Below are 110988 nucleotides of genomic sequence, written 5' to 3' on the forward strand. Positions count from 1 at the left end.
GCGAGGGCCGGCGTCAGCGCGCTCCGGTCGCCGCGGTCCGCTGCCCCAGCCGGCGTTCCAGGTTCAGGTGCAGCGGGCGGCCCACCTTGAGCACGTCGCGGCCCAGCATCCCGTTGAGCAGGCCCGCCGACGAGGCGTACCAGGCGATCAGCGCCGCGATGATGCCGAAGTACCCACCGATCCGCACGACCTGGGCGTTGTCGACGAAGAAGCCGATGCAGAGCACGACCTCGGTGACGCCCAGGAAGAAGAACAGGGCGAACAGCGCCTCGTTGACCTGACTCGCGAACAGGGTCAGGTAGAGGTTGAACAGCGCGAACGCCAGGAAGATCCAGGCGAGGTCGTTGCGCTGCGCCGCGGCGGGAGCGCCCGGCGCGACGAGGATCAGATACAGCGCCAGGCCGAGATAGAACGCGCCGTACATCGAGAACGCGACCGTGCCGAACAGGTTGCGGTTGCGGAACGACCACATGCCGGCGAGCAACTGGACGAGGCCGCCGGCGAAGATGCCGAAGGTCAGCCAGGCGATCGTGCCGTTCGTCCAGCCCGCGTTGAACGCGGACCACAGGAACGTCGCCAGTGCGAACGCGGCCAGGCCCAGGGGAAGCGCGTCGGCCACGCCACCGAGGGTGCCGGCCCGCGACTCGGCGGCGGCCTCCCCTCGCGCGACCCCCTGTTCGGGCATCGACATGCGCGGGTCCCCGGGTCGGCCGCCGAGCGGCCGGTTCGGTTCGCCCATCGCGGGTGTCTGGTCGGTCATCGCGACCCCCTCTTCGGCAGACAACGCCAGACGCGCGTGTGGCGTGCGCCTGCGGTGGCGGAAGAGGCGGTGCACAACCCGGTCTACGCGGCCGGGCCGCCACCGGACGGCGCCCGACACGTGCGCATTTCCACTATTTCATCGCGCCCCGGGGCCGCCAGCCGTTCGCCTTTATCCGGGATGGGAGGGACCGCTGTTGCGGTCGGTGATCAACACGCCGACGCCGTCGAGGATGCGGGCGAGGCCGAACTCGAGCGCCTGGTTCTGCCCGCCGCCGCCGCGCGCCTCGCCCAGCGCCGCGCTCAGGGCGGGGAAGCGCTCCGCGCGGCCGGCGACCAGCAGGGCGATCGCGTCGTCGACCGTGCCCTCCGCGTCGGCCGGCAGGGCCGCGGTCTGCTGGGCCAGGTTGCGCACGTGGCCGACCAGGGTGACGGCGACGTCGAGCATCTCGGCGCCGCGCAATCCGGTGCCGGTCAGGCTGGCCACCGCCGCCTCGAGCCAGCCGAGCTCGTTGGGGCCCATCACCCGGGGACCGACCGCGGCCTCGAGCGCCCACAGGTGGGCGGCGAACGCGTCGAACAGGGCGTGCGACCAGGCGTCCAGGTCCGTGCGCCAGTCGCGGCCGCGCAGCGCCGGTGGCTCGCCGAGGCCGAGGTCGAGCATCAGCGCGACGAGCTCCGCCTTGCCCGGCACGTACCGGTAGAGGGCCATCTTGGTCACGCCGAGCTGGTCCGCGACCCGCTGCATGGTGAGCGCGGCGAGCCCGTCCCGGTCGGCGATCTCGATGCCGGCGCGGGCGATGTCGGCCAGCGTGAAGGCCGGCCGCGGTCCACGCCGCGGCGCGGGCGCCGGTTCCCACAGCAGCTTGTCCATCGCCGCCACCTTAGGGCTTGCCGTCGGTCGAAAACTGTGTCTATCGTAAACCGTATCCGACAGACACAGTTAAGGAGATCGAGCATGAGCGCACTCAGCGGGTTCCGGGTCCTGGTGTCGGGTGCCGGCATCGCGGGGCCGGCGCTGGCCTGCCGGCTCGCCGACGCGGGCGCCGAGACCACCGTCGTGGAGGTCGCGCCGCGGCTGCGGACCAGCGGGTTCGCCGTCGACTTCCGCGGGCCGACCCACCTCGCCGTGCTGGAGCGGCTCGGTGTCCTCGACGACCTGCGGGCGGTGCAGACCCACGCCGGCGCGATGCGGACGGTCGACGCCGCCGGTCGGACCATCTTCGAGCTCCCGGCCGCGTTCGCCGGGGGCGACATCGAGGTGCGCCGGCGCGACCTGACGGCCGTGCTGCACCGACGCTCCGCCGACCGGGTCCGCTACGTGTTCGGCGACTCGATCACCGCGCTGCGTGACGGTCCCGGCGGGGTCGAGGTCGCGTTCCGGGGTGGTGGGGAAGCGACCTACGACGCCGTGGTCGGCGCCGACGGCATCCACTCGACCGTGCGCCGGCTGGCGATGGGGCCCGAGGAGCGGTTCGTGCGGCACCTCGGCTATCACATCGCGGGCTGGGACGTGCCCAACGACGTAGGCGCGATGACCGTCTCCCAGCAGTACAACGTGCCCGGCCGGATGGCGAGCGTGGCGGCGGACGAGCGTGACCCGGCAACGGCCGGCGCGCTCGTCGTCTGGGCGTCCGGTCCGCTGCGCGTCGGCTGGCTCGACACCGACGCCCAGAAGCGGGCCGTGGCGGCGGCGTTCGGGGGACTGGGCTGGCACGTGCCGCGCCTGCTCGCCGGTCTCGCCGACGCGCCGGACCTCTACTTCGACGCGATCAGCCGGGTCTCCGTGCCGACCGTGCACAAGGGACGGATCGTGCTGCTCGGCGATGCCGCGTGGGGCGTCACCCTGGGCGGCATGGGCGTCGGCACGGGCGTGGTCGGTGCCTACGTGTTGGCGGGGGAGCTCGCCCGCACCGGTGGTGACGTCACGGCCGCGTTCGCGGCCTACGAGCAGCGGATGCGGTCGTACGCGGGGCGGTGGCAGAAGGGCGCGAGCCCCGGTCGGTTCCTGGCCCCGGCGACCCGGGCGGGCCTCTGGTTCCGCAACACGATGTTCCGTCGCGCCGCGGTCCGCCGCCTACTGGTCAGTAGCTCGACGGCCCTGGCCAAGTCGGCCGACCTGCCCGAGTACCCGTGACCCGGATCACGGCGCGCGCGACGGTGACGCTGGGCTAGCGTTCTGACGGTTGTCAGATCTGACGGCTGTCAGAACATTTGAAACGGGGTACGCATGAGCCTTCCATTCCAGGACGCGATCGCCGACGACCCGCGCTACACCAAGCGCGGAGCGGTCTTCGTGCCGGCGGGCGAGGGGATCCAGCGCTGGGTCGCCGGCGACATGTACTCGGTCAAGGCCACGGCCGGGACCACCAACGGCGCTCTCGGTTTCGTCGAGGCCTCGGTGCCGCCCGGCGGTGGCCCGGTCGCCCACGTGCACAACAAGGAGAGCGAGGCGTTCTACCTCCTCGACGGCGAGTTGGAGTTCCTGGACGGCGACGAGACCTACACCGCGCACTCCGGCGATTTCGTCTTCGTGCCACCGGGCATCCGCCACCGGTTCAAGAACAAGGGCCTGCACACCGCGAAGCTGCTGTTCCTGTTCAGTCCGGGCGGCGCGGAGGAGTCCTTCGTGGTCGGTGGCGACGAGCCGGTGCCGGGCCAGCCGATCCCGGCCTGGGGCATGGAGCGGTTCGGGAAGATGATGGCGGACATCGCGCCGCTCGACCTACAGGTCGACATCCTGCCCGAATCGGAGTGAGCTGAGCGGGCCTCACCCGATCGGGGCGCGTCTGCCGGCCGGCCATGGTCGTTAGGCCCAAGGCTGGTTGGCAGACGACCCCGGGGGCCCGCTTTGACGTCCGTAGTTCCAAAGCCGATCGTCACGCGTCCATGGCCGATGCGCGATCAACCGCGGGGGAACGCACTCGCCCGCCTGATCCGCACGACGGACGCGAAGCAGATCGGAATCCTGTATCTCACCACGGCGTTCGGCTTCTTCGTCGCGGGCGGGATCATGGCGCTGCTGATGCGCGCCGAACTCGCCCGGCCCGGGCTGCAGTTCCTCTCGACGGAGCAGTACAACCAGCTCTTCACGATGCACGGCACGATCATGCTGCTGCTGTTCGCGACGCCGATCGTGTTCGCCTTCGCGAACTTCGTGGTGCCGCTGCAGATCGGCGCGCCGGACGTGTCGTTCCCACGGCTCAACGCGTTCGCGTACTGGCTGTATCTGTTCGGTGGTTCGCTGGTCCTGATCAGCTTCCTGACACCGAGCGGCGCCGCCGACTTCGGCTGGTTCGCCTACACGCCGCTCAGCGACGTCGAGAACTCGCCCGGCGTCGGCCCGAACATGTGGGTGTTCGGTCTGATCATCTCCGGCCTGGGCACCATCCTGGGCGCGGTCAACATGATCACGACGATCGTCACGCTGCGCGCGCCCGGCATGACGATGTTCCGGATGCCGATCTTCACCTGGAACATCCTGATCACCAGTGTGCTGGTCATCTTCGTCTTCCCGCTGCTGGCCGCCACGCTGTTCGCGTTGGGCGCCGACCGGATCCTCGACGCCAAGGTCTACGAGCCGTCGACGGGCGGCCCGCTGCTCTGGCAGCACCTGTTCTGGTTCTTCGGCCATCCCGAGGTCTACATCGTCGCCCTGCCGTTCTTCGGCATCGTCACCGAGGTCATCCCGGTCTTCTCCCGCAAGCCGGTATTCGGCTACAAGGGACTCGTCGGTGCGACCATCGCGATCGCGGCGCTGTCGATGAGCGTGTGGGCGCACCACATGTTCGCGACGGGCCAGGTGCTGCTGCCGTTCTTCAGCTTCCTCAGCTATCTGATCGCCGTACCCACCGGTGTGAAGTTCTTCAACTGGATCGGCACGATGTGGCGGGGCCAACTCACCTTCGAGACACCCATGCTGTTCTCGGTAGGCTTCCTGGTGACATTCCTGCTCGGCGGCCTGACGGGCGTGCTGCTGGCCAGCCCACCGGTGGACTGGCACGTCTCCGACTCGTACTTCGTCGTCGCGCACTTCCATTACGTGCTCTTCGGAACGATCGTGTTCGCCGTCTATTCCGGGGTCTATTTCTGGTTCCCGAAGATGTTCGGCCGGATGCTCGACGAACGCCTAGGGAAGATCCATTTCTGGTTGACCTTCATCGGCTTCCACACGACGTTCCTGGTGCAACACTGGGTGGGCAACGAGGGCATGCCCCGGCGCTACGCGGACTACCGCCCGACCGACGGTTTCACGACGCTCAATGAGATCTCGACGATCGGAGCGTTCATTCTGGGGGCGTCGACGCTACCGTTCATCTACAACTGCTGGAAGGCCTACAAGGCGGGCCCACTGGTGCTGGCCGACGACCCGTGGGGGCACGGCAATTCCCTGGAATGGGCGACGTCGTCGCCACCACCGCTGCGCAACTTTGACAGGATGCCCCGGATCCGCTCGGAACGACCGGCCTTCGACGCGAAGTTCCCGGAACTGGCGGCGGGCTCGCAGTCGATCGCGGGGCCGCCGGAGGGTGGGGCGAAGCCCTTCACCCGCGAATCCGACGGCGGCGCCTCCTACCCGGAGGACAAGCAGAGGCGATAGGTGCTGTTTCTGGCTCGGGTCCGCGTGGGGCGCGACCGTCGCTCCCGCCAGGCACCGCTCCGCTTCGCTCCGCTGCGACCTCCGCAGCGGGTCACGGTCACAGAGCGAACCCGCGCGGCCCAGCCGGTGCGCAATGACCGGGACGCCGGGCTGAAGGTTGAGCCCGCGGTCGACGCGAGCACCTGTTCGCCCGCCCGGCTCAGCCGGGTGGCGGCGTCGGCCGGGGGCGCGATGACCGGCAAGCCAGACTGAAGGTCGAGCCTGCGGCAGCGCGGCTGAGCGGGGTAGGAAGACTGTGGCAGCGCTCGTTAGCAGGGACGCGATGACCGGCACGGCGGTCTGAAGGTCGGGCCTGCGGTCGACGTCGAGCATCTGGTCGGCCGCGCGGCTCAGTCGGGTAGGAAGACCGTGGCTGCGCCGGCCAGGAGGGGCGCGATGACCAGCACGCCGGACTGAAGGTCGGCCAGCAGCCCACGGTCGACGCCGAGCACCTGCTCGATCTCGTGGCGCCGGGCCACGCGATCGAGCAGGTCGGCGGCGGGCGCGCCGGCCAGCGCCACCAACTCCCGGCAGACCTTCCGGGCGGCGGTGCGAACGGCGGTCGCCGCCGGGGCATAAGCGATCGCCATGAGCAGCGACATATTCGCTCCGAACAGGACGATGACACCGTCGGCCGCAGCCCCACGCGGCGCGGGCGCCGCACCCAACGCCAGGGTGGCCAACGTGACCAGACTGCCGAGGGCGCCGAGCGAACCGGCCAGCAGCCGCCGAAGCGCGAGCAACTCCTCGACCCGTTCCCCAGCATCGACACGGACACCACACGGCGGCGCCTGTCTCGCGGTCACGCCAACTCGCTCGCCGCGCACGGCGGTGCGGGCAGTTTGGTGGGTTGCGGTTGCGCCGGTTTGGTCGCGGGTTGCGGTTACGTCAAGCCGTTCATGCGCCAGGGTGGTCCCGGTTCCTTCGCGGTCCGGAGTGGCGGCGACCTTCTCCTGGACCAAGGCGGCTTCGGTCCGTTCGTGGGTCGTGGTGGTGTCGGCCGGTTCGTGGGTGGCGGTCGTGCCGACCTGCTCGCGGCTTGCGGTGGCGTCAGGCGGTTGGTGGGTTGCGGTCGTGGCGACGTGGTCGGAGTTGCGGTCGCGTGGACCTGTCCGTGGGGCGAGGTTGTGTCGGGCGGTTCGTGGGTTGCGGTCGGACTGACCTGCTCGTCCCTCGCAATCGCGAAGGCGCGCTCGCGGATCGCCGCCAGGCCCGCCGCCACAGGGACTGCCGCCAACACCGCGAGTGTCACCAGCAGCAGTCCGATCGGGCGGCGGGCGACGACCTCCGTGCCAGGTGCGGAGGCGGACACCGCCAGGCTCACCGCGAACAGCAGCAGGCTGGCGCAGCCGAGCAGGGCCACGTACCGGAGCACGGCCGATCGCCTGACCGCGCCCGCCGCGAGGATCTCCGGCCAGCGCGCCAGGCCGTACCCGAAGACCGCGCCGCTCGCTGTGGTCAGGCCGATCGCCATGCCAGCCCAGACCACCCAGAGGTCGCTGCCCCGGTGGGTCGACCAGAGTGCGATCGCCAGCCCGCTCGCGGCGCCGAGAACCACGTAGGCGCCGCGGGCCGGAGCGGCCCGCCACCACGGAACTGCCGGCACGACCCACAGTGTACGAAGGCATCGAAAAATTTCGTTAGGTCTATTTACTGTTAGGTTTGTTTACCTTATGGTGTGGCCAGGAAGGGATCGGTATCGCTCTATGAAGTGAGGAGGACTTCATGCGTAGACGCATCATGCTTCCCGTGTTGACCGTCGCCGCCCTGCTGGTCTCGATGTTCCTGGCCGCGCCGGCGCAGGCGCACGGCTACATCTCCTCACCGGCCAGCCGGCAGGCGATGTGCGCGCAGGGGCGGGTCGCCAACTGCGGTGACATCGTGTACGAGCCGCAGAGCGTCGAGGCGCCCAAGGGCTCGATGCAGTGCAACGGTGGCGGCAGCCGGTTCGGTGTCCTCAACGACAACAGCCGCAACTGGCCCGCGACGTCCGTCGGGCAGAACGTGACCTTCAACTGGGTGATCACCGCCCGGCACGCCACCAGCACCTGGGAGTACTTCGTCGGCGGCACCCGCATCGCGGTCTTCGACGACCGTGGGGCGCAACCCGGCGCGACCAAGTCGCACAACGTCAGTCTCGGCGGCCGCACCGGCCGGCTCACCGTGCTGGCCCGCTGGAACGTCGCGGACACCGCGATGGCCTTCTACGCCTGCGTCGACCTCCAGGTCGGCAGCGGCGGCGGTGGCGGCACCAACCCGCCGCCGACGAACCCGCCGCCGGCGACGTGCGGCAGCCCGTGGAGCGCGAGCGCGGTCTACAACGGCGGCGCGGTCGTCTCGCACAACGGCCGGCGCTGGCAGGCCCAGTGGTGGACGCAGGGCGAGACGCCCGGCACCACCGGCGAGTGGGGCGTCTGGCGCGACCAGGGCGCCTGCTCGTAGGCACCGAACGACCCCGCGCCACCGCTGACGAACCGGCGGCGCGGGGTCGGCACCGCACCACCGCTCGGACCGCGGGCCAGCACAGCGTCGGGATGGAGGCGGTTCCACAATGAAGCTGCGGGTTCTGGGGCTGGCGGCCCTGCTCGTGCTGCTCGCCGGCTGTGGCGCGGGCCAGCAGGCCGCGGCGGCGCCACCGTCCTACAACGACACCGACGTGATGTTCCTCCAGATGATGCTCGCCCACCACGAGCCCGCCGCGAAGCTGCTGGCGCTGGGGGAGAAGCAGGCCGCCGACCCCGCGGTCAAAGCCGTCGCGACCGAGTTGGCCTCCGCCCAGGCGACCGAGACCGCCACCATCCGCGACCGGCTCACCGGCTGGGGCCAGCCGCTGGTGTCCGCGGCCCACGCGGGCGCGCACGCGGAGCACGGCGGGCTCCCGCTGCTCGACGAGGCCGAGCTGATCAAGCTGGCCGGGCTCACGGGCCGCGAGTTCGACACCGCTTTCCTGACCATGCTGACCGGTCACCAGCACGGGGCGGTGGAGCTGGCCCGGATGGAGGCCGCGACGGGCATCGACCCCGCGACCCGCGAGCTGGCCGCCCGCACCGAGGAGACGGTCCGCGCCCAGATCCAGCGCCTGCTACGGATGGTCGGCTAGAAGACGACCCGGGCGGCCTCGAGCGGGCTGTCCGGCGGCAGGTCGACGCCGTCGCGGCCCGACAGGTGCAGCATCATCGCCAGCGTGTCGGCGGTGACCGCCTCGACCGGCGCCCCCCGGCCGATCTCCCAGACGCCGCCCGCCGGCCCGGTCAGCTCGAGCCGCAGCGGCGGCCGCTTCCAGCCCCGGTCGAGGTCCCGGACCACCTGGCCGACGATCTCGAAGTCGTGCTCGTCCACGTCGAACACCCGGCTGGTCGCCCGGGCCAGCTCCAGCCGGTGCATCCAGGTGTCCCGGGGCAGCACCACGTCGGCGAGGTAGCCGAGGTTGGGCTCCTGCAGCGGCGACTCGGGGAAGAACCGGTCCGTCGAGATGCGCCGGAACAGACCGGGCATCAGGCGTACGCGTCGGATCGCGACTGGGCCGTTCTTGGCCAGGTGGGCGTAGAGCTCAGCCGGCTGCAGCCGGCCCAGGTCGTCGAGCTGCACCTGGTTGTGGCCGTCGAGCGCGATCAGGTCGGGATAGCGCTTTTTGGCCATGCGGATCCGGCGCAGCAGCACCGTCGGCCGGGCGAGCTCCTCGTACTGGCCGCAGACGTGCGCAACGACGTCCTTGACCGTCCAGCCTCGGCAGTCCGTGGCCCGTACCCAGTCCGTTTCGTCGAGTGCGGCCACCGCGGCCAGGAACGACCGAAGCTCCGCGGCGGCGACGCCCGCGGCGCGGCTCCGGCTCAGTGCGTGCGGACGGGTGTCCGTGGCCATCGCGATCACCTCCCTCTTAGAAAGCTAAGCGCGACACGCCGGGCGATCGGTCGCGATTGCCCGAACTTCCGAGATTCGCCTTAGATGCGAAGTTTCCCGCATATATTCGGGCCTGGGAGTGTTGTGAAGGGAGAAACCAATGGGGAAACTGCGCACGAGGGTGGGCTTGGGCGCGGCGGTGGTCGGGATCGGGCTGGCGCTGGGAGCGCCGGCGTTCGCGTCGGATGGTCCCGGCTTCCAGATCACGAGTCCGCAGAGCGGCTCGAACATTCCGAACTCGCCGACCGTCAAGGGTCTCGGCCGGCCTGGTGCCCAGGTGGCTGTCGAGGCGATCAGCCAGGGCAACAACAACGGCAACCACCACTACAACAACAACAACGGCAACCGGCCGGGCGGCGGCAACGGCAACGCGCCCGGCGCCAACCAGCCCGGCAACGGCCCCGGCAGTGGCCCGGGCAACGGCCCCGGCAATGGCCCCGGCAACGGCCCGGGCAACAACGGCGCCAACCAGCCGGGCAACAACCAGCCCGGCAGCAACAACCAGCAGGGCAACAACAACCAGTGGCAGAACCACGGCAACGAGCCCGAGAGCGGCGGCGTCGCCGGCCGGTGCAACACCACCGTCAACCAGAACGGCTGGTGGCAGTGCACCATCTCGCCGAACCTCCGTCCCGGCCGCTACAAGATCGTCGCCCGGCAGAGCCTGCCCGGCGCTCCTAACGAGGTCGCCGCGGTCGACAACCTGACGGTGCCCGGCGGCCAGCTGCCGGTCACGCCGGGTCCCGACCCGGTGCCGGTGGTCGCGGGTGGCCTGGTGCTGCTCGCCGGCGGCGCGGTCGTCGTCGCCGCGACCCGCACCCGCCGCCGCGGCAAGCACGCGGCCTGAGCACAAAACGAAGGTGGAGTCGCCCGACGCCGGGCGGCTCCACCGCCGCATGCCGAGGCGTTTCCGAGGCAGGGAATGGGTAGGTACCGACCCGTGACAGATCAGCACAGCCGCCTGCCCGGCATGGACGACGACACGGTCGCCGCTCTCGGCAAGCTCAGCGAGGCGCTGGAGACGGTCGAGCGGGTACGCGGCCACCTCTACTCCCTGCACCAGCTCACCGGCCACGCCGACCTGATGCTGGACGAGGCCGTCGACCTGCTCCGCCAAGCCGGCCACGACGAGCTGGCCGACACCGTGCGGGACGAGCTGATCGGCCGCAACGTCATCGAGGGCCGGTGGACCTACCAGATCGTCGAGGACTACGACGCCGGCTACTACGCGGCCTTCCGCAACGTCGAGACCCGGGCCCGCGACGAGCTCGCCGGCGGCCGGCGGCACATCTACGAGGCCGAGATGAAGGACCGCCGCCGCACGAAAGGCCGTCGGGGCCACGAGAAGGGACCGACCTAGTAACCCGTCCCGCTGAGCACCGACGCCGGGCGCAGGATCGAGTCCAGCCACCCGAACGCCCGCGCGTGGAACAGCGTCCGCGCCCCCGCCTCGCAGTGGTCGCCCGCCCCCTCGGCCACCGTGAACGTGATGAGCTGCTTGCGCGTCGTCAGCGCGTCGTACAGCTCCGGCGCCTGCGCCCCCAGCGGGTCGCCCTCGGCGTGGCAGACCAGCATCGGGCAGGTGATCCGCCCGGCCCGGCCCTTCATCGTGTAGTCCCGGAGCATGTCGATGTAGGTCACCGCGTCGGCCGCGCCGTGCACGAGCTGACCCCGGCGCAGCGACCAGCCGGCGGTCGACCGCCGCTCGAACCCGCGCAGCACCCGGCGCAGGACCGCCGTCGACGACGGGCGCCCCTCGGCGAAGCCGCGCGCGACCGGTCCCGGCATCAGCTTCAGCACCGAGTCGAACAGGTCGTACTGGCCGCCGTCGGCGATGCACGCGGCCAGCCGGTGCTCGCCGCTGGCCGCGCGCGGCGCGAGGTAGCCGCCGAGGCTCAGGCCGATCAGCGCGATCCGGTTGACGTCGATCGCGGCCTGCTCGAGCACGAAGTCGACCACCGGCGTGAGCACGTTCTCGTAGTCCGGCCGCATGACCATGCCGCGCTGCAGCAGCGCCGCGCCCTGGCCCGGCCCGTCGAAGGTCAGCACGTCGTAGCCGCGGGCCAGCGCCGCCGCCCCGTTGAAGAAGTAGAGCTCCTCGGCGGTGCCGTCGTAGCCGCCGACGCAGATCAGCAGGGGCCGGTCGCGGGTCTCGCCCTCGGTCCGGAAGAGGTACCCCGGCATGGTGCGGTCGCCGAACGGGATCTCCACCTGCCGCGGCGGCGACGGCATCAGCGCGGCGCCGCGCCGGAACGCGTCGGTCTGCCGCAGGTTGGCCTCCACCGCCCGGCGGTCGAGCGGCGCGCCGAGCATCATCGTGCCCGCGTTGCGGAAGTAGTTCGACGCCCGCCAGTACGCCAGCCGGGCGCTCTCGGTGTGCCCCGCCGTCTCCTCCGCCTCGGCCAGCGCCTGGACGCGGTTGGCGGTCAGGGTCCACTCGTTGTACCAGCTGTCCAGGTCGGTGCCCTGGACCCGGGCCAGCGTGGCCAGGCACTCGCCGATGTCGGCGCCCCCGTACGGGGTGTGGCCCATGGTGCGCAGCGTCTGCGCGCCGAACAGCTCGTCCTTGGCGCCGATCCTGGTCATCGGAACCTCCTCGGGCTGGGCCTCTGGCCAGCGTCGCACGCCCCGGACTGGCAGGCTGGTGAAAGCCGAAACGTCAGGAGAAACGGATCATGACCAGTCGGGCGTACGAGGACTCGGCGCTGCCGCCGATCGTCCGGGAGCTGGTGGTGCCGCTGGGGCCGACGGAGGCGTTCGACCTGTTCACGGCGCGGATCGGCGACTGGTGGCCGCGGGCGTTCACGGCCTCCGGCGAGGCGCTGGCCGGCGTGGTGCTGGAGCCGCGGGTCGGCGGTCGGGTCTACGAGCGGTCCGGTGACGGCACCGAGCACGCGTGGGGCGAGGTGGGCATCTGGGAGCTGGCCTCCCGGGTCGCGCTGAGCTGGACGCACGGGCTGCGCACCCCGGGCGCGACGCTGGTCGACGTGAGCTTCACGCCCGACGGTTCGGTCACCGACGTCCGCCTGGAGCACAGCGGCTGGCACCCCGACCAGTCCGCCGACCACGCCCGCTTCGCCGCCGACGGCGGCTGGACGATGGTCCTGGAGTCCTACCGCGCCCGGGCGGCCGCCTAGACCCGCCGGGCGACCACGACGGCGGCGCCGCCGAGCAGCGTGGAGAGGGCCAGCGTGCCGGCGAACGACCACCACGCCCCGATGCCGGCCAGCGACTGGAAGATCAGGCCGGTGACCGCGAGCGCGAGGCTGCCCCCGACCACGTCGGCGATGCTCTTCGCCGCCGTGTTGAAACCCTGGGTGCCGGGCGCCGACGCGGCCAGCACCAGCGTGCTGACCCGCGGGTAGATGAGCCCCATCCCGCCGCCCGCCAGCAGCCAGCCGGCGCCGACGAACAGCCAGTGCGGGGTGAACAGCGCGGTGAGCAACTCCGCGGCGGCGCCGGCGGCGAGGAACAGCGTGCCGAGCCGCATCACCGCCGCGTCGGTCCAGCCGAGCCGGCCCTGGACGTGCGACCCGGTGGCCCAGGAGATCGCCCCGACGGTCAGCGTGAAGCCGGACAGCCAGCTCGGCAGGCCGTACCGGTCGTGCAGCAGCAGCGGCAGGTAGACCTCGGTGCTGAAGAACGTGCCGCCGGCGGCGGCGCTGAGCAGCACCGCCGCGGGCAGGCCGGGCCGCGCCCGGAACGTGTCGGGCGGCAGCAGCCGGCGCACCGTGACCACCACGGCCGCGATCGCCACGGCCGCCAGCAGCCAGCCCCGCGCGTCCGGGAGGTCGCTGGCCAGGCCGGCCGTGACCGCGCCGCCGGCGACTACCGCGGCCGCGGCGATCCGCCGGCCGTCGCGCGCCGCACCGGGGTCGCCGCCCGGCAGCGCGCCGCGCAGCGCCGGCAGGGTGAGCAGGGTGGCGGCCCCGACCAGCACGAGCACGCCGAGGAAGACCCAGTGCCAGCTCCACGCGTCGGCGACCAGCCCGGCGACGAACGGCCCGACCATCGAGGGCACCACCCAGGCCGCGGCGAACAGGCCGAAGATCCGCGGGTGCAGGTCCGCCGGGTAGACGGCGGCCACCAGCACGTACAGGGCGACGGTGATGCCGCCGGCGCCCAGGCCCTGCAGCAGGCGGCCGGCGACGAAGACCGGCATCGTCGGCGCGGTGCCGGCCACGGCCAGACCCAGCGCGAAGACCGCGATCGCCGTCAGCAGCGCCCAGCGCGGCCCGCGCCGGTCGGCCCAGGCGCCCGCGACCACCATCCCGACCACGCCGGTCGCGGTGGCGGCCACGAACGCCAGCGAGTAGAGCGCCCGCCCGTCGAGGTCCGCGGTGATCGCCGGCATCACCGTGGTGATCGCCAGCGCCTCGAACGCGGCCAGGAACACCAGGCTGGTCGAGCCGACCGTGGCCAGGGCGTATCGGCGGGTGAGCAGGCTGGCGCGCGGTTCGGCGAGGGTGGCGGTCACCGCACGATGATCCGACCTCAAGCCCGCTTGAGGTCAACCGAATTCAGCGCAGCGGCGTGTGCTCCGGCGGGACCACCTCGTCGGCCCGCACCGGCCCGGGCGGGGTGCCGTCGCCGAACGGGCGGCCACCCAGCTTCTCGCGGTCGTGCGGGGTGAGCCAGCCGGCCAGGTCCGGGCCGAGCGGCACGATCCCGGTCGGGTTGATGTCGCGGTGCACCTCGTAGTAGTGCCGCTTGATGTGGTCGAAGTCGACGGTGTCGCCGAACCCGGGCGTCGTGAACAGGTCCCGCGCGTACGCCCAGAGCACCGGCATCTCGGTCAGCTTCTGTCGGTTGCACTTGAAGTGCCCGTGATAGACCGGGTCGAACCGGACCAGCGTGGTGAACAGCCGCACGTCGGCCTCGGTGATCGTGTCGCCGACCAGGTAGCGCTGGTCGGCCAGCCGGTCCGAGAGCCAGTCGAGCCGATCGAAGAGCCGCGTGTACGCCTTGTCGTAGGCCTCCTGCGTGCCGGCGAAGCCGCACCGGTAGACGCCGTTGTTGACGTCCTTGAAGACCACCTCGTTGACGGCGTCGATCTCCGGCCGGAGCGCCTCCGGGTAGAGGTCGGGCGCGTCGTCGCGGTGGTAGGCGCCCCACTCCAGCGACATGTCGATGGTGATCCACGGGTAGTCGTTGGTGACCACCTCGCCCGTGGTCTCGTCGACCATCGCCGGCACGGTGATGCCGCGGTCGTACCCGGGGAAACGCTTGAAGAACGCCTCCTGCAGCCGCTCGTAGCCGAGCACGGGGTCGCGCCCGCCCGGGGCCAGGTCGAACGTCCAGCTCCGCTTGTCGTGGGTCGGCCCGGCGATGGCCATGGAGATCGCGTCCTCGAGCCCGAGCAGCCGGCGGACGATCACCGCCCGGCTCGCCCACGGACACGCGCGGCTCACCACCAGGCGGTAGCGGCCGGGCTCCACGGGGTAACCGTCCCGGCCGTCCCGGGTGATCCGGGTGGCGATGTAGCGCTGGTCACGGGTGAACTCGCCGGCCGGGTCGACATAGACCCCGGACTCGGTGGTGGCTTCCGGCATGGGTCCCATACTGCCTCGCGCACCGGCAGACTGCCCGTCTGATCTTCCTCTCCAGGTGCGGAGCGCGGTAGCTTGACCGAGCATCGATGATGGTCGAGTTTCCGTCCCGAACGCCCAGGAGGCATCCATCCATGTGCGTCAACGACCACGAAGCACACCAGAACGTCGCGCCGATGGCCGCGGAGCAGTTGCACACCCTGACCCGGCGCGGTGCGCTGCGGGCCGCGGGCGTCGCGGCGGCGGCGGGGGCCGTCGGAGCCGTCGGCGGCATGGCGGCCGGCGCGAGCCCGGCCAGCGCGGCACACGGCGGTGGCCGGCCCGGCCGGGTGCCCCGCGACCAGATCAGCGTGCAGCTCTACACCCTGCGTGACCAGCTCGCGGCCGACCTGCCGGGGACGCTGCGGGCGCTCGCCGACATCGGCTACACCCGGGTCGAGCACGCCGGGTTCGTCGGCCGCACCGCCGCCCAGTTCAAGGCCGCGCTCGACGCCGTCGGGCTGCGGGCGACCTCCGGCCACGTCGGCATTCCCCAGCCGTTCGACGCCGCCACCTGGCAGGCCGCGCTGGCCGACGCCCGGCTGCTGCGCCAGCGCTACATCGTGCACCCGTTCTTCGGCGTCGGCGCCAACGGCGTCATCCGCGACTCGGCGACCTACCGGGCGTTCGCCCGCGACCTCAACAAGGCGGGCGCGCTGGCACGCAAGGCCGGGCTGCGCTTCGGCTACCACAACCACCACTTCGAGTTCTTCCGCCTCGATGGTGGCACCACCACCGGCTGGGACATCCTGACCGAGGAGACCGACCCTGACCTGGTGCACCTCGAGGTCGACCTGTTCTGGGTGACCCGGGGCGCGCACGACCCGGTCGACGTCATCCAGGCCAACCGTGGCCGGATCAAGCAGTTCCACGTCAAGGACATGAACGCCGACGGCTCGTTCGAGGACGCCGGGCAGGGTCTGATCGACTTCGCCCGGATCTTCCGGCACGGCCGCGAGGCGGGCATCGACGAGTTCATCGTGGAACGCGACGACGCCGGCACCACGCCGCGCCAGCCCATCCAGGCGATCGACACGGCCCGGGTGGGTTACAACTACCTGGCCAACCTCAGGTTCTGACGCGGGATCGGCCGAGGCTCATGCGACAGGTGTCGGGGAGCCGCGGCCATATTCCTCGCGCAGCGCGCGCATCGCGTGCTCGACGACCTCGATGAGCGTCTCCTTGACCGCGTCACGGCGGCGGGCGTCGGTCATCAGCAGCGGGACGTCCGGCGGGATGGCCAGCGCCTCGCGCACCTCGTCGACCTCGTAGGTGCGGGCGCCCTCGAAACAGTTGAGGGCCACCAGATAGGGCAGGTTCTGGCGCTCGAAATAGTCGAGCGGTGCGAACGCGTCGGTGATGCGGCGGGTGTCGACCAGCACCACCGCGCCGACCGCACCGCGGACGAGCTCGTCCCACATGAACCAGAACCGGGTCTGACCGGGCGTGCCGAACAGGTAAAGGATCAGGTCCTCGGCCATCGTGATCCGGCCGAAGTCCATCGCCACCGTGGTGGTCTCCTTGCCGGGCACCTTCGAGCGGTCGTCGATGCCCGCCCCGGCCGTCGTCAGCAGCGCCTCGGTGGTCAGCGGGGTGATCTCGGAGACCGCGCCGACCAGCGTCGTCTTGCCCACCCCGAAGCCGCCGGCGATGACGATCTTCGCCGAGACGATGCCCCGCTCGCGGTCATAGCCTGCGTAGTCCACTCAGCACCCTCTCCAACAGTTCCATCCGTTCCTCATAGCGCTGGGCGGGTGCGGCGCTGTGCAGCGTCAGCAGTCCCTCGCCGACCATGTCGGCCACGATCACCCGGGCGACGCCGAGCGGGAGGCGGGTGTACGCGGCGATCTCGGCCAGCGACTGGGGCGCGGACTGGCAGATCTGCGCGATGCGGTACTTGTCGTGGCCCGCGAACCTGGCCTCGGCGACGGCCCGTTCGCTGGCCGTCAGCACGGCCTCGAGGGCGATGTGCCGGGAGGGTTCGGTGCGGCCGCGGGTAACCGCGTAGGGGCGCACCAGGGCGCCCCGTGGATCGCCGTGCGGCGGCTCCATCCGCGGTTACCTCCTCACTGCTGTGCGGGGGCGGCACGTTCTGTTCCATGATGGACTGTTCAGGACCGGCGGCCCAGCGCCGCCTCGCGGCGTTCCGGGGACAGGGCCTTGCCGACCCGCTCGACCAGCAGGGCCATCTCGTAGCCGACCTGCCCGACGTCGCTGTTGCGCGCGGCGAGCACGGCCATCGCGGAACCGTCGCCGATGGTCATCAGGAACAGGTATCCGCTGTGCATCTCGATCACGTTCTGCAGCACGTTGCCGCCGTCGAACATCCGCGCGGCACCGGTGGTCAGGCTGACCACGCCCGAGGTGATCGCGGCGAGCTGGTCGGCCCGGTCGGCCGGCAGGTCCCGCGACGAGGCGAGCAGGAGACCGTCGGCGGACACCGCCACCACGTGCGCGATGCCCGCGACGCTGTCGGCGAAGTTGTCCAGCAACCAGGCCATGTCCTGCATGGTCGGTGCCTTGTTCATCGGTTCTCCTCGCGTTGGTCGAGCTCGGCGCCGGCCGTGCGGCCGCGCTGCACACCGCGGTGGTACGCGGAGAGCAGCCCGCGGACCTCCTCCGGCGCACGCTTGACGCCCTGCGGCTGTGGGGTCTCCACACCGCCGGGCACGAGTTGGGCCTGCGGCACCCGCTTCGGCAGGCCCGACCGCGTCGTGCCGTCGGTCGCCGGCGCGGCGGCCCTGCCGGCCCGCTCCCAGCCCTCGTCCGCCGCGGTGCGCCAGAGGTCGTCGGCCCGTGCGGCCGTTGCCGGGCCTGCCTGGGCCGGGACCGGGGGTGGGGTGGGCGCGGGCGGCGGCACGGCGGCGGCCGGCGGCAACGGCGGCGTGGGCGGCGTGGGCGGTGGCGATGGCGATGGCGCCGGGCGGGGTGGCGGCGCCGGGCGGGGTGGCGGTGGTGCGGGCCGGGGCGGCGGTGGTGCCGCTGTGGTGCCGGCCGCCGGCGACGGGAGGTAGCCGTCGGGGACCTGCATGATCTGGGTCGAGGTGTGCCCGTGCGACTGGAACCAGACGGCCTCCATCTCGCGGAAGATCGGCATCTCGGTGGTCGCCTCCCGGCTGGGCTCCGCGAGCAGGGCGGGCTCGGTGCTGGGCGGGGCCGGCACGGTGTTGGGCGCGGCCGGCACGGGACGTGGGGGCGGCGGGACGTCCAGCCGGACGGGCGGCTCGGCCAGCGTCGTGGCCGACGCGCGGTTGGCCCAGGCGCTGCCACCCGGCACGTGGCCGTTGCCGGCCGCGAGCGTGCCCACCTCGCCCCCCGCCGGCACCCGCTTGCGGGGCAGCAGGGTCGGCGGACGGCCCGCGTGCAGCGGCACCACCACGATCTCGGCGGGCAGCGTCACCAGGGCGACCGTGCCCTGGTCGAGGGTGCGGCGCAGCTCGACGAGGATCCGGTAGCGGGCCGCCAGCCGGGCCACGACCGCGAGGCCCATCAGCCGGAACGCCGACACGTCGACCGGCGACGGCGCCCGCAGCCGCGCGTTGAGCACCTCGAGCTGGTCGTCGTCGAGGCCGAGCCCGCGGTCCTCGATCTGCACCACGACGTAGTCCCGGACCCGGCGGGCGTCGGCCACCACCACCGTGTGCGGCGGCGAGAACCGGGTGGCGTTGTCGAGCAGCTCGGAGACGATCCGCACGACGTCGTTGACGGCGCGGGCGGTCACCGACACGTCGGAGTCGACGGTGCCGAACTCGATCCGGTTGTAGAACTCCACTTCGGACTGCGCGGCGCGCAGCGCGTCGATCAGCAGCGCGTCCTCGCCCCGCGGCGGTGCGGTGTCGGCGCCGGCCAGCACCAGCAGGTTCTCGTCGTTGCGGCGCATCCGGGTGGCCAGGTGGTCGAGCACGAACAGCTTGGCCAACCGCTTCGGGTCCTCCTCGCCGCGTTCGATCGCGTCGAGCTCGCCGATGATCCGGTCGACCAGCGTCTGGCTGCGCCGGGCCAGCGTCAGGAACATCGCCGAGACGCTGGTGCGCAGCGCGGCCTGTTCGGCCGCGATCCGGACGGCTTCCCGGTGCACCACGTTGAACGCGGCGGCGACCTCGCCGACCTCGTCGCGGTTGGTCAGCTTGATCGGGTCGCGCACCCCGTTGACGATCTCCTCGACGCCGCCCTCGCCGACCTTCTCGAGCTCGCGGAGCCGGCCGACGGCTTCGGGGAGACCGTGGTTGGCCACGGTCAGCGCGCCGTCCCGCAGCCGGAACAGCGACCGGTTGAGCGACCGGGCGATCACGATGGCCAGCAGCAGCGCCAGCAGCAGCACCGTCAGCACGAGCGTGCCCTCGATCGTCGCCTGCCGGACTGCGGCGCCGCGCGCGGTGTCGGCCTGGCCGAGCAGGTCACGCTCGAGGTTGGTCTCGGAGTAACGCATCAGGTCGTTGACCGCGCCGATGGCCGGGCTGCCGACGGCGGCCGGGAACGGTGCCGGCTCGCCGACCGAGCGGGTGAGCTGGGCCGAGATCTGGTCGGCGAGCAGCGAGGCGTCGCCCGTGACCGTGCGGTCGACCGTGGCCTGCTGCGCCGCCGAGGCCGATGCCGCGAAGGCGACGAACGCCTCCTGCTGGCTGGTCAGCGTGGCGACGAACGCGGGGAACTGCTCCTGGCTCAGGCCGCCCGAGGAGAGCGCGAAGAAGACGACCGCCTCCTCCTCGGCGGTGGCGGCCTTGGCGCGGGCGAACGCCGCCATCGCGCGCAGGCTCTCGGCCAGGTCGCCCTCGCCGGAGACCTGACCGAGGGCCTCGCCGTACGCGACCAGGTCGTCGAGGACGACGCCGTAGCGCAGGACGGCCTCGGCGACCGACATCTGGCCGCGGGCCAGCGTCTCCTCGCGGATGGCGGCGAGGCCGGCCAGGTGGCCGTCGATCGCGGCGAGCCGGTCCCGCACCGTCCCGGGGAGGTCGGGGAGGTTGGCCCGGCGGGCGGTGTAGGTCGTCGCGAGCGCGTCGGTGGCGCGTACCCGCAGGTTGTAGGGCTCGGCCTGGGCCTCCGGCGTGGCCAGGAACGCGGCGGCCGCCATCCGCTCCTTGTGCAGGCTCTGCGTCAACGCCGAGACGTCGATGGAGAGCTCGCTCAGGGAGCGGATCAGCGTCGCCTCGGAGGCCTCGCGGGAGACGTCGACCAGCCGGACCGCCGCGAGCGCGACGACGGCGACCAACGGCACCAGCAGCAGCAGGCCGAGCTTCGAGCGGATGCGCGCGTCGGCCAGGCGCGGGAAACCCCGTCGCTCCAGGCTCGACGCGCCCGGGCTGCCCGAGGACAGCGTCATCCGTCCGGCGCTCACGCCATCGCCTCCGTGGTGGGTTACGTGGCGGGTCCGCCACCGGTCGTCACGGCGCCCCCGCGGCTCACGCGGCACGGCGGCGATTTCATCAGAGTTGGCCGATGTACGGAAGGGTTATGCGGTGCCTAAACGGTCGGTCGGTGCGGATCGGTCGGTCGGCGCCGGAAGCTGTCCATTCGGACAGCGCGCTGAGCTGGCCGGTCGCAATCTCCGTGTCGGCTTGGACACGAAAAGTAATGTCCATTGTGCGGACCGCGTTCTCGAATATTGAGACACTGAGATATGGAAATTCTTCGTCCTTGACCTCTGGGGACGGGCTTGGCAAGGTTTCTCAACGCTTGCCGACCGCTGTCGGTCCTCGTCTCTCCACTGAGGAACGCCTGTCGAGGAGGAATCCCGTGCGTTTCCAGGCCCGCGCGGTCGCTGCCGTCGCCGCGACCGCACTCGCCGTGACACTGGCCGGCTGCGGCGACGGCGACGATGCCGCCGCTGCCGCGCCGACCGGTCCGATCGTGGTGGCCGCCGACCTCGAGCTGTCCGGCTCCGGCGCCAACACCGGGCAGGCCTTCCGGCGCGCGCTGGAGCTGCGGGTCGACCAGCTCAACGGTTCGGGGCTGACGGGTGGGCGCCCGATCGAGCTGCGGATCAAGGACAACCGCTCCGACGCGGCGGAGAGCCTGCGCAACGTGCAGGAGTTCGCCGCCGAGCGGGCGGTCAGCGCGATCATCATGGGCGCCTGCGACCAGTGTGCCCTGAACGCCGCGAAGACGCTCGACGAGCGGGCCATCCCGGCCATCTCGCTGGCTGCGGCGGGCGCGGTGGCCAGCCCGGTGGCCGAGCGCCGGTTCCTGTTCAAGGTCGGGCCGAACGCCAACGACAACGCGGCCGCGCTGGCCGCGGAACTTCGCCGTACGCCGGGCCTGCGCAAGCTCGGCCTGCTGCACACCAGCGACGGCTACGGCGCGGAGGGAGCGGCGGCGCTCGACCGGGAGCTGGGCAAGGTCGGGCTGCGGCTCGCGGCCAAGGCGACGGTCAAGCCCACCGCCGACGACCTCGACGGCGCCGTCGAACGGCTGGCCTCGGCCGCGCCGGACGGGCTGCTGGTCTGGACGGGGGCCGAGCAGGCCGCGCTGGTGGCGTCCGCGCTGGCCGAGGAGGACTACCGCGGCCGGCTGTTCTTCGACGCCGCCGCGGCCGGTGACCTGTTCCTCGGCGGCGGTGTCGGGCGGACGCCGGACGGCAGCACGATGGTGTTCACGCAGACGATGGTGATCGACGACGTGATCGCCACGACGCCGGCGAAGGCGGCGCGCAAGCAGTGGTTCAGCGACTACACCGCCAGGTGGGGCAGCTACCACGGGATCGCCTCGTTCGCGGCCGACGCGCTGCAGTTGGTCACCGACGCGGCGGTGCGGGCCGGCGCGGACCCGGCGAAGCCCGACCGGTCCGCGATCCGGGACCAGCTCGAGATGGCGCAGATGGACGGTCTCTCGGGCGCGATCCGGCTGACCCCGGACAACCACTCGGGCCTGATGCGCCAGTCGCTCACGATGCTGGTGGCCCGCGGCGGCCGCTGGCGCCTGGCGGGCTAGGCGGTCGTTTCCCTCACCCAGGGAAGGACCACCCGCTCCAGGCTCACCAGGGCGTAGAACAGGACGATGCTCATCAGCGAGAGCAGGGCGACGCAGGCGAACGCGAGCGCCGTGTTGCCGCTGCCGCCGGACGAGCTGATCAGGTAGCCCAGGCCGGCGTCGGCGGCGAACAGCTCGCCCACGACCGCGCCGACCACGGCCAGCGGCAGCGCCACCTTGAGGCCCACGAACACCTGCGGCATCGCGGCCGGGAAGCGGATCTTCACGAACGTCTGCACCCGGGACGCGTCGAGCGACCGGGTCAGCTCGACCAGGTCGGCCGGCGTGCTGCGCAGCCCGGCCGCCGTCGCCAGGGTGATCGGGAAGAAGCAGAACAGCACGGCCATCACGATCTTCGGCGCGCTGTCGAAGCCGAACCAGACGATCAGCAGCGGGACGATCGCCACCTTCGGCGCCGCGTTGAGCGCCACCAGCATCGGGTAGACGGCCCGCTCGACCGTCCGCGAGCCGGCGATCAGGGCGCCGATCAGCACACCGGCGACCACCGAGATGCCGTAGCCGGCCAGGGTCTCCCAGAGGGTCACCTGCGCCTCGGCGAACAGGTCGCCGGGCATCTCGCCGAACACCCGGAACACCTCGAGCGGCGTCGGCACGAGGTAGGGCTGGATCTCGAAGGCGACCACGGCCAGCCACCAGAGCCCCACGGCGGCCACCGTGCCGACCACGGGCAGGGCGACGGCGAACACCCGCGCGCGCAGGGTCATCGAACCTCCACTGTGGTCGGGAGCGGCCGCGGGGGCCGCTCCCGACGGTCGGTCAGGCGGTCGGCTTCGGGATCAGGTTGAACGAGATGACGTCCTCGGGCTTGAGGCCGTCCGGGATCGCGCCCGCGCCCTGCAGGATCGCGATGCTGCGGGCGGCCCGGGCCTGGTCGATCTGGCCGAGACCGGAGCCGAGGTCCACGTACGGCCGCATCAGCGTCATCTCGGCCGCGGCGACCGGTGCGGGCTGGGTCTTCTCGAACTTGGCGTAGATCTGCCCCGCCTCCTGCGGGTTGCCGATCGTGTCGGCGAGGCCCTTGAGCAGCGCGGTCATGAACCGCTTGACCTGGTCGGGCTTCTCCTGCGCGGTCTTCTTGGACACCCCGATCGCACCGCCGAACAGGTCCGTGATCACATCGGTGTACGGGAGCACGACGGCCTTCTTGCCGCCGGCGGCCCGTTCGACGCCCGGCTTGCCGACCGGGAACTGGGTGATCACGTCGACCTGCTTCGAGGCGAGCAGTTGCGGCTGCTGCTGCGGCGCGACGTTCTGGAACTTCACCTTCGTGGCGTCGATGCCCGCGAGCCGCGCGTACGTCGGGAACAGCACCTGGTTGACCGAGCCGGGCTGGGCGCCGATCGTCTTGTTCTCCAGGTCGCGCGGCGTGCTGATGCCGCTCTCCTCCAACGCCATGAGGGCCGTCAGCGACCGCTGCTGCACAGCGCCGACGATGGTGAAGTCGTTGATGCCGCCCTGGCGCCCGTACTCCAGGAACGCGCCCGTGAGGTCGATGGACGCGTACTGGACCGTGCCCGAGCTCAGCGCCTTGAGGTTGGGGTTGGTGCCCAGGCCCGGCTTGACGTCGACCTCGAGGCCGGCCTCCTTGAAGTAGCCCTTGTCGATCGCGGCGTAGACATAGGACTCACGGCCGAAGAGGCCGAAGCCGCTCATGTACGTGACCTTCTCCAGCGGGCCGGCGGCGGCGTTCTGGGTGTTGCTGGCGGGCGCTTTGTCCTCGGAGCCGGAGCAGGCGGCCGTGGACAGCATCAGCGCTGCGATGCCCACGGCCGCTACTGCGCGGAGGGTTCTCATGACGGGTGGTCCCTTCGATGCATCGAGGTATTGACACTCATTGGGGATGGGACGACGCACCACCCTAGGGGAAACCCGGCGATCGGGACAGCCCGCACACCTATCCGTTCCGGGCAGGAAAGGGATAACCTACCGTCGATGCGTCTCCGGATCTTCGCCTCCACCAAGGGCGGCACCAGCTACGCCGACATCGCGGGCCTCGCGCGACACGCGGCGGCCTGCGGCTTCGACGGCTTCTTCCGGCCCGACCACTACCTGCCGCTGGGCGGCCCGCCCGACCCGACGCCGACCGACGTGTGGACGACCCTGGCGGGGCTGGCCCGCGACACCAGCCGGATCCGGCTCGGGTCGCTGATGACCGCGGCGACGTTCCGTTCTCCGGGCGCACTCGCGGTGACGGTGAGCCAGGTCGACCAGATGAGCGGCGGGCGGGTCGAGTTGGGGCTCGGCACCGGGTGGTACGAGCCGGAACATCGCGCGTACGGTCTCCCGCTGCCGCCGGTGGGCGAGCGGTTCGAGCGGTTGGCCGAGCAGTTGGCGATCGTGACGGGACTGTGGGGCACGCCCGCCGGTGACTCGTTCTCGTACGCGGGTTCGCACTACACCCTGGTCGGCGCGCCGGCGCTGCGGGCGACCCAGCGGCCGCGCCCGCCGCTGATCGTCGGCGGCAAGGGCCCGCGCCGCACGCCGCGGCTGGCGGCCCGCTTCGCCGACGAGTACAACGTGCAGTTCGCGAGCCCGGCGGACACCAAGGAGCTGTTCGGCCGGCTCGACGTCGAGGCGGCGCGGTCGGGCCGGTCGGTGACGCGCTCGGTCTGCGTGTCGGTCGCCTGTGGCCGTTCCGCGGCGGAGTGGGAGCGCCGGGCGGCGGTGCTGCGACCGCCGGTGCGGGCCGCCGCGTCGGGTTGCTACGGCTCGGTCGACGAGGTGGTCGACTACCTCGGCCAGTTCGCGGCGCTCGGCGCGGAGCGGGCCTACCTGCGGATCGCGGACCTGGCCGACCACGACCATCTCGACCTGATCGCGAGCGAGGTCATGCCGCAGGTGACCGGATGATCCAGCTCTTCGGTGTGTCGCAGGTGTTCGCCGGTGGCCGGGCGGGCACGGTCGAGGCGCTGCGCGACATCGACCTGAAGATCGAGGAGGGCGAATTCGTCGCGGTGCTCGGCCGGTCGGGCTGCGGCAAGTCCACGCTGCTGCGCCTGGTGGCGGGCCTGCTGCGGCCGACGCTGGGCGAGATCCAGGTGGCCGGCGAACGGGTCACGCGGGCGCGGCGCGACATCGCGATGCTGTTCCAACGCCCGGCCCTGCTGCCCTGGCGCTCGGTCTTGGACAATGTGCTGCTCCCGGCGGAGATCTTCAGGCTGGGCCGGTCGTCGTTGCGGGCGCGGGCACTCGGGCTGCTGGAGATGGTCGGCCTGGCGGGCTTCGAGAAACGGCTGCCGCACGAGCTGTCGGGCGGCATGCAACAGCGGGTGGCCCTGTGCCGCTCGCTGCTGACGGGCCCGCGGGTGATGCTGATGGACGAGCCGTTCTCGGCGTTGGACGCCCTGACGCGCGAGGACCTCTCGACGGAGCTGCAGCGGATCCACATGGAGAACCGGGCGACGATCATGTTCGTCACCCACTCGATCGACGAGGCGGTGCTGCTGGCGGACCGGGTCGTGGTGCTGACCCCGCGCCCGGGCCAGATCCAGGAGATCGTCGACATCGACATCCCGCGACCACGGTCGCTGGGCCGCACCGCCGACCTCGACCAGGTCGCCAAGACCCGCGCCGAGCTGCACGAGCTGCTCCGCCACCCGGGTTCCGGTCTTGCCACCGCGGACCTGGCAGGGACGGGCCCCCCAGGGCCCGGCCCGGTGTCCGGCGGGAGCGACGGTCGTGCCCCCGACGGACCCGGGCAAGCCTGATCTTCTATGCCGCCGGTTGCCAGACGAACTCGCGTGCCGGCACGGACGTCAGCGACGCGAAACGGTTGTTCACTTCGGACGCTTCGCGGCTGTTGGGGAAGGCGTTGGTGCACGAGACGGGCGCGCTGCTGCCCGACATCAGGTCGCTGCACAGACCCGTGCGGCGGTCCGGCAGGCCGAGCAGGTGGCCGAACTCGTGTGTGGAGATGCGCGGCTGGTAGTAGCCCTGGTTGACCGCCTGCCGGCCCATGATCCAGTAGCCGTTGCCGAGTGACTGCGTGTAGGCACGGGGCCAGCCGTTGTCCGCGTAGACCCGGATGTTGGGCGTGCGGCCGCTGGGCACCGGCTCCAGGCGCACGTTGCTCACCCGGCTGTTCCAGTTGGTCGCGCCCTGCCGGGCCACCTGCTGGAACTCCTGCGCCTGGCTGACGTCGTAGTAGAGCACCCGGACCGCGGCCTGGGCCACGCCGACGGACGCCAGTTGCACGCCGACCAGCGCGGCCGCGACGAGGGCGAGGGTGGAGAGTCTGCGGCGTAGGGACATCGGGGTGCCTCCTCGTGGGAGTCGAAGGGAGGCCAGCCTATCGAGAATCATCGATCAGTTGGAGATCCCGGCGGGCACCTACCGCGGCGGGATGGTATGGCAGGCACTACCCCGGGTTGGGGTACCTGCGGCAGTGACCCGGCACCCGCCCGACCGGGACAGTGATAAGCGAAGGATTCGCGGCTATGGGGGAGCGACGACGATGGGCGGACGATCCACAGTGGGCATCCGGGCGGCCGGCCTGCTGCTGCTGGCCCTGCTCGGGATGACCGCCGGCGGTGTGCTCGGGAAGATGCCCGTGATGGCGGACTGGTCGCCGGTGCCGGTGGCGCCGGTCATGGAGTGGGCGGTCGACGCGAGCTGGTGAGGCGGGCCGCCGGGTGCGTGACATTTCGGTCATAAGCCGCGTTATTGAATGCGGGCCGGTGTCCGGACCCATCACCCATGGAGGCCTTGTTGAAGAGATACCTGGTCGCCCTGCGGCGGCGCTGCCCGCTGCTGTTCGTGCTGGTCGCGCTCGCGGCGCTGACGCTGCCCGCCGGTGCCGCCGTCGCCCGCCCCGTGCCGGCGGAGGACGCCTACCAGCTTCGGCCGACGATCGTCCTGGTGCACGGCGCGTGGGCCGACGGCTCGTCCTGGAACGCCGTCACCACCCGCCTGCAGGCGGCCGGCTACACGGTGCGGGTGCCCCCGAACCCGTTGCGCAGCCTGGCCGGCGACGCTGAGACCACCGCGGACTTCCTCGCCACGATCGCCGGCCCGATCGTCCTGGTCGGACACTCGTACGGCGGCGCCGTCATCAGCAACGTGCGCAACGACAACGTGCGCGGCCTGGTCTATGTGGACGCTTTCGTGCCGGACGAGGGCGAGAAGGTCGCACCGCTGGTCGGCGACGACTCGATCCTGGCCGGCGACCCGGCCGGGGTCTTCGACTTCGTGCCGTACCCGGGTGCACCGAAGGGCGACGCCGACCTCTACCTGAAGGAGTCGGTCTTCCTCACCGGCTTCGCCGAGGGGGTGCCGTTCGAGCAGGCGCGGGCGCTCTGGGCGACGCAGCGGCCGCTCGCGGCGAGCGCGAGCAACCAGGAGTCCGGTCCGGCGGCCACCTGGAAGAGCATCCGGTCCTGGTACGTGCTGGGCACCGCGGACAAGGTGATCCCGGCCGACCGGCAGCGCGCGATGGCGGAGCGGGCGGGCTCGGCGGTCACCGAGGTCGACGCCGGCCACCTGTCGCTGATCACGCACCCCGACGAGGTGGCCGCGGTCATCGCCGAGGCGGTCAAGAAGAGCTGACACGGGTGCGGCCGCCGGCCCTCGTCGGGTCGGCGGCCGCGGTGTCAGCGGGCGGCCGCGCCCTCGCGCGCCTCCTGCAGGCCGCGGGCGGCCAGGCGGTCGGCGCGCTCGTTCTCCGGGTGGCCGGAGTGGCCCTTGACCCAGTGCCAGCTCACCTCGTGCGGCGCGAGCGCCGCCTCCAGTCGCTGCCACAGGTCGACGTTCTTGACCGGGGTCTTCGCCGCGGTCTGCCAGCCGTTGGCCTTCCAGCGGGGCAGCCACTTCGTGATGCCGTCCCGCACGTACACGCTGTCGGTGTGCAGCCGGACCGTCACCGGGCGGGTCAGGCTCTCCAGCGCGCTGATCGGCGCCATGAGCTCCATCCGGTTGTTGGTCGTCGCGGTCGCCTCGCCGCCGCAGATCTCCTTCTCGACCGTGCCGAAGCGCAGCACCGCGCCCCAACCGCCCGGTCCCGGGTTGCCGCTGCAGGCGCCGTCCGTCCAGATGTCCACGGTCATGCGGGCACCCTACGTGATGCCTTTCCGGTTGTACCATCTGGTACATGATGCTGACGACGAGCACCGACGCCCACGCCGATCTCGCTTCGGCCTGGGCGGTGTTGCGCGACGTGACCGACTGGCCACGCTGGACGCGGTCGATGACGTCGGTGGAACGGCTCGACGAGGGCCCGTTGCGGCTCGGCAGCCGGGCGCGGATCAAGCAGCCCGGCATGCCGCCGCTGGTCTGGGAGGTCACCACGTTCGTCGACGAGGCCGAGTTCTCGTGGACGAACCACTCGCCGGGGGTACGGACGGTCGGCCGCCACCTGATCGGCACCACCGCCGGGGGCGGCACCCGGATCACGCTCGAGCTGCACCAGACGGGCCCGCTCGCCGGGGTGCTCAACCTGCTGTCGGGCCGGCGCAACCGGCGCTACCTGGCGCTGGAGGTGGCCGGCCTGAAGGCCGCGAGCGAAGCGGCCGCCCGCCCGTGAGCGCCGCCCGCGACGCGCTGCTCGACCGGTGTTTCGAGGTGGTCCGCCGGCACGGGTTCAGCCAGTTGAGCCTGCGCGAGATCGCGGCCGAGGCGGGCACCAGCCACCGGATGCTGATCTACCACTTCGGCTCGCGGGACGGGTTGCTGGCCGAGGTGGTGGCCCGGATGGAGGCCGCGCAGCGGGCGCTCCTCGCGACGCTCGCGGCCGGCGAGTCCGATGTGTTCGCCGCCTCGCCGGCCTTCTGGGCGCAGCTCACGGGGCCGGACGTCCTGCCGGCGCAGCGGCTGTTCTTCGAGGTCTACGTGCAGGCGCTCTACGGTCGCGAGTGGACGGCCGCGTTCCGCGCGTCGGTGATCCGCGCGTGGGAGGAGCCGCTGGCGGAGCTGTTTCGGCGGGCGGGCGCCGACGCGGCGCGCGCCCGCGCGTACGCCCGGCTCGGCCTGGCGGTCACCCGCGGGCTGGGACTCGACCTGCTGATGAGCGGGGAGCGGGCCGAGGTGGACGCGGCGATGGAGCTGTTCGGCGAGTTGGCCCGCGCGGACCTGCGGGGCTGAGGGCGCCCTGGCCGGCGACTGTGGGCTGGCGGCGCGTGCGCCGCCCGCCGCCGGCGGCCGGGGCGGCCTAGGCGGAGGTCGGGCGTTGGGGCGCGATGGTGCAGGCGGCCACCGCCGTCGCGACCGTGAGGAGGTCCTCGGCGATCGCGGCCGTGACGGCGTTGACCTTGTCGGTGCCCGCCCACCGGCGCCACAGCGCGCCCGCATAGCTGCCCGCGACCGCGCCCGCCGCCCCGCACAGCGCGCCCAGCCCCGGGTGCGAGCGGGCCCGCAACGCCAGGGCGGCACCGCCCGCCGCGCCGGCGACGAGCCGACCGGCGAGGTTCGGTGGGGACAGCCGGCTCGGGGTGCTCGGCAGCTTGTCGATCACCAGTTCCACCGCCGCGCCCGCGCTGAGCAGGGCCCGGCCGGGGGTGCTGGCCGCACGGTCGAGCACCGCGGCGGGTGTGCCCGGGCGGGTCGTCAGCGCGACCGCCGCCAGACCCGTCGCGCTCCGCCCGCCCGAGGCGACGCCGACGAGGAAAGCACCGGTCAGGGCGGCTGCGGACTCCATGCCGGAAACGCTACCGCCCGGCCGGGCCGCCGGCAGCCGGTTGCTCCAGCAGCCGGGATCGCACGGCCTCGAGGTGGGCCGCGTCGACGTCGCACTCGGCCAGGTAGGTCGAGACGTCCCCGTACGCGTCGTGCAGGTAGGTCAGTGTGTTGACCATGTAGGCCCGGTCGACGCCGGTGGTCAGCGCGTAGTCGTCGGCGATCTGGTCGTCGGGCACGCCCGCGACCAGCAGGAGGAGGGCGACCAGCACGCCGGTGCGGTCCTTGCCCTCCAGGCAGTGCACCAGCACCCCGCCGGGCGGGGCGTCCGCGACCGCCCGGAAGGCCGCGCCGATCTGGGGGCGGTTGTATTCGAGCATCGCGACGTAGCTGTCGGGCAGGATCTCGTAGTCGTCGTCGCCCAACAGCGGCCGGTGCGCGTAGATCGGGTCACCCTCGAACGGGCTCGGCCGCTGGACGCACTCAGCCGTCCAGCGCAGGTCGACGATCCGGCGCAGGCCACCGGCCCGGATGGCGGCGATCGCCGGCGCGGTCAGCCGGTGCGGGCTGTCGGAGCGGAGCAGCGCCTCGGACCGGACCCGCCGCCCGCCGGCCGTGGTGAGGCCGCCGAGGTCGCGCACGTTGGTGCAGTCGGGCCAGTCGAGAATCATGAGCGCCGTTCCCTCCCGTGGGCGGATCCACATGGTGCCCCACGGGAGGGAACGCCCGCGACCCGGTTACGTGCGGCGCGCCGCGACCAGCCGGCGCCGGCCGACGAGGAGCGACCCGACCAGGACGACGGCGGCCACGCCGGCCAGCCACGGCGTGACGCCCGTCGAGGAGCGACTGGCGACCGGCTGCGCCTCCACGATTTGTTCTGCCACCGGGGCGTCGGCCGGGGGTGCCACGACCGCCGCGAACGGATCGCGCCGCTCGTCGACGGGCAGCAGCGGCGGCTTGACCGCGCCGGGCCAGTACTCGGCCAGGTGCTCCTTCGTCAGCGCGACCACGGTGGGCAACTGCTCGAGCCCGCGATTCGCGCTGATCGTGCCGACCTCGTACGCCGGGAACCAGCCCTGGATGCCGGTGACGGTGAACGGCCCGTCATGCGGCAGCACGACGGACACCGCGTAGTGCGCCGGCTCCGCGAGCGGCACGGCCGCGAACTTCGTCTCCTTGCCCGACCTGTCGGTCAGCCGCAGGGCGACCTCGTCGAGCTTGCCCTGGTGCGGATGGAACCCGTGCTGCAGGACCCACATCCCGACGGTGTAGGTCTGGCCGGCCGTCAGCTTGGCCGGCATGGGCTCCAGCACGGTCGCCGCCCAGCCCCCGGCCTGGGCCGGGCCCGGCGCGGCGAGCGCGCCGACGGTCACCGCGAGCAGGGCCGCCGCCAGTATGTGCCGCACTGTCTTCGACATGTTCGCCACCTCCGCTGGTGACGAGCCGCCCGGGCACCGGCCGGTTCCACCCCACCCGCCGAGTGGACTGCGTCGTCGACGTCGCCAACATCACCACGATGTCCAAGGCCGCGGCGCCGTCGCGCTCGTACCCCAGATGATCACCCAGCCGGTCGCGGCCGCGGAGGTCGGTGCGGCGCTCGCCGAGGTGGTCGACGGCGGCCCGCGCGGCCGGGTGCCCGACGTCGGCGGCCCGCGCGTGGAACGCCTGCCGGACCTGACCCGCCGGCTGCTCCGGCACCGCGGCCGGCGCCGCACCTCGGTCCCGGTCCGGCTGCCGGACCGGACGGGGCGGGCGATGAACGGCCCGGACCAGCTACCGGGCCCGGACGCGGTCCTGCGCGGACCGACCTTCGCCGAGTGGCTGAGCCTCCTCGCGTGACCGGGTGCGGCTCGTCCGCGCCCGGTCAGCCCTGATCAGCCGGACAGAGCCTGGTCGACCACCAGCAGCGTCTTGCCCCGCGTGGCGCGCGCCTCGATCGCCGCGTGGGCGTCGGCGGCGCGCTCCAGCGGGAAGCGCTGGCCGATCACCGGCCGCAGCCCGCCCGCGGCCGCGAGCCGCAGCGCCTCACCCGTCAGCGCCCGCAACTCCGCCGGCGTGCCGGTCGCGCCGCGCAGCAGCGTCACCCCGCGCGCCGCGGCCTCCGCGTCGGTCACGTCGGACCACGCGCCGCTCGACAACCCGTAGCTGAGCATCCGCCCACCCCGGTCGAGCAGCCCGAACGCCGCCCGTGCCACCGCGCCGCCGACCCCGTCGAAGACCACGTCGACGGGCCCGAGGCCGTCCGCCCACCCGGGCGCGGTGTAGTCGACCGCCCGGTCGGCACCCAGGTCGGCGACCAGCCCCAGCTTGCCGCCGCCGGCCGCGCCGAGCACGGTCGCGCCCGCCGCCTTCGCGAGCTGCACCAGCAGCGTGCCGACGCCGCCCGCGGCCGCTTCGACCAGCACCCGCTCGCCGGGCCTGGGCGCGGCCGCGCGGAGCAGCAGCAGCGCGGTCCGGCCGTCGGCGAGCAGCGCCACCGCGGTGTCCAGGGCGAGATCGGCGGGCACGGGTACGAGGCCCGCGGCGTCGACGGCGACCCGGGACGCGTACGCGCCGGAACCGCCGGTCGACGTCACCACCCGGGTGCCGACCAGCGCCGGGTCGACGCCGGGGCCGACCGCGCCGACCACGCCGCCGACACCGTTGCCGGGCACCATCGGGAGATCGCCCGTGTACGGCCCGAAGCCCGTCGCCCGGAACATCGTCTCGACGAACGTGATGTTGGCGTAGGCCACGTCCACCACGACCTGGCCCGGCCCGGGCAGCGGATCGGGCGCCGTGCCGGGCTCGAGCACCGACGGGTCGCCGTACCGCGTCAACCACACGACTCGCATACGCCGAAGGATCACACCTCAACCGAGGTTGAGGTCAACGTTCGGCGACACCGCCGAGGACCGGCTTGACGTCGACGATCGGCGTACCGTCGAGGGCTTCCAGGTTGTCGACCTTGACCCGGACGCCGTCGACCTCGAGCACGGTGACCCGGTGCAGGCCGATCGGGTTGGGCCGGTCCGGCGAGCGCGTGCTGAACACGCCCGTGCGGGGGCGGGTGGCGTCGCCGCGCGGGTGCACCGCGAGCACGTCCCGGGCCGCCCGGTCGAACCAGGTGAGCAGCAGGATCTCCTGGCCGGGCGCGAGGTCGGCGAGCGCGGCGGCGACCGCCGGGTCGAACTCCAGCCAGGCGTCGGGCCCGCCCTCGTCGCCCTGTTTCGGCGCGGCCGCGGCGTCGGTCAGCGGTGAGGAGACGACCCCGACCGGGGAGATCTCAATCATCCGCCGATCGTAGCGATTCGAGGCGCCGGGCCAGGTAGTCCCGCTCGGGTTCGTTGCCGACGAGCGCGAGCGCCGACTCGTACGCGTCGGCCGCCTCGCCGGTGCGGCCCAGCCGGCGCAGCAGGTCGGCGCGGGCCGCGGGCAGCAGGTGGTAGCCGGCGAGATGCCGGTCGGCGGCGAGCGCGTCGAGCAGCGCGAGCCCGGCCTCGGGACCATCCACCATGGCCACCGCGACCGCCCGGTTGAGCTCGACCAGCGGCGAGGGCGCCACCGCGCGGAGCACGTCGTAGAGCGCGACGACCTGGGGCCAGTCGGTGGTGGAGACGGACGCGGCGTCGTCGTGGACGGCGGCGATGGCGGCCTGCAGCGCGTACGGGCCGGGCGGCCCGCCGGTCAGCGCGTCGACCACCAGCCGCCGACCCTCGGTGATCTTGTCGAGCGTCCACAGCGAACGGTCCTGGTCGTCGAGCAGCACCAGGCGGCCGGCGGGGTCGACCCGGGCCGGCCGGCGGGCGTCGACCAGCAGCATCAGCGCGAGCAGGCCGGCCACCTCCCGCTCGCCGGGCAGCAGCCGGTGCAGGATCCGGGCCAGCCGCACCGCCTCGTCGACCAGGTCGCCGCGGACGAGGGTCGGGCCGCCGGTCGCCGCGTACCCCTCGGTGAAGATCAGGTAGATCACCCGCAGCACCGCCGGGAGCCGGTCGGGTAACTCGGCCGCCGCCGGCACCCGGAACGGGATCCGCGCGTCGCGGATCTTGCGTTTGGCCCGGACCACGCGCTGCGCCATCGTCGCGGGCGGCACGAGGAACGCCCGCGCGGCCTCGGGCGTGGTCAGGCCGGCCAGGCAGGTCAGGGTGAGCGCGAGTTGGGCGTCGAGGCCGAGCGCCGGGTGGCAGCAGGTGAAGAACAGCCGCAGCCGTTCGTCGGGCGCGTCGTCGCTCCACACCGGATCGACCGGCGGGGCGTTGTCGCGACGGTCGGCCTCGACCTGGAGCAGGGCCAGCTTCGCGGCGAAGACCTTGTCGCGCCGCAGCTTGTCGACGGCGCGGTGCCGGGCGACCGTGAGCAGCCACGCGCCCGGGCGGTCGGGCACGCCGTCCGTGGGCCAGCGCGCCACGGCGGTCGCGACCGCGTCGGCCGCGACCTCCTCTGCCAGGTCGAGATCGCCCAGGGTACGGACGAGCGCCGCGAGCAGCCGGCCCCACTCCTCGCGGAAGACGGCTTCGACGCTGTCCGTACCCATGGGCATGGTGCTCAGTCGCCGAACTCCATGATGGGGCGGACCTCGATGGAGCCGCGGGTCGCGCCGGGGCAGCGCTCGGCCCACTCGATCGCGGCGTCCAGGTCGGGCACGTCGATCAGGTAGTAGCCGCCGAGCACCTCGCGGGTCTCGGCGAACGGGCCGTCGGTGACCATCCGCTGCCCGTCGCGCACCCGCACGGTCGTGGCGGTCGACGACTCCTGCAGCGCGTCGCTCCCCTGGACGACGCCCGCCTTCTGGATCGCGTCGGAGTAGGCCCAGTACTCGTTCATCACCTTCTCGTCCTCGGCCGGGTCGGGCGTGCCGCGGTTTTCCTCGCTGTAGATCAGCAACAGGTAGCGCATGGGTTTCTCCCTATGGCATGCGGTGGTCGGTGACCACCTCTCATCCTGATGACGAGCGGGTCGGCCGCAATCGACATCGCGGGCCGAAATTTCTAGACCGGTATCGCGAGAGTGACGGTCAGGCCGTCTTCCACCTCGCCGGTGACGGTGCCCAACTGCAGGGAGTAACCGTCGCTGAACACCATGTCGGATTCGAGCGTGGTGTCGCGCATGTTGCGCACGCTCTGCTCGTAGCCGGCGGTGGCGTAGACCTTGGTGCTCGGGTCGGCCGGCAGGGCGATTTGGCTGGTGCGCAGCTTGTCACTGGCCGTGGTCGCCTTGTCGAGCGTGGCGTAGACCTCGAAGTGGATGTGCGGCCAGCGGCCGTCGTACGCGGCGGGGTAAATGCTGGTGAAGGTCAGCTTGCCGGCCGCGTCGGCGACCTGGACGCCGCGGAGGTAGTTCTCCTGCTCGACGCCCTGCGAATACAGCGAGTAACGGCCCTGCTGGTCGCAGTGCCAGAGGTAGACGGCGGCGCCAGCTAGCGGCCGGCCGTCGCCGTTGGCGACGTCGAGCACCGTGAGGGCGATCGTCAGCGGCACACCCGTCGCGACGGCCGATCCAGTGCCGAAGCTGCGGGTGAGGTCGCTGCGCACGATGCCGCTCTCGGTGAGGACGTTGACGCCGTTGGAACCGTCACCGGGGTACGGCCCGGCGGTCTCCTCGGGGATCTCACCGTCGGCGGCGGTGCTCCGCGCGGCCGGGGGCGGGCCGCTGCGGGGTCCCGTCGTCGTTTCACCGGCCGGTGCCGAGCAGCCCGCGACGGTGGCCGCGCCCACGCCGCCGAGCAGGCCGAGCAGTCGCCGCCGGCTGAGCAGCGTGGGCAGGTCGAGCGAGAGTCCCTGGTCGTGCTGGTGCATCGGCGGCCTCCTTGGTGTGGTGGCCCCTAGAGTTCGTCGGATTACTGCGGCGCCGCTTTCGGCGGGCTGTGGGGTGGCTGTGGGTCCAACTCCTGGAAGAGGGTGACGTGCAGGTCGCCGGGGGCGTCGAGCCGGGAGTTCAGCGACCGCCACGGCGTCTCCGTCGGCGGTGCCACCTCGGCTGCGCCCGCGTCGACGAGCGCGGCCGTGCCCGCGGCGGTGTCGTCGACCTCGAACGCGATCCGGAATCTTGGCGCCACGGGCCGCCCGACCTCGACCTCGTCGATGTAGCGGTGATGCGCCGGGTTGGCCAGTTCCAGCGTGGCCCGGCCGGCCTCGAGGATCATCACCCGCTCGTCACCGCCACCACTGAACGCCGCCTCCTCGGTGAGCCCGAGCGCGTCCCGGAAGAACGCCACGGCCGCGTCGTAGTCCTCGACCTCGACCACCAGTCGCATCTGATTGACCCGCATGGCGGTTAACCTAGCCGCGGCTCGACCTCGTGCGTAGCTCGCGGAGGTGCTTGGCCATCGTGCTGATGTCCTTGTCGGCGTAGCCGTCGTCGAGCGCGGCGGCCACCGCGGCCTTGTTGGCCAGGGCCTGCGGCATCGGGACGCCCACGCGCTCGGCCAGCGCCAGCACCAGGTCGGCGTCCTTCGCGACGAGGTCGAGCGAGAACGCGACGGGCGTGTCGTCGGGGTGCTCGAAGACGGCCCGCTTGTACTTCAGGAACGGTGCGCCCGTCGCACCCGCCTCGAACACGTCGTACGCCAGGGCGGGGTTGATGCCGGCCGCCTGTGCCAGCACGTACGCCTCCGAAAGGCCCTGGTTGATCGCGATGAGCAGGGTGTTGATCGCGACCTTCATCGTGGCGCCGGTCCCGGTCGGTCCGATGTGGAAGACCTTGCTGCCCAGCTTGTCGAGGATCGGCCTGGCCTGCTCGATGTCGTCGGCGTCGCCCGCGGCCAACACGGTCAGCGTGCCGGCTTCGACGGCGGAGACGCTGCCGGAGACGGGGGAGTCGACGTGTACGCCGCCGGCGCCGCGCACCATCTCGGCGAGCCGCAGCGTGGTGTGCGGGTCGATGGTGCTGGTGTCGACGACGATGGTGCCGCGCCGGAGCCCGGCCACGATCCCGTCGCGCCCCTCGTGCGCGCCCAGGTCCGCGGCGTCGTTGGAGAGCGAGACGAGCACGACGTCGGAGGTCCCGGTGGCCTCCCGCGGCGTCCCGGCGACGGTCGCGCCGGTCCGCGCGGCCACGTCCTCGGCGGTCTCCCGGGTGCGGTTCCACACGGTCACCGGATAGCCGAACGTGCGCAACCGCCCCACCATCGCGCCGCCCATGTGCCCGCTGCCGATCACCGCCACCCGCGTCGTGTCCGTCATCCCCCCATCCTCCCACCGCGCGTGGCCAGGTGTTTCTCGTTCGCGTCGGGCTCAGCGCGGGGGTGGGCCGACCGCGACCGCTTCCGGCGGCTGGTTGCTCTCCGTGTCGACCAGGCGGGTGGCGATGCGGCTGAGGGCTGCGTCCAGGTCGGCCCGGGTCGGGCGCTGGCCGTCGCGTTCCGGCAGTTTGGTCAGCAGCCAGGCCTTCCAGGCCTCGGCGAGCCGGCCGTAGTACTCCTCGCCCCGGCCGGTCAGGCTCAGGCACTCGTTGTCGTCGATGGCCACCAGCCCGCGGAAGGCGGCCTGGGCGAACGCCGGGCGCAGCACCGGGCCCGGGAGGCGGTAGGCGCGGCCGATGCCGTCGAGGTCGATGGGGCCCGCGTACCGGGTGCGCAGGTGGATCTGGGCCAGGCACCAGGCGTCGGCGGCGCCCAGGCCGGTGCCCGAGGCGGCCAGCACCGCCGGCGCCGCGGTCGGGCCCTCGCTGCGGAACACCCGGGAGATCGCCCGCTCGAGCTCGCCGTCGGAGCTCTGCGCGTCCGGCATGCCGAAGCCCTCGCCCAGGTCGGGTGCGGCTTTGCGGGCCATGTCGCGCAGCGGCACCTCCTTGAGGAACCAGGCGAGCGCGAAGGCGATCAGCGGCACCGGGACGGCGTAGAGGAAAAGGCTGTGCACCGACTGCGCGTACGCCTCGATGATCGGTCCGGACTGGTTCGGTGGCAGGTTGTGCACCGCGCTCGGCACGCCGAGCACATTGGGTGGGATCACCCCGGTCTGGCGGAGTGCGTCGGTCAGATGGTGGTTGAGCTGGTTGGCGAAGATCGTGCCGAACACGGCCGCGCCGAACGAGCTGCCCAGGGTGCGCAGGAAGGTGACGCCGGAGGTGGCGACGCCGAGGTCGCGGTACGCCACCGTGTTCTGGACGATGATGATCAGGATCTGCATCGACAGGCCGATGCCCACGCCGAAGACGAACATGTAGACGGACGTGAGCAGCACCGACGTGCCGGTGCCGGCCCGCGAGAGCAGGAACAGGCCGAGGGCCATGACCAGGCCGCCGGCGATCGGGAAGGCCTTGTAGCGGCCGGTGCGGCTGACGGTGGTGCCGGCCAGGACCGCGGTCACGAGCAGCCCGATCACGAGGGGCAGCGTGCGTACGCCCGAGACCGTCGCGGACACACCCTGGACCCATTGCAGGTACGTGGGCAGGAAGGTGAGCGCGCCGATCAAGGTGAAGCCGACGACGAAGCTGAGCGCGGACGAGACGACGAAGACGCGCGACTGGAACAGCCGGATCGGCAGCACGGGCTCCTGTGCCCGGCGCTCGTTGAAGCCGAACGCCACGAGCAGGACGACCGACACGGCGAACAGCCCGATGATGACGGGGGAGTTCCAGGGGTACTCGGTGCCGCCCCAACTCGTCGCCAGCGTGAGGCCCGCGGCGCCGGTGCCGATGAGCACGATGCCGGCGTAGTCGATGATCGGCCGGCGGTTGCTGGTGATCGCCGGGATGGTCCGGGCGGCGACCAGGATGACCAGCACCGCGAGCGGCACGTTGATGTAGAACACCCAGCGCCAGCCGAGGCCGCTGTCGGTGAACAGGCCGCCGATCAGCGGGCCGACGACGGTGGCCAGGCCGAACACGGCGCCGAGCCCGCCCTGGTAGCGGCCACGGTCGCGGAGCGGGATCACGTCACCGATCAGGGCGGTCGCGGTGACGAGCAGGCCGCCGGCGCCGATGCCCTGGACGGCGCGCGAGGTGACGAGCCAGATCAGGCTCTGCGCGGCACCGCAGAGCAGCGAGCCGAGGATGAAGACCAGGGCGCTGACCTGGAAGATCCGCTTGCGCCCGAACTGGTCACCGAACTTCCCGGCCAGCGCCGCGGCGACGGTCTGCGTGAGCAGATAGGCGGTCACGACCCAGGACAGATGATCGGCGCCACCGAGCTCACCGACGATCGTGGGCAGGGCGGTCGCGACCACGGTCTGATCCATGGCGGCAAGCAACAACCCGAGCGCGACGGTGCCGTAGATGACGTTGATCTGGCGCCGTGACAACTCGGGCCGGCGCACGTCGTCGCCCGGGCTTTCTGCAGCCGCCGTGATCGCCACGCGCACCCCCGTACGCCCGTTGGGCCTTCAGCCTATGGGCGGAATGAGCACGTTGAGGCAGGTTACGCAACCTTCGAGTTTCTCGTACTCGCTGATGTCCACGACGACCGGCGCGAACCCGAGCCGATGGATGAGGTCGGCGGTCCGCGGGGCGGAGGCGGCGATCAACACCCGCTCGTCCCCGAGCGGCACGACGTGGCAGCCGGCTTCCTCCTCGACGGGAAGGAGCGGGGGCAGGGCGCGGATGTCGACGAGGCCGGGCAGGGCGACGAGGGTGCCGTCGGGCAGGGCGGTGACGGCGGACTTGAGGTGCAGGACACCGTGGAGGGTGACGGGGGTGGTGGTCCGGCCACGGGTGGCGAGGTGGTCGCGGAGTTGGGCGAAGCCGGCCTCGTTGGTTCTCCCGCCGACGCCGACGTAGACGTGGTCGCCAACCTGGAGCACGTCACCCCCGTCGAGGGTGCCGGGCGCTTGGATCTCGACGACGTCGAGCAGCAGGGCTTCGGCGGCGGCCCGCGCGCCTTGGACCTCCGGCCGCCGTTCGGGCGCGCCGGGCCGGGTGACCACGGCGAGCCCACCACAGACGACGAGCGTGTCCTCGACGAACACGCTGTCGGGGCAGTCATCGGCGGGCGCGACGTCGACGACGGACCAGCCCGCGTCGGCGAGCGCGGCGCGGTAGGCGTCACGCTGCCGCCGGGCCAGCCCGACGTCGATGGGCGAGCGTTCGATGTGCGTGACGATCCCGTCGGCAAGCCGTGGACTGGGCGCCCGAACGAGCGCGGTACCGGTGATCATGCGCCCGATTCTTGGCTGCCGCGGCCAGCGACGCAACGCCACCGCCGCCTCACGGGCGTTAGCGGCGCAGGGAGGTGGTGATGGTCATCAGGTCGGACTGGGTGATGGGCTCGCCCTTGCCGCCGCGGGCCTCCTGCATCGCCTTGGCCAGTTGGGCGCGGCGGAGCACCTCGCCGATATCCGCGCCGCTGAAGCCGTGGCTGGCCGCGGCCAGGGCGGCCGGGTCGACGTCCTTGGCGAACATGGTGAAACCCGCGTACTCGTGGCGTTCCGCCAGGTCCCGGATCTTCATCTTGAAGATCTCGGCGCGGCCGGTCTCGTCGGGTAGCGGGATCGACAGCTTGATGTCGAAGCGGCCCGAGCGGATCAGGGAGTCGTCGACCCGGTGTGGGAAGTTGGTCGTCGCCACCACGATCACGTTCTCGTTCTCTTCGATCAGGGTGTTCATCTCCTGCTTGAAGATGCCGGCCACGGCGTTGACGGCCTGGCTCGCCGCGTCGCCGCCCGCGCCGGCGTAGCTGATGATGCTGTCGAACTCGTCGAAGAGCATCACCGTCGGGTGCCGGTAGCGGCGGGCCTCCTGGAAGATCGTCTTGATGTTGCGCTCGGAGCCGCCGAGCCACTTGTCGAGGATCTCGGGCGTACGGATCTCGCGGAACGTCGCCCCGATCTCGTTGGCCAGCGCCCTGGCGAGCATGGTCTTGCCGGTGCCGGGCGGGCCGTAGAGCAGGATGCCCTGCGGCCGCCGCGCGCCCCAGCGGGCCATGATGTCGGGGTGCCGGAAGCTGACGGCGATCTCGCGGAACTGGCCGACGATCGCGGTCAGGCCGCCGACGTGGTCGAGGGTGACGTTCTCGGTGCGGGTCGGCCCCGGCGAGGCGGCCGACGGCTGCGCCGCGTCCGGCGGCGGCTGGCTCTCGCGGCGGCCGATCACGTAGGTGCGCCCGCGCAGCGGCGCTTCACCGCCCACGAACTCGCCGACGACGCGCAACACCAGCAGCGTCATCTCGCGGAGCAGGTCGGTGGTCATCTCGGTGCTGGGGACGGCGGCCCGGATCGAGACGGTACGCGGCCCGCCGCGCAGCGGCCCGTCGGACGAGAACGGGTTGGAGTTGCCGGACGCCGGTGGCCCCGCATAGGTGATCGTCGCCTTGAGCCCGGCCGCGTTCGCGGCGGCCAACGGGTCGACCTTCTCGCCGTAGTCGTCCGGCGGCCAGATCGTGCGCACCAACCGGCTCGGCACGGTCGCGATCACCTCGGCGCCTTGCGCGATCTTGCTCGCCACCGGCCCGTCATTGCCGAACCGCTTGGCGAGCATCGCCCCGAGCGGCGCCGCGGCCCCGAGCATGGCGGCGTCGAACATCGTGCGGGCGGTCGGCCCACCCTTGACGCTCACGTCGGCCGACATCTGATGGGTCAGCGCGCCGTCGACGGTGGCGGTGTCCAGCCAGTAGCGGACGTCCTGCACAGGCGGCGGAAAATAACCACCACCCAACAACCGCACCCGATCTTCCCGCGCCGCCACAATGATCGCTGGACCATCGTTGATCACCAAGCGCGCACCGAGCACCTCAACGGTCTCGGTGCCGCGCCGCGGCCCGTTAGAGGCTCCGTCCGACATTGATCCACCCCCGTCAGAAACCGGGTCGACCCGCAAGCTAAGACTGACACGCCCCGCCCACCCCGGCCACCGATCGCGCCCGAACACCCACCCCACCGCCCGGCACGCCCTGTTCGCTCCCCGAGACGCCGCTAAGCACCGCTATCGTCATGTTCGTCCGCTTTCCGTGGGGCACATGCCCGCCCGGGGCCCGGCGGGTGCGACGCCGCGCGTCCGCAGGAGCTGGCGGGTGCCAGGCCGCGCGTTCGCACGGAAAACGCCGTGTGAGAGCCCTTCGCGGGCCTCAGGACACGCAGAACTCGTTGCCCTCCGGATCCTGCATCGTCACCGCGAAGTAATCGTTCCCCGGGTCGTCAAGAACCCGGAAGACGCTAGCCCCGGCCGCGCATAGTCGGGCGACCTCCGCCTCCACCGCCGCCCGCCGTTCGGCCAGCGGCCGCGAACGCCCGCCGCTCACATCCAGGTCGAGATGCAGGCGGTTCTTGACGGTCTTCCCCTCCGGAACCTGCTGGAACCAGAACCTCGGCCCCACACCCGCCGGGTCGACCAGCCGATCCGGTAGATCAGGCGCGCCGGCCAGCTCGGCTTCGGGCACGCCGACGCTGCGATACCACGCGTGCCACGACGCGAAGCCCGACGGCGGCGGCGCCAGGTCGTAGCCCAGCGCCGTCGCCCAGAAGGCCGCCTGCGAGGTCGGGGACGCGCAGTCGATCGTGATCTGAAAGCTCGTCGTCATGCGGCCATCTTCGACCACACGTACGACAAGAAATCAGTGCGCGGCCACCCGGTCGCCGCGGCGGGACGCGACGTGCTCGACCAACGCGATCAGCAGGTCCTTGCCCGACTGCCGGTCCCGCGCGTCGCACAGCAACACGGGCACGTCCGGATCGAGGTCGAGGGCGTTGCGGACCGAGTCCGGGCTGTGCTTCTGGATCCCGTCGAAGCAGTTCACGCCCACCACGAACGGCGTGTTCCGCGTCTCGAAGTAGTCGACCGACGGAAAACAGTCGGCCAGCCGCCGGGTGTCGGCCAGCACGACCGCGCCCAGGGCGCCGAAGGCCAACTCGTCCCAGAGGAACCAGAAACGGTCCTGGCCGGGCGTACCGAAGAGGTAGACCTGCAGGTCCTCGTTGATCGTGATCCGGCCGAAGTCCATCGCGACCGTGGTCGTGGTCTTGCCCTCGACACCGGATACGTCGTCGGTGGCCTCGCTCGCCGAGCTGAGCACCTCCTCGGTCTGCAGCGGACGGATCTCGCTGACCGCGCCGACCAAGGTGGTCTTACCCACGCCGAAACCGCCCGCGATCAGGATCTTCAGGGCGATCGGGATGTGTTGCCCCTCCCCGGGTCGGTCAGAGTGCACGGAGTCCATTGACCACCGCCTGGAGGATGTCGTTATCGGGCAGGGAGGCCGCGGGCTGCGGCTCGTAAGAAGCCACGAGCCCGGCGGAGAGCAGATCACCAAGGAGTACGCGTACGACGCCGAGCGCCAGATCGACCCGGGCCGACAACTCGGCGACCGCCACCGGACGCTGCGCGACCTCGATGATCGCGCGGTGTTCGGGTTGCAGCGGCGCGAGGTCGACCCGGTCGAGCGGGGCCGCCACGACGAATGCCACGAGGTCGAAGCCGCTGGCCGGCTTCACCCGGCCGCCCGTCACGGTGTACGGGCGGACGACCGGGCCGGCGTCCATGTCCAGCCAGTCGGGCTGGCCGGAGCGGCGCGGGTCAGCCACCATCGGCGCTCCCCGGCGGTGCGGTCGGCGGGATCCGGGCCGGCGAGGTGAGGTTCTGGCCGACGCGGGTGACGAGCATGGCCATCTCGTACGCGGCCAGCCCGATGTCGGTCTCCGACGTCGCGAGCAGCGCGAGGCACGCGCCCTGGCCCGCCGCGGTCACGAACAGGTATGCCTGCTCCATCTCGACCACCGTCTGCCGCACGGCACCGGCGTCGAAGTGGCGGGCCGCGCCCTTCGCGAGGCTCTGGAAGCCCGCCGCCATCGCGGCCAGGTGCTCGGCGTCGTCGCGTTCCAGCCCGTGGGTCGAACCCATCAGCAGCCCGTCGGCGGAGAGCACGATCGCCTGTTGCGCCCCGGGCACGCGGGCGACTAGGTCTTCGAGCAGCCAGTCGAGGTTGGACTGCGGCCTGGTCGTCTGCGTCACTTACGCGTCCTTTCCGGATGGATCTTCGACCTGCGACGCACCGTCGGGGGCTGGGTCCGCGGACCGGTCGCCCTTGTCGGGCGTCGGTCGCTCCTGCGAGGGTACGGGTGGCGTCGCGGACCCGATCCCCTCCATCCGGTCGGGAAGTTGACCCGACGCTCCGGTCCCTGACACCGGCACCCGCGGCTCGATGGACACCGTGTCCTTCTCGCCGTCACCGCCGGATTCCTCGGCACCGCCACCGCCCCCGGCGACCGTGCCGTCCCCCGTGCTCTTCCCCGCACCGGCACCGTTCCCGCCGGTGGCGTCATTAGCCGACCCCCGCCCCTTGCCGCCACCGACGGCGGAAAGGCCGGCGATCCCGGCACCGTTCCCGTCGCCGGCCCGACCATGGTCGCCGTTGCCCGCGGAACCGCCGGCGTGGCCGTGGTCGCCGCTGTCCGCTGCGCGGGTCGCGCCACCAGCGATGCCGCCGCTGGCGCGGCCGGAGTCGTCGTTGTCGGCCGAGCGGATTACGCCAAACCCGGAGCGTCCGGCGGTCGGGCCATCGGCGGTGCCGAAGCTGGCGCGGGCGAGGTCGTCCTTGCCGGTCGTGCCGAACCCGGTGGGTCCGGCGGTCGGGCCGTCGGCGCCGTCGGTAGCGCGGGACGCGCCCGTATCGTTCGTGCCTTCGCCGTTCGGGCCCGGAGTGGTCGGCGACGTGTAGCGGCGGATGCGCAGCGCCCGCGTCGCGTCACCGGGCGGCGCGTCGGTGGCCGGCGGCGGCGGCGTCCACATCGGCCTGCTCGGCGACTCCCCGCCGGACCCGGCGGACGGCCCGCCGGCACTCTCCGCGGACGGCCTGGCCGTGCTCTCCTGGCGACCGCGGTTGGTTCCTGCCTGCAAGGCCGACATCCGGGCCCGCACCTGCTCCGGGTCGATCGGCGCCGGCGGTGCCGACGACGGTGCCGCCGCACCACCCAGACCCGTCGGGAAGCCCCCCGACGGCTCGTCGGTCGGCCGCCGCAACTGCGGTGCCAGGTGGCGCTGCCGGTTGCGGCGCGGCAGGCCGTCCTCGCCGACGACCAGTTCGGTGGTCGCCTCCTCGGGCGGCCGCTGCCGGCGCCGCTGGACCGGCAGGCCGAGCACCGGCGTCGGCTGCGCGGCTACGTCGGCCGGCGACGCTGGCACGGGCGGCAAGGTGGGCGGCAGCGACGACGCCCGCGGCGGGGTCGAGCCGTTCGACGACGTCCGCGGCGCGGTCAGGCCGCCGGACAGCGCCGTCGGCCAGTTCGCGCCCGGGGACGACGCCCACGCCCCGTTGGCCGTGCCGTCAGAGGCCGGCTCCGGAGCGGCGGCGGGGGTGTCGGGCACCGACCACACTGGCGTGTCACCGGTGTGTTCCGCGGCCACCAGCACCGCGTCCTCGGTGCCCGAGGGCAGAGCGGCCGGGCCGCCGTCGGTCGAAGGCGTGCGGCCCGGCAGGGCCAGCGCGCCCGCACCCGCCCCGATCAGGGCGGTCGGCAGCAGGGCGACCGCGGTCACGCCGCCGTACGGCGACGGGCGGAGCTGCACGCGTACGCCGTGCCGGGCGCCGAGTTGGGCCACCACGAACAGGCCCAGGCGCGCGGAGTTCGTCGGGTCGAACTCCGGTGGCTCGGAGAGCCGCTGGTTGGCCTCCGCGATCGCCTCGGGCTCCATGCCGAGGCCGCGGTCCTCGATCTCCACCGCGTACCCGTTGGGCACCGTCTGTCCGGAGACCCGCACCTTCGTGTGCGGCGGCGAGAACGACGTGGCGTTCTCGATCAGCTCCGCGAGCAGGTGGATGACGTCGGCGACGGCGCGGCCGGCCACCGCCGCGGGCTCGATCGCCATGATGTTGACCCGCGGGTAGTCCTCGACCTCGGAGACCGCGCCACGGATCACGTCGATCATCGGGACCGGCACCCGCCAGCCACGACCCGGTGCGGCGCCCGCGAGCACGACCAGGTCCTCGGCGTGCCGGCGCATGCGGGTGGCCAGGTGGTCGACGCGGAACAGGTCGCCCAGCTCGTCCGGGTCGGTGGTGCGCCGCTCCATCTTGTCGAGCAGCGCGAGCTGGCGGTGCAGCAGCGTCTGGCTGCGCCGGGCGATGTTGAGGAAGACCTCCGACAGGCCGCGGCGCAGCACCGCCTCGTCGACCGCCGAGCGGACCGCCGTGCGTTGGACCGCGGCGAAGGCGTGACCGACCTGGCCCAGCTCGTCGGAGCCGAACTCGAGCGGTGGCGACTCGGCCTCGACGTCGATCTCCTGGCCGCGGCGCAACCGGCCGATCAGCGCGGGCAGCCGCTCGTCGGCCAGTTCCAGCGCGGCGGCGCGCAGCCCGATCAGCCGGCGGATCAGCTCACGACCCACGCGTACGGAGATGTAGAGCGCGATCGTCACCGCGACCAGGCCGAGGAAGCCGGCCAGCGCCAGCCGGATCAGGATGCCGGTCGCCACCGGGATGGTCCGGTCGGCCAGCCGGTCGGACGCCGCCAGCTCGAAGTCGCGCAGGTCGTGCTGCACCCGGTCGTACGCGGACGCCCACGCCGTCTCCGTCACCGGCGGCGCCGCGTTGCTGCGGCCCTTGGTCACCAGCGTGTCCAGCATGCCGTTGAGCTGCTTGAACGCGGCGCCTTCGGTCAACTGGGTGTACGCGTTGCGGTCGTCGTCGGGCAGTTCCGCCAGTGCCGAGTCGTAGAGGTAGCGCTGTGTGCCGACGATCTGCACGAACTGCGGGTGCTCGTCGGGGCCGAACCGGCCGCCCGCGTACACGCCGGAGAGCAGCGCGTCGGCCCGCGCCAGCACCTCGCGCGCCCGGCCCAGCGAGGTGATCGCCCGGGCCTCCCGGCCGAGCTCCTCGTCGGGGAGGGCGACCAGCACCGAGAACGCGCGGAACGCCGAGTCGATCACGCCGTTGTAGAGGCCGAGCGCGCCCGCCTTGTCCATGTCGCGGCGGTCGATGAAGTCGCGGCCCGAGGGCAGCACCGCGAACGCCTGGTCGAGCTGGGCGAGCCGGCTCTTCAACTCGTCGCTGGTGTCGGCGTCGGCGGACCGGCGGCGGAACTCGGCGATCGCGGCGTCGGTCTCGGCGCGCTCGGCGTTGAGCCGCTCGGGGCTCGTACGCTCGGCCAGGTAGACAAGGGACAGTCGCCGTTCCTGCTGCAGCGCCGCCACGACGTTCTCGCCGGGCCGGCCGATGTCGTCGAGCAGACCCTGCGCCGAGAGCAGGCTCAACGCCGGCCCGAGCGTCAACGTGGTCGCGAAGATCCACAGTGCCGTGAGAGCGGCGATCGGCACACCGACCAGAGAAATGATCTTCGAACGGATCGACCAGCTGCGCGAATTCATCAGTCCTCGCCCGAGGGTTGGCAGGATCGACGACACACGCCCTGTCGACTCCCGCCAGAAAAGCCGACACCGCCGGTGACGCGTGCGCCTTGGGCAGGATACGCAACAGGCGGCGGCCGCACTACAGCCGGACGTCAATGTCCCGGCCGCTGGTCGGCCGGCGCGAAAAGTTCTGCCCACAACCAGGGTTCGCGGTCGTTGCCATCTGGGAAATAAGCAGGGCGAAGGAGGAACGCCATGTCGCCCACCCAGATCGTCGTTCTCGTCATCGTCATCGTGGTGCTCGTCGCGGTCGGAGTCTTTGCCTGGACGGCGATGCGTCGCCGCGCCCTGCGCGACCGGTTCGGTCCGGAGTACGACCGGGCCGTCGAAACACAGGAGAGCCGGGCGGCAGCCGAGCGGGAGCTGCGCGATCGTGAGCGCCGCCACGCTGAGCTGACTCTCACACCCCTCACCCCCGAGTCGCGGGAGCGCTACGCCCAGGCCTGGGAAGAGCTGCAGGTCATGTTCGTCGACGACCCCGCCCGCGCCGTCGGTGCCGCCGACGCGCTCGTCACCCGGCTGGTCGCGGAGCGCGGCTACCCGACCGAGGACTACGACGACCAACTCGCCCACCTGTCCGTCGAGCACGCCCGCACGCTGGGCAACTACCGCGACGCACACGACATCCACCTCGCCAACGAACGCGGCGAGGCCAGCACCGAGCAACTGCGCCAGGCGGTCGTGCACTACCGCGCGCTGGTCGCGGACCTGCTCGGCGACGAGCCCGTGCGCACCCAGCAGCACACCGACGGCCCGGTCACCGACGCCCGCTAGCTTTCGAGGAGAACCGACATGACCTACCAGGACCAGCGCAGCGACGACCACCCCGAGGCGGTGCTCTCCGACCCGGTGCCGGTGCAGCGGACCGCCCCGGACGACGAGAACCTCGACCACGACGCGGACCGCGACGGCGTCGACGACCGCACCGAGGCCGACGCCGGCTACCACGACAACGCGGACCCGGAACGCGGCTACCACGACAGCGCCGAACCCGACAGTGCCGAGCCCGAGCGCGGCTTCCACGACAGTGCCGAGCCGGAGTCAGGCCAGCACGACAACGCGGTGCTGGTCGCCGGCCCCCACGACGAGGGCCACCACGAGGGCAACGCGCCGGGGGAGGGCTTCCACGAGAACGCCGACGAGCCCGTCGACGCGGATCGCGACGGTGTCGACGACCGTGTGACGGACACCGAGGTACGCGACGAGACAGACGTCTACCAGGAGGCCGAGGACGACCGCACCGGGTACGACGACCCGGTGGTCGCCTCGCCCGTCGACACCGACGCCGAGCGCACCGGCGTCGACGACGAAGACCTCGACCGCGCCCACGACGACCGCGCCCACGACCACGCCCCGACGTTCCCGGACTCCGCCCTGGCGCCGGCCGCGTTCGGTGCCGCCGCGGCCGGCGGCGTCGCCGGAGCCGCCGCGATGGCCGCCTCCCGGACCGACACCCGCACCGACGTCGACGCCGTCGACCGCCGGCTCGAGGACGACCGCCTGGCCGACGACGACCGCGACCGCTTCACCGACGTCACGGACCGCGTCGCCGACGAGCCGGCGGACGACGACGACGAGCGGCCCGCCCACGACGAGCCGGAAGCACAGGAGCAGACAGAGCAGACCCAGACCGAGCTCATGCCCGGCGAGGTCGAGGCCGCACCGGTCACGGCGCTCGTCGCGGTCGAGGCCGCGCAGGGCTTCCGGGACCGCTGGCGCGAGGTGCAACTCCGCTTCGTGGACGACCCGCGCGGCGCCACGGCCGAGGCGCAGGGCCTCGCCGAGGAGGTCGCCGACGCCCTGGTCGACGCGCTGAACGCCATGCGCTCCGACCTCGGCAACTGGGGAGCCACGGACGGCGCCGACACCGAGCACCTGCGGGTGGTCGTCCGCCGCTACCGCGACTTCCTGGACCGCATGCTGCAGAGCTGACCCCACGGGCAGGAGGCCCACGAACGGGAACGGTCCGTTGTCACCGCGGTGGCAACGGACCGTTTCTCAGCTTAGCGCCTCCGGGACCAGCCGCTCGCCGTTGACCTCGACCGACCCGGTGGTCAGGTCGAGCGCCGGCGCCGGCTGCGCCACCCCGTCGATCTGCAGGATGCCGACCTGTCGCCCCTCGACCACGATCCAACCGCCGCGGACCTGGGCGTTGCGCACCTGGGCGGTCGCCCGGTAGAGCCCCGACGGCTTGCGCACGGCGCCGATGTCGAACGTGAAGCTCTGCCGCCCCACCGTGACGGTGCCCTCGGCCCGCTTCTCGTCGAACGTCCCGGTGATCTTCCCGTTCTTGCCGGTCAGTGCCAGCTTCTCGTCGACCGCGGTGCCCTGGAACCACGCCTCGATCCGGTTGCCGTCACAGACGTACGCGACGGCCACGCCTTCCTTGACCGCGATCGCGATGCTGGCCGCGCCGCCGCGGGTCGAACCACCCCAGGTCACGGTGACCTTCTCCTGCGCCTGCGCGCGGGCGGGCGGCGGCGTCACCGCGCGGTCCGCCGGCGGCTGCGTGGTCGGCGCCGCCGCGGTCGGCGAGGCGGTCGGCGAGGCAGGCGGGGGCGCGGGAGCCGCGACCTCGGCGGCGGCCGCCACCGGCTCCACCACGGTCAGCGCGTTGTTGGCGGCGAACAGGCCGGCACCGGCCGCGAGGCCCACGACCAGCGTGACGACGGTGCCCAGGCGCTTCATGCTGCACTCCCCGCAAGCGACATTCCATACAGGAGACAGCCTCTCCCGTACGGCTGTCTACGGACAACTACGCAGGGCGGAATATGACAGTTCATCCAGCGTCGAAACTGAGTGAGTTTCGGAAATGGCGACCTGGGTAGTTCCGCCGCCGGATCGATCCGAGCCGTTCGGACCGGCGGACGGAAGGGGGCGCTGTGGACGGTGGGCTGCGGCTGGACCTCAACTGGTTGGACTACACGCTGCTGGCGCTCTACTTCGTCACCGTGCTCGGCGTCGGCTTCGCGGCCCGGCGGGCGATCAAGACCAGCGTCGACTTCTTCCTCTCCGGGCGCTCGTTGCCGGCCTGGGTGACGGGGCTGGCGTTCGTCTCCGCGAACCTCGGCGCCCTGGAAATCATCGGCATGGCCGCCAACGGCGCCCAGTACGGCATCATGACCACGCACTACTACTGGATCGGCGCCGTACCCGCGATGGTCTTCCTCGGCATCGTGATGATGCCGTTCTACTACGGCTCCAAGGTCCGTTCGGTGCCCGAGTACCTGCGCCGGCGGTTCAACACCAAGGCCCACCTGCTCAACGCGATCACGTTCGCGGTGGCGCAGATGCTGATCGCGGGCGTCAACCTGTACGCGCTGGCTCTCGTGCTCGACGCCCTGCTCGGCTGGCCGCTCTGGATCTCCATCATCGTGGGCGCCGCGATCGTGCTGACCTACATCAGCATCGGCGGCCTGACCTCGGCGATCTACAACGAGGTGCTGCAGTTCTTCGTCATCCTGGCCGGGCTCATCCCGATCACCGTGATCGGCCTGGTCAAGGTCGGCGGGATCAACGGCCTGTTCGACAAGGTACGGGACAGCGACCTCGGCGAGGCCGGCCTGCACGCGTGGGCCAACACAGGCTCGTCCGACAACCCCCTCGGCGCGCACTGGCTCGGCATCGTCTTCGGGCTCGGCTTCGTGCTCTCGTTCGGCTACTGGACCACGAACTTCGCCGAGGTGCAGCGGGCGTTGTCAGCGCGGAACATGAGCGCCGCCCGGCGTACGCCACTGATCGCCGCGTACCCGAAGCTGCTCATCCCGCTCCTGACCGTGATTCCCGGCATGATCGCCGTCGTCACGGTGCAGGGTCTCGGCGCCGACGAGGGCGATCTGGTCTACAACAACGCGATCCCGCTGCTGATGCGCGACCTGCTGCCCAACGGCGTCCTCGGCATCGCGGTCACGGGCCTGATGGCGTCGTTCATGGCCGGCATGGCGGCCAACGTCAGCGGGTTCAACACCGTCTTCACGTACGACATCTGGCAGACGTACGTGCGGAAGGAGCGCTCGGACGACTACTACATCCGGATCGGCCGCATCGCGACCATCGGCGGCATCGTGGTCGGCATCGGCACGGCCTTCATCGCCGCCGGGTTCAGCAACATCATGAACTACATCCAGGCGCTGTTCTCCGTGTTCAACGCCCCGCTGTTCGCCACCTTCATCGTCGGCATGTTCTGGAAGCGGATGACCGCGGCGGCCGGCTTCTGGTCGCTGCTGTCGGGCACGGTGGTCGCGCTGGCGACCTACCTCCTCTACCTGGGTGGCGCGCTGCCGTTCGACACCGACCTGGAGGAGAGCTTCTGGGGCGCCGGCCTCGCCTTCGTCACGGTGCTGGTGGTCGCGTTCGTGCTGAGCCGGTTCGGCCAGCCCAAGCCCGACAGCGAGCTTCGTGGCCTGGTCCGCGGACTCGGTGGCGTCGACCTCAAGGGTGACGTGATCGCCGGCGACGCGGCCTGGTACCGCTCGCCGCTGCTGCTGGGCGGCATCGCGCTGGCCCTGTCCCTGTTGTTCTACATCCCGGTCTGGTGAGGGCGATGAGTGACGAAGAACTGCTCAGCGACAGCGAGGAAGAGCGCAGGTCGGCCGCCGCGCGGATGTTCGACGTCCGCCGGGTGATCGGCGGGTTGTTCGTGGTGTACGGCGTGATCGTGAGCCTGGTCGGCGCGTTCGACGGTGCCGGCGCGCTCGACAAGGCCCAGGGCGTACGGATCAACCTCTGGGCCGGGTTGGCGATGCTGGCCGTGGGGGTGCTGTTCCTCGTGTGGCAGTGGATTTCTCCGGCGGAAGCGCCGGCTTCCGATGACTCGGCCGGCGACGCTGTCGAAAATGGGGAGGGCGACGCGTCGGTCCGGTGAAGGAGGAAGCCATGAAATACATGCTCATGCTCTTCGAACCCGAGACCGACTGGGAGTCCCGCCCCGAGGAACTGCAGGCGAGCCTGGCCGAGCACGACACGTTCTCGGCCTGGCTCAAGGAACGCGGCATCGCGGAGGTGGGCGGCGAGGCGCTGCGCGGGCCCAGCATGGCCACCACGCTGCGCAAGGTCGGCGACGAGATGGTGGTCACCGACGGGCCGTACGCCGAGTTGAAGGAGAGTCTCGGCGGCTACTACATCATCGACGCGAAGGACCTCGACGAGGCGATCGAGGCGGCGAAGCGCTGCCCGACCGGCACGGCGACGGAGATCCGCCCGATCTGGGACGTCTCCGATCTCACCTGAGGTCGACCGCGCGCTGGCGACGGCGTACCGCCGTGAGTGGGCCCAGGTGCTCGCCACGGTGGTGCGCCTGACCCGCGACCTGGACGCCGCGCAGGACGCGGTGCAGGAAGCCTTCGCGTCCGCCGTCACGGCGTGGCGCGAACGCGGCGTGCCCGACAACCCGGGCGGCTGGCTTACGGCGACGGCGCGGCGGAAGGCGGTGTCGGCGCGCCGGCACGCGGACGCGATCGAGAGCCGCCTGCCGCTGCTGGTGGTCGACGAGCCGGGAGCCACGGGGGTGTTCCCGGACGACCGGTTGCGGCTGCTGTTCACCTGCTGCCACCCGGCGCTCGATCTGCCCGCCCGGGTGGCGCTGACGCTGAACGTCGTGTGTGGACTGCCGACGGCCGACATCGGCCGGATCTTCCTGGTGCCGCCGGCGACGATGGCGGCCCGGGTGACCCGGGCGAAACGCAAGATCCAGGCGGCCGGCATCCCCTACCGGGTGCCCGGCCCGGCCGACCTCGGCGAGCGCCTGCCGGCCGTCCTCACCACGATCTACCTGTTCTTCGTGCAGGGCCACACGCCACCGCGCGGCACCGAGCTCACGGCCGCGGACGTCACCGCGCGGGCGATCGACCTGGCCCGGTTGCTCGCGGACCTGCTGCCGGACGAGGCGGAGGCCCGCGGCCTGCTGGCGTTGCTGCTGTTGACCCAGGCCCGCCAGCCGGCGCGGGTGGACGCGACCGGCGCACCGGTGCTGCTGGCCGACCAGGACCGGTCGCGCTGGGACGCGGCACTGAGCGGCGAGGGGCTGTCGCTGGTGCGGCCGGCGCCGCGCGGCCCGTACGCCATCCAGGCGGCGATCGCCGCGGTCCACGCGCTGGCCCCACGGGCCGCGGACACCGACTGGTCCGCGATCGTGCGCCTCTACGACGACCTGCTGGCCGTGCACCCGTCACCGGTCGCGGCATTGGCCCGGACGATGGCGTTCGCCGAGGTGGCCGGTCCGTCGGCCGGCCTGGCGGAGGTGGACCTGCTGGCGGCCGACTCGCGGCTGGCCGGCTATCACGTGCTACCCGCGGCCCGCGCCGATCTCCTGCGCCGCCTGGGTCGAACGGCCGAGGCAGCCGACGAGTACGACCGCGCGGCGGAGCTGGCCGGGAACGCCGCAGAGCGTGCCTACCTCCGGACCAGAGCCGCCGACCTGCGCTGACGCGCCAATGGAAACGGGTCCCCGCCCCGGCTGCCGATACCAGGACGGGGACCCGCGGTCTTGTTACGAGAGCGGCGGGTAGGCGTCGCGCTCGGGGTTACGAGAGCGGTGGGTAGGCGTCGCGCTCGCGGTTACGAGAGCGGTGGGTAGGCATTCGCCATGAGCTGGCGGAACTGTGCACCGAACCAGGCGCCCGAGATCGGGGCGTCCGGCAGCGCGCCGGTCAGGTTGTTGCCGTTGAGCTGGTTGCCGGTGTAGGTCGGGTCGCACATCCGGTCGAAGCCCTTGCCGTCGTTGTTCGGGATCTCCCGGCTGGAGCCGTCCGACTCACCCGGCGGCTTGACCCACACGTACGCGTCGATGCCGGTCGCCGGGTTCGCGGTCGGCCGCTCACCGAGGCCCGCCCCGCTCTGGTTGCACCAGTTGCCGGCGTGGATCCGCCGGTCGATGCGGGACTGGTCGACGAACTGGTTGAGGTCGGTCGACGTGCTCGGTGCGGTCGGTCGCGCCGAGCCGCCCCAGCCGTTGCGGGACGTGTCGATCAGCATGCCGATGTTCGACGCGAAGCCCTGCGTCACCAGCTCCTGCCGGAACGCCTGGGCGAACGTCAGCTCGTCGACGTACTGGTTCCAGTCGACCCAGCGGGACTGCCGGATCTGCTGGCCGTTGACGGTCGTGCTGATGGTGAAGTGCTGCTCGCGCAGCGCCGAGTAGTTGGCGGTGTTGACGATGAAGCCGTGCACCTTGTCGACGGTCGAGCCGGCGGCGGTCGCGGCCTGCTTGAGCTTCTGGGCCGTCGGGCGGAAGTTGCTGTCCCAGCCGATCCAGCCGTGGTGGGCGGCGTCGATGTAGTTGTAGACGTTGGGGATCGCGCCGAGCTTGTTCAGCGCGTACCCGACGCCGTTGACGTAGCCGCCGTTGCTCTCCATCGTCTGGCACTTGGCGATGTTGAGGTTGGTGACCAGGTTCGGCAGCGAGTCGATCTCGATGATCGTGATGATCCGCAGGCTGCGGTACTTGGTGTCGCCCAGGATCGCCGCGATCGGGTCGATGTACTCGCTCTGGTAGCGCGGCAGCCCGTCGACGGGGAGCTCGCCGTTGGAGGCCAGCGCCGCGCAGTCACGACCGGGCAGGTTGTAGATGACGAACTGGATGTAGCCGGCACCCTGCGCGAGCGCGGCGTCGAGGTGGTCACGGACGCCCATCGGGCCGTTGGACTGGCTGTCCGGGGTGCCCTCGATGGCGGCGATCCGGTCGAGCCAGACGGCGGTGGGCTGGTTGGACACCCGGGAGCCGCCCGGCTCCGCGGCCGCCTTGGCCGACCACTCGGGGTTCACATAACCACGGGCACCGGCGTACGGGTTGTCGGCGCGCGGGCCGCCGCCGGGCACGTCGTTGTCGGACTCGGTGGCGGTGACGCTGACGTTGCCCGCGGAGCTGGTCGCCGCGATCGTCGCGGTGCCGTTGGTCGTGTCGCTGTCCTCCGACGCGCTGACGGTGACCGGCACGCCGGTGCTCCAGTTGGCGCTGGTCAGCGAGAGGCTCGTCGGGGCGATCGTGATGTTGGTGTCACCGGTCTTGGCCAGCGACACGGCGACCGAGCTGGTCGGCGCGGCGCTGAGCCGGTAGGTAACCGTGGCGGAGCCACCTTCGGGCACGCTGACCGCGCCGGTGCTGGCCTGCAGCACGGGTGTCGACGACCCGCCGCCGACGGTGAACGGCACGGCCGAGGTGGTCGTGGAAAGCCCCGCGCTGTCGAACGCCCGGGCGGCCGCGGTGTGGCTGCCGGAGGCGACGCCGGTGGCGCTGAAGGAGTAAGGCGCGGTCGTGTCGCTGTTGACCACCGTGCCGTCGATCAGGAACTCGACCCGGCTGATCGGCCCCTCGACGTCGCTGGCGGTCGCGGCCAGCGGCACGGCGGCGCCGGCGGCGAAGGTCGCGCCGCTGGTCGGGCTGGTCAGCGCCACGGTCGGCGCGGTGTTCCCGGGCGTCGTGCCGCCACAGGTGGTGCCGTTGACGGTGAACGAGGTCGGCTTGGGGTTGCTCCCGCTCCACGACCCGTTGAACCCGAGCGACGTGGACGCGCCGCTCGCCAGGGTGCCGTTGTAGCTCAGGCTCTGCGCCGTGACGTTCTGGCCGCTCTGGGTCCAGGTCGCCGACCAGCCCTGCGTCACGCGCTGGTTGGCGTTGGGGAAGGTGAAGCCGAGCGACCAGCTGGTCAGCGCGTCGCCGGTGTTGCGCAGGGTGACGCTGGCGGTGAAGCCGCCGGGCCAGTCGTTGGTCGTATAGGTGACGTCGCAGGCGACGGCCGCCTGGGCGGGCGACGTGGGCGCGACGATGCCCGCGGCGGCGAGCAGGCCGGCCCCGGCGACGGCGATCAGCCGCCGTCTAGTCGACAGAGTCATTGCCGTGTCTTCTCCTTGGCCTGACCGGGTCCGTACCCGGGGGTGGGGGTGTGGGTTGCTTGGCCCGGCCCGGTCAGGCGCCAGCGCACGGCGTCGCACCCGCCGTCCGGAGTAGACGAACCCCGGTGCCCTCGGCGATTATCAGTGCGAACCGCGTAGATGTGGCTCGATGAGGATTCTGTCATGGGAGCGCTTCCATCACAAGCGCTCGATGGACACGGCAATCGAGGATGCAGAATTCTCGTCATGGTCAACGTGACAGGCGACGGCGCGTTCTCGGTGAACGGCGTGGGCGTCGACAGTGCGCCTTTTCCCCTGGCCTTCTCCCTCGACGAGGTAGCCGGCTGCTGGTTGGTCTCCGCGACCGCGGCTCAGGCCAGCGAGCTCGCCGACCTCCTCGCGGCGGCCGCGGGCCTCTCGGTCGCGGTGGTGAACCTGGCGACCAACAGCTATGTCGACGAGGACTTCGCCCCGTGGCCGTCCGCGCGGATCGCCGCGGCACAGGGTGTGCGGGCCGAGGTGCACGACTTCGGGGCACTGTCCGACGGGGTCAATGTCGGCTCCCAGGGGCTGGTCCTGCGAGCCACCGACCTGCCGGCGTTCCTTGACGGCTGGTCGCCGTACGAACTGGCGTTCGCCGGCCTGTCGCACGCACCGAGCGCGGGCGACCTCGACGCCCTCGCGCTCACCGTTGGGACGACCGCCGGCGGCGACTCGATCGTCGCGAACGTGCCAGGCGCGACGCTCTGGTACTCGGGGCATGACGACTGCTATGTCTGGATGGAGACGGTCGATCGGTCCTGGGCCATTCAATTGCTTGCTCGGCTGTTGGCCCTCCATGCCGGCTCGGCCCTGGTCGACGGCGTACCGGTCGAAATCGTCGAACCGCGCGAGGAAGTCGTGGAGAGGCTGCTCGCGCAGAGCCCGCACTGGGTCGGCGTGGTCGCCGACAGCACTCCGGGCACCCTGGCCATCGAGCTGTCCGCCACCGCGGGGCGCTGGCGACTGGGCGATGCGCTGCCGGAGGAGGTCGATCGCACCGCGACCTACGACATCGCGGATGGCGACTGGCGGCTCAGTCGACTACCACTACCTCCAAGCGGCGGGGGCCGTGCACGCCCTCGACGCGGTTGAGCTCGATGTCGCTCGTGGCCGACGGGCCTGAGATCATCGTGAGCGGGCGGGTCGGGTCCGCCAGGCGGCGCAGGGCCGCGGGCAGGCGCTCGACGACCTGGTCGACCCGGACCACGCAGACGTGGTGGTCGGGCACCAGGGTCAGCAAGCGGCGGCCCTGGTCCGGGCCCGCGTCCAGGATGATCGTGCCGGTCTGGGCCACCGCCACCGCGCAGCCGGTCACCACCGCCACGCCCGGTGCGTCGAGGGCGGTGACCGTCAGCGGCGCCGGATCGCCGTCGATCGCGCGCGAACCGGCGAACGAGGACGACCACGACGACGGTACGCCCGGCGGCAGCACGAGCGACGGCACGTCGGCCAGCAGCGCACCGACTGTGGCCGGCAGGTCGGCGGCCGTGCACCGGCGGACCGTGGCCTTGTAGTCCTCCAGCCGGTCCACCAGCAGGTCGACCACCTCGGCACCCGGCGGGCCGTCGTCCGACGCGTAGTCGCGCGGCACCGGCACCGGCGCCGTCGGCATCGCGGCGCGGACGCGGCGGAGGATCTCCGTGCGGGCGTCAGGACGAGTGCTCACGGGCCCACCATTCGCGGAAGGTCTGCTTGGGCGGCAGCGGGGCGTCGCGCGTCGAGGTCCACGCCGACAGTGGCCAGGGGAGCCGGCGCAGGGTGCCGCGGCCGCCCGCCGCCAGGCGTAGCGGTGCGGCGCCGCGGCGGGCCGCGCGCAGGGCGGCGGCGTACCGGCGGCGGTCGCGCATCACGTAGGACATCGTGCGCATCGCCGTGCGCTCAGCCGAGGGCCGGCTGCGGGCGGCGTCCACCCCGGACTGTCGCAGATGGACCAGCACCTGCGGGATGTCGATCCGGACCGGGCAGGCGTCGAAGCAGGCGCCGCAGAGCGTCGACGCGTACGGCAGCGTGCGGTTGGCCCCCTCGCCGCTCATCTGCGGCGACAGGATCGCCCCGATCGGCCCCGGATACACCGACCCGTACGCGTGCCCGCCCACCCGCTCGTAGACGGGGCACACGTTGAGGCACGCCGAGCAGCGGATGCAGCGCAGCGCCTGGCGCCCGACCGGGTCGGCCAGCGTGTCGGTGCGGCCGTTGTCGACCAGCACGATGTGCACCGTCTGCGGCCCGTCGCCGGGTGTCACGCCCGTCCACAGCGACGTGTACGGGTTCATCCGCTCGCCCGTCGACGAGCGCGGCAGCAACTGCAGGAACACCTCGAGGTCGGCGAAGGTGGGCAGCAGCTTCTCGATGCCGACCACGGAGATCAGCGTCTCCGGCAGGGTGAGGCACATCCGGCCGTTGCCCTCGGACTCGACCACCGCCAGCGTGCCGGTCGCCGCGATCGCGAAGTTGGCACCGGAGATGCCCACCTTGGTCGACAGGAACCGGGACCGCAGGTGCCGCCGGGCCGCCTCGGCCAGCGCGGGCGGGTCGTCGGTCAGCGTGGTCGCGTCGACGTCGGCCATTCTGCTCGCGAAGATGTCGCGGATCTGGGTGCGGTTGTAGTGGATCGCCGGCACCAGGATGTGCGACGGGGTGTCGTCGGCGAGCTGCACGATCAGCTCGGCCAGGTCGGTCTCGACCGCGTTGATGCCGACGGCTTCGAGCGCCTCGTTGAGGCCGATCTCCTGGGTGGCCATCGACTTGACCTTGACGACCTCGGCGGTGCCGGTGGCCCGCACCAGGTCGGCCACCACGGCGCACGCCTCTTCGGCGTCCCGGGCCCAGTGCACGGTCGCGCCGGCCGCGGTCGCCGCGGCCTCGAACTGCTCCAGCAGGGAAGGCAGCCGCGCCTGCACGTCGTCCTTGATCGCGGCACCGGCCACCCGCAGCTGCTCCCAGTCGGACACCTCGCCGACCACCCGCAGGCGCTTGTCGCGGATCGTGTGGGTCGCCTTGCGCAGGTTGCGCCGCAACTGCTCGTCGCCCAGCTCCCGGCGGGCCGCCGTCGGGAACGGCAGCCGCGTGACGATGTTCCCGGTGCCCGTCATCGCGACGCCAGGATCTGCGCGTAGTGGATCGGCGTGACCGGCGCCGACGACCGTGACAACCCGCCGCCGATGTGGGTCAGGCACGAGTTGTCGGCGGCCGCGAGATATTCGGCGGACGTCGACACCACCGCGGCGCACTTGTCGGCCAGCATCGCCCCGGACACCCCCGGATTCTTCAGCGCGAACGTCCCACCGAACCCGCAACACTCCTCGGCACCCGAAAGCGGCGAGAGCGTCAGCCCCTCGACCGCCTCCAGCAGCCGCCGCGGCCGGTCACCGAGCCGCAGCATCCGCAGCCCGTGGCAGGTCGGGTGGTAGGTCACCCGGTGCGGGAAGCGCGCGCCCACGTCGGTCACCCCCAACTCGTCGACGAGGAACTCGGACAGCTCGTACGTGCGGCCGACCACGGAGGTCAGCTCCGGCGAGGGCGCCAGCCGCGGATAGCTCTCCCGGACCATCGCGACGCACGACGCCGACGGCGCCACGATCGCGTCGTACCCGGAGAAGGTCGTCACGAAGTTCGCCACCAGCGGCAGGGCCTCGGCGCGGTAACCGCTGTTGGCGTGCATCTGCCCGCAGCACGTCTGCGCGAGCGGGAACTCGACCCGGTGGCCGAGGCGCTCCAGCACGGTCACGACGGCCTTGCCGGTGTCGGGGAACATCAGGTCGTTCACGCAGGTGACAAAGAGGGCGATCCGCATCTGTTACCGGCTCTCGAAGAAGGGCAGATGGCGGTCGCGGGCCGCCGTGAGGTGGTCGCGCATCGCGGCGGACGCCGCGGCCGGGTCGCCGGCCGCGACCGCGTCGACGATGCGGTGGTGCTCGCGCGCGCTGACGCCGTAGTGCGCGGCGGGGAAGTGCAGCCGGAACAGGTGCAGGTGGGCGCGGAGCCGGACGACGGCGTCGTGCAGCATCCGGTTGCCGGACAGGCCAGCCAGCGTGTGGTGGAACCGGGCGTCCTGGGCGGTGAACGCGGCGACCGCGGCGGCGCCCTCCGGCCCGGGCAGGTCGGCCTCGGCGCGCAACCCGGCCAGCTCCGCGCCGTCGAGACCGGCCGCGGCGACCCGGGCGGCGGCCGCGGGCTCGAGGATCAGCCGCATCTCCACCAGTTCCTCGAACTCGGCCCGGGTCAGCAGCGGCGTGGCCGTGTAACCGACCAGCGGCTTCTTGCTGACCAGGCCGTCGGACTCGAGCCGGGCCAGTGCCTCGCGCACCGGGGTGGGCGAGACGGCGAGCCGGCGGGCCAGGGCGTCGATGTTGATCCGGGCGCCCGGCTGCACGTCGTGGTCCATGATCAGCGCGCGCACCGCGGCGTACACGTCGTCGGTGAGGGTGATCCGTCGAGCCGGCTGCACGATCAAAGATCCTATAGGATCCCTCGCCAGGCCGCAGCCCGGTGCGTGGCGATGATTGGATCGACAGCGTGACCGACGAGATCGTCTACCTCGGCTGCTACACGAAGGAATCCGGCGGTACGGGGGAGGGGATCGTCGCCGCCACCCGCGACCGGGAGACGGGCCGGCTCACGCCCGGTGCCGTGGTCGCGCGTACGCCGTCGCCGTCCTTCCTGGTCTGGCACCCGACCCTGCCCGTGCTCTACGCGGCCAACGAACTCGCCGAGGGCGAGGTCAGCGGCTGGGCGGTGGACGGCCCGGGCCCGCTGACGGCCGTCGGTCGGGCCGGCACCGGCGGCACCGAGCCCTGCCACGTCGCGGTCACCAGCGACGGGCGCCACCTGCTCGCCGCCAACTACGCGAGCGGCTCGATCTCCGTACACCCCTTGGACCCGGCGACCGGCGCGGTGGGCGAGCGGACCGACCTGGTCGTCCACGACGGGCACGGTCCGGACCGCGACCGGCAGGCCGGGCCGCACCTGCACATGATCTCGATCGACCCCGCGGACGGGCCGCTGATCGCGATCGACCTCGGCACCGACGGCCTCTATCCCTACCGGGTGGACGGTGACCGGCTCGTGGCGGCCGGCGACCCGGTGCGGCTGGCGCCGGGCACCGGACCGCGGCACGTGGCGCGGCATCCGGACGGCCGGCGCGCCTACCTGGTCGGCGAGCTGGACGCCATGCTGACGAGCTTCGAGATCGACGGTACGGACTGGCGCGAGCGGCACCGGATCGAGGCGAGCACCCGCCCCGGCGCGGAGAGGTATCCCTCCGAGGTCGCCTGCCGGGCCGACGGCCGCTATCTCTACCTCGCGACCCGCGGCGTCGACACGGTGTCGGTGTTCGCGTTGGACGGTGCCGCGCCGCGGCTCGTGGCGGAGGTCGACTGCGGCGGCCGGTGGCCGCGGCACCTGGCGCTCGCCGGCGACCACCTCTACGTCGCCAACCAGACGGGCGACTCGGTCGCGGTGTTCGCGGTCGACGGGCGGACCGGAGTGCCCACGATGGTCGATGCGCCGGTCGCGGTCGGGAGTCCGACTTGTGTGCTTGCGCCCCGCAAGACCGTCATTTCGTGATCCGCGGAAAAGGTTGGTAGCTAAGGGATTTCGTCAACTCGTCGGAGTAACACGGTTACAGGAAGTGATGAAAACCGATCCGTTCGTCTCTCCTCCGTAACTTTAATCCGAACGTCCCTGGCAATACGGCGCTCGGCTCCGCAAGATGGTCGGGTGTCTGGCCGGCATCGCATGCGATTCAAGCTTCGCGGGGCTGGCGTCATCGCCGCCGCGATGGCGCTCGTCGTCGTTTCCACTGGCGTCTACTTCGGTTACCGACAAGTATCCCAACCGGGATGCTCCGGTGAGGCGAAGCTGACCGTCGCCGCCGCGGGTGAGGTGGCCCCCGCCATCGAGGAGGCCGCCAAGGCCTGGGTCGACGGTGGTGCGCAGGCCGACGGCGTCTGCGTCGCCGTCGAGGTGACGGCGCAGGAGCCCGTCGACGTGGCCGCGGTGGTCGCCGGCAAGCACGGCGTCGCCCTGGCCGGCGTGGGCCTCGCCAACGGCACCGCCACGATGCCCGACGTCTGGGTGCCGGACTCGTCGACCTGGCTGCTGCGGCTGCAGAGCGCGGCCTCCGGCTTCTCGCCGACCAACGGTGAGTCGATCGCCCGCAGCCCTGTCGTCATCGCGATGCCCGAGCCGGTCGCGCAGCAGATCGGCTGGCCGCAGAAGAAGCTCGGCTGGAACGACCTGCTGGACGGGCTCACCAAGAGCACCGCGCTCAAGCCAGGCATCGTCGAGCCGACCCGCGACGCGGCCGGCCTCTCCGGCCTGCTCGCGCTCGGCGCGCAGGCGGGCACCCTGGGCGCGCAGGCCCAGAACGTGCAGACCTCGGTGCTGCGCGCGCTCGCGTCCGGCAAGTCGGCGCTCCGCACCGACCTGCTGGCCCGGTTCCCGCGCTCGACCGACCCGGCCAGCGTCGCGCAGGCGCTCTCCGCCGCGCCGCTGTCCGAGGAAGACGTCGTCGAATACAACGCGTCCAAGCCGCCGATCTCGCTGGCCGCTCTCTACCTGGAGCCGGCGCCGACGTCGCTGGACTACCCGTACGCGGTGATGCCCGGCACCGACCCGATGAAGGCCAAGGCGGCCGAGGGCCTGTTCCGCGTGCTGACCGCCCCCGACTTCAAGAACCGCCTCGGCAAGCAGCACCTGCGCTCCGCCGACGGCACCTGGGGCGACGGCTTCGAGGCACCGGCCGGCGCGCCGAGCCCCGCCGGCACCCCGCAGGTCAAGCCGTCGGGCGACTCCGGCGGCACCGCGGCCGGCACGTCCGACCCGGCCGTCGTCGAGCGCACGCTGGCGACCTGGACCGCGGTCACGCTGCCCGGCCGGCTGCTCGCCGTCATCGACATCTCCGGCACCATGGGCGGCAAGGTCGCCAGCGCCGGCGGCAAGACCCGCATGGACCTCACCAAGGCGGCCGCCACCCGCGGTCTCGGGCTGTTCAGCGACGACTGGGCGGTCGGGCTGTGGTCCTTCTCCAGCAACCTCGGCGGGGGCCGGGACTACAAGGAGCTCGTGCCGATCCAGCCGGTGTCCAGCGGACGCTCGGCCCTGCTCGGCCAGTTGACGACGCTCCAGGCCAAGAAGGGCGGCAACACGGGTCTGTACGACACGATCCTCGCCGCCTACAAGAACGTGCAGAACGGCTGGCAGAACGGTCGGGTCAACTCGATCGTCATGCTCACCGACGCCATCGGCAACGACGACCCCGAGGGCGGCATCGACCACGCCGGCCTGCTCCGCGAGCTCAAGAAGCTCAAGGACGACAAGAAGCCGGTGCAGCTGATCATCATCGGCCTCGGCGACAAGGTGAACCGCGGTCCGCTGGACGAGATCACCAAGGTCACCGGCGGCGGCCTGTTCGTCGCGGAGGACCCGGCGAAGATCGGTGACATCTTCCTACAGGCCATCTCGCTGCGCCCGACCAGCCGCTGACACGCACCGTTTGGTGGCAACCCGTTCGCCTGGCTAACGGGTTGCCGTCAAGCAAGTGACGGTTTTCCGTCCCAGCCCCATCGGGGGACGGGTGATGGGCGAAGATGTCCAGGCACCGCTCTCCGGTGCGTCGACACCCACGAGCTGGGGAGGGCTTGGTGACGTCGGCGACGCTGGTTAACCCCGCTTCTACGCGCCCGGATTCCGAGCGCGGCGCCGTCAACGCGGCGTTGGTGCGGGCCCGTCAACGCGCATACGTGCGCGCCGTCATTCTGATCGACATCGCGATGATCACGTTCGCGGTGCTCGGCGGCTACTTCGTGCGGTTCGGCGAACTGTCCGGCCAGTTCGGTGGTGGAGCGCCGCGTGACTCGCGGCCGTACGCCGTCATCATGGTCGGCCTGGGCGTGGTCTGGCTGATCTCGCTCAAGCTGATGCGCAGCTACGACGCCCGCCTGCTGGGCTACGGCGTCGACGAGTTCCGCCGGGTCGCGGCGGCCACCGTCCGGCTCGCCGGCGCCATCGCGATCGTCGGCTACGTCGTCGACCTGGGCGTGGCCCGCTGGTTCCTCGTGCTCAGCTTCGCCCTCGGCCTGGTCGGCCTGGTCGTCGGCCGCTACGCAGCCCGCAAGTGGCTGCACCACGCCCGGCGCCGCGACGGTGCCTGGTCGCGCCAGGTGCTCGTGGTCGGCGACGCCGTGCACATCAACGAGCTCGTGGCCACGCTGCGCCGGGAGCCCTACGCCGGCTACCACGTGGTCGGCGCGTGCATCCCGGACGGCCTGATCGCGCCGGTGCCGCAGCGGCTCGGCGACGTGCCGGTGGTCGGCTCGTTCCGCACGGTCCTCGAGGCGGTCGAGTCCACCGGGGTCGACACGGTCGCGGTCACCACGTCCGGCGAGCTGACCGCGATCCGGCTGCGCCGGCTGGGCTGGCAGCTCGAGGGCACCGGCGTCGACATGGTGCTCGCACCGGCGCTGACCGACGTCGCCGGCCCGCGCATCCACACGCGACCGGTGGCCGGGCTGCCGTTGATCCACGTCGAGGCCCCCGAGTTCCGCGGTGGCCGCAAGCTGGTCAAGGGCTTCTTCGACCGGGCGGCCGCGCTGGTCGCGCTGACGCTGGCGCTGCCGGTGCTGCTGGCGATCGCGCTCGCCATCAAGCTCGACGGCCGCGGCCCGGTGTTCTTCCGGCAGACCCGAGTGGGCCTGTCCGGCAAGGAGTTCGGCGTCTTCAAGTTCCGCACCATGGTGGTCGACGCCGAAGAGGTGCTCGAGCGGCTCAAGGCCCGCAACGAGACCGACGGGCTGATGTTCAAGATGCGCGACGACCCGCGGGTCACCCGGGTCGGCCGGTTCCTGCGGCGCTTCTCGCTCGACGAGCTGCCCCAGCTGGTCAACGTGCTGCTCGGCCAGATGAGCCTGGTCGGCCCGCGCCCACCGCTGCCCCGCGAGGTGGCCCGCTACGACGGTGACGTCGCCCGGCGGCTGCTCGTCAAGCCGGGCATCACCGGGCTCTGGCAGGTCAGCGGCCGCTCCGACCTGAGCTGGGAGGACGGCATCCGGCTCGACCTCTACTACGTCGAGAACTGGAGCCTGACCGCCGACCTGGCGATCATGTGGAAGACGGTCGGTGCCGTGATCGCCAGTCGCGGGGCTTACTGAGTTTTCGGGCCCGACCAGTCGAGGCAGACGACGACCGCGTCGTCGGCCAGGTCCGACGCGACGTGCGCGCGCAGCTCGCCGAGCAGCGCGCGCACGGCGTCCAGCGGCGCCTGCCGGCCGCTGCGCCGGATGAACCGGGTCAGCGCGGTCTCGCCATACATCGTGCCGCCCTGGTTGGCGGCCTCGTAGACGCCGTCGCTCACCACGAACAGCCGGTCGCCGACCTCCAGCTCGAAGGTCTGCGGCCGATAGATGGTGCCGTCGAACATGCCCAGCGGCAGTTGCGCCTCCAGCTCGACGTCGCTCACCTCGTCGCCGCGTAGCAACAGCAGCCGCGGTGAGCCGGCGTCGACCGCCGTGACCACGCCGGAGGCGAGGTCGAGCTCGAGCAGCAGCGCGGCCAGGGACTGCTCGCCCCGGTAGTGCGCGTAGACCGCCTGGTCGGCGAGGGCCGCCTGGTCGGCCAGCGCGAGCTCGCCGCGCCGGGCGTTGCGCAGGGCGAAGGTGGCGAGGCTGGTCAGCGTCGCCGCGGTGACGCCCTCGCCCGAGCCGTTGACCGCCGACAGCCAGAGGCGGTGCCCGTCGTCGGCCCAGTCGAAGCTGTCGCCGCGCACCGCGTACGCGGGTTCGAGCTGGCCGGCGAGCGCGAACGAGGACCGGCTCCGGCTGCGGCCGGGCAGCAGCTCCCACTGCATCTCGGCGGCCAGGGTCAGCCGGCGGGCCCGGGCGGCCATCAGGTAGCGGTCGGTGCTGTAGCGGACCGCCTCGACCTCGTGGGCCAGGTAGGTCGACAGCCGGGCCAGCTCGGCCCGGTCCGTGTCGTCGTCCGGGACCGGCGCCAGGCGCAACACCCCGAGGCGGTCACCGCGCATCGTAACCGGGAGGAACAGGGCACCGTCCGCCTCGACCTCCGACTGGTGGTCGAAGCTGCGCCAGGCGGGGTGGCCGGGCCGGGTCACCCCCTCGCCCTCACCCAGCGGCAGCAACGCGGCCAGCCGGTAGTCGACCAGGAACAACTCCACGTCGGCGATGCCGTACCGCTTCGCCAGCTCGTCCCGCAGGCGGTCGACGAGCTGATCCGCCTCGGCGCTGGACAGCGCGCGTTCGACATCGACTAACCGTTCGTTCATCGTTGGTCCCCTCGGCGAGGTGGCGGGGTGACCCGCCGGGGTAGTGTTTTCCCACCATGGCCGATCACCATGCGTCCTCCGACGTGACCGCACAGGCCGCAGCTGTCGACAGCGCGGCCGAGGCGTTGCTGTCCGTGTGGGACGCGGCACGCGAGGGCGCCGCCGATCGCGTCTCGGGGTCGCAGTTGCGCGCGATGCTGGTGGTGGAGGAGTTCGACGGGATCAACCTGCGCGGTCTCGCGGGCAGCCTCGGCATGATCCTTTCCTCGGCCAGCCGGCTCTGCGACCGGCTCGTCGCGGCCGGCATGCTCGAACGCTTCCCGGGACGCACCGACCGCCGGGAGATCGCGCTGCACCTCACCACGACCGGCCACCGGCTGCTCGAGGAGCTGCGCGGCGAGCGGCGCAGGCAGCTCCGCGAGGTGCTGCTCCGGATGAGCCCGCCGGCCCGGCTGGCGCTGCTGCGGGGGCTGAGCGAGTTCGGCGACGCGGTGGCCCGGCCCGAGTCGGACGTGCTGACCGCCTGACGGGCTAGGCCCGGACCCACGCCGCGGGCTCCGCGAGGATGTCGCGGACGACCGCCCCGGCGGCGCCGACCGCGGCCGCGGCCGGCCCGAGCGCGGAGGCCCGCACCGTCATCGGCGACCAGGCCGAGGTGAGCACCCGCTGGGAAAGCTCCGCCTCGACCGCGGGCGCGAGCCAGGGGGCCAGCGGCCCGAAGATGCCACCGAGCACCACGGTGTCGACGTCGAGCATGTTGACCACACCGGCCAGCGCGACGCCGAGCGACCGGCCCGCGGCCGGCAGCCGCGCCTCGGCCAGCGCCGCCTCGGCACGCAGCCGCGCGAGCCCCGCCTCACCGGGCGGCAGGTCGCGCAGCAGCGCCTCCTGCCCGGCGTACTGCTCGAGGCAGCCGCTCGCCCCGCACCGGCAGCGCGGACCGTCGGGCCGCACGCAGACGTGCCCCAGCTCGCCGCTCCAGCCGCGGGCGCCGCGGAACAGGTCGCGGTGCAGCACGATGCCCGCGCCGATGCCGATCTCACCGGAGACGTAGACGAAGCTGTCGAGCCCCTGCCCGTCGGCGTGCAACTCCGCGATCGCCGCGAGGTTGGCCTCGTTGTCGACGATCAGCGGGAGGTCGCCGAGCGGGCCGGCGGCCAGGGTGCCGGCGGCGTCGACGTCGTGCCAGGCGAGGTTCGGCGCGCGGTGCACGAGGCCGACGCCGGAGACCAGCCCGGGCACGGCGAGCGCGGCGCCGGCCACCGTCCGGCCGGCCGCTGCCGCCTCGGCCCGCAGCTCGGCACCGAGGTCGGCCACGGCGGCGAGCACCCCCGCCGGGTCGAGCCGGCGCTGGTCGCCGTGCACGATCGCCCGGTGCTGGACGGTGCCGGTGAGGTCGACGACGCAGCCCGCCAGGTAGTCGACGTTGATCTCGAGGCCTAGCCCGGCCGGGCCGTACCCGTGCAGGACCAGCCCGGCCGCCGGTCGCCCGGCGCCGGCCCGCGGCGCGGGACCCACCTCGGCGAGCAGGCCCCCGCCGACCAGATCGTCGACGAGCGCGGAGACGGTGGCCCTGGTCAGGCCGGTGCTGGCGGCCAGGTCGGCGCGCGACGGCGGACGGCTCGCGGCGGCGACGTGGCGCAGCACGAGGGCCAGGTTGTGGGCCCGCACGCTGGCCTGCCGCACCGGAGATCTGCCGTCCATGGCCTTGACACTGCCACGGCGGAGTCAAATAATTCAACCGCTAAACAAATTACGCATCCTCTGGAGGAGGCCCAGCATGGCTGCCGAACCCACCCGCGCCGATAAGTTCTCGTTCGGTCTCTGGACCGTGGGCTGGCAGGCCCGCGACCCGTTCGGCGACGCCACCCGGCCGCCGCTCGACCCGGCCGAGTCCGTGCACAAGCTCGCCGAGCTGGGCGCCTACGGTGTGACCTTCCACGACGACGACGTCATCCCGTTCGGGGCCGACGACAGCAGCCGGGCGGAGCACATCTCCCGGTTCCGCAAGGCCCTCGACGAGACCGGCATCGTGGTGCCGATGGTGACCACCAACCTGTTCACCCACCCGGTGTTCAAGGACGGCGGCTTCACCAGCAACGACCGCGACGTCCGCCGGTTCGCGCTGCGCAAGGTCATGCGCAACATGGAGCTGGCCGCCGAGCTGGGCGCGCAGACCTACGTGATGTGGGGCGGCCGCGAGGGCTCCGAATACGACCTGGCCAAGGACGTGCAGGCGGCCCTCGACCGCTACCGCGAGGGCGTCGACTTCCTCGCGCAATATTCGATCGATCGCGGCTTCGGCCTGCGCTTCGCGCTCGAGCCCAAGCCCAACGAGCCGCGCGGCGACATTCTGCTGCCGACCGTCGGCCACGCGCTGGCGTTCATCTCGAGCCTCGACCACCACGAGCTGGTCGGCCTCAACCCCGAGGTCGGGCACGAGCAGATGGCCGGCCTCAACTACGCGCACGGCATCGCCCAGGCGCTCTGGCACGGCAAGCTCTTCCACCTCGACCTGAACGGCCAGCGCGGCATCAAGTACGACCAGGACCTGGTCTTCGGCCACGGCGACCTGATCAACGCGTTCGCCCTGGTCGACCTGATCGAGCACGGCGCGCCCGGTGGCGGCCCGGCCTACGAGGGTCCGCGGCACTTCGACTACAAGCCCTCGCGTACGGAGGACTTCGACGGCGTGTGGGCCTCGGCGGCCGCCAACATGCGGATGTACCTGCTGCTCAAGGAGCGGGCGCAGGCGTTCCGGGCCGACCCGGAGGTGCAGGAGGCGCTGGCCGCCAGCAAGGTGGGCGAGCTGCGCGAGAGCACGCTGGGCGCCGGTGAGACAAGTGCCGACTTCCTCGCCGACCGCGGTTCGTACGAGGATTACGACGCCGAGGGTGCCGGTGCCAAGGGCTTCGGCTTCGTCCGCCTCAACCAGCTCGCCGTCGAGCACGTGCTCGGCGCCCGTTAAGGAGACATGACCATGCCGCTGGTCGCCGGCATCGACTCGTCCACGCAGTCGTGCAAGGTGGTGGTCCGCGACGCCGAGACCGGCGCGCTGGTCCGCGAGGGGCGCGCCACGCATCCGGAGGGCACCGAGGTGCACCCGGACGCGTGGTGGCGCGCCCTGACCGAGGCCAGCCGCCAGGCCGGCGGTCTCGACGACGTGGCCGCGGTCGCCGTCGGCGGCCAGCAGCACGGGATGGTCTGTCTCGACGCGTCGGGCGAGGTGGTCCGCCCGGCGCTGCTCTGGAACGACACCCGCTCGGCCCAGGCCGCCTCGGACCTGACGGCCGAGCTGGGCGGGCCCAAGGCCTGGGCCGACGCGGTCGGCTCGGTGCCGGTCGCCAGCTTCACGATCACCAAGCTGCGCTGGCTGGCCGAGCACGAGCCCGACAACGCCGACCGCACCGCCGCCGTCTGCCTGCCGCACGACTGGCTGACCTGGAAGCTCGGCGGCACCGGCGCCATCGCCGACCTGCGCACCGACCGCGGCGACGCGAGCGGCACCGGCTACTGGTCGCCGGCCACCGGGGTCTACCGCAACGACCTGCTCTCCCTGGCCTTCGGGCGGGAGCCGCACCTGCCGACGGTGCTCGCGCCGACCGGCCGGGCCGGCACGATGCCCGGTGGTGCCGTGCTCGGCCCGGGCACCGGCGACAACGCGGCGGCGGCGCTCGGCGTCGGCGCGCAGCCGGGCGACGTGGTCGTCTCGATCGGCACCTCGGGCACCGTGTTCAGCGTCGCCGACCTGCCCGCGGCCGACCCGAGCGGCATCGTCGCCGGATTCGCCGACGCGACCGGGCGGTTCCTGCCGCTGGTCTGCACGCTCAACGCGGCGCGCGTGCTCGACGCGGCCGCCGAGCTGCTCGGCGTCACCCACAGCCGGCTGGCGGAGCTGGCCGGCCAGGCGCCCGCCGGTGCCGACGGGCTGGTCATGGTGCCCTACCTCGAGGGGGAGCGCACCCCGAACCGGCCGCTGGCCACCGGGGCCGTCCACGGGCTGACCCTGAAGACCTCGACGCCGGCGCACTTCGCCCGGGCCGCGGTCGAGGGCATGCTCTGCGCGCTCGCCGACGGCCTCGACGCGCTGATCGCCGAGGGCGCCGCGGTCAACCGCGTCATCCTGATCGGCGGCGGTGCCCGCAGCGAGGCGGTGCGGCGGATCGCGCCGGAGGTCTTCGGCTGCGGCGTGGTCGTGCCCGAGCCGGGCGAATACGTCGCCGACGGCGCCGCGCGCCAGGCCGCCTGGGTGGCCTCCGACCAGTCCGCGCCGCCCGCGTGGGCGACCGGCCGGGTCGAGACCTACGACGCGCGGCCGGTGGCGGCGATCCGCGAGCAGTACGCCGCGGTTCGCGAGCTCGTACACGACCGACACAACTCGTAACACTGGCCCCACCGCGATACGGTCGGACGCGATGGATCCGGCCGACGCGGCACACGAGATCCGCGAGCGCGCCGTAGCGCTCGCGGAATATCTCCTCGCCGTCCGCGCCCTGCTCGACAAGCCGGTGCGCACGGTCCCCGCCGCCGACGCCTTCTGGCACGACGACCTGCCCAGCCACCCGGCGGTCGAGCTCGGTCCGCGGCAACCGGGCGCCGGCTGGCTGCGGGTCGGCCGGCCCGGCCCGCCGGCGCCGCCGTCGATCCCGACACCGTTGCTGCGCCACCTGGTCTGGGACCTCACGCCCGACCACCCGCCGACCATCGCCGACACCGACGAGACGCGCACGGCGGTGTTCGCGGGCTGGTTGGAGGACGCGTGGCGCCCGTGGGCGCGGGCCCACCGCGCCGCCGAGGCCGCCCGGGCGCTGCACGACCGCCTCTACGACCTGCGCTACCGCCTCGACGTCGACTCGGCCCGGGTCGAGCTCGTCTGGGGGCACGCGATCCTCGACGCGCCGGTCGGTGGGGAGGCTGTGCGATATCCACTGCTCGCCACGCCCGTCGCGATCGACTACGACCCGGAAACCACCACGGTCACCGTGCACCCGCAGGGCCCCGCCCGCCTCCAGGCCGACGCGCTCGGCGGCCTCGACAACCGCCGGGTCGGCGACCTGCTCGATCTCGCCGCCCCGGGCGGTTACGTCGAGATCGACCCGTGGGACGCGGCCGCGCGGCAGGAGTTCGCCGGTCGCGCGCTGCGCCGGCTGGGCTTCGACCCGCTGCTCCGGTTCGGCGCCGAGCCGCCCGAGGGTCCGCACGTGCACGACACCGGCGTGCTGTTCCTGCGCCCCCGCCAGCGGATGGTCCGCCGCTTCCTGGAGGCCGAGCGCGACCGGCTCTCCACACCGGGCGGCGGTGGGGTCGGCGCGCTCGCGGGCATCCTCGCCCACGAGCCGACCGCGCTGGTGATGCCCGACGACGACCCGGACGCCTGGACGCGCACCGGCGACCGGCTGCTCATGCCGATGGCGACCAACGACCCCCAGGAGTCCATCGCGGCGCGGCTGGCGGCGCACCGGACGGTCGCGGTGCAGGGCCCACCGGGCACCGGCAAGACCCACACGATCCGCAACCTGATCTGTCACCTGGTCGCGCACGGCAAGCGGGTGCTGGTGCTGGCGCAGAAGGAGGACCCGCTGCGGGTCCTCCGCGACGGCCTGCCGGCCGAGATCCAGCCGTTGTGCCTGGCCGTGCTCGGCCGCTCCGCCGACCAGCTCGTGCAGCTCCAGATCGCCGCCCGCGAGCTGTCGGACCGCGCGGCGACCCTGGACCGCGACGCCGCGGCCGGCGACCTCGCCCGGATCACCGACGAGATCGACGTGGCCCAGACCCGGTTCGCCGCGGCCCGCGACGAGCTGCTCGCGGTCGCCGAACGCGAGACGGCGACCTATCTGATCGGAGGCGTGCCCTCCTCGCCGGCCGAGGTCGGCGACTGGCTGCGCCGCACGGACGCCGACGGCCTGGTGCCCGACGCGGTGCCGCCGGGCACGCCCCCGCCGCTCACGGCGGGGGAGTTCGGCCTGCTCGGCGACCTGGCCCGCACTGTCTCGGTCGAAGACCGCGCGCACGCCCTGGCCGACCTGCCCGCCGACGGCCAGTTGCCGTCCGGCGAGGCGGTCGCGCTGCGGCGCTCCGCGCTCGACGACGCGTCCAAAGTGGTCGAGCAGGCCCGCGACCGCGGCGTCGACGTCGACGGCGCCCGCCGCCTCGGCCCGGAGGGCGTGGCCGAGCTGGCCGCGGCCCTGCGCGCGGCGGCGGAGACGCTGGCCCGGCGCGAGGGGAGCTGGACCGACCGGCTGGGCCGGCTGATCCGCGAACCGAGCTGGCAGTCGGTCTGGAACGAGCAGGTCGTGGCCAGCCGCCATCTGCTGACCGAGCTGGGGCGGCGCACGGCGGCGCTGTCGGGTCACCGGGTGGAGATCGCCGCCGAGCACGCGGCCCAACCGCGGCGGCTGCTGGCGCACCTGGCGCAGATCCGCGAGCGCTTCGCGGCGGGCAAGCCGGTCCGCCGCCTGACGCACGCCGACCTCGCCAAGGTGATCGCGGCCTGCCAGATCGACGGCGAACAGCCCCGCACCCGCGAGGACATCGACCTCCTGACGGCCACGATCGAACGCGACCAGCTCCGCGCCCAGCTCACCGCCCGCTGGACGGAGTGGTGCGCCCGCCTGGACGCGCCCCTGACCACGTCCGACGCGGGTGGCGGGGTCGAGCCGGAGCTGTGGGCCGGGCGGTTGCTGGCCGAGGCCCTCGACGCGCTCGACTGGGAGAGCCGTCGCTGGCCCGCGCTGCGTACCAACCTCGCCGTGCTCGTCCCCGCCTGCCCCCGGGCCGTCGACGCCGCCACCCTCGCCGACCTGGCCGCGCTCGCCGAAGCCGCGACCGCCGTGTTCACCGTCGATCGGATCGAGGCCGAGCAGGAGGCCATGACCGGCTGGCTCCGCCAGGCCGTCGCCGCGCCCGGTGCGCCGCCCGTGCTGCGGGCCCTGGCCGCCGCCTGGGCCGCCGAGGACGCCGTCGGCTGGGACGCCGCGTTGGCCGAGATCCGGCGACTGTGGACCGTCCGTCCCGACGCCACCCGGTACGCCGCCCTGCACGCCCGCCTCGCCGCCGTCGCGCCGCGGTGGGCCGGTGTCTACGACCGCGGCGTCGCACCCGACAGCGGTGAGGCGGCCCTGCGCGCCTGGGCGTGGCGGCAGGCGCAGACCTGGTTCGACGCGGTCGCCGGCACCCACGGCGTCGGCGACGACGAGCTCGGCCGGCGCCTGGAACGCGCCCGTGACCAGGAGCGCCGGCTCACCGGCGAGATGGTGGTCGGGTCCGCCTGGCTCGAGGTCGCCCGTACCCTCGACGACCGCCGCAAGGCGGCCCTCGCCGACTGGGCCGCCGCGCTCCGCAAGATCGGCAAGGGCACCGGCAAGACGGCCGCGCACTGGCAGGCCGCGGCGCAGCGGGCGATGGCCGAGGCCGCCACCGCCGTACCCGTCTGGATCATGTCGGTGGATCGTGCCCTGGAGCAGTTCCCGGGCGCCGGCCCGCTCTTCGACGTGGTGGTCGTCGACGAGGCGTCGCAGGCCGACATCTTCGCGCTGCCGGTCCTCGCGCTGGCCCACCGCGCCGTCGTCGTCGGCGACGACCAGCAGATCGGCCCGCAGCTCGTCGGCCTGCCGGCCGAGCGGGTCAACGCGCTGATCGGCACCCACCTGACGCCGGCCGGGGTGCCGTCGGCGGTGCACTTCGACACCGAGAGCAGCCTCTACGACCACGCGGTGCGCCGCTCACCGCAGCGGATCCTGCTCACCGAGCACTTCCGCAGCGTGCCGGCGATCATCGGCTTCTCCAGCGACACCTACTACGACGGCAAGATCCAGCCGCTGCGCGCGGACCGCCCGGCCGGTCTCGGCGCCGCCGTCACCGCCGTCCACGTCCCGGACGGGCGCCGCGAACCCCTGCCGGAGTACGGCGACGTCAACGTCGCCGAGGCCGAGGCGCTGGTGGCCCGGGTGGTCGCGATCGTCGCCGAACCGGCCTACCGGGGCCGCACGCTCGGCGTGGTCAGCCTGCTCTCCACCAGTGGCCAGGCCGACTACCTGCAGCACCGGCTCCGCGCGGAGCTCGGCCCCGACGAGCTGGAGCGCCGCCGGCTGCGGGTCGGCGACGCGTACACGTTCCAGGGCGACGAGCGCGACGTCGTGCTCGTGTCCACGGTGGTGGCGAGCGCGGACGGCGCGATCGGCGCGTTCACCAAGCGCGACTACCACCGCCGGGTCAACGTCGCCGCCTCCCGGGCCCGCGACCAGCTTTTCGTCTTCCACTCGGTGGCCCCGGGCGAGCTCAACCCGGACGACGCCCGGGCGCTGCTGCTGTCGTGGGCGACCCGGCCCGATCCCGTCCCGGAGCCGGCCGACGCCCGGGTGCTGGACACCGAGTTCACCCGCGAGGTGTGGCGCCGGCTGACCGCCGCCGGGTTGAGCCCGGTGCCGCGGTTCCGGCTCGGCGCATACCAGATCGATTTCGTCGTCAACGGTCCCGACGGGCGCCGGCTGGCCATCGCCTGCGACGACCGCTACCGCGGCACGGCGGCCTTCGCGGCGGAGCTGCGCCGCCAGGCGGTGCTCGAACGGGTCGGCAACTGCGTCTTCGTCCGGCTGCGGGCGAGCCTCTTCCACCGCGACCCCGACCGGGCGATGACCGCGGTCTGGGCGCGCGCCGAGGAGCTGGGCCTGCGCCCCGTTCAGTCCTGAGCCGTCGAGAGCAGCGCGGTGAGCAGCGTCGCCTCCTCCCGGGTGCCGCTGATCTCCGTGTCGATCAGGCGGCGGAACGCGGGGTCGAGCCGTTCGCCGTCGCCCAGCGCCTGGTCGATTTCGAGCAGCGCGTTGCGCATCGCGACCCGGGCGGCGTGCACCTCGGAGATCGCGGTGTCGAGGTGGCCCGCCGGCGGGGGATTGGCCGACGTCACCAGGACGCCTGGACGACGTACGCCGTGTGTGTCGTGGTTGTCGCCAGCGTGTGAGGCTGCGGGGGAGGAAGCGCGGAGCGCGCGGCGCCAGCGTCGGAGCAGAGGAGGATATTTGCCAACGCTTTCGCGTAGCGACTGTTGGCGGGACATGTGGGCTCCTGGGGCAGTCGGACAGGTGGCGGCTGCTCCGACACCACCGGAGCAGCCGCTCTGTCTTTGTACTCCCATCGACACAGCCATACGGGGCGCGCGAACGACCGGTCTATGGGCAACCGCAAAGCGTGCTTGCGCCAGCGATGCTCTCGGTAGCCATTCACAGAACGTTACGTGGCACCGTCCCTGAAAAATACGGATTTACCGGCAACAGCTCCGGTAGCTAAGGTGACGCAGATCACAGTTTAGCGCGGCAGCGGTTCCGCAGCGTGACCAGCGCTCCCAGCGGCAAATGGCCAGTGCCTATCGTCAATGCGACACTTTTCGTATCAGTCCGGCCACGTTACGTTTAGCGGGTGTCAAAACAGCGCCCTAAACCGCTGGACGAGTGGGACTTCCGGGCGTTCATCGCTATCGCCGAGGAGCGTTCCTACGAGGACGCCGCGCGCCGGATGGCCGGCTTCCACGGCGGTTACAGTCGCCAATCCGTGCAACACCGGATCGCCAAGATCGAGAGCTGTGTCGGCGAGCCGCTGCTGCGCCGCAACGTCGACCGCCGCTACCTGCTGACTCCGGCCGGCGAGCGGGTCCTGCTGATCGCCCGGCAGGTCGTCGCCCTGCACGAGCGGATCGGCGCCGGCGCGGCCCGGCCCCACGTGTGGACGCTGGCCTGCGGGCCCCACCACACCCAGTTCGTCGCGCTCGCCGAGGACCGGCTGCGCGCGACCGACGGTGGCGACAACCTGCGGGTCGAATTCCTGGCGCAGCACAACCGGGCCGAGCACCAGTTCTTCGGCGACCCGGTCGACCGCCTGCTGCGCAACGAGTTCCACCTGATCATCGGCCCGCCGGTGCGCCGCCCCGGGCTGCGCTCGACCCGCCTCTACGAGGCCCGCCTCGAGGCGATGATCGACCGCGACTACCCCGGCGACCGCCTGCCGCTGGCCGAGCTGGTCAGCGACTACGAGGCGTTCCTGCAGCCGCGCGACGTCCGGGCCCGCCGGGTGCTCGAGGAGGCGATCGTGGCGGCCGGCATCCCCGACCCGGACCCGGCCGAACGGGTGGCGATGGAGACCTACGAGACCGCCACCAGCGTGATCCGGTTGCGCACCGAGCGCCGCCGACCACCCGGCCAGGGCCGCGGCCGCGTCCTGGTGGTCTCGTCCGACGTCGCCCTGCCGTTCAAGGCCGGCATGATGTTCGGCGGCGGCGACGCCGACAGGTTCAAGTGGGTCCCGATCGACCACGACTCGGCGCCGCTGCGCCTGGAGATCTGCGTGACGATCCGCGACGCCCACCAGGCGGCGCTGCGTCCGGTGATCGAGGCGCTCCGCGCGGGCGTCCACGAACTCGACCGCACGCCGCACCGGATCTCCGGCACACCCGCCACACGCGCCACACCGATCCCGACCCAACGCACCCAGGCACGCCAGGCGCGAACCTAGATCCATTGGCCCGCCACCCGATGTAGCCTCCCGGCATGACCACCACCGGCGGCCGGGTGCACCGGATCTACAGCGTCGTGGTGTTCATCGTCCTGGCGTCGCTCGACAACGTCGCGGTCGGCCTGGTGCCGCCGCTCTACGGCTCGATCGCCGACTCGTACGACGTGCCGCTGGGCCTGATCGGCACCGTGACCGCGACGTCGTTCCTGATCAGCGCCGTCGCCTCGGTGGCCTGGGCCTATTACGGCGACCGCGGCAACCGCAAGCCGCTGCTCATGATCGGCACACTGCTGTGGGCGGCGGGCATGGCGGGCAGCGCACTCGCCGGCACGTACCTCCTCTTCTTCGTCTCGATGGTCGCCGGCGCCGTCGGCCTGGGCGCCGTGAGTTCCGTCGGCTTCTCGGTGGTCAGCGACCTGATCAAGCCGAAACGCCGCGGCCTGGTGATGAGCCTGTGGGGCCTGTCGCAGGGCATCGGCACGTTCCTGGGCACGTTGCTCGGCGGCGTCCTGGGCGCGGCCGACTGGCGCCGCCCGTTCCTGGTGCTCAGCGCGGTCGGGCTGGTGGCCACGGTCGCGTACTTCTTCACCTACGACATCCGCCGCGGCCAGAGCGACCCGGAACTGGCCGAGGCGATCGCGGAGGGCCACGAGTACGACTACCGGATCAGCATGAAGAGCCTGCCCGCGATCGGGCACCGGCGTACGAACGTGTGGCTGATCCTGCAGGGGTTGCCCGCCCAGATCGCGTTCGGCTCGCTGGTCTGGCTCCCCGTGTTGTTCCGGGAGCGCGCGATCGACCAGGGCTACCCGACGGAGACGGCGATCGTGGTCGGCAGCGTCTTCGCGACCCTGTTCCAGCTTGGCGGCGCCCTCTCGATCCTCGGCGGCCTCCTCGGCGACAAACTCCAACGCCGCACCCTGCGCGGCCGCGCCCTCGTCGCATCGGTTGGCATCCTGGCCGCCGTACCCCTGTATCTGGTCCTGTTCTTCCTACCGTTCAAGATCGACGTGCCTCCCGACGCGGGCAGCGGGCAGATCGTCGGCTCGGCGCTGGCGAGCGTCTTCACGGAGCCCTCGGTCGGCCTCACTCTGCTGATCGCGATCGTCGCCCTGGCCCTGACCTCGGCGAACTCGCCGAACTGGTACGCCCTGATCGCGGACGTCAACCCACCCGAATACCGCGGCACGGTCTACAGCCTGGGCAACCTCACCAACGGCGTAGGCCGCGCGGCCGGCAACGGCCTGATCCCTCTCGCGTTCGCTGGTCTGGCCTCGACGTACGCGTCGCCTTTGAACTATTCGGTGGGGTTGGCGGCATTCCAGCTCTTCTTCATCCCGACGGGGGTCATGTACTGGCTCGCCTCCCGTAGCTCCGCCCGTGACATCACGGGGTTGCATTCGCTGTTGGAGAAGCGTGCGGAGGAGACGGCTAGCAGCCCGATCACGGATCCTCGGGACAATGAGATGAAGCGCTGAGGTCTTTGGCTCGGGTCCGCCTGGGTGACGACCGTTGCTCCCGCCAGACACCGCTCCGCTGCCAGGCCCGCGGCGGGTCACGGCAACGCCGCTCGGCCTCCGGCCAGCCGCGCGCGTTCATGCGGCCCCATGCCCCGCACGCGCAGCCTCGCGCGTCACGCCCACGACCACGCGGCCCGTCGCACATCACGCTGGCGCCGCTCGGACTTACGCGCCGCGCCCGGCGCGGCCCGAGCGTTCGCCGGCCACGCCCGCGTTCGCGCGGCCTCCGGCCAGCCGCGCGCGTTCACGCGGCCCCATGCCCCGCAAGCGCAGCCTCGCGCGCCACGCCCACGACCACGCGGGCCGTCGGACGTCACGCCGGGGCCGCCCGGACTTGCGCGCCGTGCCCGGCGCGGCCCGAGCGTTTGCCGGCCACGCCTGCGTTCGCGCGGCCTTTAGGCCCGGCCCGCACGCCATCGTGCGGCACGCACGGCCGCCCGGCCGTCACACGTCCACCGCGCCGCCCGGACGCGCCGCAGCGCGGCCCGGCGTTCCGCCGGCGACGCGTGCTTCACGCGGCGCTTCGGCCCGGCCCGCGCGGCATCGTGGGCCACGCATGGCCGCCGGGCGGTCACAGGTCACCCGCGCCGTCCGGACTTCACGCGCCGCAGCGGGGTCCGGCGTTCCGCCGGCGACGCGTGCTTCACGCGGCGCTTCGGCCCGGCCCGCGCGGCATCGCACGTGATGCCCATGGCTGCCCGGCAATGCACGTCACGCCCGCGCTGCCCGGCCATCGCACGTCAGGCCCGCCGCCGCCCGGCGGTTGCAGGTCAGGCCCGACGTCGCCTCGCCTTCGGCGGACACGCGCGCGTTACGCGGCCTCCCGGCCGCCGCTCGCGCGGCATCGGTCGGCACGCCCGCGTTCGGGTGACCGACGGGCCACCGCGCCCGTGGCGGCGCGGCCTGAGATGGCGGGTGATGATCGACATCGGGCTATCGGTTCCATGCTTGTTGGGACCAGGATTGGCCCCGAAGGTTCACCCCATCGTCTGAAGACGGCGCGGCGAGTTCGACGCGGGCCCGAGCGCAGCACCGGGCCTTCGGGGCGAGGGTGATGCGCGAAGGCGGCCTGGGGCGTGGAGCGCGAGGCCAGGCGGACCTGTGCGCTCCAGGCTGTATGGCGGGGAATGAAGCCGCGTAACGCGGGCGCGGCCGCGCCGAGGTTGGGCAACGCCGGGCGTGGTGGGCGGCGCCGGACGTGACGCGCGAAAGCGCGGCGGCCCCGGGGCTGACGCCGCGCGGACACCGCCGCGGCTTCCCTAAACGCCCGCGCGGCCCCGGGCATCAACGCCCGAGGCCCCGTGGAGCGCGCAACCAAGCGTCAGGTCAGCCGCGCCCAGACCGTGACGTCCGTGGGCACCTCGCGGCCCGCGACCGGCTCGCTCGACAGCAGGATCTCCGCCCCCGCCGGCAGCTCCGCCGGCACCGGGCCGAAGTTGGTCAAGACCAGCAGGTCGCCGTTGGTGAAGGAGAGCACCTCGCCCGGCGTCGGCACCCAGGTCAGCTCCCCGTGGCCCAGGGCGTGGGCCCGGCGGAGGCGGAGCGCCGCCACGTAGAGCTCGTAGGTCGAACCCGGCACCCCGACCTGGCGGTCCAACGCCAGCTCCCCGAAGGCCGCCGGCTGGGGAAGCCAGGAGCGGTCCGTCGGACCGAAACCGTACGACGGCGCGTCCGCCTCCCACGGGATCGGGACCCGGCAGCCGTCGCGGCCCACCGACGCGCCGTCCGTGCGGAACCAGGTCGGGTCCTGGCGCGCCTCGGCCGGCAGCGTCGTGTGTTCCGGCAGGCCGAGTTCCTCGCCCTGATAAAGGTAAGCCGAGCCGGGCAGGGCCAGCATCAGCAGCGTGGCCGCGCGGGCGCGGCGGAGGCCCAGGCCGGCATCCGGCTGCGGGTCGCCCGCCGCGATGCCGTTCGGGCGTGGCGTGCCGACCGGCAGGCCCAGGCGGGACGCGTGCCGCACCACGTCGTGGTTCGACAGCACCCACGTCGTGGGCGCGCCGACCGCGGCACTCGCCGCCAGCGAGCGCGAGATCACCGAGTGCTGGTCCGCCGGCGTCCAGGAGGCTTCCAGATACTCGAAATTGAAAGCCTGGTGCATCTCGTCCGGCCGCACATAAGCAGCGAGCCGCTCGGCCGGCTGCACCCACGCCTCGGCCACCAGGATCCGCTCACCCTCGTACGAGTCGAGGATCTTGCGCCAGCGGCGGTAGATCTCGTGCACGCCGTCCTGGTCCCACATCGGCGGCCGTGGGGCACCCTCGGCGCCCGGGCCCGTCAGCGGCATCATCGGCAGGTGCCAGTCGGCCAGGTCGGCCTGCTTCACCAGACCGTGCGCCACGTCGACCCGGAACCCGTCGACGCCCCGGTCCAGCCAGAACCGCAGGATGTCCTCGAACTCCGCCCGCACCTCCGGGTTGTCCCAGTTCAGGTCCGGCTGGCCGGCGTCGAACAGGTGCAGGTACCACTGGCCATCCGGCAGCCGCGTCCAGGCGTCACCACCGAAGACGCTCTGCCAGCTGTTCGGGGGGCCGTCGCCGCGCCCGTCGCGGAAGACGTAACGGTCCCGCTCGCGGCTCCCCGGCGCCGCGGCCAGCGCCTCCTGGAACCACACATGCTGGGACGACGTGTGGTTCGGCACCAGGTCGACGATCACCCGCAGCCCCCGGGCATGCGCCGAGGCGATCAGCTCGTCGGCGTCCGCGAGCCGCCCGAAGAGCGGGTCCACGGAGCGGTAGTCGGCCACGTCATATCCCGCGTCCGCCTGGGGCGACGGGTAGAACGGCGACAGCCACACCGCGTCCACGCCGAGCGCGGCCAGGTGGTCGAGGCGTCCGATGATGCCCGGCAGGTCGCCGATGCCGTCCCCGTCGGAGTCGGCGAACGACCGCGGGTAGATCTGATAGATGACGGCGTCGCGCCACCACTTCACGGGGTGCTCCAAACAATCTCGTACGGGGAATGCGAAAGCTCTAGTGTGCCCGCGGCGCCGCCGTCGAATCGCGGACGACCAGGCGGGTGGGCAGCACCACGGAGCGGTCACCATAGCCGCTCACGTCGCCGCGCAGCGGGCCGAGCAGTGTTTCCGCCGCGATCCGGCCCTGGTCGGCCGCCGGCTGCGCGATCGTGGTGAGCCCGACCACACCGGATACGTCGTGGTCGTCGACGCCGATCACGCTGACGTCGTCGGGCACCCGCAGGCCGGCCGAGCGCAGCGTGGCGATCGCACCCATCGCCATCTCGTCCGACGCCGCGAAGATCGCGGTCGGTGGGTCGCCACGCCCCAGCAGTTCCGCGGTCGCCTTGCTGCCGCCCGCGATCGTGAACGTCGCCTCCACGTCCAGCGCCGGATCAGGCTCGACCCCGTGCGCCCGCAGCCGCCGCTGGTAGCCCAGCCGGCGGTCGAGATGCGTGGAGATCGCCAACTCGTCGGTCGGGTCGCCGGAGATGTGCGCGATCCGCCGGTGCCCCAACGCGAGCAGATGATCGGTCGCCAGACACGCGGTCTCGACGTCGTCGATGCGTACGCTCGGCCAACCGGGCACCGCCGTCCCGGCGCTGACGGTCACGCCGGGCAGCGCCAGCCCGGCGACGGCGGCGAAGTCCCGCCCGGCCAGCGGCGTCGCCACCAGCATCAGCGCGTCGACCCGCTTGTGCAGGGTGCTCGTGTAGAGCAGCCGCTGCCGGGCGTGCTCGCTGCCGCCGAGGTTGAACAGCAGCAGGTCGTAGCCTGCCCGGTGCAGCCGCTCCTCCGCGGCCTCGACGACGGTGCTGAAGAACCACGGCGTGATCCGGGGTACGACCACCGCCACCGCCCGGGTCTTTCCACCCGCCAGTCGCGAGGCGCTGGGCGACGCGATGTAACCCAGCTGGGCGGCCGCCTCCAGCACCCGCTCCCGGGTGGTCTGCGAGACCGTGGGCAGGCCGCGCAGTGCCCGGGACACGGTGGCGGTGGAGACGCCCGCCAGCCGGGCCACGTCGTCGATCCTCGTCATGGTCCGTCACCTCACGCGTGCGGAAGGACGGTCACCGGCAAGAATCAGCCCTTGACGCTGCCGGTCAGCAGCCCTCGGACGAAGTACCGCTGCAGGGACAGGAACACGATCATTGGCACGACGATCGAGACGAACGCGCCCGCCGTCAACCGTTGCCACTCACCGCCCCGGGTGCCGGCCAGTTCGGCCAGCCGTACGGTCAGTGGTGCGACTTCTCGACCGCCACCCGCGAAGATCAGCGCGACCAGCAGGTCGTTCCAGACCCAGAGGAACTGGAAGATCGCCAGGGACGCCAGCGCCGGGGTGATCAGCGGCAGCACCACGCTCCGGAAGATCTTCGAGTGGCCGGCCCCGTCGACCCGGGCCGCCTCCATCAGCTCGCCCGGTAGCTGCGAGATGAAGTTGTGCAGCAGGAACACCGCGAACGGCAGCGCGAAGCAAGTGTGCGCGAACCACACCTGGACGAACTTCCCCTCGTTGTCGAGGTCCCAGGCGGGCAGCAGCGTGATGCCGCCCAGGGAGACACCGCGGGAGAAGAAGCTCAGCAGCGGCACCAGCGCCATCTGCAGCGGCACGATCTGCAGCGCGAAGACGCCGATGTAGAGCCAGTCCCGGCCCCGGAAGTTGATCCAGGACAATGCGTACGCGGCGAGGGCGGCGAACGCGATCGGGAACAGCACCGACGGGATCGTGATGACGATCGAGTTCACGAAGAAGTTCGCGAGCTGCCCGGACGAGGACGACCGTCCGAACAGGACCTGATTGTAGTTGTCCAGGGTCAGCTGCGGGTTCGTGAAGAACGTCCACCAGCCGGTCTGCTTGATGTCGTCTTCCGGCCGGAACGACGAGAGGAACAGGCCGAAGGTCGGCACGGTCCAGATCAGGGCGATGATGATCGAAACAGCAGTCGCGGTACGGCTGTTGAGGCGCTTGCGCACCCGCCCGGCCATGGTCCGGGGCGGCTGTTCCGCGGTCGCCTGGCCGGCGAGCACGGGCGTTGTGGTGGTCATGTTCAGCCCTCCCGCTGGCGACGCAGGTTGCGGATCTGGAAGATGACGATCGGGATGACCAGCACGAACAAGACGACGGCCAAGGCCGAGCCGTGCCCGGCCTCCTGGTAGCGGAAGGCCTGGTTGTACATCTCGAGCGCTACGACGTTGGTGTCGAAGTTGCCGTTGGTCATCGTCCGGACGATGTCGAAGATCTTCATCGTGCCGATGGTGATCGTGACGACGACGACGATCAGCGCGGGCCGGATGCTCGGCAGCGTGACCCGCCAGAACATCTGCCACGGCGTCACGCCGTCGAGGCGGGCGGCCTCGACGATGTCTGAGGGGATCGCCTTGATGGCCGCGGACAGGATGACCATCGCGAACCCGGCCTGGATCCAGACCATGACGACGATCAGCAGGAAGGTGTTGAGCGGCGGGCGGTCGATGTTCAACCACTGCTGTGGCGTCCCGCCCACGCTTACCCAGAGCCAGTTGAGCAGGCCGATCTGGTCGCCCTCGCCGCGGTACGCGTAGACGAAGCGCCAGATGATGCCCGCGCCGACGAACGAGATCGCCATCGGCAGGAAGATCAGCGACTTGGCGACCGCCTCGAACCGGGCCCGGTCGACCATCACCGCGTAGAGCAGGCCGACCGACGTGGCCAGCAGCGGCACCAGGATCACCCAGCCGGCGGTGTTCAGCAGGACGCGGACGATGTCGTTCTCTTGGAAGATCCAGCCGTAGTTGTCCAGGCCCACGAACGCCGACCCGTTGCCGTTGAACAGCGACAGGATGATCGTGCGGATCGCCGGGATCACCAGGCCGATGAGCAGCAGCAGGAGGGCCGGAAGCAGGAAGGCGAGGCCGAGCAGGCCTTCGCGGTGCTTGCGGGCGCGCCGGGCGACCGGTGCGTCACCGCCGCCGAGCGAAGCGGCGACCAGGGCTGCCTCACGGCGCCGCGCGAAGTAGTTGGGTACGACGTCGAGCAGGAGCAGCAGTCCACCGACCACCACCACGAACCCGATCACGCCGTACAGCAACATCGTCAGCTTCAGCGCGAAGTCTTCGAACTCCATCCGCCCTCCAGGATGCGAGCGTTGTGCGTTGGGGGTGTTGAAGCGAAGCGGTGGCCGGCCCTGCCGGGCCGGCCACCGTCATCGGCTTACTTGGGCCAGGAGCCCTCGATGCCGTTGAGCACCTCAGCGGTGCTCTTGCCGTTGATCCAGTCGACCATGCCCTTCCAGAACGTCCCGGCGCCGACAGCGGCGGGCATCAGGTCGGAGCCGTCGAACCGGAACACCGCGCTCTGGTCCTGGAGGATTTCCACGGCCAGCTTGTCGATCGGGTTCTCGACGTTGGCGATGTCGAGCTTCTTGTTGGCCGAGACCCAGTTGCCGAGCTTGGCCCGGTTGTTGGCGCCCTCGGCGGAAGCCAGGTAGGTCTGGACCTTCTGGACCTCGGGACGGTCGGCGAACGCGACGGTGAACTCGCCACCGCCGAGGACCGGCTTGCCCTTGGCCGGGTCGACCGGCGGCAGGTAGAAGGCGAAGGTGTCGCCGTCCTCGGCCACCTTGGTGCCCTCAGGCCACTGGTTGGCGTAGAACGACGCCATCCGGTACATCGCGCACTTGTTCTCCAGGATCGGCGTGCCCGCCTCCTGGAACGAGGTGGTGGTGATGCTCTTGACGTCACCGAAGCCGCCGTTGACGTACTTCGGGTCCTTCAGGATCTTGCCCACCCGGTCGACCGCCGAGGTGACCTTGGGGTCGTTGAACGGGATCGTGTGCTCGACCCACTGGTCGTAGACGTCGGCGCCCGCGTCGCGGAGCATGACGTCCTCGATCCAGTCGGTGGCCGGCCAGCCGGTCGCGTCGCCGGACTCGATGCCCGCGCACCACGGCTTGATGTTGGCCGCCGCGATGGTGTCGCTGAGCGCCATCATCTCGTCCCAGGTGGTCGGGACCTTCCAGCCCTTCTCGGCGAAGAGCTTCGGCGAGTACCAGACGAACGACTTGACGTTGGAGCCCATGGGGGCGCCGTAGAACTTGCCGCCGACGGTGGCGTAGTCCAGCCACTCCTTGGCGTAGTTCTCCTCGGCCATCTTCTTGGTGTCGGCCGAGGCCTCCTTGAGCTTGCCGGCGTCGGCGAAGCGCTTCAGCAGGCCGGGCTGCGGGATGAACGCGATGTCGGGGGCGTTGCCGCCGTCGACCCGCACCGGCAGCTGGGCCTCGAACTCGCCGCTGCCCTCGTATTCGATGGTGATGCCGGTGCAGTCCTCGAACTTCTTCCAGGAGTCCTCGAGGAGGTCGGCCTCGGCGTCACGGATGGATGCGTAGATCGAAACGGTGGTGCCGTCATTGCCCGTGTAGGCGTCGTACGCGGCGCAGTCAGCAGAAGTGCTGCCGCCGCTGTCGCCACCGTCGTCGCTGCTGCAGGCAGCGGCGCTGAGAGCCAGCGCCAGGGTGGTGGCGAGCACGAAGGCTTGGCGAGGTCTGGTAGAGACCGCCATGCCGTCCTCCTTCCTTGCCGGCGGTCGCGGGCGCGCTGGCCCGGTGCCGGTATCGAATGTGGGCGTGTTCACATGCAAGCGCTTGCACGGAAGTCCGTCCAGATCGTGGAAGGCACGACGATGTAACAATCGAGAAACCTACAGAGAGAAATGCACCGTTGTGACCTCGACAAATACGGCATGCCCGCCTGGAAACGCTCCAGGCGGGCATTTCGGCTGGTCGATATTTACAACGGACGTCTCGCTGACCTGCGCTACAAGGTCTCGCCGCCGGGACGCAACGCGACGGTGAACGGGGTCTCGGCGTGCCGGCCGCCGGTGCTCGGCGGGCCGGGCGGTGCCGCGAACTCCTCCTCGGTCATCGCCTTGAGTCCGCTGAACGCCATGCCGATGAGCGCCGCGGAGGTGATCAGGACGATGGGCACGAGCAGTTGCATCGGATTGACGCCCTGCACGTGGTGGATGCCCGACTCGTGCAGCCGGACCTGGATCGCGGCCATGCCCGTGTAGTGCATGCCGCACACCGCCAGCGCCATCACCACCGAGGCGAGGACGATCCGGCTCCAACTGCCGACCGTGACGGTGAACCAGAGCGCCACCGTCGCCGCCACGACGGCCACGCCGACGGATGCCAGGACCAGCCGCGGGTTGTAGCTGATCTCGCCGTAGACCCGCATGGCGAGCATGCCGGTGTAGTGCATGCCGACGACACCGAGCCCGGTCACGACACCGCCGCCGATGATCCGCAGCGCGCGGCGCCGGCCGAAGCCGACGATGAACAGCCCGAGGCCCACGGTGATCACCGAGAGCGCCAGGCTCGACATGGTCAGGTAGGGGTCGAAGCGCAGGGGGCTGGCCGGCACGGCGAACCCGAGGATCGCCATGAAGTGCATCAGCCAGATGCCGGCGCCGCCGATCGCGATCGAGGCGAGCACGAGCCACCGGGCCCGGCGGGCCCGCTGCCGGGTCTGCCGCGCCCGCGCGGTGCAGACGAGTCCGAGCAGCGAGCCGATGAACGACAGCAGGAACGCGGCCACCGGGTTGAAGGCGCCGTGTGCGAAGTGATGAATCTCGGCCACCCGGCAATCCCCGCACGGGCCCTGCGAAAACTAACGCACAGAGTGTCCGGCTAATCACGCGCAGCCGAACACCTGCCGGTACGACGGAACGCCGTCAGGGTCGTCACCTCGGTCGACGGATGGTGACCGAGATGACGACCCTGACGGGATCGGAGGGATCGGGGGTGCGGGCGGGACCAGTTCACGGGCCCGCGGGCCGTGGCGTCATGTATTGAAGATGCTGACGCCGCCGGGGCCGACCAGCAGGCCGACGATGATGAGGACGATGCCCCAGAGGATCTGCCGCCGCAGCAGCGCGAAGATGCCGGCGATGACGAGGATCGCGGCGAGGATGAACAGGAGTAGCGTCATGGCTGATCAATTACCCGAGGCCGTCGGAACGGAAACGTGCTCGGGCGCGAGGTTGAACACGCTGTAAGCCTGTTTGATGACGGGATGCGCGACGTTGCGCACCCGGACGCCGCCGGGCGTGCGGCCCCGCTCGGTGCCGTGGTGCGCGTGCCCGTGCAAGGCCAGCGCGGTCGGCGCCGAGTCGATCGCCTGAGCGAGCAGATAGGACCCGAGGAACGGGTAGATCTCCAACGGCTCCCCGGCCAACGTGTCGGGCACGGGGGAGTAGTGGGTCAGCGCCACCCGCACGTCGCAGTCGAGGTCGCGCAGGGCCGCGCCGAGCCGTTCGGCGACCGTGCCCGTGGTGCGCACGAACGCCTTCATCTCGGGCTCGCCGAACTCGCTCGCGCACCGGCCGGCGAAGCCGCCGCCGAAGCCTTTCACGCCGGCCACGCCCAGCCGTGTCCCACCCACGTCGACCACCGTGCTGTCGCCCTCGAGCACCGTGATGCCGGCGTCGGTCAACGCGGCCACCACGCCCGGCACCTCGTCACAGTGGTGGTCGTGGTTGCCGAGCACGGCGATCACGGGTACGCCGAGCCCGCCGAACTCCGTGGCCACGCACTTGGCCTCCGCCTCGGTGCCGTGCCGGGTCAGGTCGCCGGCGAGGAGCAGCATGTCGGCCTTGTCCGGCAGTTCCTCCAGCGCGGGCCGGAACCGGCCCAGCACGTCGCGGTCGATGTGCACGTCGCCGACGGCAGCGATCCTGATCACGCGAGCTCCTCCGCCTCGGTCGGCGCGGCCGCGCGGGTCACCCCGATGTCGGCCGCGATCTCGATGCCCGGGAACCGTTCGTGGACCAGGCGCACGATCTCGTCGCGGCGGTGCGGGCTCTCCACCTCGCCGCAGAGCACCAGGCCGGCGTCCGACCGGACGACGGTGATGCCCTGTTCCGCGACACCGAGATCCTCGGCCAGGGCGCGCTGCACCTCGGCCTCCGTGTAGTCGTTCATGAGTCCCTCCGGTAACCGGGGTACGGCACGACGTCGAGGCGGTCGAGCAACACCAGGAACGCCTCCGCGTACGGCGACTGCGCGGTCTCCTTGCGCACCCGGTCCCAGTCGATCTGCTCGCGCAGCGACCGGGCCAGCGGCAGGCCCCGGGCGAAGTCGCAGTAGTGCTGCGAGAAGCTGAGCAGCTTGTGCACCATCAGCCCGGTCGCCGAGAGCACCGGCATCTGGATCGCGTCGACCGTCCGGGTGACGGTGTCGCCGAACGTCTCGTCGGTCACCGGGCTCTCGATCGGCCGGTGGATGAGGTCGACCAGGCGGCCGTCCTCGTCGTAGACCTTGACCAGCCAGTCCTCCGGCGGCCGCTCGGCGGTGAAGCCCGCCTCCACCAGCGTGGCCAGCGCCCGCTCCGCGTCCTCCTCCTTGATCAGGAAGTCCACGTCGTGGTCGCTGGAGTGCCCGCCGTGCGCGTACACCGCGAAGCTTCCGGCCAGTGCGAACGGAATCTCCGACTGCTTGAGGACGGCGGCGACCCGCTTGAGGGTCACCAGCAGCGAATCGTCCCCGTGCGATGCCATATCGCCTCTCCCGTCGTGTCAGGAACCATCCCCGTACCCGTGGGTCCACGGGCTCACACCTGTAACGAGTGGTGATTTAGCCTGGTTCATCCCGTTGATGCGCTCCGCGTGCCCCGGCCCGCTAGCGTTGTGCGGCATGGCGGGTGACGGGACGCGGGGGCGGTTGCGCACGGTCGCGCTGATCGGCATCGACGGGTCCGGCAAGACGACCCAGGCCAACCGGGTGGCGGTCGTGCTCGCCGACGCGGGCCTGCCGGCCAGCTACCGGCAGAACGCGGGCGGGCGGGCCTGGTTCGGCCACTTCGCCCGCCGGTTCGGCCTGGCGGACGGGCCGGCCCTCTTCGGTCGCGGCGGCATGCTGCTGGTCGAGTCGGTGCTGCGCTGGCTCGCGATCGCCCGCACCCACCTGCGCTCGGCGTTCGCCCGCGACCTCGCGGTGATGGACCGCCACGCGGTGGACCAGTACGTGAGCATCCGCGCGCACGCCGGCGGGCGGGGCGAGCGGTTCGCCCGGCTGGCCTACGGCCTGTTCGCGGCGCCGGACGTCACCGTGCTGCTGGCCATCGACCCGCGCGACGCGTACCGGCGGATCGAGGAGCGCGGCACCGACCACGAGAGCCTGGAATACCTGGCGACGGCCGACGCGGCGTTCCGCTCGCTGCCCGAGTCGCCGGGCTTCCTGGTGGTCGACGCGGGCGGCGCCCCGGACGAGGTGACGACCGCGGTGCTGGCCGCGCTGCGCCCGTGGCTGCCGCCGCTGCGCCTGCCGCCGGACCTGGACCCGGAGCTCAGGCCCGTCCGTACACCGGAATAGCGGCCCCGCTGGTCGGCGCCGACTCGTCGCTCGCCAGGAACTTGATCACCGCCGCGATCTCCGCCGGCGGCACCCACTTGCCGAAGTCGGCGTCGGGCTGCTCGCGCCGGTTCTGCGGTGTGTCGATGACGCTCGGCAGCACCGTGTTGCAGCGCACGCCGCGCTGCTTGTAGTCGGCCGCGACACCGTTGGAGAACGCCAGCACGGCGGCCTTCGACAGGGCGTAGGCGCTGCCCGTGGCGAACGGCGCCAGCGCCGCGCGGGCCGACAGGCAGACCACCGCGCCACCCTCGCGGAGCAGGTGCGGAAGGGCGTACGAGGTGACCAGGAAGGTGGGCCGGACGTTGATCGCCAGCAGCCGCTCGACCTCCTCGACGGGCGTCTCGTGCACGAGCGTGCCGCCGCCGTACCCGCCGACGAGGTTGACCACCGCGCGCAGGGGCGCGGCGTCGTCGGAGGCCGCCGCGTCGACCGCCGCCCGGACCGACGCGGAGTCGGTGAGGTCCGCGGCCACCTCCATGACGCCGGCGCGGTCGGTCTTCATCGGGCTGCGCACCGGGGCGACCACGCGCCAGCCGGAGTTGACGAACTCGTCGACGACGGCGCCGCCGAGCCCGCCGTGCGCACCGGTGACCAGGACCGTCCGACCGTTCATGCGTTCACCGTAACCGTTCCGCTGTCAGTGAAAGCCCCTGTCGCGCACGCGCCACGCCCCCGCATCATCGGGCGATGCGACTTCTCGTACTCGGTGGAACGGCTTTCCTCGGCCGCGCGGTGGCCCGGCTCGCGCGGGCGGACGGCCACGACGTGACCTGCCTGGCCCGCGGCGAATCTGGCGGCACGGTCGACGGCGTGCGGTTCGTGACGGGTGACCGGGACCGGCCCGACGGTCTGTCCGCAGTGGATGGTGAGACGTTCGACGCGGTGGTCGACGTCACGATCCGGCCCAGTCACGCCCGGCACGCGGCGGCGGCGTTGGCCGGCCGGGTCGGCCACTACTCGTTCGTCTCGACCTGCAACGTCTACCCCGACGACGCCACGCCGGGGCAGCGCGCCGACACCGCCAAGCTGCACGATCCCGCCCCGCCCGAGGTGGACAACCCGCGCGACGGGCAGATGGACATGTACGGGCCGTGCAAGGTGGCCGCCGAGAACGCGATCCGCGACGGCATCGGCGCCGACCGGGTGTTCCTCCTGCGGGCCGGCCTGATCGTCGGCCCCGAGGACCGCAGCGACCGCTTCCCGTACTGGATCGCCCGGATGCGCCGCGGTGGCGAGGTGCTCGCGCCGGGCGACCCCGACGACCTCGTGCAGTTCAGCGACGTCGACGACCTCGCCGCGTGGCTGCTGCTCGCCGGCACGACGGGCCTCGCCGGTGCCTACGACGGTGCCTGCGTGCCGATGCCGAGGTCGCGCTTCCTCGAGGAGATGCGCGCCGCGCTGGCACCCGAGGACACCACGCTCACCTGGGTCGCGCAGGAGTTCCTGGTGGAGCACGACGTGCGGCCGTGGTCGGGGGAGCGGGCGCTGCCGCTCTGGCTGCCCTTGCCCGAATACGCCGGCTTCATGACCAGGGACACCGCCCGCTCGGCGGAGGCCGGTCTGACGGCCCGTCCGATTGCCGACACGGCCCTGCGTACGGCCGACTGGATGGAAGCGTTTCCGCAGGACGTCAAGGCCGGCGGGTTGGCCGCCGCGGACGAGGCGATCGTCCTGCGGGACTGGCACGCCCGGTCGGCCTGACCCGGCACCGCGGGTAGTTGACGGCGCTCGGCGCGTGAAAGTAAGTTTCATGCGTGGCGAAGACAGCGAAGGTTTCTGCGATGCCCGAGCCGGGCCTGATCGTCCAGATCAGCGGCCTGCTCCCGGCGCTGTCTCCGGCCGAGCAGCGGGTGGCCCGGCTCGTCGTCGCCGATCCGGCCGACGCGGCCCGGCGGACCATCACCGACCTGGCGACGGCGGCCGAGACCTCCGAGGCGACGGTCATCCGGTTCTGCCGGTCCGTCGGCCTCGAAGGCTACCCGCAGCTACGGATCCGGCTCGCCGCCGAGGCCGCCCGCCGGGTCGAGCCGCCGGACGCCCGGGTCGTCGGCGGCGACATCCCGCCGGGCGCCGACTTCGCCCAGATCATCGCCACGATCGCGTTCAACGACGCCCGGGCCGTCGAGGAGACCGCGCAGCAACTCGACCCCGAGGTCTGCGAGGCGGTCGTCGAGGCGCTCAACGCCGCGACCCGGATCGAGATCTACGGGGCCGGCGCGAGCGGTTTCGTCGCCTCCGACTTCCAGCAGAAGCTGCACCGGATCGGCCGCACCGCCTACTACTGGCCCGACGTGCACGCCGCGCTGACCTCGGTGGCGCTGCTCGGCAAGGGCGACGTCGCGATCGGCATCTCGCACACCGGCACCACCGGTGACGTGCTCGACGTGCTCGACGTCGCCCGGTCCCGCGGCGCGACCACGGTCGCGCTCACCAACTTCCCGCGGTCGCCGATCGCCGACGTCGCCGACCACGTGCTGACCACGGCGGCCCGCGAGACCACCTACCGCTCCGGCGCCACCGCCAGCCGGCTGGCGCAACTCACCGTCGTCGACTGCCTGTTCGTCGGGGTCGCGGCGCGCAACCGGGCCAAGGCCAGAAAGGCGCTGGAGGTCACCGCGGAGGCGGTGCGGTCCCGCCGGGTCGCGCGGCGGCGCGGGTGAGCGGTCCCGAGGTGGTGCGCGTCGCGGCACCGACCGAGCGGCGCAACCCGGCATCGCTCGACCTCGACCTGCTGCCGACCCGCGACGTCCTGCAGCTGATCAACGACGCCGACCGGACCGTGCCCGGTGTGGTGGCCGACGTCCTCGACCCCGTCGTGGTCGCCGTCGACCTGGCGGTCGAGGCGCTGCGTTCCGGCGGCCGGGTGCACTACTTCGGCGCCGGCACGTCGGGCCGCGTCGGCGTGGTCGACGCCGCCGAGCTGCCGCCGACCTTCGGCTCGCCGGTCGGCTGGTTCTGCCCGCACCTGGCCGGCGGCCGCGACGCCATGTGGGGCGCCGTCGAGGACGCCGAGGACGACGTCGCGGCCGGCGCCACGGAGGCCGGCGACTGCGTCCGGGCCGGCGATCTCGTGGTGGGCCTGGCCGCCTCCGGGCGTACGCCCTATGTGCTCGGTGCGTTGCGCGCGGCCCGGGCACTCGGCGCGCGCACCGCGCTGGTGGCCGCCGACCCGCACGCCGCCGCCCGCGCCGAGGTCGACGTGTTCGTCGGCCTCGACACCGGCCCCGAGGTGGTCACCGGCTCGACCCGGATGAAGGCCGCGAGCGCGCAGAAACTGGTGCTGCACGCGTTCTCGACGACGGTGATGGTGCGCCTCGGCCGGGTCTACTCGAACCTGATGATCGACATGTCGGCCACCAACGCCAAGCTGCGCGGCCGGATGATCTCGATCCTGATGGAGGCGACCGGCTGTCCGGAAGCCGACTGCACCCGGGCGCTGACCGCCGCCGACGGCGATCTCAAGACCGCGCTGGTGTCCCTCGTCTCAGGCGCCGCGGTGACGGAAGCCCGTGCCGCCCTGGCGCGTTCACATCAACAGGTCCGGGAAGCACTCGCGCTCCTGACCTGAGGTTTCCGGCGTGATGATGCAGTGAACCGTGGCGCTCTGTGGTGCGTATCACTACACAGTGATGCGAATCCCAGCGGAGCAGTGGTCTACGTCGCTGCGGGAGAACAGCCGGAAATGGTGTGATAAATAGGGCGCGCGGACGGCCAATGGCGGCAGGCTCGCGGCGCGATTCTCAGAACCCTGAGAGTTGGCCGAGTGAATATGACACTCACTCTCAGGAACCACTCAGGCATTCGTGACAGTTTCGACTCGCAAGACGGAATCCCCGGAGCGTCTCAACTGTTGTGTAGGTGTCAGCACCGATGAGGCACCTCACGAGTTACCGGGGAGGGGCAGGTCGGTGTGAAGCACGAGAACGTTGGGGTAACCGAGGGGACAGTGGGCAACGTGGAGAACAACATCGTGATGCGCACGGACGAGGTCGCCGAGGAGCGCGACCTGGTCGGCGTCTACCTGCACGAGATCTCCCGCACGCCGTTGCTCGACGCGGCCCGGGAGGTCGAGCTCTCCAAGTCGATCGAGGCCGGTCTCTACGCGGAGCACCTGCTCGATGTGGACAAGATTCCCGATGGTGTGCAGCGCGACGAGCTCGAGCGGCTGGTCGTCGAGGGTGACCGGGCCAAGGACCTGTTCATCCGTGCCAACCTGCGGCTCGTCGTGTCGATCGCGCGGCGCTACGTGCGGTCCGGCATGCCGATGCTCGACCTGATCCAGGAGGGCAACACCGGCCTGGTGCGCGCCGTCGAGAAGTTCGACTACGAGCGCGGTTTCAAGTTCTCCACCTACGCCACCTGGTGGATCCGCCAGGCCATCAGCCGCGCGATCGCCCAGCAGGAGCGCACGGTGCGCTTGCCGGTGCACCTCGTGGAAGACGTCAACCGCATGCGCAACGTCGCCCGCCAGCTCACCCGTGAGCTCGGCTCCGACCCCGAGCCCGAGCAGATCGCGGCCGCCCTCGGCGTCCCGGTCGAGCGCGTGCACGAGCTGGTCCGCTGGTCGCAGGACACGGTGTCCCTGGACACCCCGGTCGGCGACGACGGCGACACCAACCTCGGCGACCTGGTCGCCGACAACGACGCGCCGTCTCCCGAGGACGTGGTGCTCTCCACCCTTGAGCGCCAGCGCATCGAGAGCCTGCTCAACCACCTCGACGACCGGTCGGCCGGCATCATGCGGGCCCGCTACGGCCTCGAGGACGGGCGCGAGCACTCGCTCACCGAGGTGGCGTCGCGGTTCTCGCTCTCCCGCGAGCGGATCCGCCAGCTCGAGATCCAGGCCCTCGGCCGGCTCCGCGAGCTGGCCCGGGCAGAGGGCCTGCAGGCGGCCTGACCGAAACCGACAACGGCCCGGCGTCCCCATCCGGGGCGCCGGCCGTTTTCGTCGCCGCTCAGGCCGTGCGGGTGATGGTCAGGTCGAGCCCCTTGTCGGGGTCGTAGGTCCAGGACGCCTGGAAGCCCGGCCATGCGCCGTCGCGCTTCCCGTCGCTGGTGCGCGTGGAGAACATCCGCTGCTTGATGTTCTCGGGCACCCGGGCCTCCTCGAGGATGCACTCGAGCCCGGTCAGGCTGACGCCGTCGCGGTCCTTCTCGCCGGCGTTGTCGACGTGCAGGGTCGCCCCGCCGTCCTCGACGCGCGTCCCGGTCGAGGACTCGTCGCACACCTGTTGCGTCCGCTGCAGGAGGTCGGCCGGCGGTGACTCCGGCTCGCCGCCGCTGGGCGTCAGCGCGATCGCCGCGGCGCCGAGGGCGACCAGCATGAGCGCCGCCCCACCACCGATCACGATCGCGGTCCTTCTCGTCCGCCGGGTCGACGCGGACGGCTCGTCGTGCGGTGTCTGTGCGGTCTCGAACACGGTGGCCCCCTCGTTCGCGCAACGAACGAGCAGGTCAGCGGGTTACGCGGGGGCGGACCGAACCGGTCCGCCCCCGTTGGGGCCGAATCAGCGCACGCGGCCGTAGCCGTACGGCGACATCATGTCGACCGACGCCAGCTTCACGGACTCGCCGAAGGTCGGCGCGTGGATCACCTGGCCACCACCGACGTAGAGCGCCACGTGCCCCAGCCCGGAGTAGAAGACCAGGTCGCCCGCCGCCAGTTGGCTCCGGGAGATGTGCGCGACCTTGTCCCACTGCATCGCGGCGTTGTGCGGCAGCGACTTCCCGGCCGCCTTCCAGGCCGCGAGGGTCAGGCCCGAGCAGTCGTAGCCGTTCGGCCCCTCGGCCGCCCAGACGTACGGGGTGCCGATCGCGTTGTACGCGTAGCGCACCGCCACACCGGCCTTGCCCGACACCGACGGGATCTTCCCGCTGTAGCCCGACCCGCTCGAGGTCGCCGACCCGTACGCCGCCTTGCGGAGGTCGTACAACTTGTCGAGGTCGGCCTCGATCTTCTTCTTGCGGGCCTGCAGCTCCTTGGCCTGCGCGTCCTGCTGTGACCGCGCCGTCGCCAGCCGCTGCTGGTCGGTGCTGAGCTGCTCGCGGGTCGCCTGGAACGCGTCGATCTGCGTCTGCCGCTCCCGGGCCAACGCGTCCAGCGCCGACATCCGGTCGAGCAGGCCGTCGCTGCCGCCCAGCAGGGCGCCGGCGGTGCCGAGACGACCGGTCTGGTACGCGGCGACGGCGATGTCACCGACGTCGGACTGGGCCTCGTCGAGCTGCTTCTGCAGCGGGCCCAGCCGGTCGGCGACCTGGCCCGCCTCCTTCTTCGTTGCCTTCGTCTCCTCGTTGAGCTTGTTGTAGGCCTCGACGACCTTCTCCAGCTCCGCGGACGACTTGTTGATTTTCGCGGTGAGCTCGCTGGCCGACGGTTCGGCCGACGCCATGCCCGCGGGCAGGGCGACGACGACCGCCATGGTGACCAGCACGAGCGCACGCAGCGACATCCGTGCTGACGACAAGGGCAGACCCTTCTTCCGCTCGCCGCCTACCGGGTTAGCTGTCGGGTTCGGGCGGGAAGAAGGCCCTACCGCGCGGTGCGGATTCACCCCAGTACTCGGGTGGGTCCCCGATTCGCCGTGAGGCCCAGTCGTCGAGACGCACCCGGGGGAACCGGGCACGGCGCGGGCCGGCGATTCGGCGGCACCGGCGCGGTGCCACCCGGGGGGATGGCTTGGGGACCACACCGGCCGCCTCACCGTAACCCCGCACCCCACCAGCACAAAGGGTCGCAGGGGTGAACTGCGCCGGTATCGCCTGAATGATCCGCCGTGGAAGCGGGACAGCTCACTCCCCCGGGCAAAGAAATTTCATTGGCAGTGCAAAAATCTTGGAAGCGGCTCTAGCGACGCGGGTTACTACGTAGTTAAATGTGTTTCACCTTGTGACGCACACCACATCAGACCGCACATAAGTGGGGCGCCCCCGTTGCTGCAAGTCCGAAATCTCGAGGTCGTCTACGACGACGTGATGCTTGTGTTACGCGGTGTCTCGCTCGACCTCCCGAGCGGCGCCGTCGTCGCTCTGCTCGGTGCCAACGGAGCGGGCAAGACGACACTGCTGCGCGCCCTGACCGGACTGCTCGACGTCCACGACGGCGCGGTGACGAAAGGCTCGGTCACCCTCGACGGCGACCCGATCCAGGGCCTGCGCCCGGCCGCCATCGTGCGGCGGGGCATCAGCCAGGTCATGGAGGGCCGCCGGATCTTCGGTGAGCTGAGCGTGGAGGACAACCTCCGCGTCGGTGGCCACACCAACGCCGGCGCCGTCGGCGAGCGGCTCGACCACGTCTACGGCCTCTTCCCGGTGCTCAAGGAGCGCCGCCGGAAGCTGGCCGGCTACCTGTCCGGAGGTGAGCAGCAGATGCTCGCGATGGGGCGGGCGCTGATGGCGAAACCTCGCTACCTGCTGCTCGACGAGCCGAGCCTCGGCCTCGCGCCGCGCCTGGTCGACCAGGTCCGCGAGATCATCGTCGAGATCAACAAGTCGGGCACGGCGGTCCTGCTGGTCGAGCAGAACGCCGCGATGGCCCTCTCGGTCGCGAGCCACGGCTACGTGCTGGAGACCGGCAAAGTGGTGCTCGACAAGCCCGCCGACCGCCTGCTCGCCGACGACGACGTCCGCGAGTTCTACCTCGGCCTCGGCGCCGCCGACGCGGGCGCGGCCCGCCGCTCGTTCCGCGACGTCAAGCACTACAAACGGCGCAAGCGGTGGTTGTCATGAGCGAGCGCAGCGAGCGCGGCCAGCTCAGTGACCGTCGTTCGCGCTCCGCCGACCGAAGGGAGGCGGCGGCGTGAGCGATGACATTCTCGTTTTCGACGACGTACACCTGAGTTTTGCCGGTGTGAAGGCGATCGACGGCATCAGTTTCACCGTCGGCGAGCGCGAGCTGTTCGCCATCATCGGGCCCAACGGTGCCGGCAAGACCTCGATCTTCAACGTGCTCTCGGGCGTCTACCGCCCGCAGCGCGGCCGGGTCCTCTTCGACGGCACCGACCTGATCGGGCGCCGCCCGCACCAGATCGCGGCGCGCGGCATGGCCCGCACCTTCCAGAACGTGGAGCTGTTCGCCAACCTCACCGTCCTCGACAACCTGATGCTCGGGCGACACCACCACATCGGGTACGGGACGCTGGCGGCCCTGGCCTGGCTGGGCAAGGCCCGGCGGGCCGAGGTGGCGGCGCGCGAGCGGGTCGAGGACATCATCGACTTCCTGGAGCTCGAGCAGTGGCGCCGCCTGCCGGTCGGCCTGCTGCCCTACGGCGTGCAGAAGCGGGTCGAGCTCGGCCGGGCCCTGGCGATGGAGCCCAAGCTGCTCCTCCTCGACGAGCCGGTCGGCGGCATGAACGTCGAGGAGACCGAGGACATGGCCCGCTACATCCTCGACATCCGCGACGAGCTGGACATCCCGATGGTGCTCGTCGAGCACGACATGGGCCTCGTGATGGACCTGGCCGACCGGGTCATGGTCGTCGACTTCGGCCACCCGGTGGCCACCGGGGTCCCCGGCGAGATCCAGCACGACCCCGACGTGATCCGTGCCTATCTGGGAGAGGTGGAACGGGCGTGACGCTGGCACCGACGCGCACCGACACGGTGACGACGATCGCGTCCCGGATCCGCGACCGGGCAGCCGGGACACCGGACGGCGTCGCCATGCGCGAGAAGCACCACGGCATCTGGCGGCAATACACCTGGAGCGACTACTGGGACCAGGCCCTGACCGTGGCGCACGGGCTGCTCGCCCTCGGCGTGCGGCCGGGCGACCGGGTCGCGGTGCACGCCGACAACCGGCCCGAGTGGCTGTTCACCGACATCGCCACCGTGGCGGTGCGGGCCACCACGGTCGGGCTCTACCCGACCAACCCGGCGCCCGAGGTCGGCTACCTGCTCTCGCACTCCGGTGCCCGGGTGCTCGTCGCCGAAGACCAGGAGCAGGTCGACAAGGCGCTCGAGGTGATCGGCGACTGCCCCGACCTGGAGCGGGTGATCTACCTCGAGCCGCGCGGCATCCGGCACCGCTACGACCACCCGGCGCTGCTCGCCTGGAGCGACCTGCTGGCGCTGGGCCGGGAGCACCGGGCCGCGCACGCCGACGCGGTCGCTGACCTGATGGCCACCGCGACGCCCGACGACATCGCCACGCTGATCTACACGTCGGGCACGACCGGCCCGCCGAAGGGCGCCATGCTGTCGGTGGCCAATGTGGACTTCGCGGTACGCACGATCAGCGCCGGCCGCGGCTTCTCCGGCGCGCCGCCCGGCCCCCGCGACCTGCTGGTCTCCTATCTGCCGCTGTGCCACGTCGCCGAGCGGATCTTCACGATCTGGTTCAACGCGGGCGCCGGCATCCAGGTCAACTTCGCCGAGTCGATCGCGACCGTGCAGGCCAACCTGCGCGAGGTGCAGCCGACGATCCTGTTCGGCGTGCCCCGGATCTGGGAGAAGATGCTGGCCACGGTCCAGATCAAGCTGGCCAACGCGTCGCCGGTCAAGCGGCTCAACGCCCGGCTGTGGCTGCGGGTGGCCGACCGGATCGGTGCCACGCTCGTGCGCACCGGCGGCACGCACACCGCCGGCACCCGGCTGGCGTACGCGATCGGTTGGCTCTTCTTCTATCGCTCCCTGCGCGAACGGGTCGGCATCGGCCGGGTCCGGTTCGCGGCCTCCGGCGCCGCCCCGATCGCCCCCGACGTGCTGCGCTTCTTCATGGGCATCGGCGTCCCGATGTACGAGGTCTACGGCATGACCGAGAGCTCGGCCATCGCGACCGGCAACCGGCCCAACCGGATCCGCCTCGGCACGGTCGGCGAGCCCGAGGAGAGCACCGAGCTGCGGCTCGACCCGGCCACCGGCGAGATCCAGATCCGGCACGACGGCGTGTTCGTCGGCTACTTCAACGACCCGGCCGCGACGGCCCGCGCCAAGACCGAGGACGGCTGGCTGCGCACCGGCGACGTGGGGGAGTGGGAGGCCGGGACCGACGGCACGGCCGCGACGCACCTGCGGATCACCGACCGGGCCAAGGACATCATGATCACGTCGGGCGGCAAGAACATCGCGCCCAGCGAGATCGAGAACGCGCTCAAGGCATCTCCTTACGTCAAAGAGGCGATCCTGATCGGTGACCGCAAGCCGTTCCTGGCCGCGCTGATCGGCATCGAGCTCGACACGGTCGGCGAGTGGGCGCAGCGCCGCGGCATCGGCTACACGACCTACCGCGACCTGTCCGACAAGAGCGAGGTGCGCGCGCTGGTGCAGTCGGTCGTCGACGACGTCAACCGCCGGCACGCGCCGGTCGAGCAGGTCCGCGAGTTCCGGATGCTGCCCAAGGAGCTCGACCACGAGGACGGCGAGCTGACCGCCACGCAGAAGGTGCGCCGCTCCGCGGTGGCCGAGCTCTTCGGCGACCTGGTCGACGACATCTACCAGGCCAAGGCCGCCGCATGACCGTATTGGTGGAGGGCGTCCTGCGGGGCGTCGGGATCGGCAGCGTGTACGCGTTGCTGGCGCTCGGGTTCGTCATCATCTACAAGGCGACCCGGGTGATCAGCTTCGCCCAGCCCGCGCTCATGCTCGCCGGTGTCGTGCTGGTCAGCCACCTCGCGTCGCCGCTCGGCTTCTGGGGCGCGCTGCCGGTCGCGGCACTGCTCACCGCGCTGCTCGGGCTCGGCATCGAGCGCGGCGCGGTGCGCCCGATGATCGGCCGGCCGGCGTTCGTGGTCGCGATCATCACGCTCGGCGTCGACGTGGCCATCCGGGTGGTGGTCAACGTCTTCATCGGCCTCGACGTGCGCAACGTGCACGACCCCTGGGGCCTGTCCACAGTGGTCATCGGCGACGTGCACATCGCCCAGCGGCACATCGCCGCCTTCCTGACCGCGGCCCTGCTGGTCGGCGCGCTGTTCGCGTTCTTCCGGTTCAGCCGGATGGGGCTCGCGATGCGGGCCGCCGCCGACGACCAGGAGGCGGCGCTGGCCCAGGGCGTCTCGGTGGGCGCGGTGTTCGCGCTGAGCTGGGCGCTGGCCGGCGCGCTGGCCGCGGTCGGTGGCACGTTCGCCGCCGCCGGTGGCAGCTTCGACGGCACGCTCTGGCTGACCGCGCTCGTCGCCCTGCCGGTCATCATCCTCGGCGGGCTCGACTCGCTGCCCGGCGCGGTGGTCGGCGGGCTCGCCGTCGGCGTCGCGCAGGAGGTGGTCGCCACCTACCAGAACGACATGCCCTGGCTGGGCGGCAACGTCTCGGTGATCACGCCGTACGTGCTGATGCTGTTGGTCCTGCTCGTCCGCCCGTACGGGCTGTTCGGCACCCGGGAGGTCGAGCGGGTATGACGGTCGCCACCAAGGCCCCGCGCGGAAGGCCGCTGCTCTACACGTCGTACCCCCGTGAGATGGGGCTGTTCCCGACGACCACCCGCAAGGTGGCGTTCGGCGTGCTGCTCGCGGTCACCGCCGTGCTGCCCTTCATGCTGGCCGACGCGGAGCTCCAACTGCTCGCCACGTGCTGCATCGCGGCGATCGGCGCGATCGGGCTGGGGCTGGTCACCGGGTACGCGGGCCAGGTCTCGCTCGGGCACGCGTTCTTCCTCGGCATCGGGGCCTACACCGCCTCGGTGATCAGCGGTGATCCCGACGGTCGTACCCTCGGCCTCGGGGTGACCAACATCCTGGTCTGGCTGCCCGTCGCCGGCCTGGTCGCCGGGCTGTTCGGCGTGATCGTCGCGCCGCTGGCCACCCGGCTGCGCGGTCTCTACCTGGCGATCGTGACGCTCGGCCTGGTCTTCATCGGCGCGCACATCTTCAACGAGTGGTCGAGCCTGACCGGCGGTGTGGGCGTCGGTCGGCCGGCGCCCACGCTGGAGATCTTCGGCTACCCGCTCGGCACCACCACGGCCTCGGCGACCCGCGACCAGAAGCTGTTCTGGCTGATGGCCGGGCTGCTGGTGGTGTTCGCGCTGGCGGCCCGCAATCTCGCCCGTTCGCGGGTCGGCCGGGCGTTCACGGCGATCCGCGACCGCGACATCGCGGCCGGCGTGATCGGCGTCAACCTGGCCCGCTACAAGACGATCGCGTTCGCCGTGTCGTCCTTCTACGCCGGTTGCGCGGGCGCGCTGCTGTTCACGGTGACCGGGTTCGTCGAACCCACCTCGTTCAGCCTGCTGCTTTCGGTGCAGTACATCGCGATGGTGTTGATCGGCGGCGCCGGCACCATCTCCGGTGCGATCGCGGGAGCGTTCTTCATCACCCTGCTGCCGCGGATCATCCGCGAGCTGCAGGCGGTGTTCCCGTTCATCAGCACGGACGCCAACGAGGTGCCCAACGTCCTGCAGGTCGAGTCGATCCTCTACGGCGTCCTGATCATCGTGTTCCTGATTTTCGAACCGCGCGGGCTCTTCGGCCTGTGGGTCCGCGCGCGCAACTACTGGAAGTCCTGGCCCTTCTCCTACTAAGAGGTGCGCATGAAGCGACTGGCATCCGGTGCCGCGGTCGTTCTCCTCGCGGTCGCCCTCGGCGGCTGCCGCGGAAGCGACACGGAGACCGGTGAGTCCGGCGTCAAGACCGACGTCGGTGTGACGGCCGAGCCCTGCCCCGAGGCCGTCAACAAAGACAAGGGCTGCATCTATCTCGGCATCATCTCCGACCTCACCGAGGGTCCGTTCCGGGCGCTCGCGGTGCCGATCACCGACGCGCAGAAGGCGTTCTGGAAGCGCGTGAACCAGAACGGCGGCATCGGCGACTACGAGGTCGACGTCACCAAATACGTCCGCGACAACAAATACAACCCGCAGGTGACCAACCAGGTCTACCAGGAGATCAAGCCCAACATCCTGGCGCTGGCGCAGACCCTCGGCTCGCCGACGACCGCGGCCATCCTGCCCGACATGAAGACCAGCAACGTGGTCGGTTCGCCGGCGGCGTGGACGTCCGCGTACGCGTTCGAAGACGTGATCATCGAGTCCGGCGCCAACTACTGCGTCGAGTCGATGAACGCGCTGGACTACGCCAACGAGGTCTACAAGCCCAAGAAGGTCATGGCGGTGCACCTGGCCGGTGACTACGGCGACGATGCCGCGGCCGGTGCCAAGATCGCGTCGGAGAAGCTGGGCTTCACGTTCAGCGCCGTCAAGACCGACACGGGCACCGACAAGCAGGCGGGCGCGATCGGCGCGATCCTGCAGCAGCAGCCCGACGTCGTCATCCTGACGATGGGCCCGGCCGACGCGGCCGCGGTCGTGGGCGGCGCGGCGGCGCGCGGCTTCAAGGGCCGCTTCATCGGCACCAGCCCGACCTGGAACCCGGCGCTGCTGCAGAGCCCGGCCGGGCCGGCATTGACCGCCCTGTACGAGCAGAGCGGCCCGTGGGGGTCGTGGGGCACCGACTCGCCGGGGCACAAGGCGATGCGTGACGCGCTGACCGGCAAGACGCCGTCCGACGGCTACACCTCCGGCTGGATCTGGTCCTACCCGGTGAAGGCGGCGCTGGAGAAGGCGGCGGCCAACGGCGACCTGACCCGGGCCGGCGTGGTGGCGGCGGTCAAGCAACTCACCACCGTCGACTACGAGGGCATGCTGCCCACCGGTGCGGGCAACTTCGCCGGCGGACCGAGCGGCACGTTCAAGCAGACCCAGATCTCCAAGGTGGACGCGACGGCGCCGACCGGCGTCACCAAGGTCCGGGACCTCTTCGAAGGCCCGACCGCGAAGGCGTTCACGCTCGACAAGCCCTGCTTCGAACAGCTCTGATCCTGTTCCACCCGGCGGCCGCCACGTCCTCGGACGTGGCGGCCGCTTTGTCGCATTTTCCGAGTCCTGCCGGCCGGGGCGATGGGCGAAACCAGGCGCAACCTGGGTAAAGACCCGGCTACACCGCCGGCCGCCGCATCCCGAAGTGACAGGTGGCCGATTGCGGTACTTCCCTCAAGTAGCTCGCGTTTCGCACAATGGCTGTAGAGCTTCCGCCGCGGTCAGGGCGGGCTCTCCGCGGATCAGCGCGACCTGCCTTCGCACGGTTTCGGAAGGCCGATCGGGAACGGCACGTCACCACAGCCCGCACCACGGAGTTGCTGGAGGCACCCCGTGAACGCAACCCGACCGCAGCCCATCGGCTCGGCCAGCCCATCGCCCACCCCGCTCTACCGGCAGCCCGGCATCCTCGTCACCAGCGAGTCGTTCGTCGTGGCCGGGCGGCGGTTCCCGGTCCGCGACCTGTCCAACCTGCGCACCGCCCGCGGCCCGCACGACCGGCTGACCATGCGCTCCGTGCTGATCACCGGCGCGGTGCTGGGCAGCGTGGGCGTGGCACTCAGCTTCAGCGGCGCGAGCCTGAGCCCGACGGCCTTCCTGATGCTGGGCGCGGCGGCGTTCGTGCCGATCGCCCTGGTCTCCTTCGGCCACCGGATGCGGCCGCGGGCCTACGAGCTGTGGGGCGACTACCGCGGCATGACCGTGTTGCTGTTCAGCTCCGACGAGGAGCGCGAATACGGCCAGGTCACTCGGGCCCTGCTCCGCGCACAGGAGGTCGACCGGATGGGCGGCCTCGCCTCACCACCCCTGGTCAACATCTACCCCTGGTAGGACTTTCCGGATAGAGAGCGCCCGCACGGCGGGCGGGCGCGGGTCGCCGGCGAACTCCCTAGAGTTCGCCGGCGACCTTCTTCTCCGGCGTCTGCGGCGTTCCGCGATCAGAGCTCGCCCGCGACCTTTTCGATGAACGACAGCGAGTCGGTGGGGGAGAGGGCGATCGAGCTGAGCCACTTGAACTCGGAGTGGTAGGGCGCCGTCTCCATCGGACGTTCGATGAAGTTTTCCAGCAGCGCGCTCTCCAGGTAGACCACGTCCTGGTCTGCCTCGTCGGGGAACTGCAGGATGACGAACGAGCCCGCCGCCGTCATGGCGCCCGCCGAGAACGGGACCACCTGGATCGTGATCGTGGGGGCCGCGGCCAGGGCGACCAGGTGGTCGAGCTGCTCCCGGTGCACGTCGGCGCCGCCGATCGCGCGGCGGAGGACCGCCTCGTCGAGGATGATGTCGAACTCCGGCGGCTCGTCGCGGCCGAGGATCTCGTGCTTGCGGCGCATGCGGACGTCGACCCGGGTGTCGAGCTCGTCGGGCCGGATCTGGCCGGGGGTGCGGTTGGTGACCACCGCCCGCGCGTATTCGCGGGTCTGTGCGAGGCCTGGGACCACACTGGACTGGAAGCAGCGCATCGCCGACGCCTCGGCCTCGAGGCCGATGTATTGGGCGTAGTGGGCCGGGATCGACGAGCGGGAGTCCTGCCACCACGGCTTCTGGCGGGCGACCCGGGCGAGCGAGATGAGCTCCTCGGCCTCGGGTGTGCCGTCGATGCGGTAAAGGGTGAGCAGCGCGCGGACGTCGTTGGTGGAGATGCTGACCCGGCCCGTCTCGATGCGGATCAGCTTGCTCAGCGACCAGTCCATCGCCTCGGCGACGAACTCCTGGGTCAGTTCGGCTTTTTCGCGGGCGGCCCGCAGTGCCGTGCGCAGTCGACGCCGGCTGGCGGTGGGCCCTTGGACCGTCGTCACGCCCGCCTCCGGTCGGGAGATGTCAGCTCAGGTTGGCCAAGTGGCACGTTGCGAATTGCCAGGTTGCACCTTGCCCAAGACTACACCCGTCGATGGATTTTTCGGAGCCGCCGCGCACGTCGTGCGAGGCACGCCGGCCTGGACCGGACCGGCGTGCCGTGTCACAGAGGATCGTTCAGCGGGGAAGGTCGAACTCGCCGGCCGCCACACCGGCGATGAAGCCGCGCCACGTCGTCGCGTCGAAGGTCAGCCGGACGTCGGGGGCGGTGGAGTTGCGCAGGATCGCACCGTCACCGAGCGTAGCGACTTCGGCGCAGTTGACCGCTTCGCAGCGTGAGCTTTTACGAAAGACGGGCATGGTGTTCGTGCTGTCGGACATTGAGATCTCCGCAGGCTCGGGGCTTGATTAAGGCACCAAAAGAGCGCGGCCTGTGAGTGCCCACATAGGGCCGCGCCAGGATAGGAACCTAGCGGCCCAGCGTCCACAATGGAAGTAGAATCGCTCGAATGGCGCAAACTCTTTGCGGGCTGCCTTGCAAGATCACGGAACATGAAAGGTGAATCACCGTGAGTGATCGCGCTCACGGTGACAGTCACTCTTCGCAGCGTGACTGAGGTGTGCGACATTGTATTGATGGGCATAACTCTCGCCTGGCGCCGCAGCAGTCACTGCGAATCAAACCAGTGCGTCGACGTGGCGGTTACGGCCGCCGGCGTGCTCGTTCGGGGGAACGCGGGCGGCCCGGTCTTGCGCTTTCCCCCGGAAGCGTGGCGTGCGCTCTGTGCCGCCCTGAAGGCGTCAGGAGGTGACGGCGACCGGTTCGTCGGCGTCGCTCGACGCCGGCCGGACCCAGCCGGCCACCTTGCGCTCGGCCCAGAAGGACACGAACGGGATCGTGCCCGCCAGCATGACCAGTAGCATCCGCCCGATCGACCAGTGCACCCGCCGGCCGAGGTCGAAGACGGCGATCAGATAGACCATGTAGAGGAACCCGTGCGCCGGGCCGACGGTCTCGACGACCGTGGCGTTGTCGCCGACGTATTTCAACGGCATCCCGATCACCGTGAGAACGATGAGCACGACGCCGACGACGTACGCGATGATCCGGTACCGGGTCAGGGCTGCGCGCATGGTGCGGGGGGATCCTTCCGTGATCAGGCCCGACGGCCCGGGTATTCGGACGCCTTGGCGCCCGGGTTGGCATTGAGCCACGCGAGGTAGTCGTTGTATTCGTCGAGCGCCGGGTCGGGCACGGCCTGACCGGCACCGGCCATGGCCTGCCGCGGCACGAGGACCGGCCGCCGGAAGCCGGACCCGATCTTGGGAGCCTTGGTGCCCAGCACGGGCGGCAGCGCGGGCGCCGCCACCTCGTCCGCGGGCGCCGCCTGCGCGGCGGGGGAGGCCAGCGCGGCGGGGGAGACCAGCGCGTCCCGGATCTCCCGGTACCACAGGAAACCGACGAAGGCGGCGAACACCGGCCACTCGAACGCGTACGCCCAGCTCAGCGCGTTGCCCGCGGTGGCCCGCGACACCTGCCACCAGCCCAGCCAGAGGAAACCGCCGATCAGTGCGATCGCCAGCACATGCTTCGCGAGCATCGGTGGGGTGGCCAGGCGCCTCATGTCCAACGAGGGTACCGGCGCCCGCTGAAGACTCCGACAGCGCGTCGTAGTCGAAGCGAATCTTGGTTACCGGGCGCCGGAAATGGGCAGTATCGAACCATGACCGAATCCTTTGGGCGCTCCCCTGAGTCCGACGTGACGGTGTCGGTGGTCGGCGAGGACGTCGGGGTCGACCCGAGCGAACTCTCCGACGACGACCTCATCCGGGAGCTGCACAGCCTGCACCGGACCCGGCTCGACACGCTCCGGCACGGCTCGGACCCGGCGCTCGCCAACCACCTGCGGCGCACCGCGGAGCTGGAGACCGAGTACCTGGCCCGGAACCCGGGCCGCGAGGTCGACCCGCACCGCCTCCGCGACGGGGCACAGTGACCATGGCCGAGCGAGAGCCGCTGGGCCGGGCACCCGGCGACACCGATCCGGCCGACACCGGCGAGGGCGACGACTTCGCCGTCGAGCACGAGGACACCGCGGTCGACGAGTCGATCACCGAGGGCCGGGACCGCGGCGAGTCCGAGAGCCCGCACGGCTGGTCGGGCCTGGAGGAGCACGACCGCTCCGGCAACTGATCCGCCGATCCGCGCACATCGCCCCGGGCGGCGTCCTAGCGTGGGATTCGTCGGGGTCGACATCGATCCCGCCAATCTGCAGAGCTGGCCCGCCGAGTCGGGGTTTGACTGTTTGTCACGGTTAGAGGGCGGAACGCGCCCTTCGCTCCCTCCCAGTGAGCCTGAAACGGGGAGAGGAGCCTCCGCATGTCCGCCACCGCCGAGATCCGGCCGTTCACCGTCACCATTCCCGCCCGGGACCTGGAGGACCTGCGCGACCGGATCGACAACACGCGCTGGCCCGAGCGGGAGACCGTGCCCGACCTGACCCAGGGCGTGCAGCTCGAGACCATGCAGGAGCTGGCGCGGTACTGGACGTCGGACTACGACCTGCGCCGGGTCGAGGCGCGGCTCAACGAGCTTCCCCAGTTCATGACCGAGATCGACGGCCTGGACATCCACTTCATCCACGTGCGGTCCCGGCACGAGAACGCCATGCCGCTGATCCTCACCCACGGCTGGCCGGGCTCCGTCGTCGAGTTCCTGCAGACCATCGACCTGCTGACCGACCCGGAGACGCACGGCGCCGACGCCGCGGACGCCTTCCACGTGGTGGTGCCCTCGATTCCCGGGTACGGGTTCTCCGGCCGACCCGACAGCACCGGCTGGGGCCCCGACCACATCGCCCGGGCGTGGGCCGTGCTGATGACCCGCCTCGGCTACGACCGGTACGCGGCGCAGGGTGGCGACTGGGGCGCGATCATCACGGACCTGATGGGCGCGCAGGCACCGGACGGGCTGATCGGCATCCACTCCAACATGCCCGGCACGGTGCCGGCCGACGTCTTCCGGGTGATGACGCAGAACGTGCTCGGCTCCGGCGAGCCCAAGCCGACCGACCTCTCGGCCGCGGAGAGCCGGGCCTACGACCAGCTCAGCTACCTCTACACCAAGGGCATCGGGTACGCGCTGGAGATGGCGCTGCACCCGCAGACGCTGTACGGCCTGGCCGACTCGCCCGTCGCGCTGGCCGCCTGGATGATCGACCACGACCGGCAGAGCTACGAGGACATCTCGGCGGCGTTCGTGCAGAAGGAGCCCGTCGGCATGCTCACCCGCGACGAGGTGCTCGACAACGTCACGCTGGCCTGGCTCACCAACACCGGCATCTCGTCGGCCCGGCTCTACTGGGAGAGCGCCGTCGGCTTCTTCGACGTCAAGGGCGTCCGCACGCCGGCCGCGGTCAGCGTCTTCCCGCACGAGCTGTACCAGGCTCCGCGGTCGTGGACCGACCAGGCGTACCCGAATCTGGTCTATTTCCACGAGGTCGACGCGGGCAACCACTTCGCGGCCTGGCAGGAGCCCGAGCTGTTCGCGGGCGAGGTCCGCGACGGGCTGCGGCCGCTGCGATGACGACCGCCCTTCCTGCTCTCGCCGGGGCGTCGGCGTGGCTCAACTCCGAGCCGCTGACCCCCGGCGAGCTGCGCGACCGCGTCGTCCTCGTCGACTTCTGGACGCTGACCTGCATCAACTGGCTGCGCACCCAGCCCTACGTGCGGGCCTGGTCCCAGGCGTACGCCGATGACGGGCTGGTGGTCCTCGGCGTGCACACGCCGGAGTTCACCTTCGAGCACGACCTCGACCTGGTCCGCCGGGCGACGGCGGAGCGGGGGATCGGCTATCCGGTCGCGGTCGACAACGACTACGCGGTCTGGACCGCGTTCGACAACCACTTCTGGCCGGCGCTCTACTTCGCCGACACGACCGGCGCCATCCGCGACCACCACTTCGGCGAGGGCCGGTACGAGGAGTCCGAGCGGTCGATCCAGCGGCTGCTCGGCGTCGACCGCGCGCTGGTCGCCCCCGAGGTGATGGGCGGCGGGGTCGAGGCGGAGGCCGACTGGGACACGCTGCGCACGCCGGAGACCTACCTGGGCTACGCGCGCGGCGGCGGGTTCGCCTCGGCCGGGCCGGCGCCCGACCAGCGCCGCGACTACGCGTTCCCGGGCTACCTGCCGGCCAACCAGTGGGGTCTGGACGGCGAGTGGACGATCGGGCGGGAGAAGATCACGCTGGACGGCGCCACGGGCAGCATCGCCTTCCGGTTCCAGGCGCGCGACGCCCACCTGGTGCTGGCGAACCCGACCGGCCGGCCGATCCCGTTCCAGGTCTTCCTGGAGGGTGCCGAGCCGGGGCCGGCGCACGGCGTCGACGTCAGCCCCGAGGGCGTGGGGACGCTCCGGGAGGGCCGGCTCTACCAACTCGTGCGCCAGCCCGACGTGGTCGCCGAGCGGATCCTGGAGATCACGTTCGACGAGCCGGGCGCCGAGGCCTACGCCTTCACGTTCGGCTGAGGCCCCGGCGCGGGGGCTAGTTGCCGAAGATCTGGTCGATGACGTCCCGGCCGGGGCCGTCGTTGGCCGGCGGGTCGTTGTCGTCCTGGTCGTCGTCGGGCCCGTCGGTCGGGTCCGCCGGCGGCGGTGAGCCACCGCTGATCTTCAGGGTGACGATCGCGCCCTCGGCGCTGCGGCCGGTCGGGTCGGTGTAGGCGACCGTGCCCTCCGGGCAGTTCGACGGCACCGGGATGCTGTCGACCTTGACGTTGAAGCCGGCCTCCGTCAGGCGGCTGCGGGCCGAGTCGACCGAGTCGCAGGACACGCTCGGGATCGACTTCTGGTTGCCGTACGCGGTGTCCTTGGACGGCGCCGGGAAGTTGACGCTGGGCTTGCCCTTCATGGCGTCGGCCAGCGTCTGGTACACGGCCGGGTTGATCTTGCCGTGGTCCATGTTCTCCGGCGTCTCCGGATAGTCCGGGTCGGCCATGATCCCGGCGACCGCGAGCGTCGTCGTGGTCACCACCAGGGAGGCGGTGCGGTCGCTGTCGGTGGTGCCGGTCTTGCCCGCGACCGGGTGGTCGACCACGTCGCGCACGCCGCCCGCGGTCGAGCCGCGGCACTTGCCGAACGCGGACTGGTCGCCGACCGGGCAGCGGGCGACGTCGATCGCGCCGCGGGCCACCTCGGTGGGCACCGCCTGGTCGCAGCGCGGCGCACCGGCGTCGACCTTGGCGCCCTCGAAGTCGACGATCTGCTCGACCGGGGTCGGCTCGCAGTGCTTGCCGTCCGCGGCCAGCGTCGCGTACGCGTTGGCCAGGTCCAGCGGCGTCGTCGCCGAGACGCCCAGGGTGAACGAGCCCCAGGTGTCGGCCGCCTCCTTGTCGGCCGCGTGCTCGGCCTCCGTCGGCGCCAGGAACTTGATGCCCAGCGCCTTCGCCGCCTGGATCGTGTTGTACGCGCCGGCCTGCTCCTCGAGCGGCACGAAGTAGGTGTTCACCGAGCGCCCGAACGCGCTCCACATGTCGTGCCGGCCGGCCATGCCCGCGTTGTCGTTGGTCGGGCAGTAGCGCGGCACGTCGGAGCAACTGCCGGGCTCGCCCTGCGGCGCGTAGTAGCCCGACCGGTAGACCTGCGGCGCGTTGATCTCGGTCGCCATCGGCATGCCCTTGAGCAGCGCGGCCACCACGGGGAAGATCTTGAACGTCGAGCCCGCCTGGTAGCCGTGCACCCCGCCGCCGCCCGTGATCAGCGGGTTGGTGGTCACCGGGTACGTACCGCGTACGCCCCGCTGGGCTTCCTTCGGGTTGCTGTGCGGCTTGTTCTTCGGGTTGCCGGGGTTGTCGATGCCGAAGATCCGGTTGGTGGCCAGGGCCCGGACGCGGCCGGTGCCGGGCTCCACCGCGGCCACCATCAGCGCTTCCTTGCGGTCGACGGCGAGTTGCTCGGTGACGTTCTTCTGGGCGGCCTTCTGCACCGTCGGGTCGAGCGAGGTGACGACCCGGTAGCCGCCGCCGCGCAGCCGCCGCTCACGGTCGTACGTGCTGCTGCCGAACGCCTCCTGCGCCAACCACCAGCGCTGGAAGTAGTCGCAGAAGAAGCCGTAGTCGTTGGGCTTCGTGGCGGTGCAGCCGTTGTTCGGGGACTTGCCGACGAACTTGAGCTGCACGGCCTTCGCCGCGGTGGCCTGCGCC

110 protein-coding genes, 3 pseudogenes and 1 riboswitch (1 of these 114 only partly in view) are annotated in these 110988 nt (G+C 71.8%); of the genes and pseudogenes, 51 read left to right on the plus strand and 62 right to left on the minus strand.

Annotated features, from left to right (window positions below):
- Positions 1-13: 13 nt before the first annotated feature.
- The gene (locus tag Asi02nite_RS01420; RefSeq protein WP_203710236.1) at positions 14-760 is read right to left on the minus strand and encodes an acetate uptake transporter; all 747 of its coding nucleotides are present in this window, start codon (positions 758-760) and stop codon (positions 14-16) included.
- Positions 761-931: 171 nt separating this feature from the next.
- Positions 932-1633: a TetR/AcrR family transcriptional regulator gene (locus Asi02nite_RS01425; protein ID WP_203710237.1), complete on the minus strand. Its 702-nt coding sequence runs from the start codon at positions 1631-1633 to the stop codon at positions 932-934.
- A gap of 84 nt (positions 1634-1717) precedes the next feature.
- Here Asi02nite_RS01425 and Asi02nite_RS01430 point away from each other — a divergent pair, with 84 nt between their 5' ends.
- The 3 genes from Asi02nite_RS01430 (at position 1718) to ctaD (ending at position 5359) form a co-directional block, all read left to right on the plus strand.
- Entirely contained in the window at positions 1718-2896 is a 1179-nt protein-coding gene (locus tag Asi02nite_RS01430) for an FAD-dependent monooxygenase (RefSeq protein ID WP_203710238.1), read from the plus strand.
- 93 nt (positions 2897-2989) lie between these two features.
- Entirely contained in the window at positions 2990-3517 is a 528-nt protein-coding gene (locus Asi02nite_RS01435) for a cupin domain-containing protein (RefSeq protein ID WP_203710239.1), read from the plus strand.
- Positions 3518-3610: 93 nt separating this feature from the next.
- Positions 3611-5359 carry an aa3-type cytochrome oxidase subunit I gene (ctaD, locus tag Asi02nite_RS01440; protein ID WP_203710240.1) on the plus strand — a complete coding sequence of 583 codons (1749 nt, stop codon included), beginning with the start codon at positions 3611-3613 and terminating at the stop codon, positions 5357-5359.
- 389 nt (positions 5360-5748) lie between these two features.
- On the opposite strand, the gene Asi02nite_RS01445 is transcribed toward ctaD, so the two are convergent.
- The gene (locus Asi02nite_RS01445) at positions 5749-6204 is read right to left on the minus strand and encodes a hypothetical protein (protein ID WP_203710241.1); all 456 of its coding nucleotides are present in this window, start codon (positions 6202-6204) and stop codon (positions 5749-5751) included.
- 77 nt (positions 6205-6281) lie between these two features.
- The gene (locus Asi02nite_RS01450; RefSeq protein ID WP_203710242.1) at positions 6282-7004 is read right to left on the minus strand and encodes a hypothetical protein; all 723 of its coding nucleotides are present in this window, start codon (positions 7002-7004) and stop codon (positions 6282-6284) included.
- Between the two features lie 119 nt (positions 7005-7123).
- Here Asi02nite_RS01450 and Asi02nite_RS01455 point away from each other — a divergent pair, with 119 nt between their 5' ends.
- Together Asi02nite_RS01455 and Asi02nite_RS01460 are read left to right on the plus strand one after the other, a co-directional pair.
- On the plus strand, positions 7124-7840 hold the full coding sequence (locus Asi02nite_RS01455; RefSeq protein ID WP_203710243.1) for a lytic polysaccharide monooxygenase: 717 nt from the start codon (positions 7124-7126) through the stop codon (positions 7838-7840).
- Between the two features lie 109 nt (positions 7841-7949).
- A complete protein-coding gene (locus Asi02nite_RS01460; protein WP_203710244.1) occupies positions 7950-8498 on the plus strand; it encodes a DUF305 domain-containing protein in 549 nt (182 codons plus the stop codon).
- Here the strand turns inward: Asi02nite_RS01460 and Asi02nite_RS01465 are convergent.
- On the minus strand, positions 8495-9259 hold the full coding sequence (locus Asi02nite_RS01465) for a maleylpyruvate isomerase family mycothiol-dependent enzyme (RefSeq protein ID WP_203710245.1): 765 nt from the start codon (positions 9257-9259) through the stop codon (positions 8495-8497). The two genes, Asi02nite_RS01460 and Asi02nite_RS01465, sit on opposite strands and share 4 nt — an antisense overlap.
- A gap of 139 nt (positions 9260-9398) precedes the next feature.
- On the opposite strand from Asi02nite_RS01465, the gene Asi02nite_RS01470 reads away from it, so the two are divergent.
- Together Asi02nite_RS01470 and Asi02nite_RS01475 are read left to right on the plus strand one after the other, a co-directional pair.
- Positions 9399-10145, plus strand: coding sequence for a hypothetical protein (locus tag Asi02nite_RS01470; protein ID WP_203710246.1), 747 nt, complete (start codon positions 9399-9401; stop codon positions 10143-10145).
- 75 nt (positions 10146-10220) lie between these two features.
- The gene (locus tag Asi02nite_RS01475; RefSeq protein WP_203710247.1) at positions 10221-10658 is read left to right on the plus strand and encodes a hypothetical protein; all 438 of its coding nucleotides are present in this window, start codon (positions 10221-10223) and stop codon (positions 10656-10658) included.
- Here the strand turns inward: Asi02nite_RS01475 and Asi02nite_RS01480 are convergent.
- On the minus strand, positions 10655-11884 hold the full coding sequence (locus tag Asi02nite_RS01480) for an alpha/beta hydrolase family protein (protein ID WP_203710248.1): 1230 nt from the start codon (positions 11882-11884) through the stop codon (positions 10655-10657). The two genes, Asi02nite_RS01475 and Asi02nite_RS01480, sit on opposite strands and share 4 nt — an antisense overlap.
- 89 nt (positions 11885-11973) lie before the next feature.
- On the opposite strand from Asi02nite_RS01480, the gene Asi02nite_RS01485 reads away from it, so the two are divergent.
- On the plus strand, positions 11974-12435 hold the full coding sequence (locus Asi02nite_RS01485; RefSeq protein ID WP_203710249.1) for an SRPBCC domain-containing protein: 462 nt from the start codon (positions 11974-11976) through the stop codon (positions 12433-12435).
- Here Asi02nite_RS01485 and Asi02nite_RS01490 read toward each other — a convergent pair.
- Positions 12432-13775: an MFS transporter gene (locus Asi02nite_RS01490; protein WP_203710250.1), complete on the minus strand. Its 1344-nt coding sequence runs from the start codon at positions 13773-13775 to the stop codon at positions 12432-12434. The genes Asi02nite_RS01485 and Asi02nite_RS01490 overlap by 4 nt on opposite strands.
- A gap of 43 nt (positions 13776-13818) precedes the next feature.
- Positions 13819-14850, minus strand: a complete 1032-nt coding sequence (locus tag Asi02nite_RS01495; RefSeq protein ID WP_239126397.1) for a glutathione S-transferase family protein — start codon at positions 14848-14850, stop codon at positions 13819-13821.
- Between the two features lie 131 nt (positions 14851-14981).
- Here Asi02nite_RS01495 and Asi02nite_RS01500 point away from each other — a divergent pair, with 131 nt between their 5' ends.
- Positions 14982-15965 carry a sugar phosphate isomerase/epimerase family protein gene (locus Asi02nite_RS01500; RefSeq protein WP_203710252.1) on the plus strand — a complete coding sequence of 328 codons (984 nt, stop codon included), beginning with the start codon at positions 14982-14984 and terminating at the stop codon, positions 15963-15965.
- Positions 15966-15983: 18 nt separating this feature from the next.
- Here the strand turns inward: Asi02nite_RS01500 and Asi02nite_RS01505 are convergent, their stop codons facing one another.
- Genes Asi02nite_RS01505 through Asi02nite_RS01520 form a run of 4 tightly spaced genes read right to left on the minus strand, consistent with a single transcriptional unit; the run spans position 15984 to position 20224 of the window.
- Complete coding sequence (locus Asi02nite_RS01505) at positions 15984-16592, minus strand: GTP-binding protein (RefSeq protein WP_203710253.1); 609 nt, start codon at positions 16590-16592, stop codon at positions 15984-15986.
- The gene (locus tag Asi02nite_RS01510) at positions 16573-16938 is read right to left on the minus strand and encodes a DUF742 domain-containing protein (protein ID WP_203710254.1); all 366 of its coding nucleotides are present in this window, start codon (positions 16936-16938) and stop codon (positions 16573-16575) included. The genes Asi02nite_RS01505 and Asi02nite_RS01510 overlap by 20 nt, the downstream gene beginning before the upstream one ends.
- A 59-nt stretch (positions 16939-16997) precedes the next feature.
- The gene (locus Asi02nite_RS01515) at positions 16998-17414 is read right to left on the minus strand and encodes a roadblock/LC7 domain-containing protein (RefSeq protein ID WP_203710255.1); all 417 of its coding nucleotides are present in this window, start codon (positions 17412-17414) and stop codon (positions 16998-17000) included.
- Positions 17411-20224, minus strand: coding sequence for a sensor histidine kinase (locus Asi02nite_RS01520; RefSeq protein WP_203710256.1), 2814 nt, complete (start codon positions 20222-20224; stop codon positions 17411-17413). The genes Asi02nite_RS01515 and Asi02nite_RS01520 overlap by 4 nt, the downstream gene beginning before the upstream one ends.
- A 398-nt stretch (positions 20225-20622) precedes the next feature.
- Here Asi02nite_RS01520 and Asi02nite_RS01525 point away from each other — a divergent pair, with 398 nt between their 5' ends.
- On the plus strand, positions 20623-21816 hold the full coding sequence (locus Asi02nite_RS01525) for an ABC transporter substrate-binding protein (protein ID WP_239126398.1): 1194 nt from the start codon (positions 20623-20625) through the stop codon (positions 21814-21816).
- Here the strand turns inward: Asi02nite_RS01525 and Asi02nite_RS01530 are convergent.
- Positions 21813-22580: an ABC transporter permease gene (locus Asi02nite_RS01530; RefSeq protein WP_203710259.1), complete on the minus strand. Its 768-nt coding sequence runs from the start codon at positions 22578-22580 to the stop codon at positions 21813-21815. The two genes, Asi02nite_RS01525 and Asi02nite_RS01530, sit on opposite strands and share 4 nt — an antisense overlap.
- Positions 22581-22632: 52 nt before the next feature.
- Positions 22633-23670: an ABC transporter substrate-binding protein gene (locus Asi02nite_RS01535; RefSeq protein WP_203710260.1), complete on the minus strand. Its 1038-nt coding sequence runs from the start codon at positions 23668-23670 to the stop codon at positions 22633-22635.
- A 138-nt stretch (positions 23671-23808) separates the two neighbouring features.
- Between Asi02nite_RS01535 and Asi02nite_RS01540 the strand changes: the two genes are divergently transcribed.
- Both Asi02nite_RS01540 and Asi02nite_RS01545 read left to right on the plus strand, forming a co-directional pair.
- On the plus strand, positions 23809-24726 hold the full coding sequence (locus Asi02nite_RS01540) for a TIGR03560 family F420-dependent LLM class oxidoreductase (protein WP_203710261.1): 918 nt from the start codon (positions 23809-23811) through the stop codon (positions 24724-24726).
- The gene (locus Asi02nite_RS01545) at positions 24723-25583 is read left to right on the plus strand and encodes an ABC transporter ATP-binding protein (protein ID WP_203710262.1); all 861 of its coding nucleotides are present in this window, start codon (positions 24723-24725) and stop codon (positions 25581-25583) included. The genes Asi02nite_RS01540 and Asi02nite_RS01545 overlap by 4 nt, the downstream gene beginning before the upstream one ends.
- Before the next feature lie 4 nt (positions 25584-25587).
- On the opposite strand, the gene Asi02nite_RS01550 is transcribed toward Asi02nite_RS01545, so the two are convergent.
- Positions 25588-26127, minus strand: coding sequence for a snapalysin family zinc-dependent metalloprotease (locus Asi02nite_RS01550; RefSeq protein ID WP_203710263.1), 540 nt, complete (start codon positions 26125-26127; stop codon positions 25588-25590).
- A 202-nt stretch (positions 26128-26329) separates the two neighbouring features.
- Between Asi02nite_RS01550 and Asi02nite_RS01555 the strand changes: the two genes are divergently transcribed.
- Both Asi02nite_RS01555 and Asi02nite_RS01560 read left to right on the plus strand, forming a co-directional pair.
- Positions 26330-26494, plus strand: a complete 165-nt coding sequence (locus Asi02nite_RS01555; RefSeq protein WP_203710264.1) for a hypothetical protein — start codon at positions 26330-26332, stop codon at positions 26492-26494.
- A gap of 89 nt (positions 26495-26583) precedes the next feature.
- On the plus strand, positions 26584-27420 hold the full coding sequence (locus Asi02nite_RS01560; RefSeq protein ID WP_239126399.1) for an alpha/beta fold hydrolase: 837 nt from the start codon (positions 26584-26586) through the stop codon (positions 27418-27420).
- A 44-nt stretch (positions 27421-27464) separates the two neighbouring features.
- Here Asi02nite_RS01560 and rnhA read toward each other — a convergent pair whose 3' ends face one another.
- Complete coding sequence (gene rnhA / locus Asi02nite_RS01565; RefSeq protein WP_203710267.1) at positions 27465-27917, minus strand: ribonuclease HI; 453 nt, start codon at positions 27915-27917, stop codon at positions 27465-27467.
- 44 nt (positions 27918-27961) lie between these two features.
- Here rnhA and Asi02nite_RS01570 point away from each other — a divergent pair, with 44 nt between their 5' ends.
- Both Asi02nite_RS01570 and Asi02nite_RS01575 read left to right on the plus strand, forming a co-directional pair.
- Complete coding sequence (locus Asi02nite_RS01570; protein WP_203710269.1) at positions 27962-28393, plus strand: SRPBCC family protein; 432 nt, start codon at positions 27962-27964, stop codon at positions 28391-28393.
- On the plus strand, positions 28390-28950 hold the full coding sequence (locus tag Asi02nite_RS01575; RefSeq protein WP_203710271.1) for a TetR family transcriptional regulator: 561 nt from the start codon (positions 28390-28392) through the stop codon (positions 28948-28950). Before Asi02nite_RS01570 ends, Asi02nite_RS01575 begins: the two co-directional genes overlap by 4 nt.
- Positions 28951-29017: 67 nt before the next feature.
- Here Asi02nite_RS01575 and Asi02nite_RS01580 read toward each other — a convergent pair whose 3' ends face one another.
- The 3 genes from Asi02nite_RS01580 to Asi02nite_RS01590 all read right to left on the minus strand — a co-directional run bounded on the left by Asi02nite_RS01580 (position 29018) and on the right by Asi02nite_RS01590 (position 30899).
- Positions 29018-29503: a hypothetical protein gene (locus Asi02nite_RS01580; RefSeq protein ID WP_203710272.1), complete on the minus strand. Its 486-nt coding sequence runs from the start codon at positions 29501-29503 to the stop codon at positions 29018-29020.
- Positions 29504-29513: 10 nt separating this feature from the next.
- Positions 29514-30152 (minus strand): tyrosine-protein phosphatase, encoded by a 639-nt coding sequence (locus Asi02nite_RS01585; protein ID WP_203710273.1) that lies wholly within the window; start codon positions 30150-30152, stop codon positions 29514-29516.
- Between the two features lie 66 nt (positions 30153-30218).
- The gene (locus Asi02nite_RS01590) at positions 30219-30899 is read right to left on the minus strand and encodes a hypothetical protein (RefSeq protein WP_203710274.1); all 681 of its coding nucleotides are present in this window, start codon (positions 30897-30899) and stop codon (positions 30219-30221) included.
- A 17-nt stretch (positions 30900-30916) separates the two neighbouring features.
- Here Asi02nite_RS01590 and Asi02nite_RS42235 point away from each other — a divergent pair, with 17 nt between their 5' ends.
- On the plus strand, positions 30917-31039 hold the full coding sequence (locus Asi02nite_RS42235; RefSeq protein ID WP_275410245.1) for a hypothetical protein: 123 nt from the start codon (positions 30917-30919) through the stop codon (positions 31037-31039).
- Positions 31036-31320: a hypothetical protein gene (locus Asi02nite_RS01595; protein WP_203710275.1), complete on the plus strand. Its 285-nt coding sequence runs from the start codon at positions 31036-31038 to the stop codon at positions 31318-31320. Before Asi02nite_RS42235 ends, Asi02nite_RS01595 begins: the two co-directional genes overlap by 4 nt.
- A gap of 35 nt (positions 31321-31355) precedes the next feature.
- Here the strand turns inward: Asi02nite_RS01595 and Asi02nite_RS01600 are convergent, their stop codons facing one another.
- The 15 genes and pseudogenes from Asi02nite_RS01600 to Asi02nite_RS01670 form a co-directional block, all read right to left on the minus strand.
- A complete protein-coding gene (locus Asi02nite_RS01600; protein WP_203710277.1) occupies positions 31356-32315 on the minus strand; it encodes a zinc-binding dehydrogenase in 960 nt (319 codons plus the stop codon).
- A gap of 34 nt (positions 32316-32349) precedes the next feature.
- On the minus strand, positions 32350-32754 hold the full coding sequence (tsaA, locus tag Asi02nite_RS01605) for a tRNA (N6-threonylcarbamoyladenosine(37)-N6)-methyltransferase TrmO (RefSeq protein WP_203710278.1): 405 nt from the start codon (positions 32752-32754) through the stop codon (positions 32350-32352).
- On the minus strand, positions 32747-34003 hold the full coding sequence (locus Asi02nite_RS01610) for an RNA polymerase sigma factor (RefSeq protein WP_203710280.1): 1257 nt from the start codon (positions 34001-34003) through the stop codon (positions 32747-32749). Before Asi02nite_RS01610 ends, tsaA begins: the two co-directional genes overlap by 8 nt.
- A 5-nt stretch (positions 34004-34008) precedes the next feature.
- Entirely contained in the window at positions 34009-34359 is a 351-nt protein-coding gene (locus tag Asi02nite_RS01615) for a YciI family protein (RefSeq protein WP_203710282.1), read from the minus strand.
- 92 nt (positions 34360-34451) lie between these two features.
- Positions 34452-35258: a dioxygenase family protein gene (locus Asi02nite_RS01620; protein WP_203710284.1), complete on the minus strand. Its 807-nt coding sequence runs from the start codon at positions 35256-35258 to the stop codon at positions 34452-34454.
- A 41-nt stretch (positions 35259-35299) separates the two neighbouring features.
- A complete protein-coding gene (locus tag Asi02nite_RS01625; RefSeq protein WP_239126400.1) occupies positions 35300-35731 on the minus strand; it encodes a VOC family protein in 432 nt (143 codons plus the stop codon).
- A 10-nt stretch (positions 35732-35741) separates the two neighbouring features.
- Positions 35742-36644, minus strand: a complete 903-nt coding sequence (locus Asi02nite_RS01630; RefSeq protein ID WP_203710286.1) for an NAD(P)-dependent oxidoreductase — start codon at positions 36642-36644, stop codon at positions 35742-35744.
- A 51-nt stretch (positions 36645-36695) separates the two neighbouring features.
- Positions 36696-38765: pseudogene (locus Asi02nite_RS01635) on the minus strand (MDR family MFS transporter); the annotation flags it as partial.
- Between the two features lie 18 nt (positions 38766-38783).
- The gene (gene ddaH / locus Asi02nite_RS01640; RefSeq protein WP_203710288.1) at positions 38784-39554 is read right to left on the minus strand and encodes a dimethylargininase; all 771 of its coding nucleotides are present in this window, start codon (positions 39552-39554) and stop codon (positions 38784-38786) included.
- 58 nt (positions 39555-39612) lie between these two features.
- Positions 39613-41022: an ATP-binding protein gene (locus Asi02nite_RS01645; RefSeq protein ID WP_239126402.1), complete on the minus strand. Its 1410-nt coding sequence runs from the start codon at positions 41020-41022 to the stop codon at positions 39613-39615.
- A 436-nt stretch (positions 41023-41458) separates the two neighbouring features.
- Positions 41459-41911 (minus strand): VOC family protein, encoded by a 453-nt coding sequence (locus tag Asi02nite_RS01650; protein ID WP_203710479.1) that lies wholly within the window; start codon positions 41909-41911, stop codon positions 41459-41461.
- A 33-nt stretch (positions 41912-41944) separates the two neighbouring features.
- On the minus strand, positions 41945-42547 hold the full coding sequence (locus tag Asi02nite_RS01655; protein WP_203710291.1) for a GTP-binding protein: 603 nt from the start codon (positions 42545-42547) through the stop codon (positions 41945-41947).
- Complete coding sequence (locus Asi02nite_RS01660; RefSeq protein ID WP_203710293.1) at positions 42528-42914, minus strand: DUF742 domain-containing protein; 387 nt, start codon at positions 42912-42914, stop codon at positions 42528-42530. The genes Asi02nite_RS01655 and Asi02nite_RS01660 overlap by 20 nt, the downstream gene beginning before the upstream one ends.
- Positions 42904-43338, minus strand: coding sequence for a roadblock/LC7 domain-containing protein (locus tag Asi02nite_RS01665; protein ID WP_203710294.1), 435 nt, complete (start codon positions 43336-43338; stop codon positions 42904-42906). Before Asi02nite_RS01665 ends, Asi02nite_RS01660 begins: the two co-directional genes overlap by 11 nt.
- Positions 43339-46689: a nitrate- and nitrite sensing domain-containing protein gene (locus Asi02nite_RS01670; protein ID WP_203710295.1), complete on the minus strand. Its 3351-nt coding sequence runs from the start codon at positions 46687-46689 to the stop codon at positions 43339-43341. It lies immediately after the preceding gene.
- 237 nt (positions 46690-46926) lie between these two features.
- Between Asi02nite_RS01670 and Asi02nite_RS01675 the strand changes: the two genes are divergently transcribed.
- Both Asi02nite_RS01675 and Asi02nite_RS01680 read left to right on the plus strand, forming a co-directional pair.
- Positions 46927-47505: a hypothetical protein gene (locus Asi02nite_RS01675; RefSeq protein ID WP_203710296.1), complete on the plus strand. Its 579-nt coding sequence runs from the start codon at positions 46927-46929 to the stop codon at positions 47503-47505.
- Between the two features lie 18 nt (positions 47506-47523).
- The gene (locus Asi02nite_RS01680; RefSeq protein ID WP_203710297.1) at positions 47524-48663 is read left to right on the plus strand and encodes a midas domain-containing protein; all 1140 of its coding nucleotides are present in this window, start codon (positions 47524-47526) and stop codon (positions 48661-48663) included.
- 66 nt (positions 48664-48729) lie between these two features.
- Here the strand turns inward: Asi02nite_RS01680 and Asi02nite_RS01685 are convergent, their stop codons facing one another.
- Complete coding sequence (locus Asi02nite_RS01685) at positions 48730-49419, minus strand: hypothetical protein (RefSeq protein WP_203710298.1); 690 nt, start codon at positions 49417-49419, stop codon at positions 48730-48732.
- A gap of 194 nt (positions 49420-49613) precedes the next feature.
- Here Asi02nite_RS01685 and Asi02nite_RS01690 point away from each other — a divergent pair, with 194 nt between their 5' ends.
- From Asi02nite_RS01690 to Asi02nite_RS01705, 4 genes are read left to right on the plus strand one after another with little or no spacing between them, the layout of a single operon-like run.
- Positions 49614-51269 carry a sodium:solute symporter family protein gene (locus Asi02nite_RS01690; protein ID WP_203710299.1) on the plus strand — a complete coding sequence of 552 codons (1656 nt, stop codon included), beginning with the start codon at positions 49614-49616 and terminating at the stop codon, positions 51267-51269.
- Positions 51270-51274: 5 nt separating this feature from the next.
- Complete coding sequence (locus Asi02nite_RS01695) at positions 51275-51595, plus strand: hypothetical protein (protein ID WP_203710300.1); 321 nt, start codon at positions 51275-51277, stop codon at positions 51593-51595.
- Positions 51596-51606: 11 nt separating this feature from the next.
- Entirely contained in the window at positions 51607-51960 is a 354-nt protein-coding gene (locus Asi02nite_RS01700) for a YciI family protein (protein ID WP_203710302.1), read from the plus strand.
- Complete coding sequence (locus tag Asi02nite_RS01705; protein ID WP_203710480.1) at positions 51950-53155, plus strand: RNA polymerase sigma factor; 1206 nt, start codon at positions 51950-51952, stop codon at positions 53153-53155. The genes Asi02nite_RS01700 and Asi02nite_RS01705 overlap by 11 nt, the downstream gene beginning before the upstream one ends.
- 131 nt (positions 53156-53286) lie before the next feature.
- On the opposite strand, the pseudogene Asi02nite_RS42970 reads toward Asi02nite_RS01705, so the two are convergent.
- Together Asi02nite_RS42970 and Asi02nite_RS42975 are read right to left on the minus strand one after the other, a co-directional pair.
- Positions 53287-54572, minus strand: a pseudogene (locus Asi02nite_RS42970) (glycoside hydrolase family 6 protein); the annotation flags it as partial.
- Positions 54573-54990: 418 nt separating this feature from the next.
- Positions 54991-55560: pseudogene (locus tag Asi02nite_RS42975) on the minus strand (cellulose binding domain-containing protein); the annotation flags it as partial.
- 183 nt (positions 55561-55743) lie between these two features.
- On the opposite strand from Asi02nite_RS42975, the gene Asi02nite_RS01715 reads away from it, so the two are divergent.
- On the plus strand, positions 55744-56694 hold the full coding sequence (locus tag Asi02nite_RS01715; RefSeq protein ID WP_203710305.1) for a hypothetical protein: 951 nt from the start codon (positions 55744-55746) through the stop codon (positions 56692-56694).
- Here the strand turns inward: Asi02nite_RS01715 and Asi02nite_RS01720 are convergent.
- Genes Asi02nite_RS01720 through Asi02nite_RS01735 form a run of 4 tightly spaced genes read right to left on the minus strand, consistent with a single transcriptional unit; the run spans position 56636 to position 60049 of the window.
- Positions 56636-57268, minus strand: coding sequence for a LutC/YkgG family protein (locus Asi02nite_RS01720; RefSeq protein ID WP_239126404.1), 633 nt, complete (start codon positions 57266-57268; stop codon positions 56636-56638). The two genes, Asi02nite_RS01715 and Asi02nite_RS01720, sit on opposite strands and share 59 nt — an antisense overlap.
- Positions 57252-58694, minus strand: a complete 1443-nt coding sequence (locus Asi02nite_RS01725; protein ID WP_203710307.1) for a LutB/LldF family L-lactate oxidation iron-sulfur protein — start codon at positions 58692-58694, stop codon at positions 57252-57254. The genes Asi02nite_RS01720 and Asi02nite_RS01725 overlap by 17 nt, the downstream gene beginning before the upstream one ends.
- On the minus strand, positions 58691-59395 hold the full coding sequence (locus tag Asi02nite_RS01730) for a (Fe-S)-binding protein (protein ID WP_203710309.1): 705 nt from the start codon (positions 59393-59395) through the stop codon (positions 58691-58693). The genes Asi02nite_RS01725 and Asi02nite_RS01730 overlap by 4 nt, the downstream gene beginning before the upstream one ends.
- A gap of 3 nt (positions 59396-59398) precedes the next feature.
- A complete protein-coding gene (locus Asi02nite_RS01735) occupies positions 59399-60049 on the minus strand; it encodes a GntR family transcriptional regulator (RefSeq protein ID WP_239126405.1) in 651 nt (216 codons plus the stop codon).
- Positions 60050-60108: 59 nt separating this feature from the next.
- Here Asi02nite_RS01735 and Asi02nite_RS01740 point away from each other — a divergent pair, with 59 nt between their 5' ends.
- From Asi02nite_RS01740 to Asi02nite_RS01750, 3 genes are all read left to right on the plus strand, one after another.
- Positions 60109-61167 (plus strand): lactonase family protein, encoded by a 1059-nt coding sequence (locus tag Asi02nite_RS01740; RefSeq protein ID WP_203710483.1) that lies wholly within the window; start codon positions 60109-60111, stop codon positions 61165-61167.
- Positions 61168-61338: 171 nt separating this feature from the next.
- Positions 61339-63087 carry a substrate-binding domain-containing protein gene (locus tag Asi02nite_RS01745; protein ID WP_203710310.1) on the plus strand — a complete coding sequence of 583 codons (1749 nt, stop codon included), beginning with the start codon at positions 61339-61341 and terminating at the stop codon, positions 63085-63087.
- 158 nt (positions 63088-63245) lie between these two features.
- Complete coding sequence (locus tag Asi02nite_RS01750; protein WP_239126406.1) at positions 63246-64751, plus strand: sugar transferase; 1506 nt, start codon at positions 63246-63248, stop codon at positions 64749-64751.
- Here Asi02nite_RS01750 and Asi02nite_RS01755 read toward each other — a convergent pair.
- Positions 64745-65881 (minus strand): PP2C family protein-serine/threonine phosphatase, encoded by a 1137-nt coding sequence (locus Asi02nite_RS01755; protein WP_203710312.1) that lies wholly within the window; start codon positions 65879-65881, stop codon positions 64745-64747. The two genes, Asi02nite_RS01750 and Asi02nite_RS01755, sit on opposite strands and share 7 nt — an antisense overlap.
- A 56-nt stretch (positions 65882-65937) precedes the next feature.
- On the opposite strand from Asi02nite_RS01755, the gene Asi02nite_RS01760 reads away from it, so the two are divergent.
- Positions 65938-66408: a MarR family winged helix-turn-helix transcriptional regulator gene (locus tag Asi02nite_RS01760; RefSeq protein ID WP_203710313.1), complete on the plus strand. Its 471-nt coding sequence runs from the start codon at positions 65938-65940 to the stop codon at positions 66406-66408.
- A 4-nt stretch (positions 66409-66412) separates the two neighbouring features.
- On the opposite strand, the gene Asi02nite_RS01765 is transcribed toward Asi02nite_RS01760, so the two are convergent.
- Positions 66413-67585 (minus strand): ROK family transcriptional regulator, encoded by a 1173-nt coding sequence (locus Asi02nite_RS01765; protein ID WP_203710314.1) that lies wholly within the window; start codon positions 67583-67585, stop codon positions 66413-66415.
- A 76-nt stretch (positions 67586-67661) separates the two neighbouring features.
- Here Asi02nite_RS01765 and xylA point away from each other — a divergent pair, with 76 nt between their 5' ends.
- Genes xylA through Asi02nite_RS42240 form a run of 3 tightly spaced genes read left to right on the plus strand, consistent with a single transcriptional unit; the run spans position 67662 to position 74568 of the window.
- Entirely contained in the window at positions 67662-68849 is a 1188-nt protein-coding gene (gene xylA, locus Asi02nite_RS01770; RefSeq protein ID WP_203710315.1) for a xylose isomerase, read from the plus strand.
- A gap of 12 nt (positions 68850-68861) precedes the next feature.
- Complete coding sequence (gene xylB, locus Asi02nite_RS01775; RefSeq protein WP_203710484.1) at positions 68862-70265, plus strand: xylulokinase; 1404 nt, start codon at positions 68862-68864, stop codon at positions 70263-70265.
- A gap of 31 nt (positions 70266-70296) precedes the next feature.
- Positions 70297-74568: an AAA domain-containing protein gene (locus Asi02nite_RS42240; RefSeq protein WP_203710317.1), complete on the plus strand. Its 4272-nt coding sequence runs from the start codon at positions 70297-70299 to the stop codon at positions 74566-74568.
- Here Asi02nite_RS42240 and Asi02nite_RS01785 read toward each other — a convergent pair.
- Positions 74559-74783: a hypothetical protein gene (locus Asi02nite_RS01785; RefSeq protein WP_203710318.1), complete on the minus strand. Its 225-nt coding sequence runs from the start codon at positions 74781-74783 to the stop codon at positions 74559-74561. The genes Asi02nite_RS42240 and Asi02nite_RS01785 overlap by 10 nt on opposite strands.
- A 509-nt stretch (positions 74784-75292) precedes the next feature.
- Here Asi02nite_RS01785 and Asi02nite_RS01790 point away from each other — a divergent pair.
- Together Asi02nite_RS01790 and Asi02nite_RS01795 are read left to right on the plus strand one after the other, a co-directional pair.
- Positions 75293-76381, plus strand: coding sequence for a LysR family transcriptional regulator (locus Asi02nite_RS01790; protein ID WP_203710320.1), 1089 nt, complete (start codon positions 75293-75295; stop codon positions 76379-76381).
- A gap of 35 nt (positions 76382-76416) precedes the next feature.
- Entirely contained in the window at positions 76417-77859 is a 1443-nt protein-coding gene (locus Asi02nite_RS01795) for an MFS transporter (protein ID WP_203710321.1), read from the plus strand.
- Positions 77860-79222: 1363 nt separating this feature from the next.
- Here Asi02nite_RS01795 and Asi02nite_RS01800 read toward each other — a convergent pair.
- The 10 genes from Asi02nite_RS01800 to Asi02nite_RS01845 all read right to left on the minus strand — a co-directional run bounded on the left by Asi02nite_RS01800 (position 79223) and on the right by Asi02nite_RS01845 (position 88391).
- A complete protein-coding gene (locus tag Asi02nite_RS01800) occupies positions 79223-80830 on the minus strand; it encodes a glycoside hydrolase family 13 protein (protein WP_239126407.1) in 1608 nt (535 codons plus the stop codon).
- A gap of 40 nt (positions 80831-80870) precedes the next feature.
- Positions 80871-81893 carry a LacI family DNA-binding transcriptional regulator gene (locus Asi02nite_RS01805; RefSeq protein WP_203710325.1) on the minus strand — a complete coding sequence of 341 codons (1023 nt, stop codon included), beginning with the start codon at positions 81891-81893 and terminating at the stop codon, positions 80871-80873.
- A 44-nt stretch (positions 81894-81937) separates the two neighbouring features.
- Positions 81938-82903 (minus strand): carbohydrate ABC transporter permease, encoded by a 966-nt coding sequence (locus Asi02nite_RS01810; RefSeq protein WP_203710327.1) that lies wholly within the window; start codon positions 82901-82903, stop codon positions 81938-81940.
- A 2-nt stretch (positions 82904-82905) separates the two neighbouring features.
- A complete protein-coding gene (locus Asi02nite_RS01815) occupies positions 82906-83961 on the minus strand; it encodes a carbohydrate ABC transporter permease (RefSeq protein ID WP_203710329.1) in 1056 nt (351 codons plus the stop codon).
- Positions 83962-84047: 86 nt separating this feature from the next.
- Positions 84048-85394: an ABC transporter substrate-binding protein gene (locus tag Asi02nite_RS01820; protein WP_203710330.1), complete on the minus strand. Its 1347-nt coding sequence runs from the start codon at positions 85392-85394 to the stop codon at positions 84048-84050.
- A gap of 254 nt (positions 85395-85648) precedes the next feature.
- On the minus strand, positions 85649-86473 hold the full coding sequence (locus Asi02nite_RS01825) for an MHYT domain-containing protein (protein ID WP_203710332.1): 825 nt from the start codon (positions 86471-86473) through the stop codon (positions 85649-85651).
- A gap of 204 nt (positions 86474-86677) precedes the next feature.
- Positions 86678-86824, minus strand: coding sequence for a GPGG-motif small membrane protein (locus Asi02nite_RS01830; RefSeq protein ID WP_203710334.1), 147 nt, complete (start codon positions 86822-86824; stop codon positions 86678-86680).
- Positions 86825-86830: 6 nt separating this feature from the next.
- Positions 86831-87577: a metallophosphoesterase family protein gene (locus Asi02nite_RS01835; protein WP_203710335.1), complete on the minus strand. Its 747-nt coding sequence runs from the start codon at positions 87575-87577 to the stop codon at positions 86831-86833.
- Positions 87574-87816 carry a hypothetical protein gene (locus tag Asi02nite_RS01840; RefSeq protein ID WP_203710337.1) on the minus strand — a complete coding sequence of 81 codons (243 nt, stop codon included), beginning with the start codon at positions 87814-87816 and terminating at the stop codon, positions 87574-87576. Before Asi02nite_RS01840 ends, Asi02nite_RS01835 begins: the two co-directional genes overlap by 4 nt.
- Complete coding sequence (locus Asi02nite_RS01845) at positions 87813-88391, minus strand: nucleotidyltransferase family protein (protein ID WP_203710339.1); 579 nt, start codon at positions 88389-88391, stop codon at positions 87813-87815. Before Asi02nite_RS01845 ends, Asi02nite_RS01840 begins: the two co-directional genes overlap by 4 nt.
- 136 nt (positions 88392-88527) lie before the next feature.
- Between Asi02nite_RS01845 and Asi02nite_RS01850 the strand changes: the two genes are divergently transcribed.
- Positions 88528-89205 (plus strand): dTMP kinase, encoded by a 678-nt coding sequence (locus tag Asi02nite_RS01850; protein WP_203710341.1) that lies wholly within the window; start codon positions 88528-88530, stop codon positions 89203-89205.
- Here the strand turns inward: Asi02nite_RS01850 and Asi02nite_RS01855 are convergent.
- Entirely contained in the window at positions 89180-89860 is a 681-nt protein-coding gene (locus Asi02nite_RS01855; RefSeq protein ID WP_203710343.1) for an SDR family NAD(P)-dependent oxidoreductase, read from the minus strand. The genes Asi02nite_RS01850 and Asi02nite_RS01855 overlap by 26 nt on opposite strands.
- 74 nt (positions 89861-89934) lie before the next feature.
- On the opposite strand from Asi02nite_RS01855, the gene Asi02nite_RS01860 reads away from it, so the two are divergent.
- The 4 genes from Asi02nite_RS01860 to Asi02nite_RS01875 all read left to right on the plus strand — a co-directional run bounded on the left by Asi02nite_RS01860 (position 89935) and on the right by Asi02nite_RS01875 (position 94144).
- The gene (locus Asi02nite_RS01860) at positions 89935-90948 is read left to right on the plus strand and encodes an NAD-dependent epimerase/dehydratase family protein (RefSeq protein WP_203710344.1); all 1014 of its coding nucleotides are present in this window, start codon (positions 89935-89937) and stop codon (positions 90946-90948) included.
- Positions 90949-91028: 80 nt separating this feature from the next.
- Positions 91029-91907, plus strand: coding sequence for a MurR/RpiR family transcriptional regulator (locus Asi02nite_RS01865; RefSeq protein WP_373312111.1), 879 nt, complete (start codon positions 91029-91031; stop codon positions 91905-91907).
- The gene (locus tag Asi02nite_RS01870) at positions 91904-92815 is read left to right on the plus strand and encodes an N-acetylmuramic acid 6-phosphate etherase (RefSeq protein WP_239126408.1); all 912 of its coding nucleotides are present in this window, start codon (positions 91904-91906) and stop codon (positions 92813-92815) included. The genes Asi02nite_RS01865 and Asi02nite_RS01870 overlap by 4 nt, the downstream gene beginning before the upstream one ends.
- A gap of 405 nt (positions 92816-93220) precedes the next feature.
- Positions 93221-94144, plus strand: coding sequence for a sigma-70 family RNA polymerase sigma factor (locus Asi02nite_RS01875; protein WP_373312115.1), 924 nt, complete (start codon positions 93221-93223; stop codon positions 94142-94144).
- Between the two features lie 58 nt (positions 94145-94202).
- Here Asi02nite_RS01875 and Asi02nite_RS01880 read toward each other — a convergent pair whose 3' ends face one another.
- Entirely contained in the window at positions 94203-94667 is a 465-nt protein-coding gene (locus Asi02nite_RS01880) for a hypothetical protein (protein WP_203710350.1), read from the minus strand.
- A gap of 87 nt (positions 94668-94754) precedes the next feature.
- Positions 94755-95711: a C40 family peptidase gene (locus Asi02nite_RS01885; RefSeq protein ID WP_203710351.1), complete on the minus strand. Its 957-nt coding sequence runs from the start codon at positions 95709-95711 to the stop codon at positions 94755-94757.
- An 8-nt stretch (positions 95712-95719) separates the two neighbouring features.
- A riboswitch (cyclic di-AMP (ydaO/yuaA leader) is annotated at positions 95720-95846 on the minus strand.
- Positions 95847-96219: 373 nt separating this feature from the next.
- On the opposite strand from Asi02nite_RS01885, the gene Asi02nite_RS01890 reads away from it, so the two are divergent.
- From Asi02nite_RS01890 to Asi02nite_RS01920, 7 genes are all read left to right on the plus strand, one after another.
- Positions 96220-96972: an ABC transporter ATP-binding protein gene (locus tag Asi02nite_RS01890; protein ID WP_203710486.1), complete on the plus strand. Its 753-nt coding sequence runs from the start codon at positions 96220-96222 to the stop codon at positions 96970-96972.
- Positions 96973-97042: 70 nt separating this feature from the next.
- A complete protein-coding gene (locus Asi02nite_RS01895; RefSeq protein ID WP_239126409.1) occupies positions 97043-97819 on the plus strand; it encodes an ABC transporter ATP-binding protein in 777 nt (258 codons plus the stop codon).
- Positions 97816-99699, plus strand: a complete 1884-nt coding sequence (locus Asi02nite_RS01900; protein WP_203710352.1) for an AMP-dependent synthetase/ligase — start codon at positions 97816-97818, stop codon at positions 99697-99699. Before Asi02nite_RS01895 ends, Asi02nite_RS01900 begins: the two co-directional genes overlap by 4 nt.
- Positions 99696-100580: a branched-chain amino acid ABC transporter permease gene (locus tag Asi02nite_RS01905; protein ID WP_203710353.1), complete on the plus strand. Its 885-nt coding sequence runs from the start codon at positions 99696-99698 to the stop codon at positions 100578-100580. Before Asi02nite_RS01900 ends, Asi02nite_RS01905 begins: the two co-directional genes overlap by 4 nt.
- Complete coding sequence (locus Asi02nite_RS01910) at positions 100577-101698, plus strand: branched-chain amino acid ABC transporter permease (RefSeq protein ID WP_203710354.1); 1122 nt, start codon at positions 100577-100579, stop codon at positions 101696-101698. The genes Asi02nite_RS01905 and Asi02nite_RS01910 overlap by 4 nt, the downstream gene beginning before the upstream one ends.
- A gap of 9 nt (positions 101699-101707) precedes the next feature.
- On the plus strand, positions 101708-102991 hold the full coding sequence (locus Asi02nite_RS01915; protein WP_203710355.1) for an ABC transporter substrate-binding protein: 1284 nt from the start codon (positions 101708-101710) through the stop codon (positions 102989-102991).
- 333 nt (positions 102992-103324) lie between these two features.
- Complete coding sequence (locus Asi02nite_RS01920; RefSeq protein WP_203710357.1) at positions 103325-103822, plus strand: DUF6232 family protein; 498 nt, start codon at positions 103325-103327, stop codon at positions 103820-103822.
- A gap of 107 nt (positions 103823-103929) precedes the next feature.
- On the opposite strand, the gene Asi02nite_RS01925 is transcribed toward Asi02nite_RS01920, so the two are convergent.
- Both Asi02nite_RS01925 and Asi02nite_RS01930 read right to left on the minus strand, forming a co-directional pair.
- The gene (locus Asi02nite_RS01925; RefSeq protein ID WP_203710358.1) at positions 103930-104790 is read right to left on the minus strand and encodes a helix-turn-helix domain-containing protein; all 861 of its coding nucleotides are present in this window, start codon (positions 104788-104790) and stop codon (positions 103930-103932) included.
- 175 nt (positions 104791-104965) lie between these two features.
- Complete coding sequence (locus tag Asi02nite_RS01930) at positions 104966-105169, minus strand: DUF397 domain-containing protein (RefSeq protein WP_203710360.1); 204 nt, start codon at positions 105167-105169, stop codon at positions 104966-104968.
- Positions 105170-105424: 255 nt separating this feature from the next.
- On the opposite strand from Asi02nite_RS01930, the gene Asi02nite_RS01935 reads away from it, so the two are divergent.
- Positions 105425-105709 carry a DUF397 domain-containing protein gene (locus Asi02nite_RS01935; protein WP_203710488.1) on the plus strand — a complete coding sequence of 95 codons (285 nt, stop codon included), beginning with the start codon at positions 105425-105427 and terminating at the stop codon, positions 105707-105709.
- On the opposite strand, the gene Asi02nite_RS01940 is transcribed toward Asi02nite_RS01935, so the two are convergent.
- Together Asi02nite_RS01940 and Asi02nite_RS01945 are read right to left on the minus strand one after the other, a co-directional pair.
- Positions 105590-105922, minus strand: coding sequence for a DUF3817 domain-containing protein (locus Asi02nite_RS01940; RefSeq protein ID WP_203710362.1), 333 nt, complete (start codon positions 105920-105922; stop codon positions 105590-105592). The genes Asi02nite_RS01935 and Asi02nite_RS01940 overlap by 120 nt on opposite strands.
- A gap of 23 nt (positions 105923-105945) precedes the next feature.
- A complete protein-coding gene (locus tag Asi02nite_RS01945) occupies positions 105946-106413 on the minus strand; it encodes a hypothetical protein (protein ID WP_203710363.1) in 468 nt (155 codons plus the stop codon).
- Positions 106414-106512: 99 nt separating this feature from the next.
- Between Asi02nite_RS01945 and Asi02nite_RS01950 the strand changes: the two genes are divergently transcribed.
- The 4 genes from Asi02nite_RS01950 to Asi02nite_RS01965 all read left to right on the plus strand — a co-directional run bounded on the left by Asi02nite_RS01950 (position 106513) and on the right by Asi02nite_RS01965 (position 109315).
- Positions 106513-106785 (plus strand): DUF6158 family protein, encoded by a 273-nt coding sequence (locus Asi02nite_RS01950; protein WP_203710364.1) that lies wholly within the window; start codon positions 106513-106515, stop codon positions 106783-106785.
- Positions 106786-106787: 2 nt separating this feature from the next.
- Positions 106788-106982 (plus strand): hypothetical protein, encoded by a 195-nt coding sequence (locus tag Asi02nite_RS01955; protein ID WP_203710365.1) that lies wholly within the window; start codon positions 106788-106790, stop codon positions 106980-106982.
- Positions 106983-107168: 186 nt separating this feature from the next.
- Positions 107169-108374 carry an epoxide hydrolase family protein gene (locus Asi02nite_RS01960; RefSeq protein WP_203710366.1) on the plus strand — a complete coding sequence of 402 codons (1206 nt, stop codon included), beginning with the start codon at positions 107169-107171 and terminating at the stop codon, positions 108372-108374.
- Positions 108371-109315, plus strand: coding sequence for a thioredoxin family protein (locus Asi02nite_RS01965; RefSeq protein WP_203710367.1), 945 nt, complete (start codon positions 108371-108373; stop codon positions 109313-109315). Before Asi02nite_RS01960 ends, Asi02nite_RS01965 begins: the two co-directional genes overlap by 4 nt.
- A gap of 16 nt (positions 109316-109331) precedes the next feature.
- Here the strand turns inward: Asi02nite_RS01965 and Asi02nite_RS01970 are convergent, their stop codons facing one another.
- A protein-coding gene (locus Asi02nite_RS01970) for a penicillin-binding protein (RefSeq protein WP_203710368.1) crosses the window boundary here: on the minus strand, positions 109332-110988 show its 3' portion. It continues 797 nt past the right edge of the window; only the last 1657 of its 2454 coding nucleotides appear in the window; the start codon falls outside the window, past its right edge; it ends in the stop codon at positions 109332-109334.

Source organism: Asanoa siamensis, assembly GCF_016862555.1.
GTDB classification, from domain to species: Bacteria; Actinomycetota; Actinomycetes; order Mycobacteriales; family Micromonosporaceae; genus Asanoa; species Asanoa siamensis.

Coding starts and splice junctions, on each gene's coding strand:
- Asi02nite_RS01555 (WP_203710264.1), top strand. CDS start 26,330: ATGGGCGGACGATCCACAGTGGGCATCCGGGCGGCCGGCCTGCTGCTG.
- Asi02nite_RS01515 (WP_203710255.1), bottom strand. CDS start 17,414: ATGAACAAGGCACCGACCATGCAGGACATGGCCTGGTTGCTGGACAAC.
- ddaH (WP_203710288.1), bottom strand. CDS start 39,554: ATGATCACCGGTACCGCGCTCGTTCGGGCGCCCAGTCCACGGCTTGCC.
- Asi02nite_RS01965 (WP_203710367.1), top strand. CDS start 108,371: ATGACGACCGCCCTTCCTGCTCTCGCCGGGGCGTCGGCGTGGCTCAAC.
- Asi02nite_RS01935 (WP_203710488.1), top strand. CDS start 105,425: ATGGGCATAACTCTCGCCTGGCGCCGCAGCAGTCACTGCGAATCAAAC.
- Asi02nite_RS01585 (WP_203710273.1), bottom strand. CDS start 30,152: ATGATTCTCGACTGGCCCGACTGCACCAACGTGCGCGACCTCGGCGGC.
- Asi02nite_RS01425 (WP_203710237.1), bottom strand. CDS start 1,633: ATGGACAAGCTGCTGTGGGAACCGGCGCCCGCGCCGCGGCGTGGACCG.
- Asi02nite_RS01660 (WP_203710293.1), bottom strand. CDS start 42,914: ATGGTGGCTGACCCGCGCCGCTCCGGCCAGCCCGACTGGCTGGACATG.
- Asi02nite_RS01915 (WP_203710355.1), top strand. CDS start 101,708: ATGAAGCGACTGGCATCCGGTGCCGCGGTCGTTCTCCTCGCGGTCGCC.
- tsaA (WP_203710278.1), bottom strand. CDS start 32,754: ATGATTGAGATCTCCCCGGTCGGGGTCGTCTCCTCACCGCTGACCGAC.
- Asi02nite_RS42240 (WP_203710317.1), top strand. CDS start 70,297: ATGGATCCGGCCGACGCGGCACACGAGATCCGCGAGCGCGCCGTAGCG.
- Asi02nite_RS01650 (WP_203710479.1), bottom strand. CDS start 41,911: ATGACGACGAGCTTTCAGATCACGATCGACTGCGCGTCCCCGACCTCG.
- Asi02nite_RS01840 (WP_203710337.1), bottom strand. CDS start 87,816: ATGAACGACTACACGGAGGCCGAGGTGCAGCGCGCCCTGGCCGAGGAT.
- Asi02nite_RS01960 (WP_203710366.1), top strand. CDS start 107,169: ATGTCCGCCACCGCCGAGATCCGGCCGTTCACCGTCACCATTCCCGCC.
- Asi02nite_RS01480 (WP_203710248.1), bottom strand. CDS start 11,884: ATGACCAGGATCGGCGCCAAGGACGAGCTGTTCGGCGCGCAGACGCTG.
- Asi02nite_RS01930 (WP_203710360.1), bottom strand. CDS start 105,169: ATGTCCGACAGCACGAACACCATGCCCGTCTTTCGTAAAAGCTCACGC.
- Asi02nite_RS01630 (WP_203710286.1), bottom strand. CDS start 36,644: ATGACGGACACGACGCGGGTGGCGGTGATCGGCAGCGGGCACATGGGC.
- Asi02nite_RS01745 (WP_203710310.1), top strand. CDS start 61,339: ATGCGATTCAAGCTTCGCGGGGCTGGCGTCATCGCCGCCGCGATGGCG.
- Asi02nite_RS01485 (WP_203710249.1), top strand. CDS start 11,974: ATGACCAGTCGGGCGTACGAGGACTCGGCGCTGCCGCCGATCGTCCGG.
- Asi02nite_RS01685 (WP_203710298.1), bottom strand. CDS start 49,419: ATGAAGCGCCTGGGCACCGTCGTCACGCTGGTCGTGGGCCTCGCGGCC.
- Asi02nite_RS01860 (WP_203710344.1), top strand. CDS start 89,935: ATGCGACTTCTCGTACTCGGTGGAACGGCTTTCCTCGGCCGCGCGGTG.
- Asi02nite_RS01715 (WP_203710305.1), top strand. CDS start 55,744: ATGGGAGCGCTTCCATCACAAGCGCTCGATGGACACGGCAATCGAGGA.
- Asi02nite_RS01615 (WP_203710282.1), bottom strand. CDS start 34,359: ATGCGCTACCTGTTGCTGATCTACAGCGAGGAAAACCGCGGCACGCCC.
- Asi02nite_RS01905 (WP_203710353.1), top strand. CDS start 99,696: ATGACCGTATTGGTGGAGGGCGTCCTGCGGGGCGTCGGGATCGGCAGC.
- Asi02nite_RS01950 (WP_203710364.1), top strand. CDS start 106,513: ATGACCGAATCCTTTGGGCGCTCCCCTGAGTCCGACGTGACGGTGTCG.
- Asi02nite_RS01625 (WP_239126400.1), bottom strand. CDS start 35,731: ATGCGGGTCAATCAGATGCGACTGGTGGTCGAGGTCGAGGACTACGAC.
- Asi02nite_RS01610 (WP_203710280.1), bottom strand. CDS start 34,003: ATGCCCATGGGTACGGACAGCGTCGAAGCCGTCTTCCGCGAGGAGTGG.
- Asi02nite_RS01470 (WP_203710246.1), top strand. CDS start 9,399: ATGGGGAAACTGCGCACGAGGGTGGGCTTGGGCGCGGCGGTGGTCGGG.
- Asi02nite_RS01510 (WP_203710254.1), bottom strand. CDS start 16,938: ATGGAGCCGCCGCACGGCGATCCACGGGGCGCCCTGGTGCGCCCCTAC.
- Asi02nite_RS01855 (WP_203710343.1), bottom strand. CDS start 89,860: ATGAACGGTCGGACGGTCCTGGTCACCGGTGCGCACGGCGGGCTCGGC.
- Asi02nite_RS01805 (WP_203710325.1), bottom strand. CDS start 81,893: ATGACGAGGATCGACGACGTGGCCCGGCTGGCGGGCGTCTCCACCGCC.
- Asi02nite_RS01430 (WP_203710238.1), top strand. CDS start 1,718: ATGAGCGCACTCAGCGGGTTCCGGGTCCTGGTGTCGGGTGCCGGCATC.
- Asi02nite_RS01670 (WP_203710295.1), bottom strand. CDS start 46,689: ATGAATTCGCGCAGCTGGTCGATCCGTTCGAAGATCATTTCTCTGGTC.
- Asi02nite_RS01550 (WP_203710263.1), bottom strand. CDS start 26,127: ATGTCCCTACGCCGCAGACTCTCCACCCTCGCCCTCGTCGCGGCCGCG.
- Asi02nite_RS01495 (WP_239126397.1), bottom strand. CDS start 14,850: ATGCCGGAAGCCACCACCGAGTCCGGGGTCTATGTCGACCCGGCCGGC.
- Asi02nite_RS01595 (WP_203710275.1), top strand. CDS start 31,036: ATGATCACCCAGCCGGTCGCGGCCGCGGAGGTCGGTGCGGCGCTCGCC.
- Asi02nite_RS01765 (WP_203710314.1), bottom strand. CDS start 67,585: ATGGACGGCAGATCTCCGGTGCGGCAGGCCAGCGTGCGGGCCCACAAC.
- Asi02nite_RS01865 (WP_373312111.1), top strand. CDS start 91,029: ATGCCCGAGCCGGGCCTGATCGTCCAGATCAGCGGCCTGCTCCCGGCG.
- Asi02nite_RS01795 (WP_203710321.1), top strand. CDS start 76,417: ATGACCACCACCGGCGGCCGGGTGCACCGGATCTACAGCGTCGTGGTG.
- Asi02nite_RS01820 (WP_203710330.1), bottom strand. CDS start 85,394: ATGGCGGTCTCTACCAGACCTCGCCAAGCCTTCGTGCTCGCCACCACC.
- Asi02nite_RS01545 (WP_203710262.1), top strand. CDS start 24,723: ATGATCCAGCTCTTCGGTGTGTCGCAGGTGTTCGCCGGTGGCCGGGCG.
- Asi02nite_RS01830 (WP_203710334.1), bottom strand. CDS start 86,824: ATGACGCTACTCCTGTTCATCCTCGCCGCGATCCTCGTCATCGCCGGC.
- Asi02nite_RS01940 (WP_203710362.1), bottom strand. CDS start 105,922: ATGCGCGCAGCCCTGACCCGGTACCGGATCATCGCGTACGTCGTCGGC.
- Asi02nite_RS01460 (WP_203710244.1), top strand. CDS start 7,950: ATGAAGCTGCGGGTTCTGGGGCTGGCGGCCCTGCTCGTGCTGCTCGCC.
- rnhA (WP_203710267.1), bottom strand. CDS start 27,917: ATGACCGTGGACATCTGGACGGACGGCGCCTGCAGCGGCAACCCGGGA.
- Asi02nite_RS01570 (WP_203710269.1), top strand. CDS start 27,962: ATGATGCTGACGACGAGCACCGACGCCCACGCCGATCTCGCTTCGGCC.
- Asi02nite_RS01755 (WP_203710312.1), bottom strand. CDS start 65,881: ATGAACGAACGGTTAGTCGATGTCGAACGCGCGCTGTCCAGCGCCGAG.
- Asi02nite_RS01695 (WP_203710300.1), top strand. CDS start 51,275: ATGAGTGACGAAGAACTGCTCAGCGACAGCGAGGAAGAGCGCAGGTCG.
- Asi02nite_RS01910 (WP_203710354.1), top strand. CDS start 100,577: ATGACGGTCGCCACCAAGGCCCCGCGCGGAAGGCCGCTGCTCTACACG.
- Asi02nite_RS01580 (WP_203710272.1), bottom strand. CDS start 29,503: ATGGAGTCCGCAGCCGCCCTGACCGGTGCTTTCCTCGTCGGCGTCGCC.
- Asi02nite_RS01810 (WP_203710327.1), bottom strand. CDS start 82,903: ATGACCACCACAACGCCCGTGCTCGCCGGCCAGGCGACCGCGGAACAG.
- xylA (WP_203710315.1), top strand. CDS start 67,662: ATGGCTGCCGAACCCACCCGCGCCGATAAGTTCTCGTTCGGTCTCTGG.
- Asi02nite_RS01535 (WP_203710260.1), bottom strand. CDS start 23,670: ATGAGAACCCTCCGCGCAGTAGCGGCCGTGGGCATCGCAGCGCTGATG.
- Asi02nite_RS01680 (WP_203710297.1), top strand. CDS start 47,524: ATGACCTACCAGGACCAGCGCAGCGACGACCACCCCGAGGCGGTGCTC.
- Asi02nite_RS01620 (WP_203710284.1), bottom strand. CDS start 35,258: ATGCACCAGCACGACCAGGGACTCTCGCTCGACCTGCCCACGCTGCTC.
- Asi02nite_RS01655 (WP_203710291.1), bottom strand. CDS start 42,547: ATGGACTCCGTGCACTCTGACCGACCCGGGGAGGGGCAACACATCCCG.
- Asi02nite_RS01420 (WP_203710236.1), bottom strand. CDS start 760: ATGACCGACCAGACACCCGCGATGGGCGAACCGAACCGGCCGCTCGGC.
- Asi02nite_RS01675 (WP_203710296.1), top strand. CDS start 46,927: ATGTCGCCCACCCAGATCGTCGTTCTCGTCATCGTCATCGTGGTGCTC.
- Asi02nite_RS01730 (WP_203710309.1), bottom strand. CDS start 59,395: ATGCGGATCGCCCTCTTTGTCACCTGCGTGAACGACCTGATGTTCCCC.
- Asi02nite_RS01435 (WP_203710239.1), top strand. CDS start 2,990: ATGAGCCTTCCATTCCAGGACGCGATCGCCGACGACCCGCGCTACACC.
- Asi02nite_RS01850 (WP_203710341.1), top strand. CDS start 88,528: ATGGCGGGTGACGGGACGCGGGGGCGGTTGCGCACGGTCGCGCTGATC.
- Asi02nite_RS01875 (WP_373312115.1), top strand. CDS start 93,221: ATGCGCACGGACGAGGTCGCCGAGGAGCGCGACCTGGTCGGCGTCTAC.
- Asi02nite_RS01590 (WP_203710274.1), bottom strand. CDS start 30,899: ATGTCGAAGACAGTGCGGCACATACTGGCGGCGGCCCTGCTCGCGGTG.
- Asi02nite_RS01760 (WP_203710313.1), top strand. CDS start 65,938: ATGGCCGATCACCATGCGTCCTCCGACGTGACCGCACAGGCCGCAGCT.
- Asi02nite_RS01540 (WP_203710261.1), top strand. CDS start 23,809: ATGCGTCTCCGGATCTTCGCCTCCACCAAGGGCGGCACCAGCTACGCC.
- Asi02nite_RS01600 (WP_203710277.1), bottom strand. CDS start 32,315: ATGCGAGTCGTGTGGTTGACGCGGTACGGCGACCCGTCGGTGCTCGAG.
- xylB (WP_203710484.1), top strand. CDS start 68,862: ATGCCGCTGGTCGCCGGCATCGACTCGTCCACGCAGTCGTGCAAGGTG.
- Asi02nite_RS01475 (WP_203710247.1), top strand. CDS start 10,221: ATGGGTAGGTACCGACCCGTGACAGATCAGCACAGCCGCCTGCCCGGC.
- Asi02nite_RS01845 (WP_203710339.1), bottom strand. CDS start 88,391: ATGGCATCGCACGGGGACGATTCGCTGCTGGTGACCCTCAAGCGGGTC.
- Asi02nite_RS01955 (WP_203710365.1), top strand. CDS start 106,788: ATGGCCGAGCGAGAGCCGCTGGGCCGGGCACCCGGCGACACCGATCCG.
- Asi02nite_RS01500 (WP_203710252.1), top strand. CDS start 14,982: ATGTGCGTCAACGACCACGAAGCACACCAGAACGTCGCGCCGATGGCC.
- Asi02nite_RS01725 (WP_203710307.1), bottom strand. CDS start 58,694: ATGACGGGCACCGGGAACATCGTCACGCGGCTGCCGTTCCCGACGGCG.
- Asi02nite_RS01465 (WP_203710245.1), bottom strand. CDS start 9,259: ATGGCCACGGACACCCGTCCGCACGCACTGAGCCGGAGCCGCGCCGCG.
- Asi02nite_RS01890 (WP_203710486.1), top strand. CDS start 96,220: ATGCTTGTGTTACGCGGTGTCTCGCTCGACCTCCCGAGCGGCGCCGTC.
- Asi02nite_RS01945 (WP_203710363.1), bottom strand. CDS start 106,413: ATGAGGCGCCTGGCCACCCCACCGATGCTCGCGAAGCATGTGCTGGCG.
- Asi02nite_RS01815 (WP_203710329.1), bottom strand. CDS start 83,961: ATGGAGTTCGAAGACTTCGCGCTGAAGCTGACGATGTTGCTGTACGGC.
- Asi02nite_RS01530 (WP_203710259.1), bottom strand. CDS start 22,580: ATGACCCTGCGCGCGCGGGTGTTCGCCGTCGCCCTGCCCGTGGTCGGC.
- Asi02nite_RS01455 (WP_203710243.1), top strand. CDS start 7,124: ATGCGTAGACGCATCATGCTTCCCGTGTTGACCGTCGCCGCCCTGCTG.
- Asi02nite_RS01700 (WP_203710302.1), top strand. CDS start 51,607: ATGAAATACATGCTCATGCTCTTCGAACCCGAGACCGACTGGGAGTCC.